Annotated in this window: 99 protein-coding genes and 4 tRNA genes (2 of these 103 only partly in view); 31 read left to right on the top strand and 72 right to left on the bottom strand. The window is 65.7% G+C overall.

All coding sequences use genetic code 11. The features are described from left to right. The 28 genes from FX134_RS14420 to xerD all read right to left on the bottom strand — a co-directional run. A protein-coding gene (locus tag FX134_RS14420) for a polysaccharide pyruvyl transferase family protein (RefSeq protein WP_172623508.1) crosses the window boundary here: on the bottom strand, positions 1-337 show its 5' portion. The gene continues 707 nt to the left of window position 1, outside the view; 337 of the gene's 1,044 nt are visible here — the first part of the coding sequence; its start codon is at positions 335-337; its stop codon lies off the left edge, out of view. Positions 338-432: 95 nt separating this feature from the next. After that, entirely contained in the window at positions 433-1,449 is a 1,017-nt protein-coding gene (gene rfbB / locus FX134_RS14415) for a dTDP-glucose 4,6-dehydratase (protein WP_080803529.1), read from the bottom strand. A 1-nt stretch (position 1,450) separates the two neighbouring features. Next, the gene (gene rfbA, locus FX134_RS14410; protein WP_080803526.1) at positions 1,451-2,338 is read right to left on the bottom strand and encodes a glucose-1-phosphate thymidylyltransferase RfbA; all 888 of its coding nucleotides are present in this window, start codon (positions 2,336-2,338) and stop codon (positions 1,451-1,453) included. 197 nt (positions 2,339-2,535) lie between these two features. Further along, the gene (locus FX134_RS14405; RefSeq protein ID WP_197735986.1) at positions 2,536-3,558 is read right to left on the bottom strand and encodes a glycosyltransferase family 2 protein; all 1,023 of its coding nucleotides are present in this window, start codon (positions 3,556-3,558) and stop codon (positions 2,536-2,538) included. Beyond that, entirely contained in the window at positions 3,555-4,550 is a 996-nt protein-coding gene (locus FX134_RS14400) for a glycosyltransferase family 2 protein (protein ID WP_080803523.1), read from the bottom strand. Before FX134_RS14400 ends, FX134_RS14405 begins: the two co-directional genes overlap by 4 nt. Continuing rightward, a complete protein-coding gene (locus FX134_RS14395) occupies positions 4,550-5,689 on the bottom strand; it encodes an EpsG family protein (RefSeq protein WP_080803521.1) in 1,140 nt (379 codons plus the stop codon). Before FX134_RS14395 ends, FX134_RS14400 begins: the two co-directional genes overlap by 1 nt. Continuing rightward, entirely contained in the window at positions 5,690-6,676 is a 987-nt protein-coding gene (locus tag FX134_RS14390) for a glycosyltransferase family 2 protein (protein ID WP_080803518.1), read from the bottom strand. Further along, positions 6,673-7,860, bottom strand: a complete 1,188-nt coding sequence (locus FX134_RS14385) for a Coenzyme F420 hydrogenase/dehydrogenase, beta subunit C-terminal domain (protein ID WP_080803515.1) — start codon at positions 7,858-7,860, stop codon at positions 6,673-6,675. Before FX134_RS14385 ends, FX134_RS14390 begins: the two co-directional genes overlap by 4 nt. Beyond that, the gene (locus FX134_RS14380) at positions 7,857-9,047 is read right to left on the bottom strand and encodes a polysaccharide pyruvyl transferase family protein (protein WP_080803511.1); all 1,191 of its coding nucleotides are present in this window, start codon (positions 9,045-9,047) and stop codon (positions 7,857-7,859) included. Before FX134_RS14380 ends, FX134_RS14385 begins: the two co-directional genes overlap by 4 nt. Beyond that, entirely contained in the window at positions 9,047-10,144 is a 1,098-nt protein-coding gene (locus tag FX134_RS14375) for a glycosyltransferase (RefSeq protein WP_080803508.1), read from the bottom strand. Before FX134_RS14375 ends, FX134_RS14380 begins: the two co-directional genes overlap by 1 nt. A 38-nt stretch (positions 10,145-10,182) precedes the next feature. Continuing rightward, positions 10,183-11,328 carry a dTDP-4-amino-4,6-dideoxygalactose transaminase gene (gene rffA, locus FX134_RS14370; RefSeq protein WP_080803506.1) on the bottom strand — a complete coding sequence of 382 codons (1,146 nt, stop codon included), beginning with the start codon at positions 11,326-11,328 and terminating at the stop codon, positions 10,183-10,185. Positions 11,329-11,428: 100 nt separating this feature from the next. Continuing rightward, positions 11,429-12,208, bottom strand: coding sequence for a sugar transferase (locus FX134_RS14365; protein WP_232050975.1), 780 nt, complete (start codon positions 12,206-12,208; stop codon positions 11,429-11,431). A 27-nt stretch (positions 12,209-12,235) separates the two neighbouring features. Then, positions 12,236-12,745 (bottom strand): antiterminator LoaP, encoded by a 510-nt coding sequence (gene loaP, locus FX134_RS14360; RefSeq protein ID WP_080803503.1) that lies wholly within the window; start codon positions 12,743-12,745, stop codon positions 12,236-12,238. Between the two features lie 290 nt (positions 12,746-13,035). Then, on the bottom strand, positions 13,036-13,554 hold the full coding sequence (loaP, locus tag FX134_RS14355) for an antiterminator LoaP (protein WP_080803500.1): 519 nt from the start codon (positions 13,552-13,554) through the stop codon (positions 13,036-13,038). A 693-nt stretch (positions 13,555-14,247) separates the two neighbouring features. Next, a complete protein-coding gene (locus tag FX134_RS14350; RefSeq protein WP_232050974.1) occupies positions 14,248-15,126 on the bottom strand; it encodes a cell division protein FtsQ/DivIB in 879 nt (292 codons plus the stop codon). Between the two features lie 118 nt (positions 15,127-15,244). Then, complete coding sequence (gene murB, locus FX134_RS14345; RefSeq protein WP_080803495.1) at positions 15,245-16,171, bottom strand: UDP-N-acetylmuramate dehydrogenase; 927 nt, start codon at positions 16,169-16,171, stop codon at positions 15,245-15,247. A gap of 10 nt (positions 16,172-16,181) precedes the next feature. Further along, positions 16,182-17,588 (bottom strand): UDP-N-acetylmuramate--L-alanine ligase, encoded by a 1,407-nt coding sequence (murC, locus tag FX134_RS14340; RefSeq protein ID WP_080803492.1) that lies wholly within the window; start codon positions 17,586-17,588, stop codon positions 16,182-16,184. Positions 17,589-17,794: 206 nt separating this feature from the next. Further along, entirely contained in the window at positions 17,795-18,904 is a 1,110-nt protein-coding gene (murG, locus tag FX134_RS14335) for an undecaprenyldiphospho-muramoylpentapeptide beta-N-acetylglucosaminyltransferase (protein WP_080803490.1), read from the bottom strand. A 4-nt stretch (positions 18,905-18,908) separates the two neighbouring features. Next, the gene (locus tag FX134_RS14330; RefSeq protein ID WP_080803482.1) at positions 18,909-20,159 is read right to left on the bottom strand and encodes an FtsW/RodA/SpoVE family cell cycle protein; all 1,251 of its coding nucleotides are present in this window, start codon (positions 20,157-20,159) and stop codon (positions 18,909-18,911) included. Between the two features lie 10 nt (positions 20,160-20,169). Beyond that, complete coding sequence (gene murD / locus FX134_RS14325) at positions 20,170-21,684, bottom strand: UDP-N-acetylmuramoyl-L-alanine--D-glutamate ligase (RefSeq protein WP_080803477.1); 1,515 nt, start codon at positions 21,682-21,684, stop codon at positions 20,170-20,172. Positions 21,685-21,687: 3 nt separating this feature from the next. Continuing rightward, entirely contained in the window at positions 21,688-22,734 is a 1,047-nt protein-coding gene (mraY, locus tag FX134_RS14320) for a phospho-N-acetylmuramoyl-pentapeptide-transferase (RefSeq protein ID WP_080803475.1), read from the bottom strand. Then, entirely contained in the window at positions 22,734-24,260 is a 1,527-nt protein-coding gene (locus FX134_RS14315; protein ID WP_080803473.1) for a UDP-N-acetylmuramoyl-tripeptide--D-alanyl-D-alanine ligase, read from the bottom strand. The genes mraY and FX134_RS14315 overlap by 1 nt, the downstream gene beginning before the upstream one ends. A 3-nt stretch (positions 24,261-24,263) precedes the next feature. Then, complete coding sequence (locus tag FX134_RS14310; RefSeq protein WP_080803469.1) at positions 24,264-25,751, bottom strand: UDP-N-acetylmuramoyl-L-alanyl-D-glutamate--2,6-diaminopimelate ligase; 1,488 nt, start codon at positions 25,749-25,751, stop codon at positions 24,264-24,266. A 9-nt stretch (positions 25,752-25,760) separates the two neighbouring features. After that, on the bottom strand, positions 25,761-27,464 hold the full coding sequence (locus tag FX134_RS14305; RefSeq protein ID WP_080803465.1) for a peptidoglycan D,D-transpeptidase FtsI family protein: 1,704 nt from the start codon (positions 27,462-27,464) through the stop codon (positions 25,761-25,763). Between the two features lie 151 nt (positions 27,465-27,615). Continuing rightward, entirely contained in the window at positions 27,616-28,086 is a 471-nt protein-coding gene (locus FX134_RS14300; RefSeq protein WP_080803462.1) for a cell division protein FtsL, read from the bottom strand. An 87-nt stretch (positions 28,087-28,173) separates the two neighbouring features. Next, positions 28,174-29,130, bottom strand: a complete 957-nt coding sequence (gene rsmH, locus FX134_RS14295; RefSeq protein WP_080804098.1) for a 16S rRNA (cytosine(1402)-N(4))-methyltransferase RsmH — start codon at positions 29,128-29,130, stop codon at positions 28,174-28,176. Between the two features lie 12 nt (positions 29,131-29,142). Then, on the bottom strand, positions 29,143-29,607 hold the full coding sequence (locus tag FX134_RS14290) for a division/cell wall cluster transcriptional repressor MraZ (protein WP_080803459.1): 465 nt from the start codon (positions 29,605-29,607) through the stop codon (positions 29,143-29,145). Positions 29,608-30,166: 559 nt separating this feature from the next. Beyond that, positions 30,167-31,060 carry a site-specific tyrosine recombinase XerD gene (xerD, locus tag FX134_RS14285; protein WP_080803452.1) on the bottom strand — a complete coding sequence of 298 codons (894 nt, stop codon included), beginning with the start codon at positions 31,058-31,060 and terminating at the stop codon, positions 30,167-30,169. A gap of 236 nt (positions 31,061-31,296) precedes the next feature. Between xerD and FX134_RS14280 the strand changes: the two genes are divergently transcribed. From FX134_RS14280 to FX134_RS14270, 3 genes are all read left to right on the top strand, one after another. Continuing rightward, positions 31,297-32,778 carry a DUF1846 domain-containing protein gene (locus tag FX134_RS14280; RefSeq protein ID WP_080803449.1) on the top strand — a complete coding sequence of 494 codons (1,482 nt, stop codon included), beginning with the start codon at positions 31,297-31,299 and terminating at the stop codon, positions 32,776-32,778. 213 nt (positions 32,779-32,991) lie between these two features. Next, positions 32,992-33,375, top strand: a complete 384-nt coding sequence (locus FX134_RS14275) for a helix-turn-helix domain-containing protein (protein ID WP_080803446.1) — start codon at positions 32,992-32,994, stop codon at positions 33,373-33,375. Continuing rightward, complete coding sequence (locus tag FX134_RS14270; protein WP_080803444.1) at positions 33,375-34,001, top strand: AAA family ATPase; 627 nt, start codon at positions 33,375-33,377, stop codon at positions 33,999-34,001. Before FX134_RS14275 ends, FX134_RS14270 begins: the two co-directional genes overlap by 1 nt. Here FX134_RS14270 and FX134_RS14910 read toward each other — a convergent pair. Continuing rightward, positions 33,998-34,369, bottom strand: a complete 372-nt coding sequence (locus FX134_RS14910) for a hypothetical protein (RefSeq protein WP_232050973.1) — start codon at positions 34,367-34,369, stop codon at positions 33,998-34,000. The genes FX134_RS14270 and FX134_RS14910 overlap by 4 nt on opposite strands. A 7-nt stretch (positions 34,370-34,376) precedes the next feature. Here FX134_RS14910 and FX134_RS14905 point away from each other — a divergent pair, with 7 nt between their 5' ends. Beyond that, positions 34,377-35,348, top strand: coding sequence for a hypothetical protein (locus tag FX134_RS14905; protein ID WP_232050972.1), 972 nt, complete (start codon positions 34,377-34,379; stop codon positions 35,346-35,348). 44 nt (positions 35,349-35,392) lie between these two features. On the opposite strand, the gene FX134_RS14260 is transcribed toward FX134_RS14905, so the two are convergent. The 3 genes from FX134_RS14260 to FX134_RS14250 all read right to left on the bottom strand — a co-directional run bounded on the left by FX134_RS14260 (position 35,393) and on the right by FX134_RS14250 (position 37,465). Further along, positions 35,393-35,974, bottom strand: a complete 582-nt coding sequence (locus FX134_RS14260) for a hypothetical protein (RefSeq protein ID WP_080803441.1) — start codon at positions 35,972-35,974, stop codon at positions 35,393-35,395. Between the two features lie 71 nt (positions 35,975-36,045). Beyond that, on the bottom strand, positions 36,046-36,570 hold the full coding sequence (locus tag FX134_RS14255; RefSeq protein ID WP_232050971.1) for a flagellar protein FliS: 525 nt from the start codon (positions 36,568-36,570) through the stop codon (positions 36,046-36,048). A gap of 283 nt (positions 36,571-36,853) precedes the next feature. Beyond that, the gene (locus FX134_RS14250; protein ID WP_080803432.1) at positions 36,854-37,465 is read right to left on the bottom strand and encodes a helix-turn-helix transcriptional regulator; all 612 of its coding nucleotides are present in this window, start codon (positions 37,463-37,465) and stop codon (positions 36,854-36,856) included. 182 nt (positions 37,466-37,647) lie between these two features. Here FX134_RS14250 and FX134_RS14245 point away from each other — a divergent pair, with 182 nt between their 5' ends. Continuing rightward, a complete protein-coding gene (locus FX134_RS14245; protein WP_080803429.1) occupies positions 37,648-38,424 on the top strand; it encodes a hypothetical protein in 777 nt (258 codons plus the stop codon). 104 nt (positions 38,425-38,528) lie between these two features. Here the strand turns inward: FX134_RS14245 and FX134_RS14240 are convergent, their stop codons facing one another. After that, the gene (locus tag FX134_RS14240; protein WP_080803427.1) at positions 38,529-39,455 is read right to left on the bottom strand and encodes an NAD(+)/NADH kinase; all 927 of its coding nucleotides are present in this window, start codon (positions 39,453-39,455) and stop codon (positions 38,529-38,531) included. 442 nt (positions 39,456-39,897) lie between these two features. Between FX134_RS14240 and murJ the strand changes: the two genes are divergently transcribed. The 3 genes from murJ (at position 39,898) to FX134_RS14225 (ending at position 43,829) form a co-directional block, all read left to right on the top strand. Then, a complete protein-coding gene (murJ, locus tag FX134_RS14235) occupies positions 39,898-41,622 on the top strand; it encodes a murein biosynthesis integral membrane protein MurJ (protein WP_232050970.1) in 1,725 nt (574 codons plus the stop codon). A 36-nt stretch (positions 41,623-41,658) separates the two neighbouring features. After that, on the top strand, positions 41,659-42,252 hold the full coding sequence (locus tag FX134_RS14230; protein WP_080803423.1) for a hypothetical protein: 594 nt from the start codon (positions 41,659-41,661) through the stop codon (positions 42,250-42,252). Positions 42,253-42,380: 128 nt separating this feature from the next. Next, the gene (locus FX134_RS14225) at positions 42,381-43,829 is read left to right on the top strand and encodes a helix-turn-helix transcriptional regulator (RefSeq protein WP_080803420.1); all 1,449 of its coding nucleotides are present in this window, start codon (positions 42,381-42,383) and stop codon (positions 43,827-43,829) included. Positions 43,830-43,907: 78 nt separating this feature from the next. Here the strand turns inward: FX134_RS14225 and FX134_RS14220 are convergent, their stop codons facing one another. From FX134_RS14220 to FX134_RS14200, 5 genes are all read right to left on the bottom strand, one after another. Then, positions 43,908-45,536: an FAD-dependent oxidoreductase gene (locus tag FX134_RS14220; protein ID WP_080803416.1), complete on the bottom strand. Its 1,629-nt coding sequence runs from the start codon at positions 45,534-45,536 to the stop codon at positions 43,908-43,910. 33 nt (positions 45,537-45,569) lie between these two features. Further along, positions 45,570-46,046, bottom strand: a complete 477-nt coding sequence (locus FX134_RS14215) for a hypothetical protein (RefSeq protein WP_080803413.1) — start codon at positions 46,044-46,046, stop codon at positions 45,570-45,572. A 238-nt stretch (positions 46,047-46,284) separates the two neighbouring features. After that, positions 46,285-47,454, bottom strand: coding sequence for a hypothetical protein (locus FX134_RS14210; RefSeq protein ID WP_080803409.1), 1,170 nt, complete (start codon positions 47,452-47,454; stop codon positions 46,285-46,287). Between the two features lie 233 nt (positions 47,455-47,687). Next, positions 47,688-49,271 (bottom strand): FAD-dependent oxidoreductase, encoded by a 1,584-nt coding sequence (locus tag FX134_RS14205; protein WP_172623507.1) that lies wholly within the window; start codon positions 49,269-49,271, stop codon positions 47,688-47,690. Between the two features lie 11 nt (positions 49,272-49,282). Further along, positions 49,283-49,906 carry a cytochrome c3 family protein gene (locus tag FX134_RS14200; RefSeq protein WP_080803401.1) on the bottom strand — a complete coding sequence of 208 codons (624 nt, stop codon included), beginning with the start codon at positions 49,904-49,906 and terminating at the stop codon, positions 49,283-49,285. 206 nt (positions 49,907-50,112) lie between these two features. Between FX134_RS14200 and FX134_RS14195 the strand changes: the two genes are divergently transcribed. Then, on the top strand, positions 50,113-51,513 hold the full coding sequence (locus tag FX134_RS14195; RefSeq protein WP_172623506.1) for a helix-turn-helix transcriptional regulator: 1,401 nt from the start codon (positions 50,113-50,115) through the stop codon (positions 51,511-51,513). 95 nt (positions 51,514-51,608) lie between these two features. On the opposite strand, the gene asnB is transcribed toward FX134_RS14195, so the two are convergent. Beyond that, positions 51,609-53,570: an asparagine synthase (glutamine-hydrolyzing) gene (gene asnB, locus FX134_RS14190; protein ID WP_080803395.1), complete on the bottom strand. Its 1,962-nt coding sequence runs from the start codon at positions 53,568-53,570 to the stop codon at positions 51,609-51,611. 103 nt (positions 53,571-53,673) lie between these two features. Next, complete coding sequence (gene tenpIN, locus FX134_RS14185; protein WP_080803393.1) at positions 53,674-54,117, bottom strand: type III toxin-antitoxin system TenpIN family toxin; 444 nt, start codon at positions 54,115-54,117, stop codon at positions 53,674-53,676. A gap of 533 nt (positions 54,118-54,650) precedes the next feature. Between tenpIN and FX134_RS14180 the strand changes: the two genes are divergently transcribed. Next, positions 54,651-55,940 (top strand): carboxylate--amine ligase, encoded by a 1,290-nt coding sequence (locus FX134_RS14180; RefSeq protein WP_080803390.1) that lies wholly within the window; start codon positions 54,651-54,653, stop codon positions 55,938-55,940. A gap of 56 nt (positions 55,941-55,996) precedes the next feature. Continuing rightward, positions 55,997-56,335, top strand: coding sequence for an SdpI family protein (locus FX134_RS14175; RefSeq protein ID WP_080803387.1), 339 nt, complete (start codon positions 55,997-55,999; stop codon positions 56,333-56,335). A 28-nt stretch (positions 56,336-56,363) separates the two neighbouring features. Here FX134_RS14175 and map read toward each other — a convergent pair whose 3' ends face one another. Then, a complete protein-coding gene (gene map / locus FX134_RS14170; RefSeq protein ID WP_080803382.1) occupies positions 56,364-57,140 on the bottom strand; it encodes a type I methionyl aminopeptidase in 777 nt (258 codons plus the stop codon). A 214-nt stretch (positions 57,141-57,354) separates the two neighbouring features. On the opposite strand from map, the gene FX134_RS14165 reads away from it, so the two are divergent. Continuing rightward, positions 57,355-58,665: a hypothetical protein gene (locus FX134_RS14165; protein WP_080803378.1), complete on the top strand. Its 1,311-nt coding sequence runs from the start codon at positions 57,355-57,357 to the stop codon at positions 58,663-58,665. 170 nt (positions 58,666-58,835) lie between these two features. Here the strand turns inward: FX134_RS14165 and FX134_RS14160 are convergent, their stop codons facing one another. The 14 genes from FX134_RS14160 to FX134_RS14095 form a co-directional block, all read right to left on the bottom strand. Beyond that, entirely contained in the window at positions 58,836-59,027 is a 192-nt protein-coding gene (locus FX134_RS14160) for a hypothetical protein (RefSeq protein ID WP_080803375.1), read from the bottom strand. A gap of 3 nt (positions 59,028-59,030) precedes the next feature. Continuing rightward, a complete protein-coding gene (locus tag FX134_RS14155; protein ID WP_197735985.1) occupies positions 59,031-60,035 on the bottom strand; it encodes an SPFH domain-containing protein in 1,005 nt (334 codons plus the stop codon). 222 nt (positions 60,036-60,257) lie between these two features. Then, the gene (rplA, locus tag FX134_RS14150) at positions 60,258-60,968 is read right to left on the bottom strand and encodes a 50S ribosomal protein L1 (RefSeq protein ID WP_172623505.1); all 711 of its coding nucleotides are present in this window, start codon (positions 60,966-60,968) and stop codon (positions 60,258-60,260) included. Positions 60,969-61,055: 87 nt separating this feature from the next. Next, on the bottom strand, positions 61,056-61,556 hold the full coding sequence (rplK, locus tag FX134_RS14145; protein ID WP_080803373.1) for a 50S ribosomal protein L11: 501 nt from the start codon (positions 61,554-61,556) through the stop codon (positions 61,056-61,058). A gap of 102 nt (positions 61,557-61,658) precedes the next feature. Further along, positions 61,659-62,201: a transcription termination/antitermination protein NusG gene (gene nusG, locus FX134_RS14140; RefSeq protein ID WP_080803371.1), complete on the bottom strand. Its 543-nt coding sequence runs from the start codon at positions 62,199-62,201 to the stop codon at positions 61,659-61,661. Positions 62,202-62,204: 3 nt separating this feature from the next. Continuing rightward, the gene (secE, locus tag FX134_RS14135; RefSeq protein ID WP_080803367.1) at positions 62,205-62,654 is read right to left on the bottom strand and encodes a preprotein translocase subunit SecE; all 450 of its coding nucleotides are present in this window, start codon (positions 62,652-62,654) and stop codon (positions 62,205-62,207) included. 107 nt (positions 62,655-62,761) lie between these two features. Next, positions 62,762-62,838, bottom strand: a tRNA-Trp gene (locus tag FX134_RS14130). 24 nt (positions 62,839-62,862) lie between these two features. Continuing rightward, on the bottom strand, positions 62,863-63,012 hold the full coding sequence (gene rpmG, locus FX134_RS14125) for a 50S ribosomal protein L33 (RefSeq protein WP_080803366.1): 150 nt from the start codon (positions 63,010-63,012) through the stop codon (positions 62,863-62,865). 105 nt (positions 63,013-63,117) lie between these two features. Further along, positions 63,118-64,320, bottom strand: a complete 1,203-nt coding sequence (tuf, locus tag FX134_RS14120; RefSeq protein WP_080803363.1) for an elongation factor Tu — start codon at positions 64,318-64,320, stop codon at positions 63,118-63,120. 88 nt (positions 64,321-64,408) lie between these two features. Continuing rightward, positions 64,409-64,485: transfer RNA gene (locus tag FX134_RS14115), tRNA-Met, on the bottom strand. An 8-nt stretch (positions 64,486-64,493) separates the two neighbouring features. Beyond that, a tRNA-Thr gene (locus FX134_RS14110) sits at positions 64,494-64,569 on the bottom strand. A 5-nt stretch (positions 64,570-64,574) separates the two neighbouring features. Beyond that, positions 64,575-64,659, bottom strand: a tRNA-Tyr gene (locus FX134_RS14105). Positions 64,660-64,797: 138 nt separating this feature from the next. Further along, positions 64,798-65,325, bottom strand: coding sequence for a DNA-deoxyinosine glycosylase (locus FX134_RS14100; protein ID WP_080803360.1), 528 nt, complete (start codon positions 65,323-65,325; stop codon positions 64,798-64,800). Between the two features lie 215 nt (positions 65,326-65,540). Then, positions 65,541-66,686, bottom strand: a complete 1,146-nt coding sequence (locus FX134_RS14095; protein WP_080803357.1) for a C40 family peptidase — start codon at positions 66,684-66,686, stop codon at positions 65,541-65,543. A 396-nt stretch (positions 66,687-67,082) separates the two neighbouring features. Between FX134_RS14095 and FX134_RS14090 the strand changes: the two genes are divergently transcribed. After that, entirely contained in the window at positions 67,083-68,369 is a 1,287-nt protein-coding gene (locus tag FX134_RS14090; RefSeq protein WP_080803354.1) for an aminotransferase class I/II-fold pyridoxal phosphate-dependent enzyme, read from the top strand. A 104-nt stretch (positions 68,370-68,473) separates the two neighbouring features. On the opposite strand, the gene FX134_RS14085 is transcribed toward FX134_RS14090, so the two are convergent. Next, the gene (locus FX134_RS14085; RefSeq protein ID WP_080803351.1) at positions 68,474-73,378 is read right to left on the bottom strand and encodes a DEAD/DEAH box helicase; all 4,905 of its coding nucleotides are present in this window, start codon (positions 73,376-73,378) and stop codon (positions 68,474-68,476) included. 96 nt (positions 73,379-73,474) lie between these two features. On the opposite strand from FX134_RS14085, the gene FX134_RS14080 reads away from it, so the two are divergent. After that, positions 73,475-74,386, top strand: coding sequence for a hypothetical protein (locus FX134_RS14080; RefSeq protein ID WP_080803348.1), 912 nt, complete (start codon positions 73,475-73,477; stop codon positions 74,384-74,386). A gap of 406 nt (positions 74,387-74,792) precedes the next feature. On the opposite strand, the gene acpS is transcribed toward FX134_RS14080, so the two are convergent. From acpS to FX134_RS14040, 8 genes are all read right to left on the bottom strand, one after another. Further along, entirely contained in the window at positions 74,793-75,353 is a 561-nt protein-coding gene (gene acpS, locus FX134_RS14075) for a holo-ACP synthase (RefSeq protein WP_232050969.1), read from the bottom strand. 40 nt (positions 75,354-75,393) lie between these two features. Then, positions 75,394-76,587: an HNH endonuclease signature motif containing protein gene (locus FX134_RS14070; RefSeq protein WP_172623504.1), complete on the bottom strand. Its 1,194-nt coding sequence runs from the start codon at positions 76,585-76,587 to the stop codon at positions 75,394-75,396. Positions 76,588-76,672: 85 nt separating this feature from the next. Further along, positions 76,673-77,617, bottom strand: coding sequence for a DNA cytosine methyltransferase (locus FX134_RS14065; RefSeq protein ID WP_080803342.1), 945 nt, complete (start codon positions 77,615-77,617; stop codon positions 76,673-76,675). Next, a complete protein-coding gene (locus tag FX134_RS14060; RefSeq protein ID WP_080804090.1) occupies positions 77,614-78,594 on the bottom strand; it encodes a DNA cytosine methyltransferase in 981 nt (326 codons plus the stop codon). Before FX134_RS14060 ends, FX134_RS14065 begins: the two co-directional genes overlap by 4 nt. Before the next feature lie 266 nt (positions 78,595-78,860). Further along, on the bottom strand, positions 78,861-80,690 hold the full coding sequence (glmS, locus tag FX134_RS14055; protein ID WP_080803338.1) for a glutamine--fructose-6-phosphate transaminase (isomerizing): 1,830 nt from the start codon (positions 80,688-80,690) through the stop codon (positions 78,861-78,863). Positions 80,691-80,773: 83 nt separating this feature from the next. Then, on the bottom strand, positions 80,774-81,418 hold the full coding sequence (locus FX134_RS14050) for a TetR/AcrR family transcriptional regulator (RefSeq protein WP_080803335.1): 645 nt from the start codon (positions 81,416-81,418) through the stop codon (positions 80,774-80,776). Between the two features lie 9 nt (positions 81,419-81,427). Next, the gene (locus FX134_RS14045) at positions 81,428-84,058 is read right to left on the bottom strand and encodes a YhgE/Pip domain-containing protein (protein WP_080803332.1); all 2,631 of its coding nucleotides are present in this window, start codon (positions 84,056-84,058) and stop codon (positions 81,428-81,430) included. A 3-nt stretch (positions 84,059-84,061) separates the two neighbouring features. Then, on the bottom strand, positions 84,062-84,826 hold the full coding sequence (locus FX134_RS14040) for an ATP-binding cassette domain-containing protein (RefSeq protein WP_080803329.1): 765 nt from the start codon (positions 84,824-84,826) through the stop codon (positions 84,062-84,064). A 659-nt stretch (positions 84,827-85,485) separates the two neighbouring features. On the opposite strand from FX134_RS14040, the gene FX134_RS14035 reads away from it, so the two are divergent. The 3 genes from FX134_RS14035 to FX134_RS14025 are packed head-to-tail and all read left to right on the top strand — an operon-like array spanning position 85,486 to position 87,560. Next, positions 85,486-85,863 (top strand): VOC family protein, encoded by a 378-nt coding sequence (locus FX134_RS14035; protein WP_080803327.1) that lies wholly within the window; start codon positions 85,486-85,488, stop codon positions 85,861-85,863. Between the two features lie 10 nt (positions 85,864-85,873). Then, positions 85,874-86,806 (top strand): LytTR family DNA-binding domain-containing protein, encoded by a 933-nt coding sequence (locus FX134_RS14030; protein WP_080803324.1) that lies wholly within the window; start codon positions 85,874-85,876, stop codon positions 86,804-86,806. Further along, positions 86,796-87,560 carry an ABC transporter permease gene (locus FX134_RS14025; protein WP_143412217.1) on the top strand — a complete coding sequence of 255 codons (765 nt, stop codon included), beginning with the start codon at positions 86,796-86,798 and terminating at the stop codon, positions 87,558-87,560. The genes FX134_RS14030 and FX134_RS14025 overlap by 11 nt, the downstream gene beginning before the upstream one ends. A gap of 391 nt (positions 87,561-87,951) precedes the next feature. Here the strand turns inward: FX134_RS14025 and FX134_RS14020 are convergent, their stop codons facing one another. After that, a complete protein-coding gene (locus tag FX134_RS14020) occupies positions 87,952-89,130 on the bottom strand; it encodes an IS110 family RNA-guided transposase (RefSeq protein ID WP_080798323.1) in 1,179 nt (392 codons plus the stop codon). 430 nt (positions 89,131-89,560) lie between these two features. Here FX134_RS14020 and FX134_RS14015 point away from each other — a divergent pair, with 430 nt between their 5' ends. The 8 genes from FX134_RS14015 (at position 89,561) to FX134_RS13980 (ending at position 96,633) form a co-directional block, all read left to right on the top strand. Beyond that, entirely contained in the window at positions 89,561-90,403 is an 843-nt protein-coding gene (locus tag FX134_RS14015; protein ID WP_080803318.1) for an ABC transporter ATP-binding protein, read from the top strand. After that, entirely contained in the window at positions 90,404-91,144 is a 741-nt protein-coding gene (locus tag FX134_RS14010) for an ABC transporter permease (RefSeq protein WP_080803316.1), read from the top strand. Positions 91,145-91,260: 116 nt separating this feature from the next. Next, positions 91,261-93,258 carry an MSCRAMM family protein gene (locus FX134_RS14005; protein WP_143412216.1) on the top strand — a complete coding sequence of 666 codons (1,998 nt, stop codon included), beginning with the start codon at positions 91,261-91,263 and terminating at the stop codon, positions 93,256-93,258. A 27-nt stretch (positions 93,259-93,285) separates the two neighbouring features. Beyond that, positions 93,286-93,483 carry a type II toxin-antitoxin system HicA family toxin gene (locus FX134_RS14000; protein ID WP_080803313.1) on the top strand — a complete coding sequence of 66 codons (198 nt, stop codon included), beginning with the start codon at positions 93,286-93,288 and terminating at the stop codon, positions 93,481-93,483. A gap of 22 nt (positions 93,484-93,505) precedes the next feature. After that, positions 93,506-93,979, top strand: coding sequence for a type II toxin-antitoxin system HicB family antitoxin (locus FX134_RS13995; RefSeq protein ID WP_080803311.1), 474 nt, complete (start codon positions 93,506-93,508; stop codon positions 93,977-93,979). A gap of 67 nt (positions 93,980-94,046) precedes the next feature. Then, positions 94,047-94,331, top strand: coding sequence for a type II toxin-antitoxin system prevent-host-death family antitoxin (locus FX134_RS13990; protein ID WP_080803308.1), 285 nt, complete (start codon positions 94,047-94,049; stop codon positions 94,329-94,331). A gap of 3 nt (positions 94,332-94,334) precedes the next feature. Further along, positions 94,335-94,637 carry a hypothetical protein gene (locus tag FX134_RS13985; protein WP_080803304.1) on the top strand — a complete coding sequence of 101 codons (303 nt, stop codon included), beginning with the start codon at positions 94,335-94,337 and terminating at the stop codon, positions 94,635-94,637. A gap of 196 nt (positions 94,638-94,833) precedes the next feature. Further along, a complete protein-coding gene (locus FX134_RS13980) occupies positions 94,834-96,633 on the top strand; it encodes a putative bifunctional diguanylate cyclase/phosphodiesterase (RefSeq protein WP_080803300.1) in 1,800 nt (599 codons plus the stop codon). 37 nt (positions 96,634-96,670) lie between these two features. On the opposite strand, the gene FX134_RS13975 is transcribed toward FX134_RS13980, so the two are convergent. The 6 genes from FX134_RS13975 to FX134_RS13950 form a co-directional block, all read right to left on the bottom strand. Further along, on the bottom strand, positions 96,671-97,963 hold the full coding sequence (locus tag FX134_RS13975) for a DnaJ domain-containing protein (RefSeq protein ID WP_080803297.1): 1,293 nt from the start codon (positions 97,961-97,963) through the stop codon (positions 96,671-96,673). A gap of 1 nt (position 97,964) precedes the next feature. Beyond that, positions 97,965-99,674: an Hsp70 family protein gene (locus FX134_RS13970; protein WP_080803294.1), complete on the bottom strand. Its 1,710-nt coding sequence runs from the start codon at positions 99,672-99,674 to the stop codon at positions 97,965-97,967. Positions 99,675-99,752: 78 nt separating this feature from the next. Then, entirely contained in the window at positions 99,753-101,825 is a 2,073-nt protein-coding gene (gene fusA / locus FX134_RS13965; RefSeq protein ID WP_172623503.1) for an elongation factor G, read from the bottom strand. A 181-nt stretch (positions 101,826-102,006) separates the two neighbouring features. Then, positions 102,007-104,640 carry a protein translocase subunit SecD gene (gene secD / locus FX134_RS13960; RefSeq protein ID WP_080803289.1) on the bottom strand — a complete coding sequence of 878 codons (2,634 nt, stop codon included), beginning with the start codon at positions 104,638-104,640 and terminating at the stop codon, positions 102,007-102,009. Positions 104,641-104,800: 160 nt separating this feature from the next. Further along, on the bottom strand, positions 104,801-105,946 hold the full coding sequence (gene tgt, locus FX134_RS13955) for a tRNA guanosine(34) transglycosylase Tgt (RefSeq protein ID WP_080803288.1): 1,146 nt from the start codon (positions 105,944-105,946) through the stop codon (positions 104,801-104,803). Positions 105,947-105,948: 2 nt separating this feature from the next. After that, entirely contained in the window at positions 105,949-106,824 is an 876-nt protein-coding gene (locus FX134_RS13950) for an HAD family hydrolase (RefSeq protein WP_080803286.1), read from the bottom strand. Positions 106,825-106,905: 81 nt separating this feature from the next. Between FX134_RS13950 and FX134_RS13945 the strand changes: the two genes are divergently transcribed. From FX134_RS13945 to queA, 5 genes are all read left to right on the top strand, one after another. Continuing rightward, the gene (locus FX134_RS13945; RefSeq protein WP_080803283.1) at positions 106,906-107,637 is read left to right on the top strand and encodes an epoxyqueuosine reductase QueH; all 732 of its coding nucleotides are present in this window, start codon (positions 106,906-106,908) and stop codon (positions 107,635-107,637) included. 157 nt (positions 107,638-107,794) lie between these two features. Next, entirely contained in the window at positions 107,795-108,334 is a 540-nt protein-coding gene (locus tag FX134_RS13940) for a hypothetical protein (protein WP_143412214.1), read from the top strand. A gap of 4 nt (positions 108,335-108,338) precedes the next feature. After that, entirely contained in the window at positions 108,339-108,836 is a 498-nt protein-coding gene (locus tag FX134_RS13935; protein ID WP_080803278.1) for an RNA polymerase sigma factor, read from the top strand. Further along, positions 108,829-110,487: a hypothetical protein gene (locus FX134_RS13930; protein WP_080803275.1), complete on the top strand. Its 1,659-nt coding sequence runs from the start codon at positions 108,829-108,831 to the stop codon at positions 110,485-110,487. Before FX134_RS13935 ends, FX134_RS13930 begins: the two co-directional genes overlap by 8 nt. Before the next feature lie 158 nt (positions 110,488-110,645). Continuing rightward, positions 110,646-111,725, top strand: coding sequence for a tRNA preQ1(34) S-adenosylmethionine ribosyltransferase-isomerase QueA (queA, locus tag FX134_RS13920; RefSeq protein WP_080803269.1), 1,080 nt, complete (start codon positions 110,646-110,648; stop codon positions 111,723-111,725). A 216-nt stretch (positions 111,726-111,941) separates the two neighbouring features. On the opposite strand, the gene FX134_RS13915 is transcribed toward queA, so the two are convergent. Further along, positions 111,942-113,714 (bottom strand): FAD-dependent oxidoreductase, encoded by a 1,773-nt coding sequence (locus FX134_RS13915; protein ID WP_080803266.1) that lies wholly within the window; start codon positions 113,712-113,714, stop codon positions 111,942-111,944. A 271-nt stretch (positions 113,715-113,985) separates the two neighbouring features. Between FX134_RS13915 and FX134_RS13910 the strand changes: the two genes are divergently transcribed. Next, positions 113,986-115,343, top strand: partial view of a response regulator transcription factor gene (locus FX134_RS13910; protein WP_087881584.1) — the 5' portion only. 88 nt of this gene lie beyond the right edge of the window; only the first 1,358 of its 1,446 coding nucleotides appear in the window; its start codon is at positions 113,986-113,988; its stop codon lies off the right edge, out of view.

The following is a 115,343-nucleotide window of genomic DNA, read 5'->3' as shown; positions in this document are numbered from 1 at the left end:
GGTAGTCGAGATCGCTGTTTGTCGGAAACGTAGGATTCCACACCTGATCGGATCCGATAACGAAACAGCCGAAGTCCTCGTTGAGACTTGGACTCACAAACTCTTTCGACACAACGTCGCGCGAGAAGGTGATATTGACATCGAAAGCGTCGAAGGCGTTGATGTAGTCGTCTTTAATGACGCGGCGAACGGCTTTCCTGAGTGCACGCATCTTGACAGCGCTTCTGCGCAGAGAAAGAACCTCGTGACCCATACGCCTTACAGCTTCCTGCAGGGCGTAATTCTGCAAGCGGTTTCCGAAATTGTAGTCTTGTATTGTAAGAATAGCGATATTCAATATGAATCCTATCAAACCAGCCTCGAAGCGGCACCCACTAAAACCGCCAGGAGTAGATAATCGCGGTACCCCTGAATTAGAGATCCGCAGTTGAACTACTTCTGGCACAAAGCATATTTTGCCTCGGTGACTTGTTTGGCAGAACGCCACCATGCTTCATTATCCCGATACCATTGAATAGTTCCGGCAAGTCCTCGTGCAAAGTCGGAGTGTTTAGGGTTCCACCCAAGCTCGGTTCGTAGCTTAGTGAAGTCAATGGCATAGCGCCTGTCATGCCCGGGACGATCCTTAACCCAATCGAAGTCATTTTCGTCCTTGCCCATATCTTTCAGGATGCTATGGAGCACTTCGAGGTTACTCCTCTCCCCGTTGGCACCAATGAGATAGGTCTCTCCAATACGACCTCGCGTAAGGATAGCCCACACAGCACTCGAGTGATCTTCAGTGTGAATCCAATCGCGAACATTGCGCCCATCACCGTAAAGCTTGGGCCTTGCACCGCATAAAATATTGGTGATCTGGCGCGGGATGAATTTCTCAACGTGCTGGTAGGGGCCATAGTTGTTGGAGCAGTTCGAGATCGTGGCGCGAAGGCCATAAGTGCGAATCCACGCACGCACAAGCAAGTCGGATGCAGCTTTAGTGGAGCTGTAGGGCGAACTCGGCTTGTAAGGCGTGGACTCCGTGAACTTTGCCGGATCGTCAAGCGCCAGGTCGCCATAAACCTCGTCAGTCGAGACGTGATGGTAACGGATACCGTGCTTCCTCGCAGCTTCAAGCAGGCGGAACGTGCCCTCGACGTTCGTATGAAGAAAGGGCTCGGGGCCGGCGATGGAATTGTCGTTGTGGGACTCAGCAGCATAGTGCACAATTGCATCGTGGCCAGGGACGATTCTATCCAAAAGATTGCAATCGCATATGTCCCCCACGACAAGTTCAACTCTTTCCGCAGGAAGCCCCGCAATGTTCGCAGGATTACCAGCATAAGTTAGCTTGTCGAAGACCGTCACATGAACATCGGAATGGTTGCTCACCACATAGTGCACAAAGTTAGACCCGATGAAACCGCAGCCTCCGGTGACGATAATATTCTTGGGCGAGAAATCGGCCATCCTACTCCCCCTCAACTTCGTCCGCTATGGACAGTAGGTATTTTCCATAGTCGGTCTTCTTCAAGCTCTCGCCGAGTTTGCGAAGGCGTACTACATCGATAAATCCGCGACGGAATGCAATTTCCTCGATACAGGCAATGTAGTAGCCCTGACGGCTCTCCACGGCCTCGACATACTCGGCTGCTTTGAGGAGACCTTGGGGCGTGCCGGTGTCCAGCCAAGCCATTCCGCGACCCATCAGCTCCACGCAGAGCTCACCGCACTTCAAGTAAGCATCGTTAACGTTAGTAATCTCAAGCTCGCCGCGCACAGAAGGCTCCACAGCTGCAGCGATGTCGCTCACCTTGCCGTCATAGAAGTAGAGGCCGGGCACGGCATAGTTCGACTTCGGACACTCTGGCTTCTCCTCGATAGAGACTACGCGTCCGTCAGAGTCGAACTCCACAACGCCGAAAGCGCGAGAATCCTTAACGGGGTAGCCGAACACCACGGCCCCGCCGTCACGTTCAACACGCTCCCGCGCGCAAAGCAATATATGAGTAAGATCTTGGCCGTGGAACATGTTATCGCCGAGCACCAACGCGCACGGCTCGCCAGCCAAAAAGTCACGTCCGATGACGAATGCCTCGGCCAACCCACGTGGCTCAGCCTGCTCGGCGTACTCCAATCGCATGCCCAGCTCCGAGCCTTCACCCAAAAGCTCACGGAAAGCCGGCAGATCACGCGGCGTGGAGATGATCAGCACCTCTCGGATGCCGGCGAGCATGAGCACGCTCAGCGGATAATACACCAGCGGCTTATCATATATCGGCAGCAGTTGTTTGCTTACCGACTTTGTTATGGGGTGCAGTCGGGTTCCAGACCCACCTGCAAGAATAACGCCTTTCATGCGAATCCCTTAACCTCTCAATTGCTTGTGGCCACAACACAGTCCTAGCGGTGCGCCTAAGCTGATAACGCATGCCGCACCCGCACTGCAATTCGGCGCCTTAAAGGCATCGAGGGCCAAACGACGTCTCCTGTACGCAGCAAAGTTGCCAATGCACGAAGGGTTTGCCGAGTGCCGCAGCGTGGCCAACTCGCCTTTCATTTCCTACCAGCTGCAATCACTGTCGAACCAAGTCTCTCCCTTTTCGCGTAGCCCGTAAGACGGGCAAGCGCCTTAAACACCGAAGGCGCTTCCAGTGCCAAAATGCACTTCAATTTCAAAGCCCCGTCGAGCAAGGAAACGTTGCTCCGCTGTTCCAGCAGCCTCGACCTCACCATTTCGAAATCGTCTGGTGCAGAACCCCTGCGGGCGATCAGGGAAAGCACCCCAACCGTATGACCAGCGAATATCCTGAATGCAGGCATCGGATACCCCAGCGACTCCTCGTGGCGAAAGATGTCGTACTGCACTCTCGTGGCCGCAACGGACTTCGCCACTGAAGACGAGTTGACCGCAGAGTCTTCCCTGGTCACCAGGTAGCGATACAGCGAATGGCCTACAACGGCCGTCCGTCCCGCCGCCTTCCATGCGATCCGATAGAAGAAATCCCTGTCTTCGAGAAGAGCCAAAGAAGTGTCAAAGCGCTCGCCACCAGCCAAAACCCTCTTGAATACGTGAGCGAAGGGGTAAAGAAGGTCGCCGCACTGCAGAGGGCCCTCGTCGAGCGAAAAACTCGGCTCCGGAGCGGGAATGAGTCCGACCCTGTTGCCGTCCGAGTCAATCTGCTCTACGGGAAAAACAACCATAGAAGGTCGTCCGTCGGCGATGCACGCATAAAGCTCGTCCAACGCACCCGGCACCACGGAATCGTCGCTGTCGCAGAACCAGACGTACTCGCCAACGGCAACATCCAAGCCCGCATTCCTCGCCGCAGACACGCCACCATTGGCCTGGTGCAGAACCCTGACCCTCTTGTCGCGCGCAGCGTAAGCTTCGCAAACAGCACCGGAGCCATCAGTCGATCCATCGTCGACGAGAATCAGCTCCCAATCATCAAAGGATTGGCTAAGCACGCCATCGACGCACTGTGGCAAATAGTCAGTCGTGTTATAAACGGGTACGATAATCGAGAAAATCGGCACAGTACACATGGCGCGCTCGGTTACGAATTCAGCGGTCATCGCTTCATCGCCTCCACAGCCCTCACGACAGCACGGGCAGCACCATGCCAGCCACGCGCTATACAAAAAGCGAGTGCGCGGTTGTCGGGTCTGATGGCAACCCCGCGCATGCGGTCAAAAACGCCTTCATTGAACATTGCTCGGCGTATCTCGTCGAAAGCGGCTGCCTTCCCCTCGGAGGAACCACAACCAAGCTCGCTCATCTTAAGCAGATAGAAATACTGGTCCGATTCACCGCAAACGGCAGCGGGCGGACAAGAATTCTCCCATCTTCTGGCATAATCCCTAAGACGCCTATTCACCAAGACAATGTCGGATAGCTGGGAACTCTTGTATTTTGCGGTACTGGACCCCTCGTTAGGTCGATAGAAATAAAGAACGTCATCTATCTGAGCAAGTGAGCCAGCCGCATCAACGATGGGCAGCAGCTGAAAGAGATCCTCCCCATGCATAAGACCCTCGTAGGCTTCGTAGGGAGCACCGACGTCCACGCACGAAAGACGAAGCGCTTTGCCGCACAAGTTATTGAAGCGACCTCTGCAAACATGCTCTTTAATACGCCGGTATGCATCGACTCCATAGAATCCCGCTTCAAGGCCACCAATCCCCCCATTGGGGATTATGAAAGACGATTCGCGGGAAAGCCGAAATGAGACTATGTCCGCCCCGGTGTCTTTGATGACTTGCGCGATGCGCGCGAAGGCTCCTGCTTTGAACTGGTCGTCAGCATCCAAAAACAGCACATACTCGCCTTTAGCGTGGAGCAATCCTTTCCTTCTTGCAAGAAGGAGGCCTTGATTGGGGTCGTGTAAAACATACACGTTTCCATGCGCAGCCGCATAGGCGTCAGCAATCGCGCCGGAGCCGTCGGAAGATCCATCATCCACCACGACAATCTCGAAATCATGGTAATCTTGGCTCAAAACAGAGTCTATTGCATCATTCAAGAAGCTTTCGCAATTGAATACGGGGATGACCACAGAAAACAGCATTAGGAGATTCCCAATATCGCAGAAGTATAAGGGAATACCTGGTTGCCGCCATTGACCACACACGTTACGTAAAAATATATAATTGAAATAATGAGGCAGCTCCAAGCCAAAACTTTGTTAGAGCGCCTGGCGTCGCAAGACATGAGGCAACTGACGTACAAGGGAACAAAAGACATAAAGTAATAGGCAAATCGCCCCATGCTGCTTGCAATCATGTTCATTTGCACAGCAGCAAAAGCAACTAAACAGATGGCGCATAATAGCTCTGGCTCGCCGGGTGCTTCCTTCGCAATGTCTCCCCCCGTTGGAAGCCTACCAACCATATATGCAAAAGCAAAAAACACGATCATGGCTAGCGCGGAGTAATTGAGCCTCGTGCCGGAAGCATTAACTTGGAACGAATAGGATTCCTTGAGGCTGGAAAAGACATCGATGAAGTAGCTTCCGCCCGTAAATGCCACGAGAAACAGCCCGGCAACGATTAAAAGAGAAACAAGCCTCTGCCCTCGACCGAAGAAGGCAAGCCGAGGGTTCCTCGAATCGAGCAATAGGCGCATCACGGGATATAAAACGAGAAATACGATGGCCGTCTGGTGAATCAAGGCGCTCACAAGAAGAATCCAAACAAGGAACTTAGCGGGCTTCTTATCCTCGACAAAACCAAAGGCGGGAAGGCATAATGCGACCGCAATCATTTGCTTCATGGCGTTTAGAGAAATTGGAAACAGCAGCAGCATGTACGCCGCCATGGCCGGCCACGAGCATCCTGGGTAGCGCCTGCGTGCATAGCAATACACTGGCGCCACAGCCAATGCCTGCAATGTCCCCAAGTAGATCTCGAACGATCCTAAGTGGCTCGAAATCCAGGCGATGAGGTTATAGCCTGGGGCGGCCTCAGCGACCTGCCCTGCCATGAACGAGAAGAGGTCTTGCGCGGCAGCTGCCTGATAGGTCCAGATACCGTAGGTCAAAACGTCAGTTCCAACTGTAATGTCACGCACGGCAGCAAAAAACACGGGGACGGATATTGCAGCCACGGCGAGAATACCAGAAAGAGAGCCCCTTGTTTTGTCGGAAATATACGCCAGAAAAACCGGCAGCCCCATTATTAAGACATAAACCACCCTCGCTTCACCCACTCAGTGTTTGGCTTTGTAAAGATTGTATACTTGGCAAAAAGCCCCGAATAACCTGCTACCGAGACAAGCGGCAAGCGCTGCCAACCGCTCGCGCTTACGTGCCTCGGAATCGCAGAGCACCGTAGCTCGAGTCGCCACTATGCGCGGCCACAACTCACGTCTCGCTTCCTCATGGCCGCCACCAAGCGTCGCAAAGACAAGACGACACACCGAGAAGCAGCGTGACTTGGCCGCATTATCCAAAGCCGGGTACCACTCGCGAATATTGCGTACAAGCTCGTCCGTGACCGCTACGGCAGACTCTACCTTACGTTCCGAAAACCCACTCCTGATGATACTTCCCCGACGAAACCGATAGCCGTAGAGCGTCTCGCAGCGCAAGACAGCAACATCCCCCTTACCATGGACATATTTGTAGGTAGTGGCAAGATCCTCATACAGCAACCCGACAGGAAAGAAATCATCGCCGATCATATCTCGAGCGAAAATGCGCCATTGAGCACCGTTGAAGGCGTGTTGGTATAACAGCTCCTTTTGATATTCTTCCTCACTTAGAACATCATAGAGGCAAGCGGTTTCATAGTTTTTTTCCAAGACGGGATTCTGGCCGTCAAGAAACCCGTCGACCCGACGAATTGTCGCCATGGCGCAGCCAGAGTCTCGAAGAGCGAAAACAAGGGCGTCAATATAAAGGGGCGAAACCAAATCGTCCGAGTCAACGAAGACGACGAGATCACCTGAGCAATTCCTGATTCCGGTATTTCTCGCCGCGCTCAGGCCCGAGTTTCCTTGCTTCAGCAGCCTGACGCTGTGCCGTGATCTGGCAGCAAATGCTTCACAAATAGCATGAGATCCATCGGATGACCCATCGTCGACGATGACGATCTCAATATTGTCGTATGTTTGCGCTTCGAGGCTATCGAGGCATGCGCCCACATACTTCTCGACATTAAACACGGGGACGACGGCAGAAACAAGCGAATTCATCGCACAATACCTTTAAGAAAATTCTTGACCTTTCCAAGCAACCCGAATCTAGCAAGGAGCCGCCGAACGTTTCTCTCAACGACAACCCTGCCGTTAACGGGGAACCATTTGCTGAACAGTTCATGCGAATCTTTGATAGTCAGACAGTCGCGGAAGAACTCGTTTCGCCTCTCCGGGCGGCTGGGGGGCTCAAATATCTCTTTCTCGCCCTTAACCAGAAGATCCGGTTCCGCCTCGACAGCAAAATCCGAATGGGCGAACAGCTCGGAAGCGAGCGCCTTCGCCTTTTCCGTATGGCACAGAACTTTCGTCGCTCCAAGATCGGAATCCATCGCTGCGGAATACGAATGTGCATCCCAGCAATCCCACAGCGTGTAATCGCTTCTGCGGAAGCGCTTCCTGAAAGCACAGCTATAGCACGAAGGCCTAACGCTCAGATGCTGGAAGAACGCTTTCAAGTAAGGACTCGTCTCGACCCCCTCGGAGAAGAACCTGGCCCCTGACTCATCGGCGAAGCTCATTTGAGAATACTGATATCCGTAAGGAGTTTTATCTCTGAATCTCGCGAAGCCTCTTCTGCCAACATACTCAAGATACCTGGAGTATACGAGTGGCGAGGGGACGGCGTGACACACGACATCCACGCAAATCAGGTTCTCGGGATGGTTGCCCAAAAAGGACAGCAAGCCCTCAACTTGGCAAGGAGTACCGCTAAACAACACAATCTTGCCTGATTGAAGCTCTAACTTAACCTTGACAAGCGTATCCAACAAGTCGCTCTGAACATATTTACTGCCTCTGAGCTCTGCAAGCTCTTGGCTGTTTTGAGCACTTTTATGTCTCGGCATGCCGTCCTCGCCGAACCCAACACCAATAGCTATTCCACCTTTCGCCAAAACAGTTTGAGCGATTATGGTGAAAGCACCCCCGGAGGTGCTTTCGATAAGCACGTCTTCGTCACCTGCCCGCACGACGTAACCTACCTGTGCGCATTTCTGCTCGGCGACAGGGTTGGCAATGGGGCAAACCTGCTCGCATTGACCACAGCCAACGCACTCCGCAGCATTGGCATTCGGGTAGAGAAACCCCTCCTCGTCGTTTTCCATGGAAATGCAACTCGTAGGGCATACCGAAGCGCATGCTGTGCAACCGCAGCATTTCTCTTTATCCGCGACCTCAATCATCTGACTACACCCAGAGCCGAAGCAAGGTAGTCAAGCGACTCGCCTCTAAACTCCCTGATGGATTCATTGAGCACGTCAAAATCAATAGCACGCTCAAGACACTCGGACACAGCATCCCCCTGCCTCACGAAACGATTCCGCAAGCTAAGCCGATCAAGCAACGACTCTATGCGCGTGTTGGTGGAAAGCGTTGCTTTTTTGGTAAACCGCGGAAACACAAAGAAAGGGGTGTTGAAGATTGACGAGAAAATAGTTCCATGGAACGAGTCAGTGCACACAAGCGATGCGTTCTCAATCAGACCAAGAAACTCAGCCGGATCGGCATCGTAGACGCAGCGGTCAGCAAACCCTTCGTCAGACTTAATGTAGCGGTCAAGGTGCGGGAACTGTACAATCCGCCATCCTGTGAACTTCTTCAGCTCCCGGACGAAGTCCCTCTGGTAGGGGTTGTCCCCCATTAGGTAGCAAAATATATAGGGTTCGCTAAGCTGCTCGCTCCCCATGGCGACGCCGCTCCATACTTCAGCGTCAATAAGTAAGGTCGGGTCGCATACCAAAGGCACGGCCCTGCCCGTCAGTTTGCAGATAATCTCCTGCCCAGAGGTTTCGCGCGCAGAAAGAGCATCGAACCTTTCAAGGAATCGCTTCGTCTGGAGCTGTAAGTATTCGGGGATAGCGGGGACGCCAAAACTGGTCGCATAGTTGACGACACGCACGTCATCAGGCACAAAACTCAAGGTGTAGTAGTCCCCTGTGATATTTGACGGAAGCCAGAGCTGATCGCTGCCGACGAGCACGCAGTCGTACGCGCGTGCACCTTCAGCGATTTCATCCCAGTCGCTAAACCTGCGGGAAGGTTTGAAGTTCTCCTTTTTGAAAGCAGCGAATGCTGCACGGCGGGCACGCATGTTCTCGCCGTACTCACCGGGAATCCTCCTTCTCAAAGACGACATAACCACAGCACCCTTTTCGCGCACGACCGAGAGATCCGTGATGTTCCTGAGAAAGTATTTCATTTTACGAGAGTTGATGTCGCCCTGAAGGTTCTCGGCATCCAGCACTTCAGCAATGCAACCCAAAGACTCTACCGCAAGCTGGGTCGCAAAGGCTTGAATCATGCCACCATAGTCAGGGTATTGCCAGTTGGTGGCTATACCGATGCGAGGTATGTGTTTGATTTCCACCATTAGCAACTTCCTTGTCTTGCAAGGGCATTGGCATAATACACAGCAAGTCGCTTCGCCTCACCACGTGAGTCGAAGCCTGCGTTTACACAGTCTTTCGAACGCGAAGTTCGATTACGATGGTTCTCAAGCACAACGCTGATCTTCTCGGCCCACTTTTTCGCGCCATCAGCCAATGAAAGAAAGTGCCCTAATTCGCAGAAAGCCGCTTCTGGCGTGACTTCGGTTGAGAAGAAAACATCCAAGCCGGCGCACTGCGCCTCCAAGCCCACCACAGGCAGACCTTCATAAAGGCTCGGCAGAAGGAGGCAATCCATTGCCTGGTAGAAGCCCACGATATCTTCCCTGCGACCGAGGTAAAGCACATGGTCGGAAAAACCGTTTGCGTCAACGTAAGCGAGCATCTCATCGCGAAGCTCACCGTCGCCAATCAGCAACAACCTCACTTTGGAATTCAGATCCACGAGCTCCTTCGCTGTCTCCAACATGAACATCGGGTTCTTCTGCACAACAAAGCGTCCGACAAAGCCGACCAAGAGCTCATCATCGGCCGCACCAAGCTCCGCGCGCGTTCGCGCACGCAGCCCCTCGTCGAAAGAATTCTTGGCTGAGTCGATGGCCGTCTTGAACACATCGACATATCCGGCATCGAACAGCGCATCACCGAACTGCCACCTGCCACAATCTTCACCGCAAGACACATAGTGAGTCGCGTACCGCTTCGCAAACTTGCGCAGGATATGTTTTAGATACGTCTTCGGCTCGCGCTCGTGAGCCATAGACAGGCTTTCCGAGATGCGCACGGAAATGCCAGCTTGCTTGGCAGCCCTCAGCGGGAAGAGGTTCATAGTGCTGTTGTAGGCATGCAGCACGTCAAAACGCTCTCGCGCGAACAACTCGCGCATATCCACCATGTTCTTAACGATATTCTGGTACGGGGGAACCATGTGCACAAATCCACCATGCCTGCGAATTTCATCCTCAGGTATAGCGTTCGAGTCTGCATCGCATATGAAGTGAACCTCGACTTCGGCAGGGTTAAAGTTCAAAAAATATTGCATGGCCAAGGTCTTTTTGCCGCCGGAGTTCATCTTCCCCATAACGAAAGCAACCTTTATAGGCTTTTTCTCTCCCACGCCTAAGCCTGAATCTTCTCGTTGAAGAATTTCTTGACGCACGCGATTACGTACTTCAAATCCTCGTCAGCCATGCCGTAGTACATAGGCAGACGCACAAGGCGATCAGAATCAGGCGTGGTGTATTCATCCTCGCCGCAGAAGCGACCGAAACGTTCACCAGCAGGCGCAGAATGCAATGGAACATAGTGGAAGACACAGCTGACGCCGCAATCCTTCATAAATTGGATAAAAGCTGTGCGTTCGGCCAGGTCAGCAAATTTCAGGTAATACATGTGGGCATTATGCTCGCAACCATCGGGAACAGTCGGAAGAGCCACAAGGCCCTGCGAGGCGAGAGGAGCGAATGCCTCGTTATAGCGATGCCACACCGCTAGGCGGTTCTTGTTGATTTCGTCCGCACGTTCAAGCTGAGCCCAGAGGTAAGCAGCATTCAGCTCCGAAGGAAGGTAGCTCGATCCGAGATCAACCCAGTTGTACTTAGCTACCTGCCCTCGGAAGAACTGAGCCCGATTAGTCCCCTTCTCGCGGATAATCTCGGCGCGGCCGATATAAGCGGGATTGTTGACGGAAATCGCCCCGCCTTCGCCCATCGAGTAATTCTTGGTTTCATGAAAGCTATAGCAGCCAAAGTCGCCAATAGTCCCCAAAGCACGCCCTTTGTAGGTGGCGAGAACCGCCTGTGCAGCGTCCTCGACGACCAACAATCCATGACGATGCGCTATGTCCATAATGGCGTCCATCTCACAAGCGACACCCGCATAGTGGACGGGAACAATAACTCGGGTGCGATCTGTAATCGCAGCCTCGATCTTCGTTTCATCGATGTTCATCGTGTCCGGACGAACATCCACAAACACGAGAGAGGCGCCGGCAAGCACGAATGCGGTCGCGGTAGAAGTGAACGTGAACGACGACAGTATGACTTCGTCGCCAGGCTTCAAGTCGCACAATAAGGCCGCCATTTCAAGCGCGCTGGTACCACTTGTGGTCAGCAAGACCTTATCCGACCCAAAACGACGCTGAAGCCACTCGCTGCACTTCTTCGTAAACGGCCCATCTCCGCCAATCTTTCTATTGTCTTCAATGGCCGCTCTTACATATCTAATCTCATCCCCAACAAGGGGGGGAATATTGAATGGAATCATCCTCACGAAACGATCTCCGGTCTATTCAGCCTCTTCGGAATCAAACCGCCAACCTCAGACCCTATACTCGACGTAGAGAAGTTCATGCCGATGCGAGCATTCATAGCCCGTTCCTGTTCTTGCCAAACATGGCACCAAAGGTTTCAACGAAGATGCGGATGTCAAGAGCGAGACTCGCGTTTCGCACGTAATATAGTTCCAACTCTTGACGGCTGCCGTCCTCGTAAGTCGCATCGTTCCTTGCCTGAACTTGCCACCATCCGGTAATCCCGGGCTTCAGCGAGAGAAACTCCGTAACGTCGTCACCATACGAGACGAGTTCTTCGGCGACCACGGGCCGGACCCCGACGACACTCATCGACCCCGTCAAAACGTTGAGAAACTGGGGCATTTCGTCAAGCGACGTTCTTCTAAGAAACGACCCCACGGGAACGATGCGCGGATCATTGTCCACCTTGCGCTCGCGCTTCCATTGCTCCAGCTGCTCAGCATTCAAGTGCTTTTCAACGTCGTCGCTATCGGACACCATGGTGCGCAGTTTCAGAATCCTCAAAGGCTTGCCATAGCGCCCTACGCGTTCTTGCAGGTAAATCGGACTGCCTTTGGTCTGAACCGCGATAGCGATAAAGACCGCAATTGCTAACGGCCACAAAATGACAGCTACCGAAACAACCAGCAGGCTGAAAACGATGTCGAAGGCACGCTTCAGGAAGCGGTACGCGAGGCGAGGCGAGGTTCGTCCGTCTTCGGCTGACGCCGCACGGGATCCTTCGACTCCGCGCTGCGCGCTGCGCTCAGGATGACAGGAGGGGGCACCTGCCGCCCGATCAGGGCGACGAACATCGTCCATCTCTATTTCGTTGTCAAGTGCGTCTTCCATGGTTGCCCTTGCGGGCGGTCCCTATCCTTATCGCTTTCTTACTATCCCCAGGCCGATCTTGGTTTGGATCGTCCTGCCGAACATCTCGATCTCCAGATACGCGGTGCGCTTGCGGCGGTTGATCTTCCTGATCCAGCCCGTGCGGTTCACCAGCGGGCCTTTCAGCACGACGATCTGGTCGCCTTCTATCACACCTTCCGACATGCCGATCACGCGGTGGTCCTTCTCGGTGAACGCGTCGATCCAGGCCACCTCGTGCGGCTCCAGGGGAATGAACGTGCCGTCGTTGTTCAAGACGCTCGCGAACTGGGGGATCTGCTTCAGCTGCGCCTGCAGCTCGGCGATGCGATCGCTCACCACGATCAGGTAGCCGGGGAACAGCACGGCGGTGCAGGTGCGCCACTCGCCGCGCAGGTGCTTCTGCACCTCGTATTGGGGGACGAAGCATTCATCGAGCACGTCATCGCTCGCGATCTGCTCGATCTGCCGCTGGACGACGAACTCGCGTCCAGCCATCGTCTGCACCACGTACCACATACGCCCACCTCCTCGCGCCATCTCGGGTCGACTGCGCGAGGCCATGGCTTCGCCCCTTGGCCCTCTCCGGGCGCAGGGCATGCCGCTTCAAGCTTCGCGACGGCTATTCATTCCCAAGAGGCTGGCCGAAACGCACACGTGGCATCGTTTTCGCGCATCAAGGTATGTCGAAAAGGTTGCGCCCGTACAAGGCGCTTGCAGTTTCCTGCGGGGAGGCCGGTGCGGCACGCTCGGCACCAGGATCGGCCTCCTCGCAACAAGCTGCGTTGCTGCAGGTCAGACTCCGAATCTCACGTCTTCCTGGTGATCTCGAGCCCCACCCGCACCCGCGCCTGGTCGAGCAGCCCCACGTCAAGATACGCCGCCCGCTTGTGCCGGTCGATCTTGCGGATGAGGCCCTCCCTCCCCCGCAAGGGGCCGCTGCGCACCACGGTGCGCCCGTCCTCGATCACACCCTCGGACATGCCCACCACGTGGTTTGCGCCCCCGAACTCGGAGACGAAGGCCGCCTCCTCGGGCGTCAAAGAGAAGATGGCGTCGCCCGCGCCCAGAAGGCGCGCGAAGGAGGTGGACAGCTTCAGGCGCTCGCGCACGGCGTCGATGTCGCCCGTGGCCAGGAACACGTAGCCGGGAAACATGACCTCGGTGACGAGGCGCCACGCGCCCTGCTGCTTCTTGAGCAGCTGGCAGCTCAGAGGGAAGCACTCGCGCAGAAGGTCCGGCCCGGCGAGGCTCGCCACGCGCTCGGCCATCGAGCGCTCTTGGCCGGGCGCCACCTGCAGCACGTGCCAGCCCACCGATGCGGGCATGCGAAGGCCGCGGGCGGCTTCGCCCGCGGCGTCAGATGAGGCTATGGGAAGTTCGGAGGAGCGCCGGCTTAGCCGGCCGGGTTCAACGCGCCGCTCGCGGCACCCTCTCTCAGAGCGCCCCCCCCCGCAGAGGTTTTCAGGCGATCGGCTTCGAGGGCGAGGGAAGCCGGGGCTGCGAAGGCATGGCGATCCGCGGGCGCGGAGGCCCGTTCGTTGCGCGAATCTGCGGGGGAAATCGCAACGCTCATGCGGCAGACACCAATCGTCGAGTTGAAGGCGCGCCCTGTCGCGCGCCGAATCGTTTTACAACATCAAGATGGTAACAGAGCGGGAACGTCCTGACAACCGAAAGAGACGGCTTTGAAGCCCCCCCCCCCCGATTTTTTCATAAAGTCGGGGCGCGAAATACCTGATGCGCGGCCATATGGAGCCGTTCGGTACAACAAACGCGCCGTTCGGCTCGGCGGGCGCTCCGTCGGGCCGCAGGATGGGCAGGCGGCGGCGGGGGCGCCTTCAAGAAATCTGCACGTTCGGGGAGGGAGGAGGACGAGGGGCACGCAGGCGTTATCGGCTGGCGCCGCGGGGGATCCTTCGACTCGCTTCGCTCGCTCAGGATGACATCATGCGCGGCTCACGCCGCCTCCGCTCAGGATGACATCATGCGCGGTTCCGCCGCCTCCGCTCAGGATGACATCATGCGCGCCAGGTGGGGCGGTCTACCACGCGGACGTTGATGTAGACCACGTCGGGGTGCTCCTCCATGATGGCCAGGCAGACGCGTTCCTTGTCGCGGATGTTCTCGGCCGAGCCGAACACGATCTCCACGCCGCTCTCCAGCGTGAGCGTGGTCGACTCCGTCTCGGTGGCCGCCACGGCGCGCACCTGGCCCGCCAGCTCGGTGGTCATGTTCGCCACGATGGACAGGGCGTTGTTCACGTTGGCATCGGTGCAGTACGCCCCCACCTCCGGCGCCGTGCCGTAGGGCACCTCGGTGATGCGCAGCACGCTGGCCGCGTCCTCGTACACCTTCGGGCTCGTCTTCTTGCCCGCCTCGGAATCCTGCGCGGGGATGGGCATGAGCCACATGCCGTCGGAGGCGACGGCCCAGTCCTGCACGGTGAGCGCGTCCTCGGAGGGCACCTCCACCACGGCGGCGATGGTGCGCTCGGTGACGGCGAGCTCGAGCGTGCTCGGGAAGTTCCGCTTCACGTCCACGTCGAGCACCCAGGCGTCCTTGAGCAGGCGCTCCCTGATGCCGGCCGCGTCCACGCGCAGAAGGGTGGTGTTGGCGGGCACGGAGGCCAGCTCGGTCATCTCGGTGGCCGTGAGGTGCTCCACGCCGGAGACGGTCACCTCCTCGATGGCGAACGCGTCGGAGTAGTACAGCGCCGCCCCGCCCGCCACGAGCGCCAAAAGAAGCGCGGCCACGATGCCGATGCGCACGAGGTGGCGGCGGTAGGTGCGCTGGGCGCGGGCGTTGCGCTCAGCGCGGTCGAGGTCGCCCACGCGCACCGACGACAGCGGCGGGCGGGCCTGGCCGGCGCGGCGGTTGGGCAGCTGGCCTCCGGGCATGGCCCGGTAGCCGCCGGGCGACGAGGGACGCGACGTCGGCCGCACGGAGCCGCCCGCAGCGCGCGAGGATCGGCCCGCGGATCCGGAGGCGCCGCGCCCGCGCGAGGACGGGGCCGCCCTACGCGAACCCGAGGAAGCGGACTTCCGGTTGTAATTCGATGCCATACGTCTCGTACACCTTCGCCTGGGCCAGCTCGATCAGATCCATCACGTCGCGCGCCGTGGCGCCGCCCGTGTTCACGATGAAGTTCGCATGCACCTCCGACACCTGCGCCCCGCCGATGCGGCGCCCCTTGAGGCCGCAGCCCTCGACGAGCTCGCCGGCCGAGCGGCCCTCGGGGTTGCGGAACACGCTCCCGCACGAAGGGCTGCCGAGCGGCTGCGTCTTCTTGCGGCGCGCATGCGAGGCCTCCATCTTACCGCGTAAGTAGAACGGGTCGGCCGGCTCTACGGAAAGTTCGCATTCCACTATCACCTCGTCGGGCCGAAACGAGCTCTCCCGATAGCCCCACGCCACCTCCTCGCCCGCGCGGCGCACGAGGCCCTCCTTCGGCGAGAGCGTGGTCACCGACGCCACGCGCGACCCGATCCACTCCTCGCGCGTGCCCGCGTTCATGCGCAGCGCGCCGCCCACGGTGCCCGGCGTGCCCACGGCGAACTCGAGCCCCGAGAGCGAGCGGCTGAACGCCTCCTGCACCACCGAGGACAGGGGCACGCCCGCGCCCACGCAGAAGCGCCGCGCCTCCTCGTCGTAGCGGCAGGTGCGGAAGTCGCGCCCGAGCGCGATGACCACGCCGGGATAGCCCTCGTCGGCCACGAGCAGGTTCGACCCGCGGCCGGTTGCCGTCCACGGCATGCCCGTCTGCTCGCACGCCTCCACCACGCGCTTGAGCGCGCCGACGGAGGCCGCCTGCACGTAGAAGCGCGCGGGCCCGCCGATGCGGTACATGGTGTGGCGGCTCATGGGCTCGTTGGGGTACACGTCGCCGTCGAAGGCGTCGTCGACGAGCAGGGCCTCGAGGGCCGAGGCGTGGCGGGCTCTCACGGCAGGCTCCCTAGCGCGCGGCTTCCGCGAGCGCGTCGACCAGCTGCGGGCCGATGGCCGTCACGTCGCCCGCGCCCATGGTGATCAACAGGTCGCCCGGCTGGAGCTTCGAGGCCAGGTAGGGCACCACTTCGATGCGGCGCGGCACGTAGCCCGCCTCGGGATGCCCCGGATGGTCGAGCACCACGTTCAGGAACGTCTTGCCCGACACGCCCGGCACCGGAGCCTCGCCGGCCGGGTACACGTCCATGAACGTGACGGCGTCGGCCGCGTCGAAGGCGGCGCCGAAGTCGTCCTTCAGCACCTCGGTGAACAGCGGCGCGCGCGAGTAGCGGTGCGGCTGGAACAGCACGTGCACATGCGCGTAGCCCAGGCGCGACGCGGCCTCGATAGTGGCCGCGATCTCGGTGGGATGGTGCGCGTAGTCGTCCACCACGGTGACGCCGGCGGCCTCGCCCACCAGGTCGAACCGGCGCTTCACGCCCGCAAACCCGGCCAGCGCGTCGGCGGCCGCCTGCGGGTCGTAGCCGAGCGCCCACAGAAGCCCGATGACGCCGGCGGCGTTCAGCACGTTGTGGCGGCCGGGGTTCTGCTTGATGCGCGCCGCCACCTCGCGGCCGTCGGGCAGCGCGAGCGCGAAGTCGCTGCCCACGCCGTGCGGCTCGTACGACGCGATGCGGACGTCACATCCCTCGCCGAAGCCGTAGGTGAACATCGTGCGCCCCGCCTCGCGCGCGATGCGAACGAGCGCCTCGTCATCGCCGCAGGCCATCACCACGCCGCCCTCGGCGGGCACCGAGCCGATGAACGCGGAGAACTTCTCGTAGATCTCGTCGAGGTCGCGGTAGTGGTCCAGATGGTCGGCCTCGACGTTGGTGACGAGCACGGCGCGCGGCGAGAGGTAGGTGAACGACTTGTCGCTCTCGTCGGCCTCCACCACGTAGTGCCGGCCGCCCCCGGAATGCGCGTTCGTGCCGTAGGCGCGCACGATGCCACCGATGAGGAACGTCGGGTCCTCCCCCATGCCGTCGAGCGCGCTCGCCAGCATCGAGGACGTGGTGGTCTTGCCGTGCGTGCCGGCCACGGCCAGCGTCTCGAGGCCGCGGCCCAGGTGCGCGAGCATCTGCGCGCGGTGCCAGATGGAAAGCCCCCGCTCCTTGGCGGCGATGAGCTCGGGGTTGTTGTCGAGGATGGCGGTGGACACCACGACCACCGGATCGCCCGCAGGCAGGTTCGCCGGGTCGTGCCCGATATGCACCTCGATGCCCGCTTCCTTGAGCTGCTTGGTGTAGCGGCTCTCCTTGAGGTCCGAGCCCGTCACGTGCAGGCCCTGGTCGAACGCCACGCGGGCGATGCCGCTCATGCCCACGCCGCCCACGCCGATGAAGTGAATGTGCTCGATGCGCTCTGTGTCCATCTTCAACCCTTCGATTCCTCGTCTTACGCGATGTTCCATTGTACCGCAGTTTGTCATCCTGAGCGGAGGTGCGAAGCACCGGAGTCGAAGGATCCCGTGTGGCGTTAGCCGTGACGCTCGCAGCTGACGCCGCACGGGATCCTTCGACTCCGCTCCCTTCGGTCGCTCCGCTCAGGATGACAGAAAGAAAGCTCCCGCCGCTCCGCTCAGGATGACAGGGCGGCCGCCCGCTCCACGGCGTCGGCCAACAGCGCGGCGGCGTCCTCGGCCTTCTGGGCGCGGGCGGCCGCGGCCATCCTCTCACGCGCGTCCGCGTCCTCCACGAGCGTGCGCAGCGCCTCGTCGAACGCGGGGCCGTCCACCTCGGCGTCGGCCACCATGAGGGCCGCCCCCGCCTCCACGCAGGCGCGCGCGTTCATGGTCTGGTGATCCTCCGTCGCATGCGGGAACGGCACGAGCAGCGCCGGCAGCGCGCGGGCCGCGATCTCGGCGAGCGAGGTGGCGCCGGCACGCGAGACGATGGCGTCGGCGGCGGCCATGGCCGGGCCCATCTGGTCGGTGTAGCCCAGAAGCCGCCAGCGCGCGGCCTCCTCGGGCGGGAGCGCGAGCGCCTCGGTCACGGCGTCGAGCTCCTTCGGGCCCGTCACGTGCACCACGTGCAGGCCGGGATGCGCCAGCAGCATCTCCTTGCGCGCGGCGACGGCCTGGTTCACGTGGCGCGCGCCCAGGCTCCCGCCCGTCACCAGCAGCATGAGCGCGTCGTCGGGCACGTCGAAGGCGGCGCGGCCCTCGGCGCGCGTGGCCGCGAACACGCTTCGGCGCACGGGGTTGCCCGTCACCGTCGTCCGCGCGCGCTCCGCCTCCGAGAGCGCCTCCGCGGCGTGCTCGTAGGTGAGGCACACCGCAGCGGCGCGGCGGGCCAGGTACTTGTTCGCCATGCCCATGACCGAGTTCTGCTCGTGCACCACCACGGGGATGCCGCGCTGCTCGGCCGCGCGCGCCACGGGGATGCACACGTAGCCGCCGAAGCCCACCACCACGTCGGGGCGGATCTCGTCGAACCACGCGCGCGCGAGTTTCGTGCTCTTCTGGATGGTGGCCAGGGCCTTCGGCAGCGTGAGCGGGTGGCTGCGGTTGAAGCCGCGCGCCTCGAACGGCGTGAACGGGATGCCGGCCTCGCGCACGAGCCGCGCCTCCACGCCCGTCGGCGTGCCGGCGAAGCGCACGTCCCAGCCGCGCTCGGCCAGCTCGTCGGCCAGTGCGAGCGCCGGGTTGATATGGCCGGCGGTCCCGCCGCCGGAGAGAACTGCCAACATGTTGCTACCTCCTGCCCTTCCGGGTCGAGCCGCCGCGCGGCGGCTCGGGCGCGGCGCGCACGACCCGCAGGTCGGCGCGGCGCCTATCGTAGACGTCGGGGGCCGCGGCGTCGCGCGACACCGACAGGATGAGGCCCACCATCATAAGCGACGCGATGAGCGAGGATCCTCCCGACGAGATGAACGGCAAGGGCTTGCCCACCACGGGGAACCAGCCGATCACCATGGCGATGTTCAAGAAGGCCTGGAACGCGATCATGATGGTGAGGCCCCCGGCCACCATCGTCCCGAAGTTGTCGGACGCCGAGCGCGCGATGCGCATGCCCGCGTACAGAAGCAGCAGGAACAGCACGATGACGCCCGCCGCGCCCCAAAGCCCCAGCTCCTCGGCCACGATGGCGAAGATGAAGTCCGATTCCGACTGCGTGAGGTACAAAAACTTCTCGTGAGAGTTGCCCAGGCCCGCGCCGCCCGCGCCCCCGCCGGCGATGGCGTAGAGCGAATGGATGAGCTGGTAGCCCGTGCCGTAGCCGCCTTCGCCGTCGTTCCACGGATCCATGAACACCATGAGGCGCGCGAGACGGTACGGCTCGCTCAGCACGCCGATCGCGCCCACCGCCACCACGACCGCGGCCACGATGGCCATGGTGCGCCCCGGCACCTCCCCCAGCCACATGACCGCGAACACGCCCACGACGCAGATCATGGCCGTGCCCAGGTCGGACTGTAATTTCAGGATGATGAAGACGGGCACGAGCAAAAGCACGAACACCTGCACGAAGAACGCCTTCACCGAGAGCAGGCCCTCGCGCATATCCGCGAACAGGCGCGCCGCCACCAGCACGAGCGCGATCTTCGCGAACTCGGAGGCCTGCAGGCTCAAGGGCCCGAGCGAGAGCCAGCGCTTGGCGCCCCACTCGTCCTCGCCGGTACCGAACAGCTCGGTGAGCACGAGCAGCACGAGCGCGGCCGCCCACACGATGTAGACGAAGTTGCTGCGCCACACCGACGGCGGGAAGAACCGGTAGATGACGAACGCTGCAACCGCCCCCACCCCGGCGTAGCGCAGCTGGGCGAGCATGTCGGCCATGGGGTTCACCTCGTCGGGCGAGGCGGCCTTCACGAGCGCGATGACCGAGGAGGTGGAATACACCATGACCAGGCCGAGCAGCACGAGCCCGAGCACGGCGAGCAGCATGATGAGGCGGGGTGCCATGATGTGCGCGGGAGTCTCCCGCATGCGCGCGGCGGCCATGGGCATCCCCCTAGCGCGCGCCCGCAGAGCGGCGCGCCACGAGCTCCTTGAACGCGCGGCCACGCTCCTCGAACGAGCCGAACTCGTCGAAGGAGGCGCAGGCGGGCGAGAGCAGCACCACGTCGCCCGGGCCCGCGAGGGCGAGCGCCGCGTCGAGCGCGTCGGCGAGATGCGCGGCGCGCATAAGCCGGAAATCCTCCGGGGCACGGTCGGCCGCCTGGGAGAACGCCTCCTCGAAGCGCGCGCCGGCCGCGCCGAAGCACACGGCCGCGCGGGCGCGGGCATGCGTCGCCGCCACGAGGGGCTTAAGGTCGGTGCCTTTGTCGTCGCCGCCGAGCAGCACGAGGGGGCGCGCCTCCGGGAAGGCCTCGAGCGCCTTGAGCGTCGCATCGACGTTCGTGGCCTTGGAGTCGTTGTAGCAGCACGCGCCGCCCACCTCGCCGCAGGGCTCGATGCGGTGCTCGAGCGCGGGGAACGTGCGCAGGGCCTCGGCAACGGCGTCGGCATCCGCGCCGAGCGCGAGCGCGGCGGCGGCGGCGGCGAGCGCGTTCGAGGCGTTGTGCTCGCCCTTCACCAGCAGCTCGTCGGAGCGCGCGAGGAGGTGCTCCACGCCGCCGAGCGCCACCGTGAGGGCGCCGTCCGCCGCGAGGAACGCGGCGTTCTCGCTTCCGCAGGCCGCGCGCATGTCGCCCGAAAGGCCCGCTGCCGTGCCCACGGGCACGTAGGAGAAGCCGCGCTCGCCCGCCGGCAGCGCGCGCAGGCGGCGCGCCTCGGCGCGCACGACGTCGTTCACGGCGTCGAGCACGGCCACGGCGCCCGGTACCTGCGAGAGGTTGGCGAGCAGTTTGAGCTTCGCGTCGCGGTACGCCTCGAACGAGCCGTGCCAGTGCAGGTGGTCGGGCGTGATGTTGAGCAGCACCGCCACGTCGGGCGCGAACAGGCGCGTCGAGGCCAGCTGGTAGGACGACACCTCGGCCGCGTACACCTCGGCGCCGCCCGCGCCCACCTGCGCGATGCACGGGTCGCCGATGTTGCCCACGGCATGAGCGTCGAAGCCGGCCGCCGCCAGCACGTGCGCCAGAAGCGCCGTAGCGGTGGTCTTGCCGTTCGTGCCCGTGACGGCCGCCCAGCGGCTGTCCGCGGCGCTCTCGCGCCAGGCGAACTCCACCTCGCTCACCACCTCGGCCGACACCGCAGCCGCCGAGGCGTACAGCGCCGAGGACTCGGGGATGCCCGGGCTCGCCACGCACAGCTCGAAGCCGCCGCCCGCCCGCTCGGCCAAGGCGCCCACGGCCGCGTCCTCGAAATCGGCGATCGCGCCGGCCGCGCACGCGCGCGCCGCGAACTCCTCGGAGGCCGGCGTGCGCGCGCCCGCCGCCACGGCGAGCGCCTCCACGCGCCCCCCGAGCAGCGGCAGCAGGTAGTCCACCGCCGCCCGCCCGCTCTTGCCGAGCCCTAAAACGAGCACGCGCCCGAGACGGCGCGGCGCGTGCTTCCTTCCCTCGATGAGGTCGATGCGCTCCATGGCCTAGGCCACCGCCATGAGCGTCTCGGCGAAGTAGAGCGAGAAGCCGGTGGCGGCCAGCACGCCCGAGATGATCCAGAAGCGCACGACCACCTTCGTCTCGCTCCACCCCTTCTTCTCGAAGTGGTGGTGCAAAGGCGCCATGAGGAAGATGCGCTTGTGCGTCTTCTTGTAGTAGAACACCTGGATCATCACCGACAGGGCCTCGGCGACGAACAGCCCGCCGATGATGAGCGACACGAACTCGGTCTTGGTGACCACGGCGAGGCACCCGAGCGCCATGCCCAGCGCGAGCGAGCCGGTGTCGCCCATGAAGATGTCGGCCGGAAACGAGTTGAACCAGAGGAAGCCCACGCACGCGCCCGCGAGCGCCGCCGCGAAGATGGCGGGCTCCAGCAGATCGGAGCGGTACGCGATGGCGGCCATCACGATCATCACGATCATCACCGTGCCGGCAGCCAGGCCGTCCAGCCCGTCGGTGAGGTTCACGGCGTTGCACAGGCCCACCAGAAGGACGTTCACGAACAGCAGGTACAGCCACGGGATGGCGATGCCGTCGCCGATGGGCAGGACCGTGGTCAGGATGCCGAAGTCGAACGTGTACACGAAGGGTATCTCAACCGTGGGCGCCACGCCGAGCCAGTTCACCGCCACCAGGCAGAACGCCGACGCGATGAGGAACTGCCCGACGAGCTTCGCCTTGGGCGTGAGGCCGAGCGAGCGCTCCTTCACCACCTTCGACGCGTCGTCGATGAGGCCGAGCAGCCCCGTGAGCACGGTGGCGCCCAGAAGCGCGAACGTCTCAGGCGTCGGGTTGCCCACCAGCAGCGCCACCGCGATGACGGCCACCAGCATGATGACGCCGCCCATGGTGGGCGTGCCCTGCTTGACCAGGTGGCTCTCGGGCCCGTCGGCGCGCACCTGCTGGCCGATGTGGCTTGACTTGAGGAACTTGATCCACACCGGCATGAGGGCGATCGTAAGCACGATGGCCGCCACGATGGCGAGGAACACGAGGAACGTCGGGTATTGGGAGAATACGGAAAGCATCAGTTGACCAGTCCTTCGACCACGCGTTCGAGGCCCATGAAATGCGACGCCTTCACGAGGACGGCGTCCCCGGGCTCGACGCTGACATCCAAATCGCCGAACACTTCGGAAATCGATCCGGCGCGCACGATGCGGCCAGGATCCATGCCGGCGCCCTCGGCGGCGTCGGCGATGAGCGCCGCGAGCTCGCCCACGCACACGAGGCGCTCGAGCGGCAGCGTCGCCGCGAACGCGCCGATGCCCGCGTGGCAGGCCGGCGCGAAGTCGCCGAGCTCGCCCATGTCGCCGAGCACGGCCACATGCTTGCCGGGCACGTCGAGCGCGCAGAACGTGGCGAGCGAGGCGCGCATGGAGTCGGGATTCGCGTTGTAGGCGTCGTTCACCACGGTGAACCCGCCGCGCGCCGCGAGCACCTCCTGGCGGCCCGCCTCGGGCTCGGAGGCCTCGAGCGCCTCAGCGCAGCGTGCAAGCGGGATGCCGGACGCGCGCCCCACGGCGGCGGCGGCGCAAGCGTTGCCCACGTTGTGCAGGCCCCGCAGGTTGAGCGCGCACGGGGCGGATTCCTCCTCGGGCGCGAAGCCGGCGGCGTGCAGCTCGAAGCGCGGACGGCCCTGCTCGTCGAGCTCGATGCGCTCGGCCCAGACGGCGGGGGCTGGGGCGCTTTCGGCTGGCGCCGCGGGGGATCCTTCGACTCGCTTCGCTCGCTCAGGATGACAAAGAGGGTCGGCTTCGGCTCGCTCAGGATGACAACCTGCGGAGAACAGAACTGTCTCCACTTGGCGGGCGTCGAGGCGGGCGTGGGCGCGCAGGAAGCCGGCGAAGTCGTCGTCGGCGTTCACGAAGGCGCGGCCCGTGCCCTCGGGCAGGGCGCACAGGAGCTCCGCCTTGGCGCGCGCGATGTTCTCGCGGCTGCCCAGAAGCTCGATGTGGCTCTCGCCTACGTTCACCACGAGGCCCCAGTCCGGGCGCACGTAGTCGCAGAGGTCGGCGATCTGGCCCGCGCCGCGCATGCCCATCTCCACCACCACAGCCTGCGTGTCCTGCTCGGCCGTTAGCAGCGTCTTGGGAACGCCCAGCTCGTTGTTCTGGTTGCCCGCGGTGGCCGCAACCGTGAAGGTGCTGGCCAGCACGTCGCGCACGAGGTTCTTCGTGGTGGTCTTGCCGGTGGAGCCGGTGAGTGCGATCACGCGTCCGCGCAGGTGGGTGCGCCATTCGCGCGCGAGGTCGGCCACGGCGTGCGCGGTGTCGGGCACCTCGATCACGGCCGCGCCCATCTCGCGGGCCAGAAGCAGCGCCGCCTCGTCGAGCGGCTGCATGACGAGCGCGACGACGGCCCCGGCGCGCAGGGCGGCGCCCACGAAGTCGTGGCCGTCCACCCGCTCGCCGGGCAGCGCCACGTACACGTCGCCGGGCTTCACGTCGCGCGAATCCCAGGTGAGCCCCGTCGCCAGCGTGCGGGCATCGAGCGGTTCGGCGATGAACGAGCCGCCCGTGCACGCCGCTATCTGCTTCGCGTTCAATCGCATGCGCTACCGTCCCTCGCCGAAGGCGCGCTCAAGCTCCTCGGCGGCCACCACGCGGTCGTCGAACGAGAGCACCGCGTCTCCTACCAGCTGGTAATCCTCATGCCCCTTGCCCGCCACCAGGATGGAGTCGCCGGCCTGCGCCTGCGCGATGGCCAGCGCGATGGCGGCTCGGCGGTCGCTCTCCACGTCGAAGCGGCCAACGCCGCCGCCCATGCCGCTCACGATGTCGGCGATGATGGCGTCCGGATCCTCGGTGCGCGGGTTGTCGCTCGTCACCACGGCATGGTCGGCCGCGAGCGCCGCCTTGCCCATGATGGGACGCTTGGACGCGTCGCGGTCGCCGCCGCAGCCGAACACGCAGATGGTGCGGCCGGGCGTGAGCGCCATGATGGACGCGAGCGCCTTCTCCAGCGCGTCGGGGGTGTGCGCGTAGTCCACGAACACGGAGACGCCGCCGTCGTGCGGCGCGCTCACGCGCTCGAGGCGGCCGGGGATCTGCGGGGCCTCCTCGAGCGCCTCCACGATCACGTCGGCCGAGAAGCCCAGCTGCAATCCGATGCCGAACGCGCACATGACGTTCTCCACGTTGAACCTGCCCACGAGCGGGTAGTCGAAGGTATGGCGGCTGCCGCGCACGTCGAGCGTGACCGTGGTGTGCGTGGGCGCGTACTGCACGTCCACAGGATGGATCTGCGCCGAGCGGTCGAAGCCGGTGGTGACGATGCTGTCCTCGGCCACCGAGCAGCGGCGCAGAAGCTCGCGGCCCCACTTGTCGTCGATGCAGATGACGCGGCGGGCCGGGTAGTCCCTGCCGAACAGGCGCGCCTTCGCCTCGAAGTACGCCTCGAAGGTGTGGTGGTAGTCCAGGTGGTCCTGCGTGAGGTTGGAGAACGCGGTCACGGCGAAGCGCGTGCCCCAGGTGCGGTCGAGGTCGAGCGCGTGCGAGCTCACCTCCATGGCCACCACGTCGCAGCGCTCGTCGCGCATGCGGGCGAACAGCTGCTGCAGGTCGGGCGACTCGGGCGTGGTGTGGGCCGTCTTCTCCACCTCTCCGCCGATGCGCACGCCCACGGTGCCGATGACGCCCGTGCGCTTGCCAGCCACGTGCGCGATGTGCTCCACGAGGTAGGTGGTGGTGGTCTTGCCGTTCGTGCCGGTGATGCCCACGAGCGAGAGCGCGTCGGAGGGGTGGTCGTAGAAGTTGGCCGCGGCGGCCGCCATGGCCTTGCGGGTGTCCTTCACCACCACCTCGGTCACGTCCGTGGCGTCGGCGAGGTACACCTTGCGCTGGACCACGAGCACCTTGGCGCCCCGGTCGATGGCGTCCTGCGCGAACGAGTGGCCGTCGGTGGTGAAGCCCACGATGCAGAAGAACGCGTCGCCCGGCTGCACCCGGTCGCTGCGGTAGGCGATGCCGCCCACCTCGTCGTCGGGGTTGCCGATGACGGTGCAGTCGATGCCCGTGAACAGTTCCGTGCAGGTCTTACCCATGGCGCTTCCTCACTCCGGCAGAATCTTGAATCGGTCGATGGCAGTAGCCATTATATCTTTAAAAATCGGCGTGACCACACCGTCGGTGGGAACCTCGTTGGCACCCACAAAACAAACCAATTGCGGTCCCGTGGTGTCGGCGAGGAATCCGGTGAAGGCCAGGTTGTAGACGCCTTTCTTGTAACCCTTCGTCTCCTCGTCGTAGATCTCGGCGGTGGAGGTCTTGCCCGCCACGCTGTAGCCCTCGATGGCCGCCTGCTTGCCCGTGCCGTCGGTGACCACGGTCTTCAGCATGTCGGTCATCGTGGGGATGGCCTCCTTGTTCTCGATGACCTGCTGGGTGGGGTACTCCACCACCTCGCCGGACTGCGGCTTGCTGATGAGGAAATGCGGCGTGCACTCCGCGCCGTCGTTGACGAGCGCGCCGTAGAAGCGGGTGATCTGCAGCGGCGTGAGCGAGATGCCCTGGCCGAACGCCACATTGTAGGCCTGCACCCGGCTCCACCGGTCGAAGTCGAGCAGGTAGCCTATCTGCTCTCCGGGGTAGTCAACGCCCGTGAGCGCGTTCAGGTTGTACGCGAGGATATGGTTGTACAGCTCGTCGAAGCCCATGTTCTCCGTGGCCAGCGAGATGCCGACGTTCGACGACTGGTCGAGGATGTCGCGCAGCGTGAAGGTGGCGTCGCCGCGCTCGTGGGCGTCGGATATCACGTAGCCGTCGGCCTCGATCGTCGCCGGGCAGAACAGCTCGTCGTCGGGCTGCATGGTGCCCGTCTCGAGGATGGCCATCGTGGAGACCGACTTGAAGATCGATCCCGGCTCGAACAGGTCGGTCACGCACTTGAGCTTGGGGGCGTCCTCCTCCATGTCCGTGCGGTCGGCCGGGTTGAACAGCGGAAGCGACGCGGCCGCGTAGATCTCGCCCGTCTCGCCGTCCATGACCACGGCGCTGCCGCCGCCCGCCATGATGCCCCCCTCGTCGGCGACCAGCCGGTCCTCCACGGCCTGCTGCAGCTCGATGTCGAGGGAGATGATGATGTCCTGGCCGTCCACGGCCGCCTGCACCACGTGCTCGCCGCCGGGAATGGGCTCGCCCTGGGGGCCGCGCTCGGCCTCGTAGTAGCCAGCCTCGCCGGAGAGGATGTCGTTGTAGTACAGCTCGAGCCCCGAGATGCCGGTGTAGTACTCGTAGTTGGACGCCTCGTCCACGTCCACCTTGCACGCGCCCACCACCTGGCCGCCCACGCGGCCGTTGGGGTACTCGCGGCGGGTGACGTTTTTGAGGTGGATGCCCTTGAGCCCAAGCGCGCCCACCTGGTCGCCCAGCGCGATGTCGGCGCGCTCCTTGAGCGCGGCGTAGCGCGTGTTCGACGCGGTGAGCTGGGTCAGGTAATCGGCCGCCTCGCCGCCGAGCACCCCGGCGAGCGCCTCCGCCGTGGCGTTGGCGTCCTCCACCTCGGTGGGGTCGGCGTAGATGGTGTAGGCGTCCACGCTGGTGGCCAGCACTGTGCCGTTGCGGTCGTAGATGGTGCCGCGCCTCGGCTCGATGGAGTACTGCTGGGTGCGCGCCTGCTCCGCCTCGGAGGCGAGGGCGGGCGCGGCCACCACCTGCAGCCACGCGAGGCGCCCGACGAACAGGACGGCCAGCACCGCGAAGATGACGATGGGGATGAACGCGCGGTTGGAGTCCTCGGCGAAGGCGGCCTGCGGCATGCGCGGCGGACGCGGCGCCGATGCGCGCGGGGAGCGCCCCTGGCGGGAGGCGTGCGAGCGGGTGGCGCGGACGTCCGCGCGCGAGCTTCCGTGGCCGCGACGGGAGGAGGCGCGGCCCTCTCGCGGCCTGTGGGATCGATCCGTCACGGCGCTACGCCCCGGCGGCCGCGCGCGCCACGCTTCCGGACAGGGACAAGTCGCCCTCGGCGTCGGTTGCCACGACGTCCTGCTCGAGCTCGATGGTGCCCACCGAGGCCGGCTCGGACATCTTGAGCGCCTCGGCCTCCTGCTTCACGCGGGCCGGGCTGGCCATGAGGCTCTGGGACACCTCGAGGTCGGCGCCGCTCGCGCGGGCCTGCTCGATCTGGCTCGAGAGCTCCTGGGACTGCATGGACGTGGTGACGGTTGCGGCCGTGAAGCCGATGCGCACGACGCCCACGACGGCCACCACCAAGAGCACGGCGGCGAGCGCCTTCGCCAAGAAGACGACGCTCGCGGGGAGGGCGGGGGCCTGCGTGCGCGGGCCGCGGCCCGGCATGACGCTGATGCGCTCGCGCGGGGCGCGCTCGGGGATGCGCTCGATGCGTTCGGGATAGTACGAGTACGCCGGTGCTGCGCTCATGCCCAACCCCCTTTCTTCGTTTCGGCTGCGTTCGGTGGTCGTTCGGCGGGGCTTTTTCGGTTGTTATCGCGGCGGCGGTGCGGGCCGCTAGCGTTTCTGCGCGACGCGCAGCTTGGCGCTGCGGGCGCGGGGGTTGCGCTCTATCTCCTCGGCGGTCGGTACGACCGGCTTGCGGGTGACTATATCGAGTATCGGCTGTTTCCCGCACGCGCAGACCGGCAGGTCGGGCGGGCAGGTGCAACGGTTGGCGAACTTCTGGAACGTCTCCTTGACGATGCGGTCCTCCAGCGAGTGGTAGCTGATCACCACGAGCCTGCCGCCGGGGTTGAGCCAGCGGACGGCCGCGTCCAGGCCGCGTTCGAGCACGTCGAGCTCGCCGTTCACCTCGATGCGCAGCGCCTGGAACGTGCGCTTCGCCGGGTGCCCGCCCGCGCGTCTCGCGGACGCGGGGATGGCCGCCTTGATGAGGTCGACCAGCTGCCCGCTCGTCTCGATGGGGCGCGTCTGGCGCTCACGGACGATGAAGTCGGCTATGCGGCTCGCCCACTTCTCGTCGGAGTACGTACGGATGACCCGGGTGAGATCTGCTGCGTTGTAGGTGTCGATGATCTCTTTCGCGGTTAAGGTTTGTTTGCCCGGATCCATCCGCATATCAAGAGGGCCGTTCTCCTTGAAGGAGAAGCCACGAGACGGCGTGTCTATCTGCACCGAGGAGACCCCGAGGTCGAACAGGATCGCGTCGACGCCGGGAACCTCCACGCTCAGAAGCGCTTCGTCCATATCTCCGAAGTTGCCGCGCACGAACTCGAGGCGAGGGCGAACGTCATCAGGCAGCGTCCCGAGTTTGCGACGGGCGGCGGCGAGCGCCACCTCGTCCTGATCGATGCCGATGAGCGTGCCCTCGCGCCCGATGCGCTTGGCAGCTTCGAAGGAATGCCCTGCCCCGCCGAGCGTTGCGTCCACGAACGTGTGCTGCGGTTTGAGTGTCAAATGCTCGAGGCACTCGGCGAGAAGGACAGGTATGTGCCGATATTCGCTTGTCAGCATGCTCACGCCTTACGACTTGCGTCCGGGGAACAGAACCTTGAGGTCCACGTCCTCGTCGGGCTCGTCATAGCGCTTTGCATCCCAGATCTCGAAGTAGCCCGTGTTGCCTATCACGACGACATCCTTATCGATGCCCACCGCCGCGCGCTGGTCGGCCGGGAGCATGATGCGCCCCGCCGAGTCGACGCTCACGTCGTCCGCGCGGCCCTTCAGCTCGGAGCGCAGCCTGACGTGCTGGCGGTCGTTGGACTTGTACCCCTCCGGGAACGCGTCCACGAACACCTGCTCAACCCAGTCGTTGAATGCATCCACCACGTACACGCGCAGGCATTCGTCGAACGGGTCGATGGTCACCACGAGATCGGTCGGAAGAGCCTTGCGAAACGTCGCGGGCAAAGACATACGGCCTTTGGCATCCACCTTGTGGCGAAACTTGCCATTCATGTTCACCACGTTGTCGGCGCCTTCAGCCATGTGTTCCTTCCCGCCGCGCCTCTTGCGGCCTTTCGATGTTGCGAATTCTACCCCACTTCACCCCACTTCGCAACACAATTCGACTTTTTGGGCTGTTTTGCACCCTCCTGAAACCCACCGTTGAACCCCCCGTTATCCAGCGGAAACGGGCGCGCGGATCTTTGGGCTCTAGATGTTGGTTCAAGCGCGCGGCAAGGCCACAAGATATGGGAAAGCTGGCGAAAGCCGCCGGGGAGCCGTCCAATTATGCGAAATATGTGGGAGACGCCGTTGCCGCCCGCGGCCGAGTCGCCGCCGCTGCCCGCCTCGCAAGCGTCTGACCTGCGACGATAGTGGGCGACCTGGGATTCCCTCGCGCGCCGCATCCCGCCGGGGGACGAAGTGGGAGAAAAGGGGCGGCTCGCCCACTTCGCCCCACGCATCCGTCGCCGCCACAGCCCGACGACCGCCGCCCCTCTGCTGCACGCGAACCGGGGCAGCTGGACCGCGCGTGAAACATCCGTGCTGAAGCTCCCGATGTTTCACGTGAAACATATGCACGGGCCGTCATCCTGCCGCGCTAGTGCGCGCGGGGGTGGGCGGCGAGGTACTCCTCGCGCAGGTGGGCGCGGCTCACGTGGGTGTAGATCTGGGTGGTGGAGATGTCGGCGTGACCGAGGATGTCCTGGATGACGCGCAGGTCGGCCCCGCCTTCCAGCATGTGGGTGGCGAAGGAGTGGCGCAGCGTGTGGGGATGCAGGTTCTCCACGCCGATCGTGCGGCCCGCCGCGGCCACGACGGCGTGCACGCTCTGGCGCGTGAGGCGCCCGCCGCGCGCGTTCAGGAACACGGCCGCCGTGGGGCGCGCGTACGGCTTCACCAGCTCGGGGCGGCCGTTGCCCAGGTAGTCGGACAGCGCGCGCAGGGCCGCGCCCGAGATGGGCGAGACGCGCTCCTTGCCGCCCTTGCCCACCACGCGCAGAAAGCCCTCGTCGAGCACCGCGTCGCCCAGATCGAGCCCCGTGCACTCGCTCACGCGCAGGCCGCAGCCGTAGAGCACCTCCAGGATGGCGCGGTCGCGCAGCGCGCGCGGCTCGCGTTCGGGCGGCTCGGCCAGCATCGCCTCCACCTGCTCCGCCGACAGCACGTCGGGCAGGCGCTCGGGCGCCTTCGGCAGCTGGATGGTGGCGGCGGGGTTCTTGCGCGTGAAGCCCTCGCGCACGCAGAAGCGATGGAATCCCTTGAGGGCCGACACGCGCCGGTCCACGCTCGAGGCCGCATAGCCGCGCTCGAGCAGGTCGGCCTCGTAGGCCACCACCGCGTCGCGGTCGACGTCCTCGAGCCGCGTGATGCCGATCCCCTCGAGGAAGGCCCGGTAGTCGCGCAGGTCGGCAGCGTAGGCCTCCACGGTGAGAGGCGAGCTGCCGCGCTCGACGCGCAGGTGGGCCAGGTACTCCCCGCAGAGCTCCTCCATGCGCCGCCTTTCGTCGTCGGACCGTCCTCGCGCCGCGAACGGATGTTTCACGTGAAACATCCGCGCCGTACGTGCGGCGCCAGGCAACAGGATAGCACGCCCGCCGCTTCGGCGCTCGGCCCCGCAGGCGACACGACGGCGAAACGGGGCGCGCAGATGCGCTATACTTGGCAGCGACGTGCGCCCTGCCGGGCGCGCGGACCGCATCGACATCAAGGAAGGGGCGCGGCCAACCCATGCGCATCGGATTCGACAACGACAAGTACATCGCGCTGCAGGCAGAGCATATCCGCAACCGCATCGACCAGTTCGGGGGCAAGCTCTACCTCGAGTTCGGCGGAAAGCTCTTCGACGACTTCCACGCCGCGCGCGTGCTGCCCGGCTTCGAGCCCGATTCCAAGATCCGCATGCTGAAGAGCCTCGCCGACGACGTCGAAGTGATCATCGCCATCAACGCCAACGACATCGAGAAGAGCAAGGTGCGCGGAGATCTGGGCATCACCTACGACGAGGACGTGCTGCGCCTCATGGACATCTTCCGCTCCGTGGGCTTCGCCACCTCGGGCGTCGTGATCACCCACTACGCCAACCAGCCCTCGGCCGGCGCGTTCCGCAAGCGGCTCGACAGCCTGGGGATCAAGAGCTACCTGCACTACCCCATCGCCGGCTACCCCTACGACATCGACCACATCGTGAGCGACGAGGGCTACGGCAAGAACGAGTACGTGGAGACGTCGCGCCCGCTGGTGGTGGTGACGGCGCCCGGCCCCGGCTCGGGCAAGATGGCCACGTGCCTCTCGCAGCTCTACCACGAGCACGCGCGCGGCATCGCGGCCGGCTACGCCAAGTACGAGACGTTCCCCGTGTGGAACCTGCCGCTCAAGCACCCGGTGAACATCGCCTACGAGGCCGCCACGGTGGACCTCGACGACGCGAACACCATCGACCCTTTCCACCTGGAGGCCTACGGCGAGACGACGGTGAACTACAACCGCGATGTGGAGATATTCCCCGTGCTCAAGGCCATGATGGAGCGCATCTCGGGCGAGAGCCCGTACCAGTCGCCCACCGACATGGGCGTGAACATGGCCGGCAACGCCATCGTGGACGACGAGGCCGTGCGCGACGCCGCCAAGATGGAGATCGTGCGCCGCTACTTCCAGACCGCCGTGGAGGTGAAGCGCACCGGCGCGGGCCAGGAGCGCCTCGAACGGCTGGAACTGCTGATGAACCAAGCGGGCGTGAACGCGAGCCTCTCCCCCGCGCGCTCGGCCGCGCTGCTGAAGGAGGAGACCACCGGCGGCCCCGCGGGCGCGATGGTGCTGCCCGACGGCACGGTGGTGACCGGCAAGACGTCGTCGCTATTGGGCGCGGCGTCGTCGCTTCTGATGAACGCGCTCAAGGGCGTGGCCGGCGTGGACGACGACATCGACGTGATCAGCGACGAGGCCATCACGCCCATCTGCCGCCTCAAGACCGACCAGCTGCATTCGCGCAACCCGCGCCTGCATTCCGACGAGACGCTCATTGCGCTCTCCATCAGCTCGGCCACCGACCCGCTGGCCGCGAAGCTCATCGACAGCGTGAACGGGCTGCGCGGATGCGACGCGTTCTTCAGCGTGATCCTGTCGGCCACCGACGAGAAGCTCTACCGCACGCTCGGCATCAACGTCTGCTGCGAGCCCAAGTACGAGCAGCACCGGTACTACCACAAGTAGGCGGCCGTTCGCGACGCGCGCACTGTCGCCCGAAAAGTACGTTTTCGGGCGCTATTCCGTACGTTTCGGGCGACAATGCGCACCGACGTGCCGTGCCGGCGGACCCCGCGTCCGCCGGCACGCGTGCTTTCTGCGCGTGTACGAGTGCGGAATTATTGCGATTACGATATAATTAATAGGAACAAGAACATGAGGCGGCGAAAGGAAGGCTCGATGCTCAGCACGAAGGAGGCGGCAGCGCGACTCGGCGTGTCCGAGCCGCGGGTGCGCGCGATGCTCGGCAAGCAGGTGCTCCAAGGGACGAAGATCGGGCGCACGTGGGCGGTGTCCGAACGGTCGGTCGAGAGCCGCTTGCGCGCCCGGCCCGCCGCAGGACGACCGAGGAAAGGCAGCGCCGCGGTGCAGTCGCCGCCTCCCTGCGACATCGAAACCGCGCGCCGCCTTTACGAGGAATGCCGCTCCACGTTGTCGGGGGCGTTCAACTCCGCGTTCCTCAGCCAAGCCGAAAGCCGCGAAGAGGAGAGCTTCTACGTGGCGGTGTCCACCTTCTTCCTCCAGCAGAGGCAGCGCGAGCTCATCGAGCAAGGCGTGTTCTGATGGCGGCGCCTCGCTACATCCTATTCGCAGGAGTGAACGGCGCAGGCAAATCGACCTTGTTCAAGTCTGGGCTATGGGATCGCACGAGCGTTTCGGAGGACATGCCCCGTGTCAACTCGGACGAGATCCTCGTCGCCCATGGATGGGATTGGGCGGATCGCTCGGCGCAGTTGCGCGCGGGCCGCGAAGCGCTCGAACTCGTCCGCACCTGCCTGGAGTCGCGGACGAGCTTCAACCAAGAATCTACTTTGACCGGCCATTCCATCATGAGGACCATCTCCTCGGCCAGACAACGGGGATTCGCGATCACCCTCTATTACGTAGGCGTGGACGATCCCGAGATAGCGAACCGCCGCATCAAGAGGCGCACGGAGCTCGGCGGCCACGGGGTGGATCCGGAAACGGTGAGGAGAAGGGCCCGCTCTTCTTTCGACAACCTCGTGAAAGCGGTGCCGTTGTGCGACGAGGCGTTCCTCTTCGACAACACCTATCTGTTGAAGCCCGTCGCCCGTATCGCGCGCGGGGATCTCGTGCGATACGAGTTCGAGACTATGGACGTGTCGTGGCCCGACGAGATCATGCAGCGGCTGATAGCAGCCGACGCTTGGGCTGGCTGGGAAGATTAGGCGGCGGCCACGATCCAGATCATGGTGCCGTAGATGAAGTCGGCGTCGCCCGCGTCGGCTACGGCTCCCACCAGCTGCTTCATGCCGAAGTCGGAGAACTCGCTGTACCAGACCAGGCTCATGCGGTCGCCGTCGGCGCGCAGCACCACCGGCGCATCGAAGGGAACCTCCAGACCGAGCGGCGTGAAGCGCGCGTCGGTCACGTACGTGGCGAGGCCGTTCTGCGCGGAGAGCGACCACGAGCCGCCGGGCAGGTCCATATCGGCGCGCTTGAGGCGGGCGCCCACGATGGCCACGTCGCGCTCGGAGCGGTTCTCCACCGTGACGGGGGGGGGGGGCGGACGCGGGGCGGCCCCGGCCCCCCCCATGGGGGCCATGGGAGGGAAGGGGGTGGGGACCCGCGGGGGGGCGGGCTGGGTCGTTTACAAAATCGGGCTCCGGCTCGGGAGCCTCTTCGATAGGATGCTCCTCGGGCGCCGGTTCTTCTTCGGGGGCTTCCTCCGCCGGCTCCTCAACAGGGTCGCCCTCGGGCGCTTGCGCATCGTTTTGCGGGGCCTCTGGCTCCACCGGCTCCTCGACCGGGGGGAGCTCGGGCGCGAGCGGGTCCACGAGCGCGCGGCCGTCGAGCTTCCAGGCGTAGGCGAGTACGTTCTCGTCGGTGCCCGAGTAGGCCGTCTCCAAGGGCTCTGCCGGCAGCTTCTCGAAGCCGAACGCCTCCTCGGCCTTCGCGTCGGGGGCGAAGGCGAAGTCGTCGGGCAGCTCCACGAGCTTCGGGCAGTCGAAGAACAGCCGGGTGACGTCCGTCGCGCCGGCCGGGACGTTCGCGACCTCCTCGAGGTTCGCGCACCCCTCGAACCAGTGCGCCAGGCTGGCGGGCTCCACCGCGTCGGCGAACACGACGCGCCTGATGTCGTCGGCCACGCCGGCCGCGAGCCAGGGCACCTCGTCGGCCGAGGCGAACGCGAGGGTGTCGCCCGCGCCGTCCACGACGAAGGTGCCGTCGTCCCACAGCTCGGCGACCACCGAGGAAGCCTCGTCGAGCCCGATGGACCAGGCGTTCTCATGCTCGGGAACGACGGGCGTGACGGGAGGCTCGGCCGGAGCAGCCGGCGGCACGGGCTCGGCCGAGGGCGTCTCGACGATCACGTTGTCCGCGTCGTCGACGGGAGGCTGCTCCGCCGTGTTGTCAGGTGCGGTTTCGGGAGCGGCTTCTACCGAAGGAGGGGTTTCGCCAGAAGCCGCTTCCGAAGCAGCAAACGACAAAGGCACCGGCCACAGCACGCCGGCAACCAGCAGCAAACAAAGGCCCAAGGCCGCGCTGAACCTCAGCGCGGCCTTGCGGGTTGACGTGTGATATTTGGCTCGACCAGTCATCTGTCCATGCAAGCGCCTTAGGCTGTCGGTGTACCGCCAAAAGCAACAGTCCACGTGATATCGAACAGGTGGATCGCACCCGTTTGGGACGGATTGGCAATCGTTCCGGCAAAGGTCAACGGGAGCGTTCCGGGAGTGCTCGCATTGGTCGCAGCCGGTATTTCCCAACCGGCGGCAGTTGCAGCGAATGAGCTTGCTGTAGACAGGTCGAAGCTGTTGACAGTCATTTTCACGCTGTTCGGATCGGCAGCAGTGGCACCGCTGGCAATGAGCTTGCCGGAAACTTCCGTTACGCTAATAGCCGAAACGTGAGCCTTTGCCAAGGTGCTTGCATTCCTCAGCTCAATATTGTTCGGCAGCGTGAAGCTTCCATCTGCGTTCACAGCTGCCGTGAAGGAGATCGGAACCGTCGCCTGTACCTGTGCGTCAACGTCAGCGCTAACCTCGGTTTTACCTTGGTTGCTCGCATTCACGGCATCCCATTGGGCCGGCTCGGTCGATGAGGCCGCCGCGAACGCGCTTCCGGCGCACAATCCTGTCAGCAATGTCGCTGCGCACACGCCGACGATTCCCCTCTTGACGCACTCGATCTTCTTCATGGTACCGTTCCTTTCCTGATGTGCCCTTACGTTGTCTGACATGCTCGCACTATCTCTTGTCGAAGGTTATCTTAGCCTTCGATACGCAACGTGATCTCGGCGGCCGCTTGGCCGGTCTGCTTATGGGTCTCCCTATCGTACCCGGTGAACGTGGCCACGGCGGCGTACTCGCCGGGCTCCAGGTCGCGCGACAGCTTGATGGTCTGAATATGCTGGTCAGGCGCGAGGGCACCGGACTCGTATACCGCCTCGCCCGAATCCTTCAAGGTGATCGTGACCTTCTGGTCCATGGGGTTGGCGGCGATGTTCTCAATGCGGGCCTCGCCCTCCGACGCACCATCGGGGAACGTGACTACGGCGGCGATGGAGATGTTCATCATGCCCTTCGCCACCTCTTCGTTGAGGGCGGCTTGGATCTCTTCCTTCGACTTGCCCTCGAACTGGCCCTGCGAGGCGGTGGAGTCGTACCAGTCCTCCACCGAGGGGTTCTGCGTGAGGAACACGCCCGCGCTCACGGCACCGGCCACGGCCAGCACGGCCACGATACCGGCGACCACGTGCTTGGACACGCCCAGGGTCTTGCCGGACTTCTTCACGGCTTCTGCGGCGGCGCTGGCTTTTGGGGAATGCGAGTCAGACGCTCCGGCTACGGAGTTCGCTTCGACAGATGCCGGGGCAGAATCGACGCGCGAGCCACACCCATCTGGGGCGTTCGCTTCGGTGTCGTCTACTGGAAGGCTCTGCGTGCTCTGACTGTCTGGCGTGCTCATACGTAAGGCTCCTATGCTCTGGCCCTTCTGCCGAGGCAAAAGAACTTGCATAGCAAACCATACCTCGGCGTCGTGAAACCGTCAATTGGGAGTTGAGCGACCGCTTATCCTATTTTAAGGATGATGTGGTGTTGATGCGCATCGCCGCGCCCCCGCCCTCCGGCGCGAGCGTCTCGACCAGCTCATCCTTGTCCGCTACGCCCATCTTGCGATAGAGGTTGCGGATGTGCGTCTTCACCGTGTTGCTCGACACGAACAGCTCGCGGGCGATCTCGGCGCGGGTGCGGCCCTCCAGCAGAAGACCGAGCATGTCCTCCTCGCGGCGCGTGAGGTCGAAGGCGCGCGCGGCCCGGGCGCAGCGGGCCTCGACGGAGTCCTCCTCGGTGCGCAGGCGGTCGACGAGCGAGCGCAGCTCGGCCACGCGCGAGCGCTCCCGCTCCTCCGCCGCGCGCCACGACCGCGACATCAGCGCGCCCGCCGCGAACGCGACGATGCAGAGCACGACGGCGAACAGGGCCGCAGCGCTTTCGCCATGCAAGTCGGTGAGTGCGAGGCACCCGATGACCCCGGCGGCGAATACGATAACGCGGAAGAAGGCGAGCAGCAGGTCCGCCTGAGCGGGGCCGTCGAAATACGCGGCGCGCGCGATGGCATGGCATGCGCCGCAGAACGTCGCGCCCACGCCTGCGAGGATCGCCGCCGTCGCCAGTATGTCGGTCATGTCGGTCCGCCTTTCGAGCCCGCGCGCCTTCCGCGCCCTTCCGCCGAAACAACGATAGCATGCAACTCCGTTCGACGCAGGGGTGAAATAAATCACCGTTGCGGCCATGCGGCGTGCAATGATAGGTTCGATCCAGATCGGATCGGGCGCCGCCCGATCGGCGCTTGCCAAAGGAGGCCGTCATGAGCAACGCACGCAGCATTCGCATCGCCATAGGAACCGTCTGCCTCATCGCCGTCGCGCTCGTGATGGGCTGGTTCGTGGGCCGCTACATCCCCGGCGAGCCGCGCATTCCCGAACCGCCCGTCGGCGAAGGGCTGTATACGGAGACGGGTTACGAGACGAGGGAGGTCATCGACCTTGATCCGGGATCCACGCTCCAGCTGAGGGACATCACCCAAGGCAGCCTCTACGAAGGGCGTCCGAGCGAGGTCGAGCAAATGCCGCGTGAGCTGGTGAACGCCCTCGAGGAATCGGGCATGTGGGAATACGACTGCCTCGACATCGACCTCAAAGTACGGGAAGTGAAGACCATCTCGACGAAAAGCTTCGCAGAATGGCACCCCGATTACGCGGGAACGTATCGCCCGGTGTACGACGACAGCGAGCTTATCGCGGTCACCGTGTCCATAACCAACGCTTCCGACAGCCTCATCACGCAATGGTACAAGCTGCCCATCGGGAACGCCAGGCTGTGGAGCGAGGAACTTGCCGGCATCGACGACAGCCTGAGCGCGGGAGCCGTGCTCGATGACGCGTTTGTATTCGCAAACGAGAACTACGGTCGCGACGAGCTGCTTGAAATCCAGCCCGGCGAGTCGCAGGAGGTCGTCCTGCCGTTCAAGGTGAACGCGAACAACCTCAAGGATCCGGGCGCCTTCGACGACCTCGACCCGTCCGCCTTCTGCCTCCAGATCGTCGACTACGACACCGGCACCGCCTACCGCCTCTGGCTGTAACGCTTCGGCAGCTCTCTTCAACGCGCCCGATCTTCGCTCCGAAAACATGCCTCATGCGCTGAGGCGTGTTTTTGGAGCGAAGATCGTGGACTGCAGCAAAAGCCCTAGAAGAACACCTTGGAGGCGTGCTCGTAGAAGCTTTCGCCTTGGTAGCGCAGAAGGACGGTGGGGGCCTCGCCGCGGCTCACGTAGATGCGGCGCACGGGGAGGTCGAAGGCCAGCAGCTCTCCGTCGGCGAAGAGCGTGGCCTCGCGCGGGTCGCGGTTCTTCGACAGGTCGACTTCCACCACGTCGTTCGCGGCCGTGACGATGGCGCGCGAATGCAGCGTGTGCGGCGCGAGCGGAACGGCCACCAGGCCGCCGAAGCCGGGCGCCACGAGCGGGCCGCCGGCCGAGAGCGCGTAGGCGGTCGAGCCCGTGGCCGTGGCCACCACCAGGCCGTCGCCGCGCATATCGGCGATGTGCGCGCCCGAGATGCCCAAGCTGAAGTCGATGATGCGGCCGTTCGCGCCGCGCGTCACCGCCAGCTCGTTGAGGGCGAAGAACGTGCACGGACGCTCGTCAGCTGGCGCCGCACGGGATCCTTCGGCTCGCTCCGCTCGCTCAGGATGACATTCCTCGTCGCCCCAGGGGTCGGGCTCGCCTTCGCACACGACGTCGATGCGCAGGTTCGCGCGCTGCTCGGCCACCACGTCGCCCGAAAGCGCGGCGGCCACCACGGCCACCACGCCCTCGTCGCTCGAGTTGGCCAGGAATCCCAGCCGCCCGAAGTTGATGCCGAGGATGGGCACGCCCGATGTGCCGATCTGGCGGGCCGTGCGCAGGATGGTGCCGTCGCCGCCCAGCACCACGGCCACATCCACGCCCGCGGCCAGCGCCGCGTTGAGCTCCTCGTGGTCGCAGCGGCAGGACAGCTCCGAGGAGTCCACCAGCGTGTAGTCCATTCCCTGCGTGGCCAGGTACGTTGCGAGCAGAAGCGACGCGTCCACGGCCTGCGAGTTGGAATTATTGCGTACGATGAGGATGCGCATGAGGGTCTTCTTTCCGGGTTTGCTATGATGGGCCATTATATCCGAAGCACCAGAAAGCGTCCCTCCATGCCCGACAAGCTCGCACGAGCTCAACACACGCGCGTTGACGAACCGGCATCCGCGCGCCCGAGCGCGGCCCCGCAGCGTGCGGCGTCGCATGCGCGCGCGGCCGACCCCGGCTCGACGTCGGAGATATTCGGGGGAGGACGCCACGCCGGACTCGCCCGCCCCGCCACCGCGGCGGCCGTGGCCCAGCGGGGGGTGCCCCGCCCCGAGCCGCGCCTGGATCCTGCGAGCGCGAAGGCCCGCCTGCGCGCGGCCGCTCCGGGCGAGACGGCCGAGATCCGCATCGGCGGGCGCCACGCGGGCCCCGACCGCACCACCCCGCCCCGCGTTTTTTTTTTTCAAGCAGAAGACGGCATACGGAATAGGAGTCCGTCCCGTGGGCTCGGAGAGGTGTATAAGAGCCAGCGCCGACCCCGCCTCCACGGCCGAGCTGCCGGTGGTCGGCCGCCACGCGGGCGTGGACAAGACGGCGCTCGCGCGCACGGACGCGCCCGAGCCCGACCAGGGCGACGCGGCCGCCGTGGGGTCTTCCGCTGCGCTCATCAGCGTGTGCACCATGATCTCGCGCGTGCTGGGCTTCGTGCGCACCTGGACCATGGCCTTCGCGCTGGGCTCCACGCTGCTGTCCAGCTCCTACCAGGTGGCCAACAACCTGCCCGCCCAGCTCTACGAGCTGGTGATAGGCGGCATCCTGGTGACGGCCTTCCTCCCGGTGTATATGTCGGTGAAGAAGAAGCTGGGGCAGAAGGCCGGCAACGAGTACGCCTCGAGCCTGCTCACCATCGTGGTGGCGGTGCTGGCCGTGGTGTCGGCGCTGTGCATCGCGTTCCCCTCGTTCTTCATCTTCACGCAGAGCTTCTACTCCGACCAGCGCGAGATGGCGCAGTCGGTGTTCTTCTTCCAGTTCTTCGCCATCCAGATCGTGTTCTCGGGCGCTACCGCCATCGTGTCGGGGCTGCTCAACGCCAACCGCGATTACCTGTGGTCAGCCATCGCGCCCGCGGCGCAGAGCATCGTGGTCATCGCGTCGTTCCTGCTGTACGCGGCGCTCGCGCCGAGCAACCCCGATATGGCGCTCTACGTCATCGCCATCGGCAACCCGCTGGGGGTGTTCGTGGCGCTGGCCATCCAGCTGCCGGCGCTGCGCCGCAACGGCATCCGGCTGCGCCCGCGCATCAACCTGCGTGACCCGGCGCTGCGCGAGACGCTCTCGCTCGGCGTGCCCGCCCTGTTCGTCATGGCGTGCTCGTTCGTGGTGGTGTCGGTGCAGAACGCCGCGGCCTACAGCTTCGCCGACAACGGGCCGTCCATCCTGCTGTACGCGCGCCAGTGGTTCACGCTGCCGTACTCTTTCTTGGCGGTGCCCATCACCACGGCCATGTTCACCGAGCTGGCTGACATGCAGGCCGAGGGCAACGCCGCGGGCGTGAAGCGCGGCATCGTGAGCGGCACCAACCAGATACTGTTCTTCATGGTGCCCTTCGCGCTCTACCTCATGGTGTTCTCGCTGCCGCTCATCACGGTGTTCCGCGCCGGCGCGTTCACCACCGAGAACGTGGCGTCCATCGCCTCGTACATGAGCGTGCTCGCGTTCGCGCTACCGGTGTACGGCGTGAACACGTATTTGCAGAAGATATTCTCGAGCCTGCGGAAGATGGGCGTGTTCGCGGCGTTCAACTTCGTGGCGGGCGCGGCGCAGGTGGCGCTCACCATGTTCGGCGCGTCGCATGCGGAAAGCTTCCCCATCGAGGTCATCGCCGTGGGCGAGGTGCTGTTCTACGTGGTGGCCGACGTGTGCCTGTTCGCGTACCTGCGCCGCCGCCTGGGGCCGTTCGGGCTGCGCTCCACGGCGAAGGCGTTTTTCATGGCGCTCGTGTTCGGCGGGCTGGGCGCGGCGGCGGGCGGCGGCGTGCTGTTCGCGCTCACGACGTTTGTCGGGCCGCTGTCGGGGTCGATCCCGCAGGCGCTCGCCTACGTGGTGGCCGGCGGCCTGGTGAGCCTGGCGGTGACGTTCGGCCTGTCCATCAAGCTGCATGTGCCCGAGGCCGCCTTCGTGGGCAACATCGTGGGCAAGGTGGCCGGCAAGCTGGGACGGGGATAAGGCGGCGGTTGCCACGCGAAGACGGAAGGGGCTCCGATGGACGAGCGACTAGACCATGCGGATATCCTCAAGAAGGCGGCGTCGGCCATCCTCTTGGGCGACATCGACGGCGCGGGCGCGCTGATCGAATCGGAGTACCCTTTCGAGCCGATCGAGCCGAAGAAGCGGCGGAGCTCCGCCGACCGGCTCGTGCGCTTTGCCGTTCGCGACGGCTTCATCGATCGGTATTCCGGCAAGAAGCTCGTCAACCCTGGGTTTTTGCGAACCCTGAGCATTCTTCTCCCTGAAACGTTCCCCTTCACCCCGCATTGGAGCATGAAGGAGGCGCACATTGCCTACTGGGAACTCACGCCCACGCTGGACCACGTCGACCCCATCGCCAATGGAGGCAAGGATGATGACGTCAACATCGTGACCACGTCGATGCTGAACAACTCGCTCAAATCGAACTGGCGGCTTGAGGACATGCAAGGGTGGAGCCTGCACGAGCCGGGACGCATCCAAGACTGGGACGGCCTGAGCAGCGCGTTCCTGAAGCTCGCCGAAGAGCATCCGGAGGTCCTCGAGAACAGCACCATCAAAAGCTATCACCGAGCGACGAGAAAGCACCTGCCGAGCAGCTCGCAGTAGCCGGTTCCGACTGCTCGGTCCTCCATGATCGGCAGCCGGGCTCGTTTGAACCGCCGGGCTTGGCCCGGGGAGCGGCGCGCATCGTGTATGATGCCCCCATTGGATAATTTTCAGCGGGAAACGGTGCCATGAACTTCAAAGCTTTGAGCGGCTCTTCCTCTTGGCTCGCCATCGTGGGCGCGGGCTTCTTCTGGTCGTGGATGGACCGCGCCATGTTCGGCGAGTCGCTGTACCTCGCGGACGGCGGCTCCTCGGCGGCGCTCGTGCGCGCCGCTTTCATCGCCATGCTGGCCGCGAGCGTCGTGGTGTTCGTCGGCGGCATCGCGCTGGCCCGGCGCTTCCCCGCGGTATGGAACGTGCGCGCCACTGTCCTCGCCGCCGCGGTCGGTGCCGCGAGCAGCGTCGGCGTGCTGGCCGGATCGATCGCCGAGCTGCCGGCCGTCGCCGTTGCGGGCGCCGTCGCCTGCGGGGCGGGCATGGCCGCGTTCAACCTCTCCTGGGGCCGCATCTGCATCGCCCAGGGGCCGGCCAAGGCTATGGCGCACATCTCGGGCGCATGGGCGCTGGGCCTCGTCATCAACCTGGTAGCGGAGGGGTTCGTGCCGCTCGCCGAGGCCGCGTTCGTCTGCGCGCTGCCGGTGCTGTCGTGCGCGCTCTATCTGGCCGACTTCAAGCTGCAGGACCGCGCGCCCTACCGCATCGACGAGTCCGAGGGCGCCCTCTCCCCCGCGCCCGTACCCCGCGCGCGCATCGCCGGGGTCGACGCGCGCTTCCCCGCGTTCATCCTCGTGTTCTGCATCGCCTTCGGCCTCATGTGCAGCTTCGAGATATTCACGCCCGCCGACGCCGCCCCGGGCACCGTGTTCGACATCGTGGGCCTGCGCGGCATCGTGGCGCTGCTGTTCTTCGCGGCGAGCCTCACCAAGCTTTCGCGCCATCGGGAACTGCTGTTCAACGTCTGCCTCACGTTCATGGTGTTCGGCGTGCTGGTCATGACGGTGGGCCTGTACACAAGCGACGTGCAGGGCCTCACGCGCGTGTTCATCCCCATCGGCTACGCGGGCTTCGACATCCTGGTGTGGACGCTCATCGCGTTCTACGGGAAGGCCGCAGGCGCGCCGCCCCTGCGCGTGGCCGCCGTGGCGATGGGCGCGGAGCAGGCGGGCATCCTGATCGGCCAGCTGGTCGGCACGGCGCTGGGCGGCGGAGAGGGCGCGGCGAACAACGCGGTGCTCATGGTGCTGAGCTACCTTCTGCTTGTGGCGGTGCTGGGGCTGACGCGGCTCGGCACGGCGGTGTGGCGCAGGCAGCGCGAAGAGGCCCCCGCCGGCGCGGGGTCGGCCGCGGAGGCGGCGGGCGACGACCACCTGGCCCGCTTCGCCGACGCGCACGGCCTGACCAGCCGCGAGCGCGACATCTTCGCGCTGTTCGCCGAGGGCCGCAGCGCGCCCTACATCGCCGAGATGCTGGTGCTGTCCGAGAACACGGTGAAGACCCACATGCGCCACATCTACACGAAGTGCGACCTGCATAGCCGCCAGGAGCTGCTCGACGCCATCGAGGCGTACAAGGAATAGGAGCGGGCCCGGCATCGTCGCCAGGCCCGCATCCAAGGAGGGAGGAGGTTTTGGCTGTGCGGTTCTGCGCGTCGCGCCCTACCCCTTCAGCATCGCGTGCGCCTGGTTGGCGGCGACGCGGCCGCCGTTGAGGCACTCGGCGCTGGCCGAGCCGGGCACGTCCATCGGGTACACGTCGCGGTAGAGCATGATGCCGTCGAGCCCGATCACGAACACGTTCTCCATCACGCCGCCCGCCTCGAGCACGGGGCGGAACATGCGGTCGGTCTTCACGCCGCCGAGCGGGCCCTCCATGCACTCGTGGATGCGGCCGATGTAGAACGGCGGCGTCTGGATGGGCAGCAGGTACTCGGCTTCCTTGCCGAAGATGTCGTCGACGCCGGCCGCGCACTTGGCGTTGTAATCGTCCACCGCCGCCTTGAGCGCCTGCGGGTCGAGGCCGGCCTGCTTCGCCACCTCCTCGAGCGTGTCGGCGCGGTAGCCGTCGTCGCCCTCGGCGATGATCTTCTCCCACTGAGCGGCCACGTCCACGCCCCACTCGTCGGCGTTCGCCTTGTCCTCGGTGATCTGCTTCTCGAAGATGGCCTGGTCGAACACCGTGTAGGCGATGCCGTTCTGCTCGTGGATGGGCGCGGACTGCGTGATCTGGTTCTCCACGCGGAACACCAGGCTCTCGTCCACGAAGCGGTCGCAGTCCTGGTTGACCCAGAGGAACGGGCCGCCGAAGCAGAACTCCGTCCACAGCGGGCCGAACACCTCCACCTGGTGGCTGATGCGGTTGTACTTGAGGTAGCACACGCCGGTGAATTCGGCCGCGCCGGCCGCGAGCACCATGTTGACGCCGTCGCCGAAGTGACCGGGCGTGCCGATGCGCTCGAGCGTCTCAAGGTTGAAGCCGTGCTTCTGCAGCCGCTTGTCGTCGTTGGCGAAGCCGCCGGTGGCCAGCACTACGAACTTGGCCTCGTAGCGCACCAGGTCGCCGAACGCGTCGATGGCATACACGCCGTTCACCTTGCCGGACTCGTCGTAGCTGAACTCCAGCGCGCGGTTGTTCAGGCGGATGTCGGCGCCCGCGTCGCGCAGCTGCTGCTGCAGGGGCAGCACGTAGCCCACGTAGGCCGCGCCGTCCTTCCACCAGTGGAACGACTCCACCTTGCCCGACGTCGCGCCGCACGGGTAGTTGTCGATGAGCCCGTCCAGCTGGCAGCCGCATTCGTCGATGAGCCACTCGATGTTGTCGGCCGACGCGTCGATGAGGTCCTTGTACAGCAGGCCGTTCGGGCACCACTGCGCCTTGCCCAGCTCCTCCTGCATGATGACCGAGCGGTCGCACGTGACGCCCTGCTCCTTCTGGAAGCGCGAGTCCACGGCGAAGGTGCCCTCCACGCCCTGGCCGTTGCCGCCGAGCGTGGCCTGGCCTTCCAGCAAGATGAAGTCGTCGCCGTTCTTGGCGGCCTGCACGGCGCACGCCAGGCCCGCGAAGCCGCCGCCCACGATGACGATGTCGGTGGGGATGACCTCCATGACCTCGTCGGGGTTCACCTCGATGCCCGAGCTGTTGATGGTGCCCTGCTTCGCTGAGCCCGCGTTTGCGGGGCCGGCCTCGGCCTTCGCCTGAGGCGCGCAGCCTGCGAGCCCTCCCACCGCCGCCGCAGCCGCGCCGAGCGCGCCTAGGGTGACGAAGTTCCTGCGAGAGATGTTCTCCATGATGATGCTCCTATCCGATACGAGGTTCGTCGCTTAGTTCTTGGAAAAGCCCTTGTCGGCGCTGTAGGCGATGGGCGAGCCGTTCACCGTCATGCTGGCGTCGGTGACGGCGAAGCGGTAGTTCGTCTGCTGGCTGTCCTCGCGCGCCGTGCTGGCTTTGACGGCCTGGATGGACACCGTGAGGGAGGCGTCCTTCACGTCGAGGTCGGCCACCTTCTTGTACTGGAGCAGCTTGTCGAAGAACTCGGCGTAGGCCGGGTCGTCCTGCGTGATGGTCGCCGGGCTGTCGGCGTCGGTGAGGCCCAGGTCCATCATCGTGAACAGGTCGCCGGCGGCCATGATCACCTGCTTGGCGTTCGTGCGGTCCTCGGTCGAGACATCCGAGCCGCCCGCGCCCGCTCCGCCGCCTGCGCAGGCCGCCAGGCCCAGCATGGCCGCGAGCATGAGCGCCGCCAGCGCGGCGAGGCCCGCCCGGGCCGTCTTCCTTTGCGTGTTGGCGTATCCTTCCATGGTTCCCCTTCCTTCGATGTGAACTCCCTTCGCACCCTGTGGTGCAGCTCGCATGATGGGGGAAGCGGGCGGTGGCCGCGACACACGAAAATGACGAAGCGCAAGGTACGGGTCAAGTTCACCAGAAAAGGATTACTTCGGGTGAAACGCCTGATGAAGGGAGCATGGTGCGCCTGGACGGGCATGCAGATCGGTTGCTGGCTTTCGCACGAAGGGGTTTTGTGCAGCGGGAGGGGTTTTACCTGCGACGGGCGAGAGCGGCGCCGGATGCGACGAGCGCGCCGGCGGCGAGGGCGACTGCGACGGCGAGCTTGGGGCCAAGGGGATCGCCCGTCTTGGCGAGCTTGCCTTGGGAGGCGACGCGCTGATGGAGGGCTGGACGCTCGAGCTCGCTCGACGAGGCCGAGCCCGACGCCGTGCCGCCGTTGTCGGGCGCAGGGGCGGGTGCGGGGATCTCATCGAATTGGGCGGCCACCGTCATGTTCTCGGTCACGTAGTCGAACGCGCGGTCCCAGCCGGCGAACTCGTAGCCGTCGGGAGCCGTCACCTTAGGCGCGGTCGCCGCGCCGAACAGCTTCACGGTCTCGGTGGCGAGCGGTGCGCCGTCGAAGCCGACGAACGCCACCTCGCGCGTAGCCGTGATGTTGAACGACCCGTCCTTGTTGAGCGTGCCGATGTTCTCGCCGTCCTCATACACCGGCGTGGGCTCGTTCACGAAGAGCCTGTCATCATCGTAGGCAAGCAGCTGATGGAGGTCGGTCGCACCGAAAGGAGCGGCTAGGGCGAGCGTCGCCTCGGTGCCCACGGACACGCCGCCGACGGGAATGGGCTGGCCGATAGCCACTTGCGACAGGTCGAGGATGCCGCCCAAGGCGGTGATCGAGCCGGTCACCTTCGCCTGCGGGCCGAGAACGAGCGTGGCTTTCTGCCAGACGTACGCGCCCATGATCTCACCGTCAACGCGCACAGTGGCGGAGTTGAACACGTCAATGGCCGCCTCGTCCGTCTCCAGCGTGATCTTGCCGTCGCCGCCGACGGCGTCGTCGCGCGCGGTGTCCACCTGCACGACCTCGTTGTCCGTCCCGGTCACGACGAACGTGGTAGATCGCTTCACCGTGAGCGTGCCGATGCGCACATTGGAGCCGATGCCCACCTTGCTCACGTTCGCGTTCACGACGACCGCGCCCGCCGGAGCGTCGGGGCTGGACATGCCCTCGATAGCCACGCCGTCTCCCGAGATAGTGAGCGTCGAACCGTCCCACAAGTACGAGGACTTTGGCCCCGAGACGTCGAACGGCCCCTCAGTCGCAGCGGATGCCGCGCCGGGAAGGCCGAGGACGAGCGCGACGAGCAAGGCGGCGGAGAAAACGAGGCGACGCGGGGTGCGAAACGCAGCGGATGCGAACATGGAACGGCTCCTTGAAACGACGACAGTGCAAGGAGCCTAGCACGCGCACCCGCGCTGCCGAACGTTCCGTCACCCCCGCGAAACCCGCAGTAGCCAGGTTGTTACGAACGTCCCGCGATTCCCGCCCGCATGCAAATGCCAGGCCTTCACCCGACAGAGAAAAGTCCGCCCGCCCTCAACGCATGCAGCTTGCCCGAGGGCGGGCGAGGAATCGGTTGACGCCGAGCCGGAAGCTAGAAACTCGGCAGGTAGGTGTTCACGGCGTGTTCGGCAGCCCATTTGCCAGACGCACGCGCCCAAGCCTGGCACGATGCCGGGGCGACCACGACGTCGTAGCACGACCCGAAGAGCCCGCCCGCGTCAGAACCTGCAGCGTACAGGCCGTGAATAGGCTCGAAGTCCGAGCCGATGACGCGGCAGTCGGTATCGACTTTCAAGCCGCCGACACTGTTGTACCACGCCAAAACGGTCTTAAAACCGTAGAAGGGGCCGTTTTCAACCTTCCGCATATATTTCGGATCCTTTTGGAACATCTTATCGATGCCTGCATCCACCTCGCCGTTCCACGTAGAAACCGTATCCTGCAAAGCTTGCGGATCGATCTCAAGCGCCTCGGCGAGCTCTGCGATCGTATCGGCCTTCACGACGCGCGGGTTATCCCTGGCGAGCGCCTCCTCTATCTCGCTGCCGAACTCGGGAACAGGCTCGTTCGCCTTGAAATAATTGGTTCGCTTCGTGACGGGGCCTTCCGTCTCGATCTTCTTCACGAAGTCCTGGTCGACTACCACGAAAATATGCTTTTGCTGGGCGCCGATCAGCCCCGAAAGCGCCCAATCGGAAATGCAGCTCTCATCGCAGAATCGAACGCCTTTCTCGTTCACGAACATAGTGTCCGCCTGGTTGCAGCCGCAGATCACGAGCGCGGACTTGTTGAAGTGCCCGGGGAGCACGGGACTGCAGAAGCTGATGGCCTCAGGGTGGTGCAAAGCTGCCCCGAGGGCACGGCCCATGTTGATGGCGTCGCCGCGCTGAGACCCGCTCGTGCCGTAAGGGATGAGCGAATCGTAGTTGTAGTGGGTGAATTCCTCGAATAGCTCCTTGTTGGCCGAGAATCCGCCGGTTCCCAGAACGACGGCCTGGGCGGCTATCTGCACGCGCGTTCCATCGCGGCGTTCGCACAGGGCCCCCTTGACAACATTCGAACCGTCATCGGCAACAAGTTCGACGGCTCTGCAATCGAAAGCGAATTCGACGCCAAGCTTTTTGCAATACTCGTACATGGTGAGTATCGCGAATTTGCCTGCGCTCACGCCGCCTTCCTCGTCCTCGGCGTACTTGATGGCGGGCGACTTCGCCAAAGCGGACTCGATGCCGGCCTCGTCGGCGAAATGGACGCCTTGGCTGTTCTTGCTCCACTCGAACACGTCGAGCGCTTCATTGCAGAAACGGCGAACGAGCTGGGCATTGGCGGCGTTTTTATGGTAGTCCATCATGTCCGCGTACGAGCCCTCGATGACCTCTTCGCTGGCTGGCCGCCAGCACGCTTCCACGTACTTCGAATTACCGCCGAGCCCGTTTTCGGTGAGCGCGTCGATGCAGAGGACCTTCGCGCCGAGCTCCGCTGCGCGGGACGCGGCGCAGAGCCCGCTTGTGCCCGTTCCGCACACGAGAACCTCGCATTCAAAGAACTCCGAAGGAGCGGGCTTGGAGGCCTCGCCCTCGAAACTGCATCCAGCAAGCGTTCCCGACGCGATGATTCCAGCTCCCGCGAGAGCGGATCCGGTCAAAAAGAACCTTCTTGAAATATTCTGAGCCATGTTGCAGCCTCCTACTCGAAACCGTTCCATCCATCGGGCACTTCGATGTTGTGGCACTCCACGCAATACAAGGTCGACTGTTCGTGCATGGAATGGCACATCGAGCAATTGTCGTCGCCACGATGATTGTCGTGGGGATTGTAAAGGCCTTCCGGGTTGTAGACGGTCTTGGTGCCCTTCATGTCCGCAGTCGAGGCGACAATGGAATCCCACTCGTCGCCGTGGCACTCGAGGCAAAATTCACGGCTGCCGATATCGGATGAATCGAGGGGCGTCTCAAAATCCCCGCTGAGCCACTTCATGCCCTCGGTCAGTTGCTCGTCGAGCTTCGCCTCGTGGCAATCGAGGCATTTCGATCCCGTTCTGGCGTGGGTGGTTACCAGCAAAGACGAATCGCTCGACTCGTAACCCTCGACGTAGCTGTCCATGGGGTCATGGCAGATGGCATTGCAGAAGCTCGGTTGATCATGCCAGACGGCGAACCCTATGCCGCAGACGACGAGCACGCCGATGACGACGGCCGCCGCAACGAGCGCCTTTCGAGGCTGCTTCTTCGGTTGCCTGCCCGTTCCGTCTCCCGAACCCTGTTCGGACCGAGGCTCGTCGACGAACCGCTCGCTCCCTGTTTCGTTCATGTCGCTCCCTCCTTGCTCTTCCGGCAGTTTCCTCGGGGCTCCCTTCGATCCCCGCCCGGCGCACTATACGCAACTAAGCACGACCGAAAATACCCATAAAACGGTGTTTTTCTTGGTGAACGCACCCCATAAAACTTGGGTGATACGCTTGATCGCGGGCAATGATATCCTTTGCGAAGGTAAAGGCGGCGGGAAGGGGAACAGCCGTGTCGCAGCTCAGCAGATCGACTTTTCTTTCGACAATGGGGTTGGCATTCTATTGGCCGTTTTTCCCCACCGGCATCTTCTCCCGCTTGTTCGCCCATTACCCAACCGGCCCCTCGATCCATTTCACCTGCTACATAGCCCTCATGGTTCTCATAGGCGTTTTCGCCATCGTCGCAGTGGCGCTTCGAGCGCGGATCGAACCAGCCATCCGCAAGCAGCGCACCATGGTTGTTTGCTTCGGGCTCCTCTGCTCTCTTGGCATGCTCGTAATTTTCAACGCCCCATTGCTGCTGGCAAATCCCGTGCCGCTGGCCATCGCCGGAGTGGTTTTTGCCGCAGCAGGCTACTCGTTGCTGACGTTTGCGTGGGCGAACGAGCTGGCGGGATTGCCTGCGGAAGCTATGGCCACCTCGGTTGCCGTTGCCTTTTTGGCGGGAAGCCTGTTTGGGATGATCGCCTATCTGCCCGTGCTTCCCTCGGTCTTGCTGTTTTCCGCATCTCCTCTTCTATCGACGCTATGCTGGCGTTTCACCACGCTTTCGCCCGAAGGCGAGACCGATCTGTCTGTAGCGTCGCTTCGTCGTTTGCCGCTCGGCATCATCGGTCTCGTTGTCTTTTTCATAATCGGCGGGCGCTCGGTGGTCGGCATGCTTCTGCAGATAGACGGGCAAGTGCCCCTGTACGAGCGGCTCATAGTGATAGCCGTCACCGTCGTGGTGTTTGCCCAGATGCGTTTCGGAATGAAAAAGTCGCAGGAGTCCGGCCGCGGATTCGAAAAGCTTTGGCTGCCTATCGCAATCCTCTTCCTCGTCGGGCTGACAATCGTCACGCCCTTCGGAACGGAGTGGTTTCATGTTGGAACGGGCTTTCTCAGCGCTGAGGTCGTTTGCTTGGAGTTCTATCTGTATCTTCTCCTCATGACCTACGTTCGGTCGGAGCGCCTGTCCCCCACCTTGGTTTTCGGTCTCTACCTCGCCTGCATCAAGGTCGTTCCCATACTTTTGCAGAGATTGATCATACCCCTGATCTCGCTCGCACTCGGCTTGACCGCCGAACAGGGGATCATGTCGCTGTCCGTCCTTATGAACCTCATCGTCGTCTCAGGCATGCTCATATACTTCACGCGAAGGACAACCGACGATGCGGTCAAGCTGTCCAACTCGGAGCAGTCTGCGCGCGTCCTTGCGTGCGAGAAGATGGGTGCGGCGTTCGGACTCTCCTCGAGGGAGACGGAGGTGGCCCTTCTTATTTCCCAGGGTAACAGCCAGAAAAGAGTCGCCGACGAGCTCTGCCTTTCGATCGGGACGGTGCAAAGCTATTCGAAGGCGATCTACCGGAAGATGGGCATCCATTCGAAGCAGGAGCTGATCGACATCGTCAACGACAAGATGCGCTGCTGACTCACCTTTGCACGGGGAAGGCTCTTCGCTCGCGAAGAGCCAGCGTGCTCGCAGTTGTTACGCGAGGATCGATCGCGCTCTCCCGACGCCCCCGGCTACGCCACCTGGGTCTTCGGTGCCAGCTTCTCGCTCGACTTCCCGAAGAACACCTCGTACCAGCACAGGAAGCAGTAGATGTTCCAGATGCGCATCATCTTGAGCTTGCCGCGGCCCTCCACCGTGGAGAAGTCAGCGCTCTTGTGGTCGTCGAGCATCTGCACGAGGTAGTCCACGTTGAAGAACTCGTGCGCGGCCTCGCTCGTGAACGCCTCCTTGATGCGGTCGTAGTACAAATCGGTCTGCAGCCACACGGTGAGAGGCGTGATGAACGGCTGCTTGGGCATGTTCGCCACCTTCTTCTGGAAGCCGAGCTTGCTCGCGGCCACACGCAGCGCGTACTTCGCGTGGTTATCGTCCACGCGGCACGCGGTGGGCAGCTGCAGCGCCACGTCGAGCACCTTCTTGTCGAGGAACGGCACGCGCAGCTCGAGCGACTGCGACATGGACATCTTGTCGGCCTTCAGGCAGATGTCGAAGGGCATGTAGCTCACCATGTCCACGTACTGCGTCTGCGTGATGATGTCGATGTCCTGCTTCGCCGCCTCGTCGAAGTGCGGCTTGCACCACTCCCACGGCTTGCACGGGCCCGCGTAGTCGCGCAGCACGTTCGGGATCTCGTCCCACATGTAGTTCATGGACGCGCGCTGGTAGCTCTTCTCCGGCCCGCCCGAGCCGCGCATGGCGAAGCGGCGGCCGTGGAACGGCGGCAGCTTCTCGGCGATTGCGCCCGCGGCGGCGCGCAGGGGGCGCGGCACGCGGAAGTATTTGCCGAACTCGAACTGGTCGTGGTAGATCCAGTACCCGCCGAAGAGCTCGTCGGCGCCCTCGCCCGACTGCACCACCTTCACCTGCTCGCGCGCGAGGCGGCTCACGAAGAAGAGCGGGATAGCGGAGGGCGCGCCCAGCGGCTCGTCCATGTGGTACTGCTCGGTGGGCACGATGTCGAGGAACTCCTGCGCGTCCACCTTCACCTGCCAGTTCGGCAGGTTCGCCCACTTCGCGAACTCCTCGGCGTCCTCGAGCTCGTTCAACTTGATCTCGAAGTCGGACTGCGCGGCGATCTCGGCCAGCTTGTCCTCGCAGCCGATGTCGTAGCCCACCGAGAACGTCTTGATGTCCGGCGCGTGCTGGCCCATGCAGTACGCGGCGAGCGAGCTGTCGATGCCGCCGGACAGGAAGCTGCCGATCTCCACGTCGGCGATCTCGTGCGCCGCCACCGACTCGTCGAACGCCTTCACGATGACGTCGGCCCACTCGTCGAGCGACTTCGAGTCGTCGATCTTGTACGTGATCTTGTAGAAGCACTCGGTGCGCAGCTGGCCGCCCTCGAACACCATGAAGTGGCCGGGCAGCAGCTTGTGCACGTCTTTGAACATGGTCTGCGAATCGTTCATGTACTCGAAGCACAGGTACTGCGGCAGCTGCTCGCGGTTGAGCTCCTTCTTGAACGCCGGGTGCGCGAGGAAGGCCTTGATCTCGCTGCCGTAGATGAGGCGCGCGCCGTCGTGCTGGTAGTAGAACGGCTTGATGCCGAAGATGTCGCGGGCGCACACGAGGCGCTTGGCCTCGGCGTCCCAGATGGCGATGGCGAACATGCCGCGCAGGCGCTCGAACACGCCCGTGCCCCACGCCTCGTAGCCGTGGACGATGGTCTCCGTGTCGCCGTTCGTGACGAACTCGTAGCCCAGCGCCTCGAGCTCGGCGCGCAGCTCCTGGAAGTTGTAGATCTCGCCGTTGAACGTGACCGTGACGGAGCCGCTCGCGTTCTGCATGGGCTGATGCGAGCCCTCGAGGTCGATGATGCTCAGGCGACGGAAACCCATCGCGATGCCGTCGTCCACGAAGAAGCCCTCGTCGTCGGGTCCGCGATGGGCGATGCGATCGGCCATGTCCTTGACGATGGCCCGGTTGGCCTCCCGGTCGTAGTCGACCGCGGTGAATCCCACGAATCCGCACATATGCTGAAGCTCCTGTTCCGCACGCCGCCCCCGCGGCCTGAAAATACCTTGGCTATGATACGCCACCGCCAGGAATTCCCCAAGAACGGCGATGGAAACCCCATCAGTCCTGCGGAAAGAGCAGGTCCTCGTAATTTTGCAGCGTGGAGTAGCGAATCATCTGCGCATAGCGGGGATGGCCGCTCCTCCGAGCGCGCTTGTACGCCTTAATATAAGAAAGGAATCCTTGATGAATGCGCCGTTCCTGACCGCGTATGGCCTCGAACTCCTTTGGCCTGATATGGGGCGTTCGCTCACGGTCGATGTACTTGGCGTCGGATATCACCACGGCTTTCGAGTAATCGATGCCGCATCCGTTTTCCTTGTCCGTCCAAAACGCGTGGGCATGCTTGATGTGGGAACGAAACGGAAGACCCCATACGGTGCCCTCGATCTTCACGAGCAAGACCATGTACGGTCGATCGGCCTTGTGCTCGATCTCCTTGTAATCGGGCTTCGCATGGTCTTCGTAGAATTCTTCCGTTAAAAACACCAGCTCTCGCTTCAAAGCGCCCCTCCCCCTAGATGCGAGATGCCTCCCGAAGGAGGCATCTTCTCAGCGGGCTTTCTTTTGTTTGCGTTGGTCGCGCCCTACGACCAAGATCAACTCGGCGGGCTTTCTTTTGTTTGCGTTGGTCGCGCCCTACGACCAAGATCAACTCGGCGGGCTTTCTTTTGTTTGCGTTGGTCGCGCCCTACGACCAAAATCTCCTTCATAGTATACGACGGAAAAGCGGGGATGACAAGAGCAGCGCCGGCGGCCAGAACGACGTCAACACGTAGACCGCGCAACCGGAGAAGGCCTTGCCGAGCCGGATCTGCCCCCATGGGCCTTACGCGTTCTTTTTTAACGCGCATTTTGAATTATTTTGCTATTTTGACATGGATTTTGGCATCGATGTCAAAATCCATGTCAAAAAACGTGCGAATCGACGGAATGCCGGCGGGCGCGGATGGCGAAGAAATCGTGCAGCGACCTGCACGAGCGATCCGATGTGGGATAATGCAGCGCAGACCGCACACGAAGGAGATTCACCTAACATGACCGCATCAACCCCCCGCATCGCCTCCGCCGCCGACGTGGCGCGCCGCTTGCAGCCCGTCGTGGTGGGCGGCGACATCCTCGCCTACAGCTATGTGCGCGAGCTGCACCGCGCGTACGGCATCGAGCGCACCATCGTGCTAGCCGCGCACGACATCAAGATGCTCTCGACCAGCCGCTTCACCGACTACCGCCTGGAGCCGAACGTCCACGACCCGGAAGGCCTCTACACGGCGCTCGAGCGCGTGGCCGCCGAGGTGCGCGCGGCCGACCCGGAGCGCATGTTGCTGGTGCTCGGCTGCGACGACTGCCACGCGCGCATGCTCTCGTCGGGCAAGCTGCGCCTCGAGGCCGCCGGCTACACGGTGCCCTACATCGACTTCGATCTGCTCGACGACATCACACAGAAGCGCCGCTTCTATGAGCTCTGCGAGGAACTGTCCATCCCCTACCCGCTCACCTGGTACTTCTCGTGCGGCCCGGACGGCCCCGACGAGCTGCCGGTGCACGACTTCCCCTACCCGCTCATCGCGAAGCCGTCGAACTCGGCGCAGTTCCAGGAAGCCACCATCGAGGGCTGGCGCAAGATCTACGAGATCGACTCGCCCGAGGAGCTGGCCCAAGTATGGCGCAGCATCCGCACGTCGGACTACGACAACGAGCTGGTGCTGCAGGACTTCATCCCCGGCGGCGACGACGCCATCCGCACGCTCACCACGTTCTCGGACGCGACCGGCGAGATGCGCGTCGTGTCCGGCGGCGTCGTGTGCCTGCAGGACCACGACCCCACCGCGCTGGGGAACCCGCTCTGTATCATGGGCGAGCGCGAGCAGGCCATCATCGACGGCGCACGGAAGTTCCTGGCACGCACGGGCTACCGCGGCTTCGCGAACTTCGACATCAAGCACGACGAGCGCGACGGGAGCTTCCGCTTCTTCGAGGTGAACACGCGCTGCGGCCGCAACACCTACTACATGAGCCTCGGCGGCCAGAACTTCGTCGAGCTCATCGTGCGCGAGTTCATCCTCGGCGAGGCCATCGAGCCGCACGAGGCATACACCCCGTTCGTCTACTCCTGCGTGCCGCGCTACGTGCTCGACCGCTCCATGGAGAACCGCGCGCGCCTGCAGCAGGCCCTCGACGTGCTGCGCCGCACGCCCGAGCCCTACCCTCTGCACTACGCGCCCGACTCGTTCCTGCACAACTTCTGGGCGAGCGTCATGCACGTGAACCAGATCCCCAAGTTCAAGCGCTTCTACTGGGACACCGACGGCAAGCAGCTGAAGTAGCGGATGTCCCAAATGGGGACTGTCCCCATTTGGGACATTAAGGGATGAGAGGCAGAATGAAACGCTCGGGACTGATCGCGATGGTCGTGCTCACCGCGCTCCCGCTCTTTATGGCAGGGCTCGCGGTGGCGTTCGTGCTGCCCGACGTTATCCCGCTGCACGCGGGCCCCGGCGGAATCGACCGCGTGGGCTCGAAATACGGCGCGTTCGACCTAACCTTCGCGCTCGTCGCGGTCGGCTCGTTGCTCACGGTCCTCTACGCCTTCATGGACAAGCTGGCCGCAAAATATGACACCGACGCCCAGAGCGGCCGCGTCCTCTTGCTGTTCGCCGCCGCCCTCATGAACGTCTGGCAGCTCGTCTTCCTCCTTTGGATGTCCCAGGGCGTCAAGTGAGAATGTCATAAAAGGGGACTGTCCCCTTTTATGACAAAACGGGGCGGCGGTAGCCTTCCTCGCAGGTGAGCACGACGGGGCCGTCCTCGGTGATGGCCACCGTCTTCTCGAAGTGGGCCGAGGGCTTGCCGTCGCGGGTGCACACGAGCCAGCCGTCGGGCATCTGGCGCGTCTTGTGCGTCCCCAGGTTGATCATAGGCTCGATAGCCAGCACCATGCCGGGCTCGAGCCGCACGCCCGTGTGCTTGCGGCCGAAGTTGGGGACGTTGGGATCCTCGTGCATGTCGCGGCCGATGCCATGGCCCACGTACTCGCGCACCACGCCGAAGCCCGCCGCCTCGGCGATCGATTGCACCGCGTGCCCGATGTCACCCAGCCGGTTGCCGGGCCGCGCCGCGTCCACGCCCGCCCACATGCACTGCTCGGTCACCTCGAGCAGGCGACGCTTTTCGGGCGAGATCTTCCCCACCGCGTACGTCCAGGCGTTGTCGCCCACCCAGCCGTCCACGATGGCCCCCGTGTCGATGGAGATGATGTCGCCGTCGTGCAGCACCACGCCGCGCGAGGGGATGCCGTGCACGATCTGCTCGTTCACCGACGCGCAGATGGAGCCGGGGAAGCCGCCGTAGCCCTTGAACGCGGGAATGCCGCCTTCCGCCCTGATGAGCGCCTCAGCCAGCTCGTCGAGCTCCAGCGTGGTCACGCCCGGCCGCACGTGCGCGCCTACCTCGCGCAGCACCATCGCCGACACGCGACCCGCTTCCTTCATGGCCTCTACCTCGGCCTTCGACTTCTTGATGATCATGCCCGCGTCCCGCTTTCGCCTCAGCCTGTTTCGCCGCCGACCAGTATAGCACCCCCTCGCTCGGGAAACGGCTGGCCCACGCCTCGAAAACGGATAATGCCGGCTCGCGGCGCCGCCGAGCGCGCGCCCCTACCATGGACGGCAGCGCGCGTCGCGGCCAGACGAGGAAAACGGCCGGGCGCGCACCTTAGTCAGCAAGAGAATTGGAGGCTCTATGAACCCGTTTGAGCAGAAGCCGAAGAAGTCCCTCATGGACATGGTCCCCACCTGGAAGGACCTGGCCGTCAAGCCCTACGACAAGCTGGAGGCCGACCCCTACACGAAGGCCCGCATCATCCTCATGAACGGCATCGAGGTGGAGGCCGCCATGTTCGGCCACAACTTCAACCGCCATTGCGAGAACAACGACCTGCGCCGCGACCTGGCGCTGTGCCGTCGCATGGAGCAGGAGCAGCAGAAGCGCATCAACTGGCTGAGCCCCAGCAACGAGAGCACGCTGGAGCTCACCATCGGCTACGAGCAGCTGGCCGTCGACCTCACGGCGTGGCTGGCCATGCACGAGCCCGACGAGTACGCCAAGGCGTGCATGGACTTCGCGCTGCTGGAGGACTTCGACCACCTGTACCGCTACGCCGACCAGCTGAAGTTCGACGAGGACATCCCCGCACACAAGCTGGTGCGCGACACCATCGAGATCACGCCGGGCCGCCCCACCATCGCGCATCATCGCCATCCGGCCGACTCCGTGCGCATGGCCCGCAACTCCAAGACCGGCGACATCCGCACGACGCTCGGCGCGCTCATCCTCACCGCCGGCGAGCAGCAGACCATGAACTTCTACATGAACCTGGGCAACACGGTGCCCGAGGGCCCCGGCCGCGACCTCTACCAGGAGATCGGCATGGTTGAGGAGCAGCACGTGACGCACTACGGCTCGCTCATCGACCCGTCCATGAGCTGGCTTGAGATGATGCTGTGGCACGAGTACCAGGAATGCTACCTGTACTACTCGTTCATGGAGACCGAGGTGGACGCCTACGTGAAGAAGATCTGGGAGATGCACTTCGAGCAGGAGCTCATGCACCTGCACATGGCGTGCGACCTGCTCAAGAAGTACGAGGGCACCGAGTGGCAGCAGATCATCCCGGGCGGCGAGTTCCCCGAGCTTCTGGACTTCCACCCCACGAAGGACTACGTGCGCCAGGTGCTGGCCGAGCAGGTCACGCTCACCGCGCAGGACGAACAGTTCGTGGACATCGACGACGTGCCGAGCGACTTCCGCTTCTTCACCTGGAACGACGCGGTGAACGGCCGCACGCAGGACGTGCCGAGCCACCTGGCCGTGAAGCAGCTCATCGACCGCGACGGCGAGGACTACCGCTCCGAGGACGCCGAAAGCCCCATCCCGGAGCTGCGCGACCGCAAGGAAGACGACACGAAGCTCGCCCGCGTGCAGGGCTACGGCAAGCAAGCCCACGAGGTCGAGAAGCAAGCCAAGGAAGAGCGCGAAGCCGTGATGGCGTAAGCGCACCAAACAATCAGCACGCAAGAAAGAGGCCCCGGCACTGCCGGGGCCTCTTTCTTCGTCATCCTGAGCGGAGCGCCGCAAGGCGCGGAGTCGAAGGATCCCGTGCGGCGCCAGCCGGAAGCGCCACAGCTATCGCCGCACGGGATCCTTCGACTCGCTGCGCTCGCTCAGGATGACAGAGGCTCCTCTTCCCCGCCCCCACCGCCGGGCGGTTTCAGGCGGCCGGCGTCTTTGAGGGCGCGGCGCAGGATGAACTCCACCTGGGCGTTCACGCTGCGCAGGTCGTCGGCGGCCCACTTCTCAACGGCCTCCCAGATGGCGGGGTCCACGCGGAGCGGATATTGCTTGCGCTTCGCCATGGCCTACTGGTAGAGCGTTCCCGTGTTGAGGACGGGCTGGGCGTCGGACTCGCCGCACAGCACCACCATGAGGTTCGACACCATGGCAGCCTTGCGCTCGTCGTCGAGGTCGACCACCTGCTTGGCCGAGAGCTCCGCAAGCGCCATCTCCACCATGCCGACCGCGCCCTGCACGATCTTCTCGCGCGCGGCGATCACGGCGTCGGCCTGCTGGCGACGCAGCATCGCCTGGGCGATCTCGGGCGCGTAGGCCAGGTGTGTGAGGCGCGCGTCGTCGATGACCACGCCGGCCTTCTCCAGGCGCAGGGCCAGCTCCTCCTTGAGGGCCGCCGACACCTCCTCGATGTTGCTGCGCAGCGTGATCTCGCCCTCGGGCTCGCCGGGCATCTGGTCGTAGGCGTAGGTGGTGGCCACGTGACGCAGCGCGGTCTCGCTCTGCGTGTGCACGTAGGAGTTGTAGTCGTCCACGTCGAACAGGGCTTTCGCCGTGTTCTCGACGCGCCACACGATGACGTCGGCGATCTCGATGGGGTTGCCGCACTTGTCGTTCACCTTCAGATGCTCGCCGTTGTACGTGCGGGCGCGCAGCGACAGCTTCGTTGACAGCGCCGCCGCCTTGCCGTCGACCATCGTGTAGCCCGACTTCTTCGAGTAGAACGGGTTCGCCCAGTGGAAGCCCTCGTCGCGCACGGTGCCCTTGTAGTCGCCGAATAGGATGAGCACGCGCGCCTGGTTCGGCTGGATGGTGAAGAAGCCCATGAGCAGCAGCAGGGGCCCCACGCACACGCCTACGATGCCCACCACCAGCAGAACCACGCCCAGCGCGTGGATCGGCGTGGTCAGCGGCACGCCGTCGGGCGGCAGCATGAGGGCGCCGACAACGATGGCTGCGACGAGCACGGCGCTCAGCACCAGGGTGAGCGCAAGCATGGGCCAGCCGCTCCTCACATGGATGGCCTTCTCGACGGACGTTCCGTCGCTGGCGCGGGCGACCTTCTCCACGGACATGATGGTTCCTTTCTCTCGCTGATACCGATATGATATCACATTGAGATCGCAAAAGGAAGAGACTGGGAGGAACAGGGCCCCTCTCCTGTCATCTGAGCGGAGCGCACGCTCCGCTCAGGATGACAACCGCATCGATGTTTCACGTGAAACATTTGTACGCACCCCGGGCAAAAAGAAAGGAGCCCCGAAAGGCTCCCTTCTTCGATGCGTTCAGCTGAAAGGCTACTCGGCGGTCGGCTCCGTGTAGTTGCGGGTCACGCCGGAGTCCACCTTCACGCCGGGGCCCATCGTCGAGGACACGGTGACGGACTTCACGTAACGGCCCTTAGCGGCAGACGGCTTCATGCGCAGGATCTCGTCGTAGACGGCGCCGTAGTTCTCGGCCAGCTGCTCGGCGGTGAAGCTCACCTTGCCGAGGATGACGTGCGCGATGCCGTAGCGGTCGGCGCGGTACTCCACGCGGCCGCCCTTGAGCTCGTTGATGGCCTTCGCCACGTCGTTGGTGACGGTGCCGAGCTTGGGGTTCGGCATGAGGCCGCGGGGGCCGAGGATCTTGCCGAGGCGGCCTACCTTGCCCATCTGGTCGGGCGTGGCCACAGCGGCGTCGAAGTTGAACTCGCCGGCCTGGATCTGCTGCACGAGCTCGTCGGTGCCCACGATGTCGGCCCCGGCCTCCTCGGCGGCGCGGGCGGCCTCACCCTCGGCGAACACGGCCACGCGCACGGTCTTGCCCGAGCCGTTCGGCAGGCTCACGGTGCCGCGGAGCTGCTGGTCGGCCTGGCGGGTGTCGATGCCCAGACGGAAGTCGACGCTCACCGTCTCGTCGAACTTGGCGAACGACGCGTCCTTCACCAGCGCGAACGCCTCATAGGGGGCGTAGATACCCTCGCCCACCTTCTCGACGGCGGCACGGAAGTTCTTGGTCTGCTTCATGATGCTTCCTTTCGTGGTTCGTAGCGGGCGCTCGCGCGCCCTTCCACTCGTATTCTCAGGGCCGAAGCCCTCTTGCAACCTGTAAGGTTAGTCCTCGAGCGTCTTGCCCTGGAGCATGGCGGCGAGCTTCTTGGAGGGCGTGTACTTCTTCTTCAGCTCGCGGCCCTCGATGCGCACGCCCATCGAGCGGGCCGTGCCGGCGATGATCTCCATGGCGGCCTCGATCGTGTTGGCGTTGAGGTCCGGCATCTTGATCTCGGCGATCTCGCGGAGCTGGTCCTCCGAGAGCGTGCCGACCGGCTGCAGCTGCGGGATGCCCGAGCCGCTGTTGATGCCGAGCTTCTCCTTGATGAGGATGGCCGCGGGCGGGGTCTTGCACACGAAGGTGAACGACTTGTCCTCGTACACCGTGATCTCGACCGGGATGATGGTGCCGGACTGGTCCTGCGTCTGGGCGTTGAACGCCTGGCAGAACTGCATGATGTTGACGCCCTGGGCGCCGAGCGCGGGGCCGACCGGAGGAGCCGGGTTCGCGGCGCCGGCCGGGATCTGCAGCTTGATAAAGCCGGTTTGCTTCTTTTCAGCCATGTGAGTTGTTTCCTTTCAGCACTATGTATCTCTCAAACCGACACGCTTTCGTGAGAAGCCCCGGTCCACGCGGGCACGCCAGCAGTCGATGCGTTTACTTCGTTAAATCTTGGCCACCTGGTCGAACGAAAGCTCGACGGGGGTCTCGCGGCCGAAGATGGACACCATGACCTTCACCTTATTGGCCTCGGGCGACACCTCGGACACCACGCCGTCGAACTCGGCGAGCGGGCCGGACACCACCTTGACCGACTGGCCCACCACGATGCTCGACGTGATGACGTCGGCACGCGGGCCGCCGGGCTTCTTCTTGTCGACCTTCATCATCTTGTTGTACTCCTCGCGCGTGAGCGGCGCGGGGTTGCCGTCGGCGCCCACGAACCCGGTCACGCCGGGGGTGTTGCGCACGGCGGCCCAGCTGCGGTCGTCCAGCTCCATGCGGACGAGCACGTAGCCCGGGAACACCTTCTTCTCGCTCTCGACGCGGCGGCCGCCCTCTTTGATCTCGGTGACCATCTCCGTCGGGATCTCGATGCCGAAGACGTTGTTCTCGAGGCCCATCGTCTCGATACGCGTCTCGAGGTTCTTCTTGACCTTGTTCTCGTATCCTGAATACGTATGCAGGACGTACCATTTCTTAGACATGCCTTACGCCCCCAAACCGGAAATCGCGACCAGCAACGGCGTGATGACGACGTTGTCGAGCAGGGCCACGTACACGCCGAAGAACAGCAGCGCCACGACCACGACCACGCTCCAGCGCAGCACGTCCTGCTTCGTCGGCCACGTCACGCGCTTCATCTCGAGGCGCACGTCCTTGAGGAAGCCGAAACGGCGCTTCTTGGGCTTCTTCTCGGGGGCCTTCTCGACCTTCTTCTCAGGTGCCTTCTGGATCTTCGCCTGCTTGCCGTCGCCGGCGGACGCCTCGGTCTTCTCGGTCTTCTTGAAGAGCCTCTTCTTGGGCGCTTCGGTCGCAGTGGCCTCGGCGGCGTTCTTCTTCGCCTCGGCGGCGGCGATCTCCTCCTGGCGCGCCTGCTCTTTGCGGGCGGCGCGCGCGGCAGAGGCCTTCGCTCGCTGGGTCTTTGATTTCTTCGCCATCTGATTCCTTAACCGGGATTTCCGTATCCGTCTAAACGCCAAACAAGCAGCCTGATTCCAAGCTGCTCATCCAAGCAACCTGAATGCAAGCTGCTCTGCTATCGAGCTGGCAGGCCAGGAGGGACTCGAACCCCCAACATGCGGTTTTGGAGACCGCCGCTCTACCAATTGGAGCTACTGGCCTATGCTCGTTCAAACCTCTGACGCGCTATCGGGTCTCTTTGTGCACCGTGTGGCACTGGCACCACTTGCAGTACTTCTTCAACTCGATACGGTCGGGATTGTTCTGCTTGTTCTTCTTGGTCGTGTAATTGCGGCGCTTGCACTCCGTGCACGCCAAGGTGACCAACGTACGCATGAATTCTCCTTTATGCCTTATCTGAAACGAGCTTGGATCTCATACACATGAATTTTCATGAACGGGGCCCGCAACGCGCGGGCCCCGTCAGAATGCCGCTGGGTGCTACTTGAAGATCTTCGTCACGCGACCCGAGCCGAGCGTGCGGCCGCCCTCGCGGATAGCGAACTTCAGGCCCTCTTCCATGGCGATCGGGTGGATGAGCTCGCCCTTGATCGTCACGTTGTCGCCGGGCATGACCATCTCGGTGCCCTCGGGGAGGTGCGCCACGCCGGTCACGTCGGTGGTGCGGAAGTAGAACTGCGGACGGTAGCCGTCGAAGAACGGCGTGTGGCGGCCGCCCTCCTCCTTCGTCAGGATGTAGACCTGGCCCTCGAACTCGGTGTGCGGGGTCACGCTACCGGGCTTGCAGAGAACCTGGCCGCGGACGATCTCCTCGCGCTTGATGCCGCGGAGCAGGCAGCCGATGTTGTCGCCGGCCTGGGCCTCGTCGAGCAGCTTGCGGAACATCTCGATGCCGGTGCAGACCGTGTTGGAGGTCTCCTTGATGCCGATGATCTCCAGCGGGTCGTTCACATGCAGCGTGCCGCGCTCGACACGGCCGGTGGCGACGGTGCCGCGGCCGGTGATGGTCATCGTGTCCTCGACAGCCATGAGGAACGGCTTGTCGACGTCGCGCTCCGGCGTGGGGATGTAGGAATCCACCGCGTCCATGAGCTCCCAGACCTTCTCCTGCCACTCCTTGTCGCCCTCGAGGGCCTTCAGAGCGGAGCCGCGGATGATCGGGGTGTCGTCGCCCGGGAACTCGTAGGAGTCGAGCAGCTCGCGGACTTCCATCTCGACGAGCTCGATGAGCTCCTCGTCGTCGACCATGTCGCACTTGTTGAGGAAGACCACGATGTAGGGCACGCCCACCTGGCGGGCGAGCAGGATGTGCTCGCGGGTCTGGGCCATGGGGCCGTCGGTGGCGGCGATGACCAGGATGGCGCCGTCCATCTGCGCCGCGCCGGTGATCATGTTCTTGACGTAGTCGGCGTGGCCGGGGCAGTCAACGTGGGCGTAGTGGCGCTGATCCGTCTCGTACTCGATGTGAGCGATGGAGATCGTGATGCCGCGCTCGCGCTCCTCGGGGGCCTTGTCGATGTTCTCGAAAGCCGTGAAGTTAGCGCTCGCGGTGCCGTGGCTGCCGTCGTTCTCGGACAGCGTCTTCGAGATAGCGGCCGTCAGCGTCGTCTTGCCATGGTCGACGTGACCGATGGTGCCGATGTTAACATGCGGCTTGGAACGCTCGAACTTCTCCTTAGCCATGTGTCATCCTCCTTATTAAAGGGTTCGCTTACGCGAAAAGAAAACAAAATAACGACGCGTCCGACAAAGCGGACGCGGAATAGTACAATGGTAGCGGTGACTGGATTTGAACCAGTGACGCCACGGGTATGAACCGTGTGCTCTGACCAACTGAGCTACACCGCCAGGTAAACTGGAGCCTGCGATCGGACTTGAACCGACGACCTCTTCCTTACCAAGGAAGTGCTCTACCGACTGAGCTACACAGGCGAAAATGGTGGGCGCGCTAGGATTCGAACCTAGGTAGGCATAGCCAACGGGTTTACAGCCCGTCCCCTTTAGCCACTCGGGCACACGCCCCTGTTTCGCTGCTCAATTCATGTGTATTTATCAAGCTGCCTGCCGCGCTCCCGGGTGGCCCCGAACGCGCGAGCAGGAGAATAATACGCTAGGAGCCTACCGCTGTCAACCGCTTACACGCCCCCGGGTGTGTCTTCACTACTTCTCCTTTTCTCGACCCTGACGCCCATCGATGGCGTCTTTGAGCGGTCGGTAGGCGGCCACGAGGTCGGCCGTGCGCATGCGCGCGTTGGCGGGGCTCGTGGAGGGCAGCTGCACGTGCGGGATGCCCGGCAGCATGCCCGCGCAGAGGCGCCGGTAGAGCGCGCCGGCCTTCGCCCCGGTGGTGAACACGGCCTCGAGGGGCGCCGTGCGCGCGATGCGGGCGAGGTCGTTGGGCACGGGGCGCGCGATGCTCGCATCCGACGCGCCGGCGATGTCGCAGGAGGCGAGCACGTCCCAGAGCGCGATGCCGTGAGCGAGCGCGAACGCGGCGCGCGCTTCGGAGCCCTCGGGCTCGGGCTCGCCGAAGAGCGCGGCAAGCACGCGCCAGAAGCGGTTTTGCGGGTGGCTGTAGTAGAACCCCGCCGCGCGAGAGGCCGGCGAGGGCATGGTGCCCAGGACGAGCACGCGCGAGCGCTCGTCGAACACGGGCTCTATCTCGTGGCGCACGCGCGCGGGCTCCATGGCCGGGCCCCCTCCCCTACGCGCGGCTCGGCAGCGACGGGCCGAGCTCACCGTCGAGCCGAACGTGGATACGCATGGCCTTCTCCTTCCGCCGCAGAGTGGAGTGGCCCTATCGTAGGGCAAGGGCTCTGCCCTTGCCGCCGACCGGGATCGCCCCGCAGGTCGCATGATAGAAGAGGAGGGCCGAAGCCCTCCCCTGCAACGCGATCGAAACGTTAGAACTGGAGCGCGTTCGTGAACTGAGCCCACGACAGCGGATCGGTGTCGCGCACGTAGGCGTCGAAGGTGGGGGCGTGCACGTAGTGCGTGCCGCCGTAGTTGCAGGCGATGCCCACATGGCCGTAGCGCCAGAGCACGTCGCCGGGACGCGCCTCGGACACCGACACGACGCGGGAGGCCGCGGCGTACTGCGACTCGCTCTGGTGCGGAAGCTCGATGCCCACCTGGCGGTAGGCCCAGGTGACGAGGCCGGAGCAGTCGAAGGCGTCCGGGCCCTCGGCGGCCCACACGTACGGGCAGCCGATGCGGCTCATGGCGTAGCCCACGACCGAGTCGTAGGAGCCGACGGAGCCACCGCCACCGCCGCCGCTCGGATAGACCGGCGAAGGGCTGGGGCTGGGCGTGTACGAACTGCTAGGCGTGCTCTGCTGCGCCGCGGCTGCGGCTGCCTCGGCGGCTGCGGCTGCCTCGGCCTCGGCCTGCGCCTTGGCGGCGGCAGCGGCGGCGGCCGCGGCCTGCTCCTGCGCGAGGAGCTCCTGCGCCTCGGCGTCGAGCGAGCTCACCAGCTCGGTGGCGTTGGCCACCTTGGCCTGCACCTCGTCCTGGATGGCCTTGGCCTCGGCGGCCTTGTCCGCGGCGATCTGCTCCTGGCGCTGGAACTCGTCCTTGGCGGCCTGCAGATCCTCGCGCAGGGTCTTCGTCTCGTCGACCATCGCGGAATCCTGGGCGTTCATCTTGTTGAGCAGGTCCCAGTTCTGCGTGAACTCGGAGAAGGAGGACGCTCCCAGGACGAAGTCGAGGAAGGTGGACGACCCGGAGCGGTACATGCTGCGGGCGCGCGTGGAGAGCTGCTCCTGATGCGCGGCGATCTTCTCGTTAGCGTCGTCGATCTTGGCCTGCTCGGCCTCCATGGCCGCCTTCGCGGCGTCCTGCTCTTCGATAGCTTTGTAGTAGTTGTCGGCAGCGGCCTCGAGGTCGGCCTGCAAGCCGACGAGCTGGTTGCGAACGGCGTCCGCCTCGGCCTGCTTCTCGGCAGCGGTTTCCGCGAACGCCGCGGAAGGAGCCACCAGGGAAGCGACGCCGAGCAGAGCGGCCCCGCCAAGAAACGCCCGCCTATCGAGTGCGATTGAATGCTCGCTCATGCGAAATCCTCCTAGATTGAGCACGTAGTACGTATGGGCAAAAGCTGGGGAGAATGATAGCACGTTTGCGCGCGTGCTCAAAAACGGTTGTGAACGCATTTCATAAGCCCAGTTCAAAACGGCCGGCCGGGATCCGCTTCCGTGCCGAAGGCGTTTCTCGGCCGTCGCGCGTCCGCCAATATAGCCCGCCATCAGGCACGATGTCGAAAAGAGCGAACCCCCAAGGTGTTGGGGGCACCCTCTCTAGATGTTGTGGGCGGCCTGCCGAAGCGCCCCGTCGCCCGCCGCGCCAAAAGCGGGTCCACGCGACGAAAACGGTATCGACGCTCGATTCGCCAAACCTTATACTGATCGGGAACGGACGGACGGATCGCACGTCGACGGAAGGAAGAGACGATGCCCACGTACGCGGAGATGGGACGCGAGGAGCTCGCCGGGCTCAAAGCGCGGCTGGAGGCGGAGCACGCGAGGATCAAGGCGCGGGGGCTCGCGCTCAACATGGCGCGCGGCAAGCCCGGCGCCGACCAGCTGGATCTGAGCGTGCCCATGCTCGGCCTGCTGGCCACCGCCGAGGACTGCCGCGCCGAAGACGGCACCGACTGCCGCAACTACGGCGTGCTCGACGGCCTGCCCGAGGCGAAGCGCCTCATGGCAGCCATGGTGGAGGAGGATCCGGACAACGTCGTCGTGGGCGGCAACTCCAGCCTCACGCTCATGTACGACGCCGTGGCGCGCTGCTGGAGCTTCGGAGTGCTGGGCTCCGCGCCGTGGTGCCGGCTCGAGACGGTGAAGTGGCTCTGCCCCGCCCCGGGCTACGACCGCCACTTCGGCATCACCGAGGCGTTCGGCATCGAGATGATCCCCGTGGCGATGACCGCCGACGGGCCCGACATGGACGAGGTGGAGCGCCTCGTGGCGGGCGATGCCTCCGTGAAGGGCATCTGGTGCGTGCCGAAATACTCGAACCCCGGCGGCGCCACGTACTCCGACGATGCGGTGCGCCGCCTGGCCGCCATGGAGTGCGCGGCCGAGGACTTCCGCATCTTCTGGGACAACGCCTACTGCGTGCACCACCTCTACGACGACGCGGCCGAGCAGGACCGGCTCATGGACATCGGCGCGGCGTGCCGCGAGGCGGGCAACCCCGACCGCTACTTCAAGTTCGCCTCCACGTCGAAGGTGACGCTGCCGGGCGCGGGCATCTCGGCCATCGCGGCGAGCCCCGGCAACATCGCCGAGATCAAGGCGCGCATGGGCGCGGGCACCATCGGCTACGACAAGCTCAACCAGCTGCGCCACGTGAGATTCCTGCGCGACGCCGAGGGGCTGGCCGCGCACATGGCCCGGCACGCCGCCATCCTGCGCCCGAAGTTCGACCTGGTGGACGCCAAGCTGGAGGAGGGCCTGGCCGAGGTGGGCGGCTGCTCGTGGAGCCGGCCGCGCGGGGGCTACTTCGTGTCGTTCGACGCTCCGCAAGGCTGCGCCAAGCGCGCCGTGGCGCTCGCGAAGGAGGCCGGCGTGACGATGACCGGCGCCGGCGCCACCTTCCCCTACAAGCGGGACCCGCGCGACAGCAACATCCGCATCGCGCCCACGCTGCCCCCGCTCGAGGAGCTGGCGGAGGCCATGGACGTGTTCACGACATGCGTGAAGCTGGCCTACGTGGAGAAGCTGCTGGGCTAACGGCAGAAAGCTCGCAGGTTGCCTCCGGGACGCGCGCGGCGTTCCGGGGCCTTTTTAGATGACGCAGGATGACGCAGGACGGGGATAACGTCACCATAGTTCGGTCAGAACGGGGAGGCGTAGAGGCGCATGCCGTCGGGGAGGCGGACGAAGCCTTCGCTTGCGAGCGCGGCGGCGAAGGGGGTGTCGAGGACCGGACGGCCGTTGAAGTCCTCTACCACGATCTTCTTGCGGGCGCCTTCGGCCCCTTCGCGTTTGACGGCGCACCTCACGTGCTCGGCGAGGGCGTGGACCGCCTCGGCCAGCACGGCCTCGTCATCCGTGAACGCGAGCATGGAGCGCAGGTTCGCCGTCGCGTAGAGCACGGGCTCTCCCCCGCGCACGACGACGAGAGCGCCCGGCCGGCGCGTCGGACGCGGGGCGTCCTCGGCGGAGGCGCCGGCGAGGGGCGGCCAGGGGATTCCGGCGCCGAAGAGGCTCGCAGGGTCGTCGGCGGCCAGCACGACGCAGCCGGCGGGATCGTCATCAGCGGCGTAGGCGCGCAGCGCGTCCACCGTCTCGCGCGCAGCGAACTGCGCCGGGCCGAGGCCCTCCACGAACATGCCGCGCAGCACCTCGCCCGCGTCCTCCATCTGCCGTAGCACGTCCATGAGCGTGCCGAGGCCTCCGGGCACCCCCGAGAGCACGGCCGCGTCGCGCGTGAGCACGCCGTAGCGGTCGAGCAGCGACTCGACGAGCGCGACGGCGCGCACCGTGTCGTTCGCGGGCGCGGGGGCGATGAGCGACCAGCGGCCCGCTTGAACGGCCTGCACGGCGGCCTGGGCCGACGAGGCCCCCGCTCCTGCCAGCGCCTGCGAGTAGTCGCCGCGCATGCGGGCGCGCCGGCTGCTCACGCGCCGCTTCGCCGGCGCAGGGACGCGGCTGGCAGCGGCGGCGCGCACCGGGGCGAACGTGTCGTTGGTGGCGCGGCCGCTCCATGCGAGCTCCTTGAGCGCCGGGGCCACGAGGCCCTCGTCCACCGGCTCGGGCGCGCGGCGGCGGCGCACGGCATCGACGATCTGGCGGAAGAAGAGCCCACCGCCGTGCCCGAGCGCCTCGATGACGGCCCTCTCGACCGAGGGGGAGCCGTCGTCCGGCTCGGGTACGACAGGCTGCACCGGCGCGAGCGGCGAGTCGGTGGGATAGAACGCGACGAGGCGCCCTTCCCCGCCCTCGTCGGCGCGGCGCTCGCCCGCCCACACGACCTCGCCCGAAGCCAGCAGCTCGTCGAGGAAGGCCGGCCTATAGTCGCGCACGCGGGCGGGCAGCACGGAGGATTCCCAGAGCGCGGCCGGCAGGGCCACGCCCTCGAACTGGGAGAGCACCTGCGCCGTGCCATCGACGCCCTCGAGGCGGCGCGCGCCGTCCGCGCCGACGCCCTGCACGTCGAAGAGGTAGCGCACGTAAGCGGCGCGGGGCACCGGGCGCACGGCCTGTCGCGCCTTCGCGAGCGAGCGGGCCCGCAGACGCTTGAGCACCTCGTCCGCCGCCCACTCGCGGCCGTCGCCGAAGCGGGCGCGGACGATGCGGCCCTCGGCGGCCAGGCGCTCGAGGCCGTCGCGGGCGACGGCGGGGCCGATGCCGAGATGGGAGGCGGCGTCCTCGGCGGCGAAGGGGCCGTGGGTGCGGGCGAAGCGGAGAAGGTCGTCGAGGGGGTGGGAGGTCGGGGGATCGCCCGCTGGCGGCGCGGGGGCTCCTTCGACTCGCTTCGCTCGTTCAGGATGACAAAGGGGAGCTTGTGCGCTCCGCTCAGGATGACAAAGAGCGAGGGCCCAGTCGGGCACGTTGGCGCCGAGCGCGTCGGCGATGCGGCGCGCGTCGTCGGCCGCCGCCCAGCGCAGGGTTGCGCCCAGCGTCACCGGGAACGCGCGGTGGGCGCGCTCGAGCTCCTCGAGCAGGGCGCGCGCCTCCCCGTTCCGCAGACGCGCCGCCACCTCCTCTTCGGACAGAGGGCCGAGCGCGCGCAGGAGGTCGGCCGCGCCCTCCACGCCGCGTGCGCGGCGCTCGGGAGCGAGGCGCTGCAGCTCCTCTTCCACGGTGCGCACCACGTCCGCATCCAAAAGCTCGCCCATATCCGGCGAACCCAGAAGCTCGCCCAAAAGCCCCGGGTCGAGCGAGAGCAGCGAAGCGCGGCGTTCGGCATGGGGCAGGTCGCCGTCGTAGAGGTGCTCGCCCACGTAGCCGAACAGAAGCGGCGCGGCGAACGGCGAGGGCGTGCTCGTCTGAGCCTCCGCAAGCCGCACGGTGCCGGCCCGCAGGCCTTCCATGACCTCGCGCAGGGCCGGAAGGTCGTAGACATCCTGCAGGCACTCGCGCGCGCACTCCGCGAGCAGCGGGAAGTCGCCCTCGCGCCGCGCCGCCTCCAAGAGCTGCCCGGCGCGCAGCCGCTGCTGCCACAGGGGCGCGCGCTTGCCCGGGGTCGTCGGCGACATGAGCAGCGCGCGGGCGGCGCACTCGCGGAAGCGCGCGGCGAAGAGCGCCGTCGTGCCCACCCCGCCGCGCACGATGCGCTCCAGCTCGTCGGGGTCGAACGCGAACAGCTCCGCCCCCGGCAGGCGCGCCTCGGTCATGGGGATGCGCACAAGGATGCCGTCGTCGCCGGCCATCGCCTGCGGGTCGAAACCGCGCGTGCGCGCGAGGCGCTCGGCCACGGCCATGGCCCACGGCTCGTGCACCCTCCGGCCGTAGGGCGAGTGGAGGATGACGCGCCAGTCGCCCTGCTCGTCCTCGCAGCGCTCCACCAGAAGCGTACGCTCGTCGGGCACGACGCCGGTAACCGCGCGCTGGGCGCGCACGAGCTCCACGAGGTTGCGCCGCGCGTTCTCGTCCAGGCCGTCGGCGGCGAGGCGCTCCTCGAGCGCGGGATCGACGGCGGCTCCATCCTCCTCGCCGCCCCCGATGCCGGCGGCCACCGCGCGCACGAATGCGCCGCGCGCCTTGCCGGCTTCCGCAGGCCGTCCCACGCCCTCGCCGTGCCAGAACGGCAGGCGGGCCGAGCGCCCCGGCGCGGGGTCGACCACCACGCGGTCGCGCGTGATCTCGCGGATGCGCCAGGTGCTCGTGCCGAGCGCGATGATGTCGCCCACGCGCGACTCGTACACCATCTCCTCGTCCAGCTCGCCCACGCGCCGGCGGCCCTTCGCGGCCTCGCCCTCGGGCAGCACGACCGAGAACATGCCGCGGTCGGGGATGGTGCCCGCCGCCGTCACGGCCTGGCGCTGCGAGCCGGGGCGCGGGATGAGCATTCCGCGCTCGCGGTCCCACACGATGCGCGGCGAGAAGTCGGCCAGGTCGGCCGAGGCGTAGGCGCCGGCCAGCATGCCGAGCACGGCGTCGAACGCGCTGCGCGGCAGGTTCGCGAAGGGGGCGGCGCGGCGCACGACGGCGTACCAGTCGTCTGCGGCGAGCTCGTCCATGACCACGGCGGCCACCGTCTGCTGCGACAGAACATCGAGCGGGTTCTCCACCATGCGCGTGCGCTCGATGGCGCCGGCCGCCATGCCCTCGGCCGCCACCGCTGCGTCCACCACCTCGGTGCGCGTGCGGGGGAAGATGACGCCGGCGGGCCGCCCTCCCACGCGGTGGTTCGCGCGGCCGACGCGCTGCAGGCCGCTCGCCACCGAGGGCGGCGGCGCCACCTGCAGCACGAGGTCGATCGAGCCCATGTCGATGCCCAGCTCGAGAGACGACGTGGCCACGACGCACGGCAGTTCGCCGGCCTTGAGCTCGCGCTCCACCTGCGCTCGGCGCTCCTTCGACACCGAGCCGTGGTGCGCCTTCGCGATGATCTCGGGCGCGGCCTGCACAAGCTCGCCCGTGCCGCCCATGTCCGAGCGCATGCCCACGGGCGCGCCGCCGTCGTCGGGCGAGGGCGGCAACAGGCCGCGCCGCTTCGCGTAGAGCTCGTTCAGGCGGGCGGTGAGCTTCTCACAGAGGCCGCGCGAGTTCACGAACACGATGGTCGTACGGTGCGCGAGCACCTCGTCGAGCAGGGCGGACTCCACATAGGGCCAGATGGAGGACGAGCCCATGCGGCTGTCGGGCGAGCCGCCCTTGGGCGTGCGGCCGTCCATGGCGCGGCGCAGGGCGCGGTCGGATTTCCACGCCTCCTCCACGGGAGCGCGGCGCGGGCCGCCTCCTCCCCCGCCGCGGCGGCCGCCCCTCGCTCCGTCGGGCTCGAAGCCCCCGAACGCGGGCACCGCCGTCATGTCCTGCACGGGCACGGCCACGCGCACGTCGAGGTTCGGCGCGCCCTCGGCCGCCACCACGCGCACGGGGTGCGGCCCGCCCAAAAAGCGCGCCACCTCCTCGGCCGGGCGCACCGTGGCCGAGAGCCCGACTCGCTGGGCCGGGCGCTCCAGCAGCTCGTCCAAGCGCTCCAGGCTGAGCGCGAGGTGCGCGCCGCGCTTCGTTCCCGCGAGCGCGTGCACCTCGTCCACGATGACCGTCTCCACGCGGCGCAGCGTTTCGCGCGCCTTCGACGTGAGCATGAGGTAGAGCGACTCGGGCGTGGTGATGAGGATGTCAGGCGGGTTGCGCACGAGGGCGCGGCGCGCATCGGGCGTGGTGTCGCCGGTGCGCATGCCGGTGCGCACCTCGGGCATGCCCTCGCCGGAGGCGGCCAGGCGCGCGGCGATGCCCGCAAGCGGCGCCTGCAGGTTGCGCTCGACGTCGGCCCCGAGCGCCTTGAGCGGCGACACGTACAGCACGCGCGCACCCTTCGCCGGCTTAGCGACGAGCGCGGCGGCCTTCTCGCGCATGAGCGCATCGAGGGCGAACAGGAAGGCCGCGAGCGTCTTGCCGGAGCCCGTCGGCGCGATGACCAGCGCGTTCTCCCCCTCGGCGATGGCCTCCCACGCGCGTTCCTGCACGGGCGTGGGCCCCTCGAACGCGTCGAGGAACCAGCCGCGCACCGCGTCGGAGAACCGGCCGAGGGCGCCGAGGGGCGTGATGTCGTTGGCTTCGTCCATGCTTGGCGCTTTCCTTTCTCGATCGAGCGCACCGTGACCATGGTAGCGCATTCGACTATACTAGGCGGGCAGCTCCTCAACCGTAAGGACGAACACATGCAAAGCATCGACACCGGCATAGCGAACTACCTCTCGACGCTCGGCGTGGACGAGGCGAAGAAGCTGCGCATCGCCCAGAACAACCAGAAATTCAAGGAGGCCGTGCAAAACGCCTGGCCGGACAACCCGAGTGCCGCGGTGTTCCTGCTTGCCCATACGAACAGCCTGTACGTCAAGAAGGACGAGGCGCCGCGCACCGGCCCCGGCAAGGACGAGGACCGCTACGTGATGGGCGTGTACCTGGACGACGCGACCGCGCGCTCGGAGCTGAGCGCGCGCCGCGAGCTCCTCAAGTTCCTCCTGTCGAAGAGGGGCATCCACGTCGACGACATCGTCATCCACCCCGCCCTGCGCGGCGTGAAGGAGAACCACCTGTTCCCCGAGCTCATCGAGCAGGCCAACGACCTGCTGGGCGTCGATGCGGCCGCCCGCAGAGACGTGCGCGTCACCCCCGCGATGCGGGACGAGGAGGCGTGGCGGGAGGATCAGGCCGATCTGCTCGAGATCCTCAAGCGCGCCTTCTGCCTGACGTTTCCGGAGCTCGACCAGGCCGAGGCCGTACTGGAGAAGATCGAGGGCGCGGCGCTCGTGGAGGCCGAGTTCCACGAGGAGGCGCGGCGCGGCGGCCGGCGGCATTGGTGCCGGCTCTACGTGGCGGCTGAGGACGTGCCGGGCATGGAGGCCATCGTCGCAAGCTTCGGCGAGACGCTGCGCTGCAAGGCGAAGCCGCTCGGCTTGCGCATCGCGCAGATCATCGTGAGCGAGAGCCCCGAATCGATGCGCGGCCGACGCGCGTTTCCCCCGGTCGGGCGGCCAGAGCCTTTCGCCGACACGGGCTTGCAGGAGCTGCGCGCCGAGTCGATCCGCGCAGCTGCCGAGGTGCGCGCCAAGCTGCGCGGGCAGGACTAGCCGAGCGGCCATGCGCAGCCCCGAACTTCGCCAACGCTACCGCGCTCTGCCTGCCGCGGACGAAATCGAGGAGTTTCGCTGACTTTTTGCGCGCAATGGACGAATTCAGAGCTCTGAAAACCCTGCCCCGCACGCTTTCGCTGGGGCCGTTCAGAGAAACCCCTGGTCGAAATATCACCAATTCGGTAGCGATTCGTCCATTGCGCGCAAAAAGTTGGCGAAAGGTTTCTATTTCACGCGCGAGCCGGTCGTCGAAGGGCGAGAATGTGCGACTGTGGCACGGATCGGGCGGATTTCGGGCGGAACGGGCAGCCGACGGACAGCGTTTGCCCAGGTCGTCGTTTTCGCGGATGCGCCGGGCGTGCCACAGCCGAAAAAAGTTGCCGCAACTGGAGAGCGCGCGCCGTCAGGCCTGGGGCTTGGGGGCGTCCATCTCGTCGAGCATGGTGCGGGCCTCCTTGAACTGGCGCGCAAGCTCCTCCATGGGATCGACGCGCTTCTCGGAGGCGCGCAGGGAGTCCTCGGTGATGGCCATGGCGCAGGCCACGGCGTCGGTGTGCGTAAACGACAGCGACAGCGGCAGCTCCCGCACGCCCTGCTCGGCCGCGACCTCCTTCGCGCGGCCCGAGAGCACCACGTAGGGCCGGCCCTTCGCGTTGCGGCGCACCTCGATGTCGCGCACGCCGATACCGCGCGCAAATCCGGTGCCGAGCGCCTTCACCACGGCCTCCTTCGCCGCGAAGCGCGTGGCGTAGTGCACCTCGGGGTTGGCCGTCGCGTCGCAGTAGGCGCGCTCCTCCTCCGAGAACACGCGCGCACGGAAGCTCGGCGTGCGCTCGAGGATGGCCCGCATCCGAGCGATCTCCACGATGTCCACCCCGAGCCCTACCTGGCCTTCGACGGGTGCGACGGATTCCTCCGCAAGGCTCCCGTCGCCGAAATCACCCACCTGCTGTCCAGCTTCCACTTTTTCAGCCCTTCGTTCGTCTTACTTGAAGCGCAAGCATCTATTCGTCCACGCGCATGCCGACGGTGTAGTTGTCGTAGCGCCATTGGACGTATTCCAAATTGGTCGTCTCCGGAATCATTATCGCCTTGTTGGCAAGATCGTTGTAATTGCGTCGCGCAGCCTCATCGGTGAACTCGATGATTCCGTAGCGGTCGTCAGGACGGATGCGCAATTTGCCGGAATCGAAAAGGCGATGCACATCGACCCTCATGGGCCAACCGTTGTCGACCCCCATCGATCCGCCGTACGCATGCGGTTTGATATGAGCGGCCTCGAGGACGTCCGGCAAATCGACATTGGTAATGGGGCATTTTCCAATCTCTTGAAGCAAGTTTTGCCTGAACAGAGCCTGTCCAGGCCGTTGAGCGCGACGTCGCACGGCCGTCGATGTTACGGCGGCCGACATATCCTGCCGACGGATGTACTCGAGCAGCCTTTCCCCCGAGTCAACGATCGATGCGATATCTCCGGCGATGAGACCGCCTATCACGAAATCGAGCTCGGGGAGGTACTCGTAACGTTCATCGAACCGACTGCCGGACCGAAGCCCGTCCTCGACTATTCCGACATACCCATAATTGTGCAAGAATGAGAAGAACTCCCTAATAAAACGCAAATCGTTATTGCGTGGCGTGCAGTTAGGCCATTTGGAGAAAGCTTCGGGTTCTCTCCTGTACCGTACTATTTGCTCGGCGATCTCCGCTGCGGAACGCTTCTCCGCAGCCATCGGAACAAGCACCACCGCAGCTTCCGTCGGGGTAAGCCACCCCTCGCCAGCATGAAAGAGCTCTCGCAAAACCTCCAACAGCAAGCGCAACGGGTAGATCTTTAAATCGTGAGACTCCCATTCCCGAATCTCGTCCTCTTTATACGTCGCCTTGTTCGGAAGAGAGAACGTCGCAATCGTCAATGCCGCAAAATCGCCTTGACTGATTACGCCGGTTGCCACATCGGCTCCAAGCTCGGTGATGGAAATCACCCCTCCATGATGCCCGGCAGGTATCAAGCCAAGCGCAGACCAATATTGAGCCGAATTTCGCATGAGGTTTCTCTCGCCGACGCGACGACGAAGGTCAACTGTAGAGCTCACATCCTCGCTCAAGCGCATCAATTGCTCTTTGAACTGTTCAGAATTGTAATGAATGCCACGGCCCCCAAGAAAGCTGATGATTCTCAGCACCCCGAAGAGCACAGCTGGGTCATTGAGCGCCTCAGTAGGAGTCTTGCACGCCCAAAACCACCGGTACGAGGGAAACGGTATCTTGGGAATATACTCGCTATTCATCGGGTAACAGCTTTCTGATCTGCGAAGCCAATTCACGTGCAAGGAGAACAGGGACGGCGTTCCCGATCTGACGATAGCATGAATTCATCTTCCCGTAAAACGAATACTCCATCGGAAACGTTTGGATGCAAGCGCTTTCGCGTACGCTAAGACGACGCTCGCCGTTGTAATGGGGAATCGCGCACACTCCTCCGCCACCATTTCCTCGAGCTAAGATCGTAGGAGAGGGCTTGTCCGCGTCAGAGGGCCTGTGCCCGGTGAAGTTGCGAGGCTCGACCTTGTAGCGCGAATACACGTTGTTGGGAACGGTGTCGGACATCGGCCCATCGGGATCGGGCACGCCTTCAAGCGCCTCCCGCATCGTCACCCACGGAGATAGCCCGTCCTGGACTTTGCCGGAATGCGACGGAGCCGGATACTCGAACTCCTCCGCGATATCTTCCCTCGTTCCCACTATGATCACGCGCATGCGCTTCTGAGGTACGCCGTAGTCGGCCGCGTTTATCAGCCTGTACTTCACATTATACCCCTCGCTCTGGAAATCGGACACGATCATGTCGATGACCGCTCCGCCATCGAGGGAGAGTATCCCTTTGACGTTTTCCGCCAAGAAGACTTTCGGCCGCTTAGCGTGCAAGATACGCAGATACTCTTTGTAGAGCAAGTTCCTCTCGTCGGCAGTGCTTCGCTTGCGATTCGCCACGCTGAAACCTTGACAGGGAAAGCCGCCTATCAGAACATCGCAATCAGGGATATCGTCCGTCGACAAGGAGGCGATGTCGCCGCAGACAATATGATCCCCCAGGTTCATGCGATATGTCTCCACCGCATCAGAATCGAAGTCGTTTGCCCAGACCAAATCAAAGCCGGCTTGAACGAAGCCAAGATCGAGGCCGCCAGCGCCTGCAAACAGCGAAACAACCGTCGGCTTCGTCATGCCGAAGCCTTCAAAGCGTTCATCATCGCAGAAGCGACTGCCCTAGCAAGGCCCACCGGAACGGCATTGCCGATCTGCCTGTAGCAATCGGTCCGACTGCCCGTGAACTCGAAATCAAGCGGAAAATCCTGGACCCTCGCCAATTCCCTAACCGTCATGCGCCGCTCGCCCGAAGGATGCGGAAGCACGACGACGCCACCCTTCCGGTCGCCTCGGGCGGTCACCGTCGGAGCGGGTTTGTCCGGATCGATAGGGCGTTTGCCCAGATAGCCATTCATTACAAGCTTGTAGCTAGAATAAACGTTGTTGGGGACGCTGTCGGCCTCCGGGCCATCGGGATCGGGTATTCCCTTCAATGCCTCTCCAACAGTCAACCATGCCCGCCCATCCTCATCGGCACCGGGCGTGTGAGATGCTTCGGGGAAGTGAAATTCAATACCCAGATCCGACCTCACGCCGGCGATGATCACTCGCTGCCTCGTTTGAGGCACCCCATAATCCGCCGCATTGAGAAGCTTGTAGGAAACATCGTACCCGACATCGCTGAACTCGGACACGATCCTTTCGATGACCTCGCCTCCCCCTATGCTCAATATCCCCTTCACGTTCTCCGCGATGAACGCTTTGGGCTTCTTCGACTTGAGGATTCGAAGGTACTGCTTGTACAGCTGGTTGCGCTCGTCGTCCAAAGTTCGCTTGGTGTTGGCCACGCTGAACCCCTGACAGGGGAACCCGCCGACGAGCACGTCGCAATCGGGAATGTCCGAGAGAGAGACATCGGAGATATCAGCGAGAACGATATGATCGCCGATATTCAAACGATAAGTCTCGACGGCATGCTCGTCGATGTCGTTGGCCCACACAACGTCGAAACCCGACTGTTTGAACCCCAAGTCGAGTCCGCCAGCGCCGGAGAAAAGGGACACCACCCGAGGCGAAACGTGCGGTCCTTGAACATTCTGACTAGAATCTGCCATAAACAATCGCATCTCTTCCGTCTAGCGGCTACTACACCAAATTGGCATTATAGCCCGCAGTACCGAGCCATCGTGAAACTGCACAAACCTTACCAGCCGGCATACCCGACGAGGCACCATGAGCGAACCAACCTCAAATCGTCTGCGATTTCGCATTCCCGCTCATTGTATGCCAAAAAACCGCACCGCGTATCCCAAAACCAGGACACACTATCAATTTCAGACGGACATCGCTCACAGGTCCACCCTCTCTCTTCTCCCCGACGTCACTCCACCGTGACCGATTTCGCCAGGTTGCGGGGCTGGTCTACGTCGCAGCCGCGCTCGACGGCGATGGCGCGCGCGAACAGCTGCAACGGCACGCTGGCCGTGACGGCGCTGAACGCGTCGCGCACCTTCGGGATGTACACCACGTGGTCGGCGTGCGCGCGGATGTCCTCGTCGCCCTCGGTGGCGATGGCCACGATCATCGCGCCGCGGGCCTTCGCCTCCTGGAGGTTGGATACCAGCTTGTCGTACACGGGGCTCTTCGTGGCCACCGCGATCACGGGGAAGCCCTCGTCGATGAGCGCGATGGGCCCGTGCTTCATCTCGCCGGCCGGGTAGGCCTCGGCGTGCAGGTAGCTGATCTCCTTGAGCTTGAGCGCGCCCTCGTAGCTGATGGCCGCCCCCATGCCGCGCCCGACGAAGAGCGCGCTCGTCGCATCCTTGCACGCGCGGGCCGCCGCGTCGATGGCGGCGGTGTCGGCCAGGATGCGCTCCACCTGCTCGGCCGTGTCGGCCAGCTCGTGGAACAAGAGGCGCACCTGGTTGGTCTTGAGCTTGCCCTTGGCCTGGGCGAGCAGCATGGCCAGCAGCGTGAGCGACACCACCTGGCCCAAGAACGACTTCGTGGACGCAACGGCGATCTCCTTGTTGGCCTTCGTGTAGATGACGCCGTCGCTCTCGCGCGCCACAGGGCTTCCCACCACGTTCGTGATGCCGAACACCTTGGCGCCCTTCACGCGCGCGTCGCGGATGGCGGCCAGCGTGTCGGCGGTCTCGCCCGACTGCGACACGGCCACCACCAGCGTCGACGGCGTGATGATGGGGTTGCGGTAGCGGAACTCGCTGGCCACCTCCACCTCGCAGGGAATGCGCGCCCAGCCCTCGATGAGGTTCTTCGCGATGAGGCCGGCGTGGTAGGACGTGCCGCACGCGATGACGCACACGCGGTCGATGAGGTTGAGCTCCTCCACGCTGAGGTCCAGTTCGTCGATGGAGAGCGCGCCGTTCACCAGGCGGCCGGCCAGCGTGTCGCGGATGACGCGCGGCTGCTCGTGGATCTCCTTCATCATGAAGTCGGGGTAGCCGCCCTTCTCCGCCACGTCCAGGTCCCAGTCGACGTGGGTGACCTCGGGCTCGTACGCCTCGCCGCGCACGTTGAAGAACCGCGCGCCCGCGGGCGTGAGCTTGGCGGTGTCGCCGTCGGCGAGCACGGCCACGTCGCGCGTGGCATCGATCATGGCGATGATGTCGGAGGCCACATACGCGCCGTCCTTCGCCAGGCTCACCACGAGCGGCGAGTCCTTACGCGCGGCCACGATGGTGCCGGGTTCGAAGTCGCTGATCACCGCGACGGCGTATGCGCCGATCAGGCGCTCGGTCGCCTCATGGACGGCCTGCAAGAGGTCGCGGCTTTCCGCATAGGCCTCCTCCACGAGGTGCGCGATCACCTCGGTGTCCGTCTCGCTCGTGAACGTGTGGCCGCGGCCCTCAAGCTCCTCGCGCAGCTCGGCGAAGTTCTCGATGATGCCGTTGTGCACCACGGCCACGTGCCCGTCGCAGGAGGTGTGCGGATGCGCGTTGGCCTCGCTCGGGCGGCCGTGCGTGGCCCAGCGCGTATGCCCGATGCCGCAGGTGCCCGAGAGCTCGAGGGGCTCCACGAGGCGCGCGAGCCCGCTCACCTTGCCCTTGCAATGCACAACCTCCAGCTTGCCGTCCTGCTCGACGGCGATGCCCGCCGAGTCGTAGCCGCGGTACTCGAGCCTGGTCAGGCCCTCGATCAGGATGCTGCGAACGGGGCGCGACCCCGTGTAACCGACGATTCCGCACATAGCCTGCTCCTCACGCGCGTCGCTTGCCTGGGAATGCGCCCGCGCGGCGGCGATGCGCGCGCGGGCGCGTGGTTTTGACGGCGTTATTCTAAGGTAAGAGCGCCGGGGCGCGCGTTCGCATGCCTGACGAAGTCGCAAATCCGCTCAATAAACGCATCTTTCCCGACGCTGCGCGCGGGTCCGGCCAGCGGCCCGTTCTCACCCAGGTAGTAGAGCGTGGTGGTGAGCACCATGCCCACGATGGCCACGGCCTCGAACGCCGGATCGATCCCCGGCCGAATGATCCCCTCGCGCTGGCCGCGGGCCAGCTGGCCCTCCAGCACGGCGAGCAGCCGGCCCTCGAAGCCGCGCATCGCCCCCGACCACACGCGATTCTCGCGCCAGAGCTCGGACACGAAGAAGCGCCCGAACGCCTTGTTCTCGAAGATGCGCGTGGCGAACAGCTCCACCATGCCCGTGAGCGCCGCGGGCGCGTCCGGCGCGGCCGCGGCGATGCGCTCGAAGCCCTCGATGAGCTCGCCGAGGCCGTCCTCCAGGATGCTCTCGGCCATGGCCGCCTTGCTCTTGAAGTGGTAGTACGCCACGCCCTTCGACACGCCGGCGGCCTCCACGATCTCGTCCACCGTGGCCGCGGAGTACCCCTTCTCGCCGATGACGGCCAGCGCCGCGTCAAGCAACTGTCTGCGCGTGGCGTCGGCCTTCTCGGTATGTCCCCCTCGTTTCGCCATGGCCCTATTCTACCCCAGTTGCAGCACGGGATGCAGGTCGTCCATGCGCACGGTGCGCCGGCGGTACGCCACCAGGCACGTGAGCGCGAAGCACACCGCACCGATGCCCGCGAGCACCGCGCACGACTGCGCCACCACTGTATAATCGAGCCCCGTCATGATCTGGCGCATGCCGGATACCACATAGGTCATGGGCATGAACGGGTTGATGGCCTGGAAGAAGTCGGGCGTCGTCTGGATGGGGAACGTGCCCGCGCACGCCGTGAGCTGCAGCATGAGCAGGATGATGGCGATGAACTTGCCCGGGAACCCGAACGCCGCCATGAGGAACTGCATGATGGCCGCGAACACGAGCGACGTGAGGTAGCCCATGGCATAGAACGCCGGCACGTTGTCTATCTGCAGCTGCAGGCCGAATTGCAGCACCACCATCAAGAGCGTCGCCTGGATGAGCGAGAAGAACGCCACCGGCAGGTAGTTGGCGAACGCCGCCGTGAGGGGGCTCGCGCCCGACATGATCAGGCGGTTGTTGAGCGGCTTGAACACGAAGCCCGCCACCAGGCCGCCCACCCAGAGGCCGAGCGCCATGAAGTACGGGGCGAAGCCGGTGCCGTAGTTCTTCACCGTGGTGTAGTATTCGTTGGCCAGCTCCACCGGGTCGCTCATGACCTCGGACTTGGCCGGGATGTTCGCGGTCTGGCTGGCGGCGGTCTGCGCGCCCTCGGCCAGCTTGTCAGCCAGCTCGCCGGAGCCGTCCACCGCGTCGTGCAGGCCCGTGGCCAGCGTGGCCGAGCCCTCGCGCAGCTGGCCCGCACCGGAGGTTATCTGCGCGGAGCCGTCCTGGGCGGTCTCGGCGCCCGCGGCCAGCTGGCCTGCGCCCTGCTTGGCCGACTGCGCGCCCTGGGCCAGCTGCGACGCGCCGGCGTCGAGCTGGTCCGCGCCCGCCACGGCCGATGAGGCGCCCGCATCCACCTGGTTCGCGCCGTCGGCCACCTGCGAGGAACCGGCCACGAGCGAGGACATGTTGGCGTCCACCTCGCTCGCGCCCGCATCGAGCTGACCGATGGACTCCACCAGCGTAGGGGCGACGCCCGCAAGCTCGGCGGCGCCGTCGCTGACGCGCTGCGAGCCCGCCTGGGCCGCCGCCAGGTTCGAGCCCAGCGCGCCCAGGCCGTTCGTGACCGACGAGGAGCCGTACGCGAGCGTGCTGCCCGGCGTGGAGGCGTCGCCGATGCTGGCGAGCGCCTCGGACAGGCCGCCCGACACGGCAGCCGCCCCGCCGATGAGCGTCTGGGGCTGCGAGGCGTCGCCCAACGTGGCGACGGCGGCGCCGAGCCCGCCCGACACCGCCTTGCCCTGCGCGAGGTCCAAGGCGCCGGCGTTGACGAGCTGCGCGGCGGCGGCCTGGGAGGCGAGGTCGCTGCTGCTCTGCAGCGCCGCGATCGCGCTCGCCAGCGCGCTTTCGAGCGACTGCGCCCCGCCCTGGGCGGTGGACAGGCCCGTCTGCAGCTGCACGAGGCCGCCGTTCACCTGGTCGGTTCCGGCCTTCGCGCTTTCCAAGCCCGACGAGAGCGCGGCCAAGCCGCCCGTGACGGTGCTCGACGTGTACGCGAGCGTCTGGCCGGGCTCGCCGGCCGATCCGATGCTGGCCACGGCCGTCGCCAACCCGTCGGTGATCTGCTGCGACCCGCTCGCCAGCTGCTCGGCGCTGTCCGGCAGGCCGCTCGTCGCCTCGGCGAGCCGGCTCGTGCCGGCGGCCAGCTGGCTCGTGCCCTCGTCCTTGAGCTGCTTGGCACCGCCCGACACGCTGCCCGCACCTGCAGCCACCTGGCCCGCGCCCGCCTTCAGGTCGCGCGCGCCGGTTGCGAGCGATCCCGTGCCGGCCTTGAGCGTGTCCGCGCCGCTGGCCAGCGTGCCCAGGCCCGAATCCAACGTGAACGCGCCGGTGGCCAGCGTGCCCAAGCCGGTCTGAAGCGACGAGGCGCCCTCGTGCAGCTCGCCCAGCTTCGCCGTGATGGTGTCGCTGCCGTCCTGCGCCGTCGCCAGGCCGTCCTCGAGCGTGCCGGCGCCGTCGGCCGCCGTCTGGATGTCGCGGCCGGAATCGGCCACGCGGTTCAGAACCGTGTCCCAGTACTCGGTGGCCACGGTGTCGCTTACGCGCTGGCGCACTTCCTTCCACACCGTCTCGCCAATCTGGGAGGCCAGCATGTTCTCGCTCTGGTTGTACTCCACTTTAAGCTGCGCCTTCTCGGGCGCGCTTGTGTCCACCGACGCCACGCTTTTGGAGAAGTCGGCGGGGATGGTGCAGGTCATGAAGTAGGTGCCGTCCTCCAGGCCCCGCTGCGCCTCATCGGCCGACACGAACCGCCAGCCCAGGCCGTCGTCGGTGCCCTTGAGCTCGTCCACCACGTCGTCGCCGAGGTTGCGGTTCTCGGAGGCGATGACGGCTCCTTCGTCGTTGTTCACCACGGCCACCGGCACCGTGTTCAGGCGCGCGTAGGGGTCTTGGAACGCAGCCAGGTACAGCGCGCCGTACAGAAGCGGCATGATGGCGATGGCGGCGATGACCACCCACATCACCTTCGACGCCGTGATGTTCTTCCATTCGAGTCCCGCGAAGCGCAATCCCTTGAACGCCATGGGCTACTCACCTTCCTTCGACAGGTACACGCACGCGTCGGCCATGGCGGCCAGGTCGCGCTCCACCACACCCACCACGATGGCCGCGTTGCGCGTGCGCGCCGTGTCCAGCAGCAGTTGCACGAGGCCCTGGGATTGTGACATGGTCAGCTGGTCCTCCACGTCGTCCACCACGATGGCGTCGGGCTCGCCCGCAAACGCCAGCGCGATGCCCAGCTGGGTGAGCTTCTCGGACGTGAGGTCCTTCACGCGCAGGTTGGCGACGTCGGCCAGACCCCACTGCCGCAGGTAGCCCAGCACCGCCTCGCGACGCGGCGTGCGGCCGTACAGCTCGAACTCGGCGCCGGTCGCGTAGGCGGCGGTCAGGCTGTCCTGCAGGTCGTTCAGGCCTTTGAACAGGCTCAAGCCCACATGACGTTCCGCTTTCGCGCGCTGGCGTGGCAGCTGGAACCCGCCTGCCTCGAGCGTGCCGCCCGTGGGCTTCATGCGCCCGGCCAGCGTGAGCAGAAGCGCCGTCTTGCCGCTGCCGTTGCGGCCGCGCACGGCCACCAGCTGGCCCTTGTGCACGTCCACGTCCACCCCGCGGTACGCGTAGCCGGAAAACGTCTTCAGCTCCAAGCCACGTGCGCTGATGTAGGGCTCGCCCGCGAAGCGCTCCGCGTCGCGCACGAACGTGCCGCACTCGGGGCGCGTCGGGTCGGCGCCGGCGGCGGGCATCGGCTGCGCAGCGCTCGGGTCGGGTGCCGGGCGCACCTGCGTATCCTCCATGTCCTCACGTCCTTCTCTTCTTCGTCAGCCTCATATTCGACTGACTAGTCAGTTTTGAAACGGAAGTATAGCACCTCGTTCGCGCAGCGCAAGTAACGGTTTCCCTTCATTCATCAAAACGCCGCCCGGCAACGCACGCGTACGGGCAAAGCCGTGCACGCGAAGAACCCGCGCGGCGATAGCGAACGACATGCCGCAGTGCGGTGTCAACTGAAACACTTCACCGCACGGGCTTCGGCTCCGCGCTTCGCACTCCGCCCGATTGGCAACCTGTCCAGGTAGGGCAATGGCGGTTTGACGGCGGTCAATCGAAATGCTGGCAGAATCGGAGAGTTTTGGCTATCCTCAATTGAAGATGTAACGGCATCGTAAGCCGGTGATCAGGCAATTTAGAAACTGCCTTTGATAATGGACCTACTTGGCAACCTAAAATCTAGGCAAAACGTCCCGTTTTTGACAGAATTGAAAACCTCCAGCTGCTAAGCCATCATCGGCATACCGCGGGCCCGCGCGTTTGCCTGAGCGAGCGGAATGCGCGCCCGCACAACGCGGCGCCCCGGCGTCAAACTCTTCCTTTTCCATGGGGTTGCCGACGCGCGTACGCAGGCTCGGGTATACTTCCCATCGAAAACGCGTAAGCCAACCGAAGGGAACCCGTTATGAAGGCGAAGGCCATCCACCGCTGCATCCACGTGCTCGACCTGGAGAAGTCGCTCGCCTTCTACGAGCGCGCGCTGGGGCTGACCGTGCAGCGGCGCATGGGGCCCGAGGACGGCTCATGGGAGAACGTCTTCATCGGCAACGGCCGGACGCCCTTCCAGGTGGAGCTCACGTGGAACCGCGGACGCACCGAGCCCTACGTCAACGGCGGGCGCGACACGCACCTGGCCTTCGAGGTGGATGACCTGGACGCGGCGCGCGCCCTGCACGAGGAGATGGGCTGCGTGTGCTTCGTGAACGAGCGCATGGGCATCTACTTCATCGAAGACCCCGACGGCTGCTGGCTGGAGATCCTGCCGGCCGACCGCGCGGAATAGGCGCGGCGCCGTGGCCGAATTCGCCACAGCCGCCGAGCTCGTCGCCGCCGACATCGGCAACGTGCACGTGGAATGCGGGCGCGACACCTCCGCCGCGCTGCTCGCCGCCTTTCGCGCGCGCTACCGCTCGTGCCGGCGCGCCTGCGTGGTGGACACCGACCGGGGCAGCGAGCGCGACACGGTAGCCTCCCACCTGCGGTTCTTCAGCCGTCTGGCCGGGGGCGCCGTGCACCATGAAGATGCCATCGCGCACTTCGGCCTGCGCGGCGCGGCGCGGGCGCGCCTGCGCGACCTCGCGCCCGCCCAGGTGGCGCTCGTTAACCTGGCGCGCGCGAGCCTGGTGGAGCCCGAGGCGTGCTTCATCGAGCGGCCGCTGTCCGACCTCGACGCTGCGGGGCGCGCCGCGGCCCTCACCTGGATAGAGGAGCGCACAGCCTGCGGCTGCCGCTTCGTCACCGCCTGCGAGCCCCTGCGCGAGGCGCTGCTTCTGCCCGGGCGCGCCTTCTGGCACGAGGACGGCCGCTTCATCGAGGCCGAGGTGGACGAGGGCGGCGCACCCGACGGCGACGGTGGCACGGAAGGCCCCGTGTTCGCGGGCGACGAGGTGCGGGTGTGCAAGATCCCCGCGAAGACCGACGCCGCCACGCTGCTGTTCGACCCGCGCGAGATCGACTTCATCGAGAGCATGAGCAAGCAGAACTACGTGTCGGTGCGCGGCACGCTCTACCCCACTCCGCTCACCATGGACGAGCTGGACGAGCAGCTGGGACGCTTCGGCTTCTTCCGCTGCCATCGGTCGTTCATCGTGAACGTGCAGAAGGTGGCGAAGGTGGAGCGCTACACCCGCAACAGCTTCAACCTCACCTTGAACGACGCCGCGCGCACGTCCGTGCCGCTGGCGAAGGGCCGCGCCGAGGAGATGAGGGAGCGTTATGGCTGGTAGGGAGGCGTTGCCCTTGGCGGGCCCCGTGCGCACCGTGGCCGTGCTCACGGCGAAGTACCTGGCCGACGTGGCGAAGAGCCCCGCCATGCTGATGAGCATGCTGCTGCCCCTCGTGATGATGGTGGGGCTGCACGCGATCCTGGGCGGCCAGGTGGAGCTGCCGGAGCAGGAGCAGCTGTTCACCGCGAACATCGCCGCGTACGCGGTGCTCTTCGAGTGCGTCATGGCCACGTCGATGGTCATCCTCTACGCCATGGCCGAGGAGCGCGAGAAGCACCTGCTGCGCACGCTTCTTCTGGCCGACGTGGACCTCGGCCGCATGGTGGTCGCGCGCGGAATCGCGGCGCTGGCGGGCATCGCCGTGGCCGACGTGCTGTGCTTCGCGGTGTTCGGCGCGCCCGCGCACCTCATGGCGCCGCTTCTGCTGGTGGGCATCGTGGGCTCGCTGCCGCTCGTGCTGCTGTCGCTTGCGCTCGGGCTGTTCGCGCGCACCCAGATGTCGGTGATGGTGCTGGACTCGCCGCTGGTGGTGGCCGCCATCCTGCCCATGGTCTTCTCCTATGACGAGGCGCTCATGCAGGTGACGCCCTTCCTGCCCACCGGCGGCCTGTACGACCTCACCATGCGGCTGTGGAACGGCAGCAGCCTGCTGACCCCCGAGGCCCTCCTGTCCGCTGGCATGCTGCTAGCGTGGACGGCAGCCATGGCCGTCGTGCTGATCGCGGCCCTCCGCAAGGCCCCGCAGGAGGCGTAGGCCGGCGACGCGGCCACGCCAAGCTCCGGGTGACGACCCGTGCGTCATCCCGCCCGTCATCCTTATATGACCCGAACCGTGTCAAGAGGCAATAAAGGACCGGTCCTTTCCCGTCGGATAAGGATCGGCCCTTCTCTATGAACATCTCCCTGCAAAGCCCGCCGAGCATATGCGCCGTCTTCTTACACGGCGCTTTCTCATACCTTAAATCCGCGGACACCGCGGCAGATCATGCGGCCCGCACTCCAATTGTCCTTTGTTCGGGCTATCCGCCTATGAGAGAGAAAACTAGTCTGAGTACGCGCACGCCACACGACCTTTGGTGCGCAAGGATGACGCGCGGGCTCCCGAACGGACTTAGACGGCGGGCTTGCCAGGGGGGATGCCTCTGTCAGCTCTCCTGCGCCTGGCTGGCGGCCGCCTGAGCCCTCTGGGCGGCACGTCCCACGGCCCACACCTGTCGGGCGAGCTCGGCGGCAGCTGCCACCTTGGCCTTGTTGGAGCCCTTCTTCGCCTCGCAGGTGAGATGGTGGAAGCGCTCGAGCACCCGGCGCGAGGCCTTGCGCGCGCAGGCGAGCACGCCCGGATCGACCTTTTGATCCTTGCGCAGGGCCTTGAAGGCTTCGGTTTGGTGCGAGAGCGTCTGGGTCGCTTCGACGAGGGCGGCCCGGACGTAGTTGTCCCCCGCCTTGTCGATGCGCCCGCGGCTCACCGAATCGTCGCTCGAGGACTCGCAGGGGGTGAGCCCCGCCCACTTGACGACGGCGCCCCCGCCGCCGAAGCGCTCGAAATCGCCGTACTCGGCTGCCAGTGAAAAGGCGCTCTGCACGTCGATCCCCTTCATGGCCGAGAGCGCATCAACCACGGGCTTCCACCTCGGGGTCTGGGCGAGGGCAAGCGTCTGCTTCGAGATGCGCGCAAGGCGCGCCTGCGCCTCGTCCGCACACAAGACCAGGAAGGCAAGCGCGTCTTGTGCCCCGGTTCCTTCCAGACGCACCTTCGAGAGCCACTCGCGCCACTCGCGCGTCCAGGTCGCCTTGAGGTTTCCCGCAGGAGTCCTCTCGTTCCAGATAGCGCCGTGGGTGAGCAAAAGCGAGGTGACGCGCTGCTTGGCGGCTTTGGCGTCGCGCGCGGCGCCAAAGCGCGCCCGGGCGAGGTTGCGCGCGGCCTCGCACTCCGGATCCGGGCACCACACCGCCGAGAGCGTGGAGACGGGGTTCAAAAGCTCGAAGAGCAGCCTTGCGGCGTCACGCCGGTCGTTTTTGTGCAGCTTGTCGTCGGTCGAGCGCGCGATGGACGAGACGGCGATCACGTCGCAGGCGGCGCCGAGTGCGCGCAGCTCCCGGCACAGATGAAAGCCGGTGCACCCCGACTCGTAGGCGGCGTAGAAGGGCTCCTCGAAGTTCGCGCGCATCCAGCCGATTACCTCGGCGGGAGCCGGGCAGCCGCCGAGCTTGGCTATCTTGGTGCGCCCGGTCGCGCAGTCGAAGCCCTTGATGGTGATGGAGCGTGCGTGCACATCCATCCCGAAGATCGAGCGGTACTTGGTGTTGATGGTATACTGCGCCATGAGAAGACCCCTTCCAATGCTTGTGGTACGCCCTTGCGCACCGATGGCCAGATACCTGCAAGTGTAGCGGGGAATAACCCACGATAGAGCCTTCAAGGCCGTCAGTATCTTCGGGGTCTTCTCTCTTTTTCACTCGCAGGTGCATCGGTTCGGGTCATATTGTCTGAGCGGAGCGGCGAAGCCGCGGAGTCGAAGGATCCCGCGCGGTGCCAACAGGAAACCTTCCGGCTGACGCCAAACGGGATCCTTCGACTCCGGCGCTACGCGCCTCCGCTCAGGATGACAATCCGTGCGTCGCTTTCTTCTGCTCCTGTCGTCCCCTTCCCTGCTCCTCTCGTCGCCGGGCGGGCTCCCGGTGTCGCGTTTCCCTTGTTCACGCGACCGCCTGGGCGTACACTGCTCCCCGTCGAAAACGAAAGGAGCGCACCTTATGACCACCCTGCTGTCAACCGACGACGTGTGCCTGAGCTTCAAAGACAAGCGCGTGCTCGACCACCTCTCCTTCGAGGTGGAGCGCGGCGAATGCTTCGGCTTCCTGGGCCCCTCGGGCGCCGGCAAGACCACCACCATCAAGCTGCTCACGCGCCAGCTGGTGAAGGATTCCGGCCGCATCAACCTGTTCGGCCGCCCCATCGAGCACGCCACGAACGCCGACTACGAGCGCATCGGCATCCTCTCGGACACGAGCGCCCTCTACGAGCGCATGACCATCGAGGAGAACCTGCGCTTCTACGCGAAGATTCGCGGCGTGACCGGCAACAACATCCCCACCCTGCTCGAACGCATGAACCTGGCGGACGACCGCAAGACGCTCATCAAGAACTGCTCGAAGGGCATGCGCCAGCGCGCCGCGCTCATGGCGGCGCTCGTGCACGGCCCGGAGCTACTGTTCCTCGACGAGCCCACGAGCGGCCTGGACCCGGCGGCCCGCGCCGAGGTGCACAAGATGCTGCGCGAGCTGAACGACGCGGGCACCACCGTGTTCCTCACCACGCACGACATGGCCGAGGCCGAGGCGCTCTGCGCGCGCGTAGGCATCCTGGACGAGGGCCGCCTGGTGGCCTGCGACGCGCCCATACAGCTCATGCTGCGCCATGCGAAGAACGAGGTGGCCCTGCGCCTGACCGACGGAAGCGTCGTGCGCACCACCAAGGACGCCGCCGGGGCGCCCGTCATCGCCGAGGCCCTCGCCGCCGGCACGTGCCTGTCCGTCCACTCGGTGGAGCCGAACCTGGAAGAAGTGTTCCTGGAGCTCACGGGAAGGGAGTTTTAAATGGATGCCGTCATGCGCAAAACCGGCGCGCTCGTCGCCAAGGACTTTAAGGACCTGGTGAAGAACCCGGTCGTCTTCATCTGCTGCTTGTTCCCTCTGGCGTTCGCGCTCATGTACAAGAACATGATGGGCGGCGCCGCTGAGGCCTCGCCCGAGGCGGCCGTGCACGTGACCGGATTCCTGCTGTCCACGAGCCTGTGTATCACCGCCGGCATGGTGGCAATGATGGTGTCGGCCACCGCGCTTGCCGAGGAGAAGGAGAAGCACACGCTGCGCACGCTCATGCTGGCGAACGTGGGCGCGGGCCAGATCCTCGCCTCGCGGGCGCTCGTGTCGCTGGGGGCCATCGCCGTGGTGGACGCGGCGTGCTTCTTCATCGTGGGCGGCCCGATGAGCAGCTTCGCGCCCTACCTGGTCATCGGCGTGGTGGGCTCCATCCCCATCGTGCTCGTGTCGCTTCTGGTGGGGCTCGCCTCGCGCGACCAGATGACCGCGAGCCTCTACATCACGCCGGTGTTCCTGGTGGCGCTGGCTCCCATGGTGTCAATGATGAGCGAAGAGGTCGACAACGTGGTGAGGTACTTCCCCACCGGCGGCATGGATTCCTTGGTGAAGCTGTCGGTGGAGGGAACGTTGTTCACCGCCGACGCAGTGGCCCCCATCGTGATCACGCTGGTGTGGATAGCGCTTTCGCTCGCGGCCTTCATGCTGCTGTACAAGCGTCTGACCAGGGATAACTAATGCGCACTTGAATTTCGCTTGATTCTTGCTGGATCCACGCTTGAACCGCGCTGGAAACGCGCTGGAAACGCGCCGCACCTGCGCTGGATCCGCGATGGATCGGAACGGCGTTCTGCTTGATCTGCGCCATCGGCGCGCTGGATCGCCTCGCTATGATGGTGGTGCGGCATCAAGGCGGTGCCGCCATCGGCAAGGAGGGGGCGGCTATGAGCAGACGGCATGCAGCAGGATCGACGATGCGGCGAGGGGCCTTCGCGAGAGCGGGGGCCCTTCCCGCGCGCCGACGCGGAGGGCTGCCGGCGCTGCTCGCGGCGATCGGCATCCTCCTCGCCTGCGGCCTCGCTTGCTGCGCGCCCGAGCCGGCATGCGCCGCCCCCTCCTCCATCAGCGGCACCTGCTACGTCGAATGCCTGAATCCCGAGGTGGACGGCGCGGCGGGCGGCAACCGCTTCCGCGTGGGCTTCCCGCAGTACGGCGTCGAGGCCGAGGGGGTCTGCACGTCGGGCCCGCTGTACGGCACGCCGGTGCCGGGGCACTACCCCTTCACGGGCACGCGCGGGGCGGACGGGGGCTACCGCATCGCCATCGACTGCTCGGGCGCGGCCATGTACCCCAACCACTACTCGCCCCACGGCGCGCAGGACGTGGGCGGCTTCTCCCTCTGGCTCTACGGCGACGTTGAGGTGGTCAAGCACGCTCCGGAGGGCTATGCGCAGGCCGTGCCCGAGGCGACGCTGGCCGGCGCGCGCTACCAGGTGGAGGCTGCGGACGGCTCGGTGGTCGCCGAGATGGCCACGGATGCCGACGGCCGGGCCGTCGCTGCGGACGTGCCCATCGGCAAGTACGTCCTGCGCGAGGTCGAGCCCCCGCGCGGCTACGGGCTTGACGGCGGCCCGCAGGCCCTGGCCGTGGCCGGCGGCGCCGCCGTGCGCGCCGACAGCTGGGAGGCGCCGCTTCGCGGGTCGATCGAGCTGGTCAAGGGCTCGGCGGCACCGGACGTCGGAGGCGGCTCCCCCTGCTACTCGCTCGCCGGAGCCGTGTACGGCGTGTACGCGGACGCCGCTTGCACCGACGAGGTCACGCGCGTCGCCACCGGCGGCGACGGCGCGGGCCGATGCGCGGCCGAGCTGTGGCCGGGAACGTACTGGGTCAAGGAGATAGCCCCGCCGCCGGGCTTCTCGCTCGACGGGCGCGCCTGCCCGGTCGTGCTCTCCATCGACGACTGCCGCGCGGGCGCAGCAGCGCTTGCGCAGGTCGCCGATATGCCGCAGCTCGCCCCCGTCGAGGAGGCCGTGCGGAAGCTGGATGCGGAAACCGGGCTCGCCGAACCGCAGGGCGACGCGACGCTCGCCGGCGCGGAATTCACCTTCGAGCACTACGCGGGGTCGTTCGATACGATCGAGCAGATCGAGGCCGCAGACGCGGGGCCGACGCTCGTGCTGCGCGCGGCCACCGGCGAGGACGGCGTCGCGCGCCTCGACGCGGCGGGGCTGCCCGACGCGGGCGCGGGGCCGGGGCTGCCGCTCGGCACCGTCGTGGTGCGCGAGACGCGCCCGCCCGAGGGCTACCTCCTGCCCGAGCGCGCGGCCGTCGTCGTGCCCGTCAAGGCCAAGGGAACGGACCCGCTCGACGGCGTGTTCGCCGCGCCCGAGGTGGCCGACCAGGTGATCAGGGGCGACATCGAGATCGTCAAGACGGGCGCGGGGGCGGGGGCGCTTCCCGGCGTGGCCTTCGACGTAGTCCATAAGGCATCCGGGCGCACGGTCGCGCGCCTCGTAACCGACGAGGAGGGCCTCGCCACCACCGCGCGCCCGGACGAGCCGGGGGCGCTCCCCTACGGAACCTATCTCGTGCGCGAGGACCCGTCCACCACGCCGGAGGGCTTCCTCCCCGCGCCCGAGATCGCCGTGGACGTGACCGAGCACGGCCGCGCCTACCGACTGGATGTCGAGAACAAGGCCGTTCCGGCCGCGCCCGGCGAGGCCAACGCCGTCGAAACCGGCGACCCCGCCCGCGCGCCTGCGGCTCTCGCGACCGTTCTTGCCGTCTCTGCCCTCGCCGCGACCCTCGCCGCCCGCTCCCGCATGCGAACGTGCCTCAATAATTATAAATAGTTTATGATATACTGGTCAGGAGGCCGGATGCCGAAAGAGTCCAGGGACACGAGGAAAGTGGCGTCGAGGCTCGTCCAAGAAGGGTGGGTCAAACGGCGCGGCAAGGGCGACCACGCGAACTTCTCCAAACCCGGTAACCCGCGTTTGATCACCCTCGATATGGGCGAGAAGGAAGTCGACAAGAACATCTACCGGGCGATTAAGAGCATTGCAGGGTGGGAATAGGCCACCTGCGGAAAGGATCGCGATGAAGCGCATTTACGGGGCCGTCATCCGGGCATCGGAAGAAGGAGGCTACTGGGCGGAGGCTCCCGATCTGCCAGGATGCTTCGGTCAAGGCCCTACGTTCGTCGATTCGGTCGCGAGCATCGCCGACGGCATTGAAACCCACCTCGCCGCCCTCGCGGCAAGCCGCATGGAGGCTCCGAAAGCGACGCGGATCTCGGCGCCCGACGGCGAGGTGGTTTACGTCTGCGTCGACTCCGGCTCCCTCGTCCTCGGCGAGCCGACGATCTCCGCCGCCGAGGCTGCGCGGAGGCTGGCCGTCACGCCGGCCCGCGTGTCCCAGCTGATTGCGGCGGGCAGGCTTGTCGCCGAGAGGGATGCACTCGGCACCATGGTCACCGTTGCGAGCGTCGAAGCGTACGCGAACTCGCCCCGCCGAGCCGGCAGGCCGAAGGCCGAAAGGCCCTCGGCAGCGTCATTCTCAAAGACGGTGTGAATCTTCATTTGATTTATTGAAGATTTTCATGTTAAAGTATGAAGACCTTACTTTGAAGGAGGCCTTCATGCCCATCATCAAGCCTGTCAGCGAACTGCAGCGAAACATCAAGGGCATCACCGAGATATGCCGCGAAACGAAGGAGCCGATTTACTTGACGAAAAACGGATCTGCCTCACTCGTCGTGATGGACGCGGAGGCATACGACGAACAGATAGCGTACTTGAAACGCGAAGAGGAGATGCGCGTTTACGAGGGCATCATGCGCGGTTACGAAGACGTGAAAGCCGGAAGGGTGTACCCCGCCGACGAGGTGTTCGACGAGATAGCCCGCTCTCGCGGATGGGCATAGGAAATGGATTACGATATCGTCATGTCGGAGCAGGTGAAACGCAAGCTTGCCGGCATTTCAAGTCGCCCGATCATCGAGCGCCTGAAAAGGGCGGCGGAGCTTCTTGAGACGCTGCCCGAAAGCGGGCGGACATACGATCCGTCGTACGATGCGGCACAGCCCCCTTTCGCCTGCCGCCATCTCGCCGTCCCCGGAACCCGCTTCACATACTATTACGCGGTCGACCACCAAGAGCGCACTGTCTTCGTGCTTGAGCTGGCCGACCAACGAACCGACCCGACCCGTCGTTTTCGCGGTTGGGAGTAGCGCCCCTCGCATGATCTTCGTCTCCTCGGGCTTCTCGATGACGAAGTCGTTGAGCTTGATCACGGGCTTGCGCAGCACGAGTCCCAGCAGGAGCGCCGCCGAGCGTTTCAGGGCCTCTCGCTCCGTCCTCCCCCGAAAACACCGTTCGACATGGTAAGATTGCGGAGTATACCATAAGGGGAAAGGCGGCGCCGGGTTGAAGCCGAAGGTTCTGGCGGTTCTGGCCGCATGGGTCATCTGCGCAGGCGCGCTCATCTTCGCGCTCGTGCAGATGCAGTCCTACGCCCAGACCATCAACAACGCCGGAGTCGTCCGCGGGGGCACCCAGCAATCCGTGAAGCTCGCGCTCTCCGGAAAGCCCAACGACGCCATCGTGGCACGCGTCGACGATCTGATCGACCGGCTCTTCCTCGAGGAGGAGAAACGGCCGATCGAATCGAACGCCTCCCGCGAGTTCACCGACGACCTCGAGCAGGTGAGCGGCACCTGGCAGCTCATCAAGGAGCAGTTCGCGGCCATGGAGGACGGCGGGGGGTCGCCCGAGCGCCTCCTCGAGCTCTCCGAGGCGCATTTCGCCCAGGCCGACGCCATGGTGCTCTCCGCCCAGCACCGCGCTGAGCGCGACCTGCTGTGGACCATCGTCGGCTGCATCGCGCTCGTGGTGCTGGTGTCCACCATCGTCGCGCTCAGAGAGCGCACCTACCACATCGAGCAGCAGCGCGCCTACGACACCGACCGTTTGACCGGCGGCTACAACGAGACCGCGTTCGAGCGCCTCGCCGGGGAGGCCGTGCGCTCAGCCCCGCCGCGCTCCTATCTGGCGGTGTACACCAACGTCGAGAACTTCCGCGTGATCAACGAGTCGTTCGGCCGTCCCGCCGGCGACGACGTCATCCGAGCGCTGCACGACCTGCTGAGGCAGGCGGCGCGGCGCGGTGAAATCGTGGCGCATCTGAACGCCGACCATTTCGCCCTGCTGCTGCGCAACTCCGGCGCGCGGGTAGAGCTTCTGGCCGCCCAGGTGGCCGCGCAGCTCAAAGTGCGCGACGACCTGCCGTTCTCCGACCGCCTCGTCTGCGGCTACGGCGTCTTCGAGCTGACGGGCGAGGACGGCGACGTGGCCACGGGCATCAGCAACGCCGCCGTCGTGCTGAAGGAGGGCACGGGCACCGACCTCATCGCCCGCTACGACGACGAGTTCCGCTCCACCCTGGCCTTCCGGCAAAGCGTCGTGCGCCACATGGCCGAGGCGCTCGAGCGCGGCGAGTTCGCCGCGTACGTCCAACCGCAGTTCTCGCTCAAGGACGGCGGTTTTATCGGCGGCGAGATGCTGTGCCGTTGGGACTCCCCCGACCTGGGATTCCTCACGCCCGACCGCTTCATCCCGCTGTTCGAGCGCAACGGCTTCGTCGTGGAGCTGGACTTCCACATGCTGGAGCAGGCCTGCCGGCGGCTCCAGCCCGCGCTATCCGCGCAGACCGGGGACGCGCCGCATCTGGCGGTCAACCTCTCGCGCATCACCCTCATGCAGAACGGCTTCGAGGAGCGCTTCGCCCGCCTGGTCGAGCAGTGGAGCGTATCCCCGCCCCGCCTGCACCTCGAGGTCACCGAGAGCGCGTTCGCCGTCGACGAGGAGGCGGTCATCCGCATCCTCGCCAACCTGCAGGCCCAGGGCTTCCCCATCGCCGTCGACGACTTCGGCACGGGCTACTCGTCGCTGTCGCTTTTGCGCCGGATGCCCATCGACGTGCTGAAGATTGACCGCGGCTTCCTCTCGGAGAGCGAGGACGACGTCCGCTCGCGCCGCGTGCTGGAAAGCGTCATCGACCTGGCCCGCGACCTGGGCGTGAAGACGGTGTGCGAGGGCATCGAGACGCGCGAGCAGGCCCAGCTGCTCCACGACCTGGGATGCGAGATCGGCCAAGGCTACGTGTTCGCGCGCCCCCTGCCCTTCGAGGAGTTCGCAGCGCGCTACAGCCCGGATGCGGCGGGATGAGACGAAGGGACGGGGAATGCGACGATGCCCCTTTGACTCATTCCCCCGCCGCCGCAGAGCGCTGGAGGGCGAGGAAGGTGTCGTCCACGGAGGACACCGTGCCGTCGGCGAAGCTGAAAGACACCATCACCTGCTGCTCCTCCCCCGTCTCCGCCTCGCGCACGGTGACGTAGGCTTTCTCCAGGGGGCCGACGACGATGCGCTCGTCCACCACCTCCCAGGTGCCGCCGAGGCTCTCCCCCAGGCGGGCGGCTATCTCCGCGCGGTTCTCGTCGGCGCGCTCGTCCACGAGGGCCTGCAGCTTGTCGATGCGCTCCTGGCCCTCGTTCATCTTCTCCACAACGTCCAGCTTCTCCTGGATCTCCCGCGCGGCCTCCCGGCGCTCCTCGGCGTGCTCCACGCGGTCGCGCAACATGCCCATCCTACCGAACCCGGCGGCGTAGGAGAACGCGCCATAGGCGGCGATCACCAGAACCGTCCCTATCATCACCAACGCATAGGTCACCTTGGTCCGGCGCGCGTAGAGCACCTCCCTGCGCGCGTTCAGCATGCCCAGCAGGTCGTACGTGCCCGCGCCCGCCTCGCCCTCGTAGTCGGAGAACAGGGCGAGGAGCCGCTTCACCTCCTCCTTGCCGAGCGTTCCCACAAAGGGCCGCAGATGCTTGCCCACCTGGAGGAGGAACCGCTCGTCGCGCAGCGCCGACGAGCGCCGCTTCGGCTCCAGGAAATCCGCCAGGCTCTCCCCGCGCGCCAGCAGCGCGGACACCTCGTCCAGCCACTCGCGTGCCTGCCGCGCCTCGCGCGCGTCCTCCCGAAGGCTCTCGCGGATGATGTCGGAGGCCGGGAAGCCGTCCCCTCCTTCGAGCGCCGCGCCTTCGGGATATTCGCCGGGCTCCTCCGCGCCGTCGGCGAACAGGCTGCGCCTTGGCGCCCCGGCGCTTGCGATGAGGGCGGGCGGCTCCGATGGGCGTTGCGGCGCGGAACGGCCCGGCACCCCGTCGCGGCCGCCGGGCCGCTCGCCGTCGCGGCCGCCGCCGGCACGCCGCTCGCTCCCAGCACGCCGCGCGCCGCCGTCGCTCCCACCCCCGGCGGGCTTCGCCCCCGCGCCCGCCTCGGCCGCCGCCTGCGCAGCCGGCGCGTCCATGACGGACGACACCCGGCCCGCCTTGTCGTCGGCCCACAGGAGCGCGCGCTCGTAGGCGGCCTGGACCAGCTGGAACTCCTCGGGATGGTCCTCGGGATGGTGCTGTGCCACCTGGCGCGCGTAGGCCCGCTTGATCTCGCGCTTCTTCTTCGTCGGCCGGATGCCCAGAATGTCCCAGATGTCCACGCTATTCCTCCCACTTCCAGAAGATGCCGTCGCTCTCCTTCATGGAGTCGATGAGGTCGAGGATCTCGCCGAACTCGCGGGTTTTCTGGGAGAAGATGCGCGCGCTGTTCGATCTCGCGACGCGCTCGTACTGGGCGAGCAGCCCCACCAGGTAGTCGCGCGTCTCCTCGTCGCTCTCGGCCGCCATGCGCAGCGCGCGCTCCACCAGGCAGTCGTGGTCGAGCGTACGGGAGTCGCTGGCCACCGCCAGCTTCACGGAGTCGATGCGCGCCACGGCCCGCTTGTCAGCCGACCACCCGTCACCTGCGTACACGAGCCGCGTCACCTTCCCCGTGGAAAGCACCTTCGCCTCCACAGCCAGGATGGCGTTGATGTCGTAGGTGTACGTAAGCTCCATCGCCTCGCATTCCTTGCGGTTCACGGGTATCTTCACCTCGAACTCGGTAAGCTTCGCGTTGTCCTTGGCGTAGACGCCCTCGCCTTGGTACACCGCGATGCGGATGCCCTTCTGGCCCGGCACCGTCGCCGAGTACCGGTTGGTGGCGCTCGAGGGAAGGATGGTGTTGCGTGGGATGAGCACCGAGGCCAGCTCGTAATACGGCGGGTCCGGGTTGCTCACCGCCGTGCTGAGCGAGAAGGGGCAGATGTCGGTGAGCACGATGTCGCGTACTTCGCTTGCGCGCTGCTTGATGCCCACGTAGGCGCCCAGCCCGCGCGCCACCGCCACGTCGCAGTCGCCGTCGTCGGTCACGCCCACGTTCAGCAGCTCGGCCAGGTAGCTTCGCACGATGGGCATGTGGCACGACCCTCCCACCAGCACCACCTTGGATATATCCTCGCTGGGGATGTCGGAATCGTACACGGCCTGCTTGATGGGCTTCTTCATGCGGTCGAACAGGCCGTCGGCAAGCTTGAACAGCAACGCGTTCGTAAGCGTCGCCGGCCGGGGCAGCTGCGGGAGGGGGCTTCGCACCTCCGCCACGTCGCTAACCTGCAGCGCGCGCTTGGCCCGCTCCGCCGTGCGCAGGACGCTCTCCTGGGCGCAGCGGTCCAGCTCGTCGAAGGACGCGCCGTTCTCCCGGCACAGCAGGCTCGCGATGATGCGGTCGAAGTCGCTGCCGCCCAGGCGGTTGTCGCCCGACACCGCGCTGATGCCCACGACGTTGTCGAAGCAGTCCACCACCGACACGTCCAGCGTGCCGCCGCCGAAGTCGAACACCACGAACGCCTCGTCCACCCCCTGCTCGTGGACGGAGAGGGCCGCCGCCGAGGGCTCGTTCACCAGGCGCTCCACCCGCACGCCCGCAAGCGCGCCCGCCTGCTTGGTGGCCGCGCGCTGCGCCACGTCGAAGTACGCCGGCACGCTGACCACCGCCTCCTCCACCGGCTCGCCCAAAAACGCCTCGGCATCGGCGCACAGCTGCCTGATCACCAAAGAGGAAAGCTCGGCGGGAGTGAACTTCCTCCTGCCGAGCTTCACGGTTGCATCGGTCCCCATCAGGCGCTTGAACAGCGACGCAGTGCGCTCGGGCTGCGAGATGAGCCGCTCCTTGGCCAACTTGCCCACCGTTACCTGGTTCTGGGAGTCCACATGCACCACGCTGGGCGTGAGGAACTCGCCGAACCGGTTGGGGATGAGCACGCTCTCGCCGTCGACGAACGCCGCCGCCAGGCTGTTGGTGGTACCGAGATCGATGCCGATGAGGGCCATGGCGCCTCGCTTTCCGCTGGAAACCAAATCCTATCGATTCGGTTCCATTATACCGAAAGGAGGCGCCCTGTCCCCGGGTTAATTGCCGGCGGCGCGTGCGGCTTGGTAGGCTTCCACCAGCTTCTTGGTCACGTCGGCCGGCGCGGGGTCGTAGCCCTCGAGCTCGATGGTGTAGCTGCCCGAGCCGCGCGTGATGGAACGCAGGTCCTTGGTATAGGTGACCACCTCGGCGTAGGGCACGCGCACCATGATGACCGTCTCGCCCGCGTCGTTGGAGTCGGTGCCCACGATGCGGCCGCGCCTCGTGGAGATGTCGCCCATCACGGCGCCGGCGTAGTCCTCGCCCACCGTGACGTTGAGGTTGGCCATCGGCTCGAGCAGGATGGGATCGGCCTTCTCGCACGCGGCGCGGAAGCCGATGCGCGCGGCCGTCTTGAACGCCATCTCGTTGGAGTCGACCGCATGGTACGAACCGTCGTACACGGCGCACTTGATGTCCTCCATGGGGTATCCCGCCAAGAAGCCCTCGGCCATGGCATCCTGCACGCCCTTGTCGATGGCCGGCAGGTAGCCGCGCGGGATCTTGCCGCCCACGATCTCGTCGATGAACTCGTAGCCCGCGCCGGGGTTGGGCTCCAGGCGCAGCCAGCAGTCGCCGAACTGGCCGGCGCCGCCCGTCTGCTTCTTGTGGCGGCCCTGCGCCTCGGCCTTCTTGCGGATGGTCTCGCGGTACGGGATGCGCACGGCCACGAGCTTCGCCTCGACGCCCGTCTGCTCCTTGAGGCGCGCGAGCAGCGTCTCCACCTGGGCCTCGCCCATGGCGGTGATCACGGTCTGGTGCGTCTCCTCGCTGCGGCTCACGCGCAGGGTGGGATCGTTCTCCACCGCGCGCGACAGGAACGTGCCCAGCTTGTCCTCGTCCTTCTTGTTGACGGCCTCGATGGCCACGGGGTACTGCGGCACGGGCAGCGGCAGCGGGTCGATGGCCACGTCGCCGGACTTCGACAGCGTGTCGCCGGCGCGCGTGTCGGTAAGCTTGGGCACCACGATGATATCGCCGGCCTTGGCGCTCTTCACGTCGGTGGCCTCCTTGCCCATCATCACGTAGAGGTGCCCCAGGCGGTCCTTCTTGCCCGTGCGCGCGTTCACCAGCTCCATGCCCGGCTCGAGGATGCCCGAGATCACCTTCACGAAGCTCAGGCGCCCCACGAACGGGTCGGACACGGTCTTGAACACGAACGCGGCCGGCTCGCCGCTCTCGTCCACCAGCGTCTCCTCGCCGTTGGCCAGGCGGAAGCGGCCGTGGTGGCGCGGGTGCGGGAAGTAGGTGGCGATGTCCTCCATGACGCCCTGGATGCCCTGCTCGATGATGGTGGAGCCCACGAACACGGGGATGAACAGCTCCTGGGCGATGGCCTTGTCGAGCAGCTGCTCGAGCTCCTCCTGCGTGAGCTGCTCCTCGCCGTCGAGGTACTTCATCATCAGCTCGTCGTCGGCCTCGGCCACCAGATCGCACAGCTTGTCGCGCGCGGCCTGGGCGGCGTCGGCGTAGTCGGCCGGGATGTCCTCGATGCGCTCCTGCTCGCTGCCCTTGTCGAAGTAGCGGGCCTTCATGCGGATGATGTCGATGACGCCCTGGAAATCCTTGTCGACGCCGATGGGGATGGTCACCGGCCCCAGGCGCGAGCCGAAGCGCGCGTGCAGCAGCGCCATGGCCGTGTCGAAGTCGGCGTTCTCGCGGTCGATGTGGTTGATGAACACGGCGCGCGACAGGCGCATGTCCTCGGCCGCCCGCCACAGCTTCGTGGTCATGACCTGCGGGCCCGCCACGGCGTCCACCACAAAGAGCGCCATCTCGGCCGCCTGCATGGTGGCCAGCGTGTCGCCGATGAAGTCGGGATGGCCGGAGGTGTCCAGCAAATTGATCTTGTAGTCCTTGTAGGGGATGGGGGCGATGGACGTGCCGATGGTGAACTTGCGCCGGATCTCCTCCTCGTCGTAGTCGAGGTAGGATTTCCCGTCGTGCGTCGTGCCCATGCGGGGCGTACGGCCGGAGACGTGCAGCATCGCCTCGGCGAGCGATGTCTTGCCGGCGCCGTCTTGGCCGACCAGCACGATGTTTCGCACGTGTTCGGTAGCAGGAGCTGCCATGTGGACCACCAACCTTCCCGGTAACCTCAAACATCAAACGCGAACATGAAACCTCATGAACCGTAGTGTATCGCAAACGGCCGCGTTCGACGTCCACAACGCCGGAATTGGGCGCGCGGCGAACGGGCCGAAGCGCGCCGTGAAAAGCGGCGGCCCCGGGAACTCCGGGGCCGCCGACGGGCTACTTCTTGTTGGGGCGCTTGCCGCCTGCGCGCTTGCCCTTGGCGGGCTTCGCCGGCGCCTGCTTGGCCGCGGCGGCCTTCACGGCCTTCTTCGAAGACTGGGCGCTCGCCATGGCGTTGGGGTTGCCGAACTGGAAGCGGCCGACCTCGGGCCCGAACTTCTTCACGAGCTTCGCGTAATGGGGCTCGCGCGTCTTCCACATGGCGTAGAGCGGGCTCGCCACCGCGATGGACGAGTACGAGCCGCACACCAGGCCGATGACCATGGCGAAGGCGAAGTCCTTGAGCGTCTCGCCGCCGAACAAGAGCATGGCCAGCACCGGGATGAGCGAGGTCAGGGTGGTGTTGATGGTGCGCACGAGCACCTGGTTGATGGAGTGGTTCGCCATCGTCATGAACGTGCACTTGATGTCGTCGGACTGCATGTTGTCGTTGATGCGGTGGAACACCACCACGGTGTCGTAGAGCGAGTAGCCCAAGATGGTGAGCAGCGCGGCGATGGTGTTGGGGTTCACCTCGCGGCCCACGAGCGCGTAGATGCCCATGACCAGCACCAGGTCGTGCAGCAGCGCCACGATGGCGGTGACGCCCATCTTATACTCGAAGCGGATGGCGATGTAGATGATGATGAGCACGATGGACACCAGAAACGCGATGAGCGACGACTGGATGACGCTCGCGCCCCAGTCGGGCCCGATGGTGGTCACCTCGAAGCTGTCGGTGGAAAGGCCCAGCTTATCGGCCACGTCGTTGGCGCGCGAGGTGGCCTCCTCGGCGCTCGTGGTGGTGGTGCGCACGAGGAAGCCCTCGTCGCCGTCGGCGTTGGTGGTCTGGATGACGGCGTCGGGCTCGCCCGCCTCGTCGAAGGCGGCGCGCATCTGCTCGGTGGTCACGTCCCCCGTGCCGTGGAACGACACCGACGTGCCGCCCACGAACTCGATGCCGAAGTTGAGCCCCTTCACGCCCACGATGGCCAGCGACACGCACACGAGCACGGCGGCCACGGTGAGGAACACGCGGCGGTACCCGAGGAAGTTGATGTCGTGCTTGATGAACTTGCCGCGCGGCTTGCGCGCCGCCTTCGCGGCCGAGGCGCCCTCGGCCCCGTCGCGCGCCTCGGCCACCTGGGAGGACTCGGAGGCGTTGATGGCCTCGCCCGCCTCGGCGGCCGCGGCGCTCGTGCCCTCGGCAGCCGCGAGGGCCGCGTAGTCCTTCGAGGCGGCGATGCTGTCCTTCACGCCCCAGAAGCCGGGATGGCGCGCGATCACCTTCGGCGCGAGCACGCGGATGAGCGGCGCCTTGAACAGGAGCATCATGGCGATGTCGCACACGATGCCGAGCGCGAGCGTCAATCCGAAGCCCTTGACCGAGGCGCTGGCCAGGAAGAACAGCGACAGCGCCGACACCAGCGTGACGAGGTCGGCGTCCACCGAGGTGATGATGGCGTGCTTGACGCCGGTGATGGACGCGGCGCGCACGCTGCGTCCCATGCGTATCTCCTCGCGGAAGCGCTCCATGGTGAGGATGGAGGAGTCGGCCGCCATGCCGATGGTGAGCACGATGCCCGCGATGCCCGCGAGCGACAGGCTGAACAGGCCGAACGCGGAAAGCGTCGCCAGGATGCCCAGATAGAGCACCGCGAAGATCATCATGGCCGCCGCGGTGATGAGGCCGAGGCCACGATAGAAGAACAAAAGGTAGAGCATGACCACGGCCAGGCCGATGAGCGCCACCAGCACGCCGGATGCCAGCGCGTCCTGGCCGAGCGTCGGGCCGACGGTCTGGCTCTGCGCGTATTCGAAGCTCACGGGAAGCGAGCCGCTTTCGAGCACCGTCTGGAGCGCCTTGGCCTCGTCGAGCGTGTAGCCGCCGGTGATCTGCACGTCGCCGTTCAGGATCTCATCCTGGATGGCGGGGGCCTGCTGCACCTCGTTGTCCAGGATGATGACGATCTTGCCGTGCTCGCCCACGAGCTCCTTCGAGGCCTCGGCGAACGCGGCGGTGCCCTCGGCGTCGAGCTTGAGGTTCACGGCGTAGTCGGTGGCCGTCTCGGAGGGCTTGCCGATGCTCACGTTAGTGATGTTGGCGCCCGTGACGAGCGGCGTGTACGTGCCGTCCTCCACCTTGAGGTGCTCGGTGGTGCCCGAGGGCAGCGAGTTGCCGAACTCGTCGGTGATGACGCCCTCGCCGGTGGCCTGGCCGTTGTCGATCTTGGTCTTCGCGTCCTCGTCGGTGAACGAGTCGAGGCGGGCGAACTCCAGCTTGCCGGTCTTGCCGATGGTGTTGAGCGCATCCTCGGTGTTCGTGAGGCCGGGGATCTGTACGAGGATCTGGTCGGCGCCCTGCACCTGCACCACGGCCTCCGAGGCGCCGAGCGCGTTCACGCGGCTCTCGATGATGGCGCGGCTCTTCTCCATGTCCTCGCCCGTGACCTGGGCGCCGTCCGCACCCTTCGCCGTGAGCACCACCGACAGGCCGCCCTGGATGTCCAGGCCCTGGTTGATCTTCTCCTGCGGCGGCGTGAACATGATCACGGACCCGATGACCAGCAGGGTCGTGATGATGAGGAGCCAGACGTTGCGCCGGTCCGTGGTGCGGCTCGGCTTCTTCTTCGGTTTCTGGGCTGTCGCCATGGAGATTTCTCCCTCGCTCATTATTCGGTGTCTCTCGCGACGCGCGGAGGCTTCCGGCACGTCAACTGTCCTATTGTGCCACAAAACTCCGATTGCGGACACTCCGTGTTCCAAATCAGGGGACAACGGGACGGGGTCGACGTCCCGTTCCGGCAGAGGCCTAGTAGTCCTTGGCGGCGGGGCTCGCCATCCATTCCTGGTAGAACTCCTCGTACGCGCCCGCCAGCACGGCTTCGCGGGCGCGGCGCATGAGGTCGATGAGGTAGTGCAGGTTGTGGATGGAGAGCAGGATGCCGCCGAGCATCTCGTTTTGCTTCACGAGATGGCGGATATAGGCGCGGCTGTGGTTTTGGCACGTGGGGCACGTGCACGCCGGGTCGAGCGGGCCGAAGTCGCGCGTGAACTTCGCGTTGCGCATGTTCATGCGGCCCGTGCTGCTGAAGGCGGTGCCCATGCGGGCCGTGCGCGTGGGCAGCACGCAGTCGAACATGTCCACGCCCTCGCGCACCGCGCGCACGAGCGTGGTGGGGTTGCCCACGCCCATGAGGTAGCGCGGGCGGTCCTCCGGGCAGGCGCGGGCCACGGGGCCGAGGGTCTCAAACATCACCTCGTGGTCCTCGCCCACCGAGTAGCCGCCGATGCCGAAGCCGCCGAACCTGCGGCCGCCCGCGCTGAGGCTCTCGTCTTCGATCTCGCGCAGACGGCGGATGGACTCAAGGCGCAGATCGAGTTCCATGCCGCCCTGCACGATGCCGAAGAGCGTCTGATCGGGCCGTTTGTGCGCGGCCAGGCAGCGGCGCGCCCAGTTGGCCGAGAGGTCCACGGCCTTCGCGACGAACGCGCGCTCGGCCGGGTACGGGGTGCACTGGTCGAGCTGCATGGCGATATCCGCGCCCAGCTGCTCTTGGATGGCCATGTTCGACTCGGGCGTCCAGCGCACCTTCGAGCCGTCGTAGATGGAGCGGAACGTGAGGCCGTCATCATCGAGCTTGAGCGTGTCGGCCAGGCTGAACACCTGGAAGCCGCCCGAGTCGGTGAGCATGGGGCCGTCGTAGTTCATGAAGCGGTGCACGCCGCCCGCCTCGGCCACCACGTCGGCACCGGGACGCAGCGAGAGGTGGTACGTGTTCGCAAGCACCACCTGGCTGTTCAAATCGCGCAGCTGGCCTGCGGTGACTCCCTTCACCGTGGCCGAGGTGCCCACGGGCATGAACATCGGCGTCTGGAAGGAGCCGTGCGCCGTCTCGTACGTGAGCGCGCGGGCGTGGCCGCTTTGCGCGTCGCAGGTGCAGTCGAAGAGGGCCACGGCTAGCCCTCGATCCCGCTGATGGCGAAGCCCGCGCCGGGGGCGTCGATGCGCGCGCCGGCCGCGAGGTTCTCCGCAAGCGCCCGCTCGCGCGCGGCGGCGCCTACGAGGCCGGTTTCGATGCCGTCGGCCGGGTCCGCGCACACGGGCAGCGCCTCGGCCCACGCGGCGAACTCTTCCATCGTGCCATGCTTCACGCCCGCCAGGTCGAAGCCGCCGTCCGTCGGATCGAGCAGATGGTCGATGACCAGGAACGCGTCGGCCCCGAGCGAGCGGATGCCCAGGTCCTCCACCGTGTTGTTCCCCACCATGAGCACGTCTGCGCCGTGCACGCCGGCCGCGGCCAGGTTCTCGGCGTAGTAGGCGGGCTTGGGCTTCACGCTCGTGGAGTTCATGAAGGTGGTGAGGCGCGCGAACTTGTCCGGGTCGACGCCCGCCCACTCGAGGCGCCACCGCACGGCGCGCTCAGGGAACATGGGCATCGTGGCCAGCACGAGCGGGTAGCCCTTGGCCGCGAGCGCGTCCACGGCGCGCGCCGCCGCCGGGTTCGGCGCCACGTCCGCGCCCAGCTCGCCGAACGGCCCCTCGTAGAAGCGGTCGAGCTCGACCTGCCAATCGCACGCGTCGGCGTCGACGTGCGCGAACCAGCCCTCCCAGAACGCCTCGCTGTTCGGGCGGCCGTCGTCGTGGGCGGCCATGTTCTCGATGCCGGCCTTCATGCCGGCCATGAACGCCTCGGGCGCCACGCCGAAACGCGCGACGTAGCCGCCGAGCGCGGCGAAGTACGAGCGCATGAACTCATCGATCTCCATGGGGAGCAGGGTTCCGTCCAAGTCGAAGAAGATGGCCCGGTAGGCCGGTGCGGTGCGTTCGCTCATTGCGTCGTCCTTCTGTTCGTCGGCATGCGTTTTGTTCGACGTGGTAGTATACGATGGATGCGAAGGAGCGTGCGAAACCCGATGAAATTGCTACTTCATGCCTGCTGCGGACCGTGCTCGCTCGAGCCGACGCGCATCCTGCGCGCGGCCGGACACGACCTGACCATATACTATGCGAACTCGAACATCGCGCCGGCCGAGGAGTACGCGCGCCGGCGAGACACGCTCGCCGCCTGGGCCGAGAGCGAGGGGCTGCCCGTGGTCGAGGGCCCCTACGCGCCGGATGCGTGGGAGGGCGCGGCCGGACGCTTCGGGCTGTGCGACGGCGATCCCGCAGCGCGCGAGCAACGCTGCCGCGCCTGCTATCGCCTGCGGTTCGAGGAGGCCGCGCGTGTCGCCGCCGAGCGGGGCTTCGACGCCGTGGGCACCACGCTCTCGGTGAGCCCCTACCAGTACACCGAGGCCATCCGCGAGGAGCTGGAGCGCGCCGCCGCAGGTGCGGGTGTGGCCGCCTTGTTCGAGGATTACCGGCCGTACTACGAGGAGGCCACGCGCCGCAGCCGGAGGCTAAGCATGTACCGGCAGAACTACTGCGGCTGCCGCTTCTCCGCGGCCGAGGCCGCTGCCGAACGAGCCGAGCGCAAGCGGGCGCGCGCCGCCGAGCGCGAGGCCGAGGCCGCCGCGCATGCCGAGGAGCGCGCCGCCGAGGAGGCCGCCCGCGCCGCCAAACGCGCCGAGCGAGCGGCCTACGCCGAGAAGCAGGCCCGCAAGCGCGCCGCCCTGCGCGCCCTCCGCGAGCAGAAGCGCGACTGAGACCCTATTGTCGACCGAAACACACGCATGAGCCCCCTGTGGCGTGTGTTTCGGTCGACAATGCCGCGCCGGAACGACAGGCGTCGGAAGAACTTCGCCATCCCCTGCAACAATTCGGCCCGGAATTCCGTATCATCAGGTGAGGAGGTTGGAAACCATGAGAAACCATCACGCACGTGCACGTTTGCTCGCCTTGCTTTGCGCGGCGGGACTGGCCTTGTGCCTCGCCGCAGGGTGCGCCGCCGAAACGCCGGGGGAAGCGCCCGAACCCGTGGCGAGCGAGCAGCCAGCTGCGACCGAGCCGGAAAGCGAGCCGTCCGCAGCGACGGAGCCCGAACCCGCAAGCGAGCCCGCAGAACCGCAGACCGCATCCTTCGACATGCAGAGCTACACGGTGACGCTGCCCGAACCGCTCGCGTCCGAATGCTCGTTCGCCGTCGGCGAGGAAAGCCCCGCCCCCGGCGCAACGTGGGTCGGAGACGCCGTCAACGTCGTGCGCGACGGCTATGGCCTGTTCACCGTCGCCTGCTACTCGGATGACTGGGGTCCGCAGGGGATGTTCCGCACGCTGAGGCTCGGCCCTTCCGCTGCGATCGAGGGCACGTCCGTCTGGCTGATCCAGCCGATGGAGGACCAGCGGGGCGAAGAGGTGCCGGATCAGCGCGAGACGTACGCGACGTACGTGACCCTTCGCTGAGCGCATGAGGAAAGCCCCCCTCGCGGACGTCGCCGCGGCCATCGACTCCTGCGGCAACGCCGTCTTGCACCTGGCGCTTTGCAGGACCGGAAGTCGCGCCGACGCGGAGGACGTGTTCCAAAACGTCTTTCTGCGCCTCCATCAGAGCGCCCCGAAGCTCGAGAGCGAGGAGCACCTGAGAGCCTGGCTGCTCCGCGTGACCGTGAACTGCTGCAACGACTGGCACCGCGAGGCGCGCAAGCACCCCCGGACCGCGTTCGACGAGGCCATCGCCGTGGAGGGCCGAGGCGGCCTGCCCGACGACGAGGCCGACGAGTTGCGGCGCGCCGTCGCCCAGCTGCCCGCGCGGCAGCAGACCGCCCTGCACCTCTTCTACTTCGAAGGGTATTCCACCGAGGAGGTCGCGCGGATCACCGGCGAGCGCCCGGCCACCGTCAGGTCGCATCTGCACCGCGCGCGCAAGACGCTCAAGATCATGCTGGAAGGAGGCCGCGATGCGTGAATCCGACTTCCGCGACGCCTACCGGAAGGCCCACCAAGGCGTCGAGGTCACCGAGGACCTCAAGCGAAGGACGCTCGCGTTCGTCGCCGCCGAACCCGCGCCCGCCAAGCCGCGCGCCCGCTGGAAGCTGGCGGCCGCCGCCTGCCTCGCGGTCGTCATGGTCGCGGCGGGGCTGACCCTCGCGCTGCCGTCCGACGATGTCGGCCGCGACGCGCAGCCCGAGCCGCCCGCGCGAGCAGGATTCTCCCTCCTCGCCTACGCGGCGACAACCGGCGAGCCGCTCGAGCCCGCCGAGGACGGCTCCATCGTGTTTGAGCGCAGCCTCGGCGAGCTGGCGTCCAAAGACTTCTACGCCACGGAAGGATGCTACACGGGCTGCCTGTTCAGCGTGCAGGGCGAGGGCATCGTGCGCGTGCAGGCCACCACGAGCCGTGGACAGCTTTACCGGCAAACCTACGAGGAGTTCAGGATGGGCGACGAGCCGCAGAAGTGGCTCGAGGCGCTTTCCTGGGATCCGACGAAGCGCGGCACGGGCGCTTATTACAGCGAATACGATAACGTGACGCCCATGAAAACGGATCCTGCGAGGAGCACCGACGACCCCGACGCAACGGTGCGCGTGCTGCTGTCGAAGAAGCTGGGCGCCACCGTCGACGTGCCCATGGAGCCCGGCGAGGCGGAAGGCTACCGCTTCGGCCTGTGGACGAACGATCCGTATGCCGAAGGGTACGACCCCGGCGAGGCGGTCATCGGCCTGTTCGAAGGCGAGACGCTCACGATCACCGTGGAATTCGAGGATGGGAGCATGTCCACCAAGTCCGTCGACCTGCATGCGACGGATGTGGAGCTGGAACGCGGCTTCGTCGCCCGCACGCTCGTCGGCGAGGTGTTCGACGAAAGCGACGGCCCCTTCCCCGCCCCGCTCGACCAGGCGAACGAGCTCGAAAGCGCCGTGGAGCCGCCGGCCCAGCTCGGAAGGGAGTCCGACGCGGCGACGGAGACGCTCATGGACGGCGGCGACTTCGTGCTCCCCGCCTCCCGCGTGCTCGGTCCCAGCGACAGCGCCCTGCTCGCCGAGGCGAACCAGACGTTCACGCGGGGCAACGGCACGACGTTCTGCGGCGAAGGCGACGGCATGCTCGAGATCTCCAACGTGCGGGCCGACCTGTCGCGACGGCTGCCGGACGGCGTGGACGCCATGGACACCGAGGTCGTGCGGTTCGACACGCTCTCATACTTCAACAAATGCCAGGACGAGCTGCACGGCTTCACCATCTCCGAGGACGGGAGGATCAGCGGCTACTACCTCTACGTGGCTGTTTCCATGGACGTGACGAACCGCGGCGACGCCCCGGCATGGAAGAGCACGTCGAACTTCTCGAAGCTCGCGATGCGGCGGGCCGACGGGCTCTGCCTGCGGCTCAACACGCTCCTGCTGTACAGCGACTGGTGGGGCCATGACCGCGCGAGCGAGGATTTCGAGACGCGCACCCTGCTCCAACCCGGCGAGACGCGCCGGATGACGCAGGTGTTCGCCGCGCCCGCCGCCTACGCGGAAGCGGCGGGGCTGCTGTTCGTGGCGTTCGACTCGTTCACATCCGAGCCCTTCGAGGAGAACTACCACGCGTTCGATGTCGGCCAGGCGCGGTAAGGAGCGTGGACGAGTTCAAGCGCGTGCCGGGCCTTTCCATCGAGTCGTGGTATGAGATGACGTGGGAGGAATTGGGAATGGAGCCCTTGGCGGCGTCGGAACGCCTATAATAGGCTCTTCGACGAACCGACCGCGAACCGCCCGAAGGACCCACCCGTATGAAGACCTCCGATTTCGACTACGACCTGCCCGAAGAGCTCATCGCGCAGGAGCCCGCCGCCGAGCGCGATGGGTGCCGCCTGCTCGTCATGGACCGCGCGACCGGCGCGCTGGAGGACCGCATCTTCCGCGACATCGCCGACTACCTGCGCCCCGGCGACCTTCTGGTGGCCAACGAGACGCGCGTGATGCCGGCGCGCCTGCTGGGCGCGAAGCGCGGCACGGGCGGGGCGGCCGAGGTGTTCCTGCTGCGCCAGCACGGCACGCCCGTCGAGAACCGAAGCGCGCTCTGGGAGGTGCTCGTGCGCCCCGGCAAGCGCCTCAAGCCCGGAACGGGCGCGGTGGTGGACTTCACGGACGCCGCCGGCAACGTGGCGCTCTCGGCCGAGATCGTGGACTGGGCCGACGCCGCTCAGAGGGGCGAGCGCGTGGCGCGCCTCACCACGCCGCTGCCCTCCCTCGACGAGGCGCTGCACGCGGTGGGCCACACGCCGCTGCCGCCCTACATCAAGGACTACGCTGGCGACGAGGAGCTCTACCAGACCGTGTACTCGCGCCGCGAGAGCTCGGCAGCCGCGCCCACAGCGGGCTTGCATTTCACGCCCGAGCTCATCGCGCAGCTTCAGGATCAGGGCGTTCGCTGGGAGACGGTGGAGCTGGAGGTGGGCCTGGACACCTTCCGCATCGTGGACGAGGACGACCCCGAGAAGCACGTCATCCACACCGAGTTCTACACCGTGCCCGAGCGCACTGCGGCGGCCATCGCCGAGACGCGCGAGCGCGGCGGCCGCGTGGTGGCCGTGGGCACGACGAGCGTCCGCAGCCTCGAAAGCGCCTGGGACGCCGGGATGCGCGCCGTCACGCCCCGCGCGCGCGAGACGACCTCGCTCTACCTCCTGCCCGGCAGCGAGTTCCACGTGGTGGACGCCCTCGTCACGAACTTCCACGTGCCGCGCTCCACCCTCATGATGCTCGTGAGCGCCTTCTCCACGCGAGAGAACATCATGGCGGCGTACCGTCACGCCGTGGAGGAGCGCTACCGCATGCTCTCCTTCGGCGACGCGATGTTCATCTGCTAGAGCCCCCGAATGGCGGTGGAACGCGATCTTGCCGCGCACCCCGCGCAGACGGAATGACGTTTCATGGCAGATGCGTGCAGTAAGGGAGCCGTAAGGCCATGCGTTACACGGGCCAGTCAAATCTGCCCGATCCTCAGCAGGCGCGGGGACAGCGACGGCCGCCGAGGGATCGGCGGCCGTCGCAAGGAGGGAGGGGGCGATGTCGGAGGGAGCGCCTTACGACCAGGGCTCAAGCTTGTTGGCGTTGATGCCGGCGATGTAGGAGAACGCGAAGCCGGGGCCCAGCGTGCCGCCCGCGCCGTTGTAGAACAGGCCCGGGCCGCCGATGCCGGCGTTGTTGCCCGAGGCGTACAGGCGCGGGATGACCTCGCCCGTCACGCTGATGACCTCGGCGTTCTCATTCACCTTGAGGCCGCCCTTCGTGCACATGGGGTACGGCTCGCAGATCACGCAGTAGAACGGGCCCTGCGCGATGGGCGCGAGGCACGACTCGGGACGCGAGGTGCCGCCCTGGTCCCACAGCGTCTCGCCGCGGTGGAACTCGGGGTCGCGGCCCTCGGCGGCGTAGGCGTTGTACGACTCGACGGTCTTGGCGGCCGTCTCGCGGGCGAAGTCGTCGCGGAACGGGATCTGCTCGAGCAGCCCCTCGATGGTGTCGGCCTGGTAGGCCACCCACGAGCACAGGTTTCCGTCGGAGTCGCGCATCGTTGAGTTCTCGGCATCGGCCACCGTGGAGTCGCAGATGTAGAACGCGGGGATGTTCGTCCAGCTGGTGCCGTAGGTCGCGCCTTCTTCGTCGCCGCTCAGGCCCAGATCGCGGCCCCAGAACCCGTGCCACAGCGAGTCGTAGTCAACGGCCTCGTCCATGAAGCGGCGGCCGAACTTGTTCATGACGCACGAGCCCGACTTGCACATGAGGCCGTAGAACGTGCCCAGGCCGAAGTCGTTGTACTCGGTGGGGGCGTCGCACCACTCGTGGTAGGGCATGTCGGCCGGATCCACGCACACCACCTGGCCCCACGCGTAGGGCATGAGCGCGAGGTCGGCGCCGACGGCCTGGCCCATCAGGATGCCCTCGCCCTTGCAGGTGGCCACCTCCATGGTGCGGTTGGCCGGAATCTCCATGTAGGTGCGCTTCATCTCGTCGTTCCAGCCGAAGCCGCCGGCACCCAGGATGACCGCCTTGCTGGCCTTGATGTTGATCGTGCCCTTCTTCGATTCGGCCTGCACGCCCACGACCTCGGTGACGCCCTCGCCGTTCACGCGGGTGATCAGGCGCTTGGCCGTCGTGCCGGTGAGCACCTCGCCGCCGTACTTGCTCACGATGCCCTCCACCAGAGGATCGGTGACGAACGCGCCGGACGACGTGGTGCCGAAGGCGCCGGTCATCTGGCCGGCCTCGGTGGACTGCTTGCCCACGGGCGCGATGGTGCGCACCTGGTCCTTCGCGCCGGGGAACACGCCGTAGTGGTAGTCGATGCGCGGGCTGATCTCCCAGGAGAGGTCGGCCGTCTCGGCCAGGAAGTCGATGGCCTCGGGGCCGTACTTCAGGAACGCCTCGAGGATCTCGGGCGTGGACTTGCCCGCCGCCGTGGCGGTGACGTACGCGAGCGCGTCGTCGTAGGAGTCCAGGTTGTCGGCCATAGCCGTGGAGTTCAGCGGCATCCAGGTCTGGCCGTTGGAGGTGGCGGTGGTGCCGCCGGTCTTGTCGGCCGCCTCGATGATGATGACGCGGTCGCCCTCGGCGGCGGCCTTGCCCGCGCCGGTCAGCACGGTGCCCGAGCCCACCACGGCCACGTCGCATTCGTAGTCCCACTTCTCGGGGATGCCGGCGGCCGCGCTGCCGTTCTCCGCCGATGCGGACTGCGGCGCGCAGCCGGCGAGCGACGCGCCCGCCACGGCCGCTGCGGCGGCTCCGGCGAAGCCGAGGAAGCTGCGGCGCGAGAGCCCCGCGTTCGAAATCGATGCGTTCGCTTTGCTCTTTCCCATAACCCTTGTCCTCCTTGATGGACGGTTGCCTTCTTCGCCGCCCGGCGCCCCTTGCGTCCGGCGGCAGGGCAAAGACTAAAGCCGCCTTTGAGGCGCGCCTAGCACGCCAAAGGGGGTATTTCAACCAACTGCTTTCATGACCTGGGTAAATCAAATCGAAATCACCCGAATGTGACCATGCGGAAAACCGCTCGCGAGGCGCTGTGCTACAATGCGGCCTCGGAAGGAAAGGGGATCGGGCAAGCTGGAAGCCGTTCGGAGGGGGCGCGCCATGGAGTCGGAGCGATTCACCATGAAGGGGGTCCTCGCGCAAGGGGGGTCCGCCACGATGGTGGGCTACATGATGTACGCCGCGTGGGACTCGATGGAGCGCGACCGCTACCTGGCGGCCTACCAGGGCGCCGGCGAGATACCCATCCTCTGGTCGCCCGTGTTCCTCACCGTGGCGCTCCTGTGCGCGCTGGCGGCGTTCCTCGCGCGCAAGGACGTCGTGCGGACGGTGCGGCGCGAGCCCTTCTGCTGGGCCGTGCCCCTGGCGGCCTCGGCGTCGAGCATCACGCTGTGCCTCCAGCGCCTGGCCGGCGAGACGCCCAATCCCGTGCTCATCGCCACGTTCGCCGTGTGCATCGCCTGGTACGTGCTGGCGTGGGCCGAGCGCTTCGGCTCGCTGGGAGGCGTGCGGACGCTCGCCGTGCTGCTCGTGGCCGACGCGCTCTCGGCGCTGTTCCAGATCGTGTGCGTGCAGACGATGGGCTCCATGGCGCTGCTCGTCACCACGGCCCTCATGCCTCTCGCATCGTTCGCCCTCCTGCGCGCCACGCCGCGCGAGTCCGACGAAGAGCTGCGCCGCCTCTCCCCCACGGCCACGTGGAGCTGGGGGCTCGTCGCGGGCATCGGCGCGTTCGGCATGCTGTACTTCATGCTGCGCAGCATGCTCTACATCCACCCCTACAGCTACGTGGACTCCATCGTCGTGCCCGTGAGCTCGCTGCTCACGCTCGCCGTGCTGGCGGCGCTGGCGTTCGGGCTGCGCGCGAGCGGGCGCTTCATCGAGCGGTTCATCCCGTGCATGCTGGGCGTCGCCGTGCTGCTTTCCGCAGTGGCCATCGTGCTCACGTCGTTCTTCCAGGTGAGCGAGGTGTGGAGCATGCTCGTGGTGATGAGCAACCGCTGCGGGTTCATCGCGCTGGTCATCGCGCTCGCCGAGGCCTGCAAGCGCCAACGCGTGCACCCGATCGCGCTGTTCGGCGTAGGGTTCGCCGCGCTGTACGCGGGCTACTCGATAGGCGGGTTCATCGGCGTGAACCTGGCGCGCTACGACAGCAATGCGACGGGGCTCCTTCTGGGATGCTCGCTTTTAGCGCTGTTCTGCGTGGGGCTGGGCCTGGTGTGGATGTTCCGCACCCAGCGCGCCGAACAGCCGGCGGGGACAGGGGACGTCCCCGCGGAGGCGTCCGAAGCCGCCGCCCCCTCGCTCGACGAGTGCTACGAGCGCGCCATCCAGGGCCTCGCGTCGGCCTACGCCCTCTCGCCGCGCGAGGGCGAGGTGCTCATGCTGGTGGCGCGCGGGCGCAGCAGCACCTACATCTCCGAGGCGCTGTTCATCTCGCCCAACACCACGAAGAAGCA

The sequence above is a fragment of the Arabiibacter massiliensis genome, assembly GCF_902386925.1.
Lineage (GTDB): Bacteria > Actinomycetota > Coriobacteriia > Coriobacteriales > Eggerthellaceae > Arabiibacter > Arabiibacter massiliensis.
This window is presented reverse-complemented; position numbering and strand designations above follow the sequence as displayed.

What these genes read in the sequence shown, in the direction of transcription:
- tuf (WP_080803363.1), bottom strand. Translation starts at nt 64,320, where the DNA reads ATGGCTAAGGAGAAGTTCGAGCGTTCCAAGCCGCATGTTAACATCGGC.
- FX134_RS14275 (WP_080803446.1), top strand. Translation starts at nt 32,992, where the DNA reads ATGCTCAGCACGAAGGAGGCGGCAGCGCGACTCGGCGTGTCCGAGCCG.
- xerD (WP_080803452.1), bottom strand. Translation starts at nt 31,060, where the DNA reads ATGGAGGAGCTCTGCGGGGAGTACCTGGCCCACCTGCGCGTCGAGCGC.
- FX134_RS14380 (WP_080803511.1), bottom strand. Translation starts at nt 9,047, where the DNA reads ATGGTGGAAATCAAACACATACCTCGCATCGGTATAGCCACCAACTGG.
- rplK (WP_080803373.1), bottom strand. Translation starts at nt 61,556, where the DNA reads ATGGCTGAAAAGAAGCAAACCGGCTTTATCAAGCTGCAGATCCCGGCC.
- FX134_RS14240 (WP_080803427.1), bottom strand. Translation starts at nt 39,455, where the DNA reads ATGCGCATCCTCATCGTACGCAATAATTCCAACTCGCAGGCCGTGGAC.
- rplA (WP_172623505.1), bottom strand. Translation starts at nt 60,968, where the DNA reads ATGAAGCAGACCAAGAACTTCCGTGCCGCCGTCGAGAAGGTGGGCGAG.
- FX134_RS14200 (WP_080803401.1), bottom strand. Translation starts at nt 49,906, where the DNA reads ATGAACGAAACAGGGAGCGAGCGGTTCGTCGACGAGCCTCGGTCCGAA.
- FX134_RS14375 (WP_080803508.1), bottom strand. Translation starts at nt 10,144, where the DNA reads ATGGGGAAGATGAACTCCGGCGGCAAAAAGACCTTGGCCATGCAATAT.
- secD (WP_080803289.1), bottom strand. Translation starts at nt 104,640, where the DNA reads ATGGCGACAGCCCAGAAACCGAAGAAGAAGCCGAGCCGCACCACGGAC.
- FX134_RS14300 (WP_080803462.1), bottom strand. Translation starts at nt 28,086, where the DNA reads ATGAGCGCAGCACCGGCGTACTCGTACTATCCCGAACGCATCGAGCGC.
- rfbA (WP_080803526.1), bottom strand. Translation starts at nt 2,338, where the DNA reads ATGAAAGGCGTTATTCTTGCAGGTGGGTCTGGAACCCGACTGCACCCC.
- FX134_RS14010 (WP_080803316.1), top strand. Translation starts at nt 90,404, where the DNA reads ATGGATGCCGTCATGCGCAAAACCGGCGCGCTCGTCGCCAAGGACTTT.
- FX134_RS14310 (WP_080803469.1), bottom strand. Translation starts at nt 25,751, where the DNA reads ATGGGTAAGACCTGCACGGAACTGTTCACGGGCATCGACTGCACCGTC.
- FX134_RS13945 (WP_080803283.1), top strand. Translation starts at nt 106,906, where the DNA reads ATGAAATTGCTACTTCATGCCTGCTGCGGACCGTGCTCGCTCGAGCCG.
- FX134_RS14305 (WP_080803465.1), bottom strand. Translation starts at nt 27,464, where the DNA reads ATGCCGCAGGCCGCCTTCGCCGAGGACTCCAACCGCGCGTTCATCCCC.
- FX134_RS14080 (WP_080803348.1), top strand. Translation starts at nt 73,475, where the DNA reads ATGCAAAGCATCGACACCGGCATAGCGAACTACCTCTCGACGCTCGGC.
- FX134_RS14215 (WP_080803413.1), bottom strand. Translation starts at nt 46,046, where the DNA reads ATGGAAGGATACGCCAACACGCAAAGGAAGACGGCCCGGGCGGGCCTC.
- murG (WP_080803490.1), bottom strand. Translation starts at nt 18,904, where the DNA reads ATGTTGGCAGTTCTCTCCGGCGGCGGGACCGCCGGCCATATCAACCCG.
- FX134_RS14230 (WP_080803423.1), top strand. Translation starts at nt 41,659, where the DNA reads ATGGACGAGCGACTAGACCATGCGGATATCCTCAAGAAGGCGGCGTCG.
- FX134_RS14365 (WP_232050975.1), bottom strand. Translation starts at nt 12,208, where the DNA reads ATGGAAGACGCACTTGACAACGAAATAGAGATGGACGATGTTCGTCGC.
- FX134_RS14280 (WP_080803449.1), top strand. Translation starts at nt 31,297, where the DNA reads ATGCGCATCGGATTCGACAACGACAAGTACATCGCGCTGCAGGCAGAG.
- map (WP_080803382.1), bottom strand. Translation starts at nt 57,140, where the DNA reads ATGATCATCAAGAAGTCGAAGGCCGAGGTAGAGGCCATGAAGGAAGCG.
- FX134_RS14390 (WP_080803518.1), bottom strand. Translation starts at nt 6,676, where the DNA reads ATGAATTCGCTTGTTTCTGCCGTCGTCCCCGTGTTTAATGTCGAGAAG.
- FX134_RS14015 (WP_080803318.1), top strand. Translation starts at nt 89,561, where the DNA reads ATGACCACCCTGCTGTCAACCGACGACGTGTGCCTGAGCTTCAAAGAC.
- rffA (WP_080803506.1), bottom strand. Translation starts at nt 11,328, where the DNA reads ATGATTCCATTCAATATTCCCCCCCTTGTTGGGGATGAGATTAGATAT.
- FX134_RS14155 (WP_197735985.1), bottom strand. Translation starts at nt 60,035, where the DNA reads ATGTCCGTGGAGAAGGTCGCCCGCGCCAGCGACGGAACGTCCGTCGAG.
- queA (WP_080803269.1), top strand. Translation starts at nt 110,646, where the DNA reads ATGAAGACCTCCGATTTCGACTACGACCTGCCCGAAGAGCTCATCGCG.
- glmS (WP_080803338.1), bottom strand. Translation starts at nt 80,690, where the DNA reads ATGTGCGGAATCGTCGGTTACACGGGGTCGCGCCCCGTTCGCAGCATC.
- FX134_RS14270 (WP_080803444.1), top strand. Translation starts at nt 33,375, where the DNA reads ATGGCGGCGCCTCGCTACATCCTATTCGCAGGAGTGAACGGCGCAGGC.
- FX134_RS14025 (WP_143412217.1), top strand. Translation starts at nt 86,796, where the DNA reads ATGGCTGGTAGGGAGGCGTTGCCCTTGGCGGGCCCCGTGCGCACCGTG.
- loaP (WP_080803500.1), bottom strand. Translation starts at nt 13,554, where the DNA reads ATGCCCGCATCGGTGGGCTGGCACGTGCTGCAGGTGGCGCCCGGCCAA.
- FX134_RS14060 (WP_080804090.1), bottom strand. Translation starts at nt 78,594, where the DNA reads ATGGCAGATTCTAGTCAGAATGTTCAAGGACCGCACGTTTCGCCTCGG.
- murD (WP_080803477.1), bottom strand. Translation starts at nt 21,684, where the DNA reads ATGGAGCGCATCGACCTCATCGAGGGAAGGAAGCACGCGCCGCGCCGT.
- FX134_RS14095 (WP_080803357.1), bottom strand. Translation starts at nt 66,686, where the DNA reads ATGAGCGAGCATTCAATCGCACTCGATAGGCGGGCGTTTCTTGGCGGG.
- FX134_RS13985 (WP_080803304.1), top strand. Translation starts at nt 94,335, where the DNA reads ATGGATTACGATATCGTCATGTCGGAGCAGGTGAAACGCAAGCTTGCC.
- FX134_RS14160 (WP_080803375.1), bottom strand. Translation starts at nt 59,027, where the DNA reads ATGGCGAAGCGCAAGCAATATCCGCTCCGCGTGGACCCCGCCATCTGG.
- FX134_RS13990 (WP_080803308.1), top strand. Translation starts at nt 94,047, where the DNA reads ATGCCCATCATCAAGCCTGTCAGCGAACTGCAGCGAAACATCAAGGGC.
- FX134_RS14330 (WP_080803482.1), bottom strand. Translation starts at nt 20,159, where the DNA reads ATGGCCGCCGCGCGCATGCGGGAGACTCCCGCGCACATCATGGCACCC.
- murC (WP_080803492.1), bottom strand. Translation starts at nt 17,588, where the DNA reads ATGGACACAGAGCGCATCGAGCACATTCACTTCATCGGCGTGGGCGGC.
- FX134_RS14180 (WP_080803390.1), top strand. Translation starts at nt 54,651, where the DNA reads ATGACCGCATCAACCCCCCGCATCGCCTCCGCCGCCGACGTGGCGCGC.
- FX134_RS13940 (WP_143412214.1), top strand. Translation starts at nt 107,795, where the DNA reads ATGAGAAACCATCACGCACGTGCACGTTTGCTCGCCTTGCTTTGCGCG.
- FX134_RS13915 (WP_080803266.1), bottom strand. Translation starts at nt 113,714, where the DNA reads ATGGGAAAGAGCAAAGCGAACGCATCGATTTCGAACGCGGGGCTCTCG.
- FX134_RS14000 (WP_080803313.1), top strand. Translation starts at nt 93,286, where the DNA reads ATGCCGAAAGAGTCCAGGGACACGAGGAAAGTGGCGTCGAGGCTCGTC.
- FX134_RS14205 (WP_172623507.1), bottom strand. Translation starts at nt 49,271, where the DNA reads ATGGCTCAGAATATTTCAAGAAGGTTCTTTTTGACCGGATCCGCTCTC.
- rfbB (WP_080803529.1), bottom strand. Translation starts at nt 1,449, where the DNA reads ATGGCCGATTTCTCGCCCAAGAATATTATCGTCACCGGAGGCTGCGGT.
- FX134_RS14020 (WP_080798323.1), bottom strand. Translation starts at nt 89,130, where the DNA reads ATGGCGCAGTATACCATCAACACCAAGTACCGCTCGATCTTCGGGATG.
- FX134_RS14225 (WP_080803420.1), top strand. Translation starts at nt 42,381, where the DNA reads ATGAACTTCAAAGCTTTGAGCGGCTCTTCCTCTTGGCTCGCCATCGTG.
- FX134_RS14175 (WP_080803387.1), top strand. Translation starts at nt 55,997, where the DNA reads ATGAAACGCTCGGGACTGATCGCGATGGTCGTGCTCACCGCGCTCCCG.
- FX134_RS14165 (WP_080803378.1), top strand. Translation starts at nt 57,355, where the DNA reads ATGAACCCGTTTGAGCAGAAGCCGAAGAAGTCCCTCATGGACATGGTC.
- FX134_RS14245 (WP_080803429.1), top strand. Translation starts at nt 37,648, where the DNA reads ATGAGCAACGCACGCAGCATTCGCATCGCCATAGGAACCGTCTGCCTC.
- FX134_RS14085 (WP_080803351.1), bottom strand. Translation starts at nt 73,378, where the DNA reads ATGGACGAAGCCAACGACATCACGCCCCTCGGCGCCCTCGGCCGGTTC.
- FX134_RS13935 (WP_080803278.1), top strand. Translation starts at nt 108,339, where the DNA reads ATGAGGAAAGCCCCCCTCGCGGACGTCGCCGCGGCCATCGACTCCTGC.
- FX134_RS14405 (WP_197735986.1), bottom strand. Translation starts at nt 3,558, where the DNA reads ATGACCGCTGAATTCGTAACCGAGCGCGCCATGTGTACTGTGCCGATT.
- FX134_RS14050 (WP_080803335.1), bottom strand. Translation starts at nt 81,418, where the DNA reads ATGGCGAAACGAGGGGGACATACCGAGAAGGCCGACGCCACGCGCAGA.
- asnB (WP_080803395.1), bottom strand. Translation starts at nt 53,570, where the DNA reads ATGTGCGGATTCGTGGGATTCACCGCGGTCGACTACGACCGGGAGGCC.
- FX134_RS14910 (WP_232050973.1), bottom strand. Translation starts at nt 34,369, where the DNA reads ATGGGGGGGGCCGGGGCCGCCCCGCGTCCGCCCCCCCCCCCCGTCACG.
- FX134_RS13995 (WP_080803311.1), top strand. Translation starts at nt 93,506, where the DNA reads ATGAAGCGCATTTACGGGGCCGTCATCCGGGCATCGGAAGAAGGAGGC.
- FX134_RS14210 (WP_080803409.1), bottom strand. Translation starts at nt 47,454, where the DNA reads ATGTTCGCATCCGCTGCGTTTCGCACCCCGCGTCGCCTCGTTTTCTCC.
- FX134_RS14260 (WP_080803441.1), bottom strand. Translation starts at nt 35,974, where the DNA reads ATGAAGAAGATCGAGTGCGTCAAGAGGGGAATCGTCGGCGTGTGCGCA.
- FX134_RS14220 (WP_080803416.1), bottom strand. Translation starts at nt 45,536, where the DNA reads ATGGAGAACATCTCTCGCAGGAACTTCGTCACCCTAGGCGCGCTCGGC.
- FX134_RS13970 (WP_080803294.1), bottom strand. Translation starts at nt 99,674, where the DNA reads ATGGCCCTCATCGGCATCGATCTCGGTACCACCAACAGCCTGGCGGCG.
- FX134_RS13950 (WP_080803286.1), bottom strand. Translation starts at nt 106,824, where the DNA reads ATGAGCGAACGCACCGCACCGGCCTACCGGGCCATCTTCTTCGACTTG.
- FX134_RS14400 (WP_080803523.1), bottom strand. Translation starts at nt 4,550, where the DNA reads ATGCTGTTTTCTGTGGTCATCCCCGTATTCAATTGCGAAAGCTTCTTG.
- FX134_RS14065 (WP_080803342.1), bottom strand. Translation starts at nt 77,617, where the DNA reads ATGACGAAGCCGACGGTTGTTTCGCTGTTTGCAGGCGCTGGCGGCCTC.
- mraY (WP_080803475.1), bottom strand. Translation starts at nt 22,734, where the DNA reads ATGCTTTCCGTATTCTCCCAATACCCGACGTTCCTCGTGTTCCTCGCC.
- FX134_RS14250 (WP_080803432.1), bottom strand. Translation starts at nt 37,465, where the DNA reads ATGACCGACATACTGGCGACGGCGGCGATCCTCGCAGGCGTGGGCGCG.
- rpmG (WP_080803366.1), bottom strand. Translation starts at nt 63,012, where the DNA reads ATGCGTACGTTGGTCACCTTGGCGTGCACGGAGTGCAAGCGCCGCAAT.
- FX134_RS14315 (WP_080803473.1), bottom strand. Translation starts at nt 24,260, where the DNA reads ATGCGATTGAACGCGAAGCAGATAGCGGCGTGCACGGGCGGCTCGTTC.
- fusA (WP_172623503.1), bottom strand. Translation starts at nt 101,825, where the DNA reads ATGGCAGCTCCTGCTACCGAACACGTGCGAAACATCGTGCTGGTCGGC.
- FX134_RS14385 (WP_080803515.1), bottom strand. Translation starts at nt 7,860, where the DNA reads ATGATTGAGGTCGCGGATAAAGAGAAATGCTGCGGTTGCACAGCATGC.
- FX134_RS14090 (WP_080803354.1), top strand. Translation starts at nt 67,083, where the DNA reads ATGCCCACGTACGCGGAGATGGGACGCGAGGAGCTCGCCGGGCTCAAA.
- secE (WP_080803367.1), bottom strand. Translation starts at nt 62,654, where the DNA reads ATGGCGAAGAAATCAAAGACCCAGCGAGCGAAGGCCTCTGCCGCGCGC.
- FX134_RS14035 (WP_080803327.1), top strand. Translation starts at nt 85,486, where the DNA reads ATGAAGGCGAAGGCCATCCACCGCTGCATCCACGTGCTCGACCTGGAG.
- FX134_RS13930 (WP_080803275.1), top strand. Translation starts at nt 108,829, where the DNA reads ATGCGTGAATCCGACTTCCGCGACGCCTACCGGAAGGCCCACCAAGGC.
- FX134_RS14040 (WP_080803329.1), bottom strand. Translation starts at nt 84,826, where the DNA reads ATGGAGGATACGCAGGTGCGCCCGGCACCCGACCCGAGCGCTGCGCAG.
- FX134_RS14290 (WP_080803459.1), bottom strand. Translation starts at nt 29,607, where the DNA reads ATGGCTGAAGGCGCCGACAACGTGGTGAACATGAATGGCAAGTTTCGC.
- loaP (WP_080803503.1), bottom strand. Translation starts at nt 12,745, where the DNA reads ATGTGGTACGTGGTGCAGACGATGGCTGGACGCGAGTTCGTCGTCCAG.
- nusG (WP_080803371.1), bottom strand. Translation starts at nt 62,201, where the DNA reads ATGTCTAAGAAATGGTACGTCCTGCATACGTATTCAGGATACGAGAAC.
- FX134_RS14045 (WP_080803332.1), bottom strand. Translation starts at nt 84,058, where the DNA reads ATGGCGTTCAAGGGATTGCGCTTCGCGGGACTCGAATGGAAGAACATC.
- FX134_RS14100 (WP_080803360.1), bottom strand. Translation starts at nt 65,325, where the DNA reads ATGGAGCCCGCGCGCGTGCGCCACGAGATAGAGCCCGTGTTCGACGAG.
- FX134_RS14905 (WP_232050972.1), top strand. Translation starts at nt 34,377, where the DNA reads ATGGGAGGGAAGGGGGTGGGGACCCGCGGGGGGGCGGGCTGGGTCGTT.
- FX134_RS14350 (WP_232050974.1), bottom strand. Translation starts at nt 15,126, where the DNA reads ATGCCCGGAGGCCAGCTGCCCAACCGCCGCGCCGGCCAGGCCCGCCCG.